Source organism: Vibrio profundi, assembly GCF_043642225.1.
Taxonomy (GTDB): Bacteria; Pseudomonadota; Gammaproteobacteria; order Enterobacterales; family Vibrionaceae; genus Vibrio; species Vibrio profundi_A.
The window spans coordinates 1-82,395 of sequence record NZ_JBHZSF010000018.1; the positions used below are offsets into that span (position 1 = coordinate 1).

Here is an 82,395-nt window from a genome sequence, read left to right on the forward strand (position 1 = left end):
TCAGTTTTTCTGACTTTTTTGCCTGTTCGAGCAAAAAGCCATCAAAACGCCCTGTAAATAGCCTTTTAAACTAGTAGTTCTTAAATTTATCTGCAAATAAGGACACTTTTTTCCAATTTGTATACTCCACCTCTTTCGAAGTGTCCGTTTCCCCGCCAGTCATTGTCATAATGAAGCGAATCATCGTTCTATCAAACAGGTTATAGCGTGGATAATAAAGTGCACCGGCAAATACGCCAATCAAGCTTGGTTGCCAAGCCGACTTCTTGAGGAATGTTTTTATATAAGCACTGCCTTCTGGAGTATCTTTACCTTGGTCTTCTTTGCGAGCTGTCAGGTTGACACAAAAGAACGCTACTTTATTACTTTCCAGTTGGTCTAGGTTTTGCTCAATAAACTGATATAGCTTTTTATTTAAGTGACCGTAACGGATAGAAGCACCAATCAATATTCGATCATAGCCACCAAAATCTAGATTGCCTGCTGAATGCAGATCGACAATCTCACACTCAAAATCAGATAACTCATCTTTTATATAGCTAAGTATTTTCTTGGTTTGCCCTTCACGGCTCGAATACAAAAATAGCGCTTTTGCCACAACCTATCCTTAACTACGCCAAAACGTAGGGGTGAGTAATATTAATAAAGTAAAGATTTCTAGACGACCAAACAGCATTGAGACTACGAGTACCCACTTGGCTTTGTCATTGATGTCACCAAAGTGAAGCGCTACCTCGCCTAATCCGGGGCCTAAATTATTCAGAGTTGCCGCTACAGCAGAGAAGGCACTCAGCTCATCCATACCGGTTGCGATTAATGCCAACATACAAACCACAAAGACTAGCGCGTATGCAGAGAAAAAGCCCCACACCGCGTCAACTACACGTTGCGGCAGTGCCGAACCACCGACTTTAATCGTGTAAACAGCTCTAGGGTGAACAAGACGCTTCATTTCACGAGCGCCCTGTAAAGTAAGCAGTAAAATTCGGATGACTTTCATGCCGCCACCGGTAGAGCCTGCACATCCCCCTATAAAAGAAGAGAATAATAATAGAACAGGTAAGAATAGAGGCCATTCTGAAAAGCCAGTGGTGGTAAAGCCAGCTGTGGTAGAAATAGATACTGTCTGAAACAAAGCCTGATCGAATGCATCATAATAAGAATCGTACGAGTGATGATTCAATAGTAATAAGAAGCAAACAAAGAACAGGACAGCCTGTATGAAGATAAAAGCCCTAAACTCAGGGTCTTTCAAATAATATTTTGGATGCACCCCTCCAGAAGCAAAAGCAGCGAAGTGCAGAGAGTAATTACAGGCTGAGATCAATAAGAAAACAACGGTAATCATATTAATGGTATGGCTATCAAAATAGCCCATGCTTGCATCGTGAGTGGAAAACCCTCCGATCGCTATGGTAGAGAAACTATGACTGATCGCATCAAAGGCACTCATACCCGCAAGCCAGAACGCCACAGCACAGGCTATGGTTAAACTTAGATAGATATACCAAAGTGCTTTCGCGGTTTCGGCTATTCTCGGTGTCATTTTACTATCTTTAACTGGGCCAGGTATTTCAGCTCGATAAAGCTGCATACCACCGATACCAAGCACAGGCAAAATGGCTACCGCCAACACGATGATACCCATACCGCCAAACCACTGTAGAAATTGTCGGTAGAACAAAATTGCTTTAGGAAGCTCATCCAGGCCGACAATCACAGTGGCACCCGTAGTCGTCAGGGCGGAGAAAGATTCAAAAAAAGCATCCGTAATTGAAATATTGGGAGTATCTGATATCAGGAATGGCAGGGAACCCGCACTACCAATTACCGTCCAGAACAGTACCACGATCAAAAAGCCATCACGGGCTTTGAGTTCATGTTTATGGCGACGATTCGGAAACCAACATACTGCACCACAAAATAGCAGCACAAAGAAAGTCGTAACGAAAGGTACACCCGCACCATCTCGATAGATCAAAGCGACTAAAGCAGGGGCAAGCATGGACACACTAAACAGTGCCAGCAATAACCCGACGATACGAATAATTGAGCGAAATTGCATTACAAATATGACGAAGCGATAGGCTTCAAACTTCCTAGTTATTATCTAATTTTGACACCAGTGCTTTAGCACCGCTTTTATTGATGATGGTTTCCATAAACCCATCGATTTGAAGCACTTCTATCTCAACCATCATGACAACATTGACGCCATAGTCGGCTTGCACTTCCTTTGCTTCAAACTGCGACATGATAGATTGTGCGATTGGCACGAAAGCATAGTCTAACTCTAGGCGCAAAATTGTGGTTATTTTTTTCTCGATAGTTTGAAGCAGCTTGAGAGCTTGTTGCACACCGCCGCCATAAGCTTTCACTAGCCCGCCAGTACCTAGCTTGATTCCACCAGAATATCGTGTCACGACCGCAGTAATTTCACCCACCCCAGAACCGGAAAGCTGAGCAAGTATCGGCTTGCCTGCAGTACCCGATGGTTCACCGTCATCACTGAAACCCCACTTCATGGAATCTTCTGGCCTACCAGCTACAAAGCCCCAACAGTTATGACGCGCTGCTGCGTGTTCTGTTTTTACCTGCTCAACAAATTGTTTAGCAGATTCTACACTTGGAGTATGAGCAAGATGTGTAATGAACACACTCTTCTTTATTTCTTCTTCATACAACGCAGATTGCAGCGGAATAAGGTAAGGCTGGTCATTCATAGTGATGGCTTTATTAATGAGGAAGATAAAGTGTATCACGCACATTCAATAACCGTTAGAGATCTGTGCCAACGCACAATGTTAAACAATTGTTTAAAAAATGTATTGAATTTACAGTAAGGCGAGTACACACTGAGACAACTGGTCTAACCAGAAGATATTTTACGATATAAATACAACAAGAATTCTCTCACGCAATCGTGGATTGTACGTCATGGAGATAGACAATGATTTACCAAGCTAACACCCTACAGGTAAAGGAATTACAAGATGGAATAGCCGAACTGAGTTTCTGCGCTCCAGCTTCTGTGAATAAGCTCGACCTTGCTACTTTAGAATCCCTAGACCGAGCCCTTGATGCACTCAAAGCTCATGCCGGTTTACGTGGATTGATCTTAACTTCAAACAAAGACGCATTCATCGTTGGTGCTGACATCACCGAATTTCTAGGCTTATTTGCTAAGCCAGAAGCTGAGCTAGACGAGTGGTTAAGATTCGCAAACTCCATCTTCAGTAAATTAGAAGATTTACCTGTTCCGACCCTTTCAATGATGCGCGGCCACGCTCTAGGCGGCGGTTGTGAGTGTGTACTTGCCACTGACTTCCGCATTGGTGACAAAACCACCAGCATTGGTCTTCCTGAAACCAAACTTGGCATCATGCCCGGTTTTGGTGGCTGTGTGCGTTTACCTCGCGTTATCGGGGCAGACAGCGCAATGGAAATCATCACACAAGGCAAAGCTTGCCGAGCAGATGAAGCATTAAAGGTTGGCTTGTTAGACGCGATTGTAGAGACCGACCAACTGCTAGAGTCAGCGATTAACACGGTATCTCTTGCAGCCAATGAACAGCTAGATTGGCAACAACGTCGCAAACAGAAAACATCAGCGCTGTCTCTAAGCAAGCTTGAAGCAATGATGAGCTTTACCATGGCGAAAGGCTTGGTTGCTCAGAAAGCAGGTCCACACTACCCAGCACCAATCACTTCCGTTATCGCTATTGAAGAAGCTGCACGTAGCGACCGTGATGCAGCATTAGATATTGAGCGTAAACACTTCGTTAAACTCGCGAAATCTGAAGAAGCAAAAGCGCTAGTGGGCTTGTTCCTTAATGACCAATACATCAAAGGCCTAGCGAAGAAAGCTGGTAAATCGGCCAAAAAAGATACTGAGCGAGCAGCCGTTTTAGGTGCCGGCATTATGGGTGGCGGCATCGCTTACCAATCTGCACTGAAAGGCGTACCTGTGATGATGAAAGACATCGCACAAGCTTCACTTGATCTTGGTATGAACGAAGCGTCTAAACTACTGAACAAACGCCTATCACGCGGCCGACTAGACGGTTTCAAAATGGCGGGTATTCTTGCTTCAATTACCCCTAGCCTACACTACGCAGGTATCGAACAATCTGACGTGATTGTTGAAGCCGTAGTAGAAAATCCAAAAGTAAAAGCAGCTGTATTAAACGAAGTCGAAAGCCAAGTAGGCGAAGACACCGTTATTACCTCTAACACGTCAACGATCCCAATTAACTTATTAGCTAAATCGCTAAAACGCCCAGAGAATTTCTGTGGTATGCACTTCTTCAACCCAGTGCATCGCATGCCTTTGGTTGAAATCATTCGTGGTGAGCACACCTCTGATGAAACCATCAACCGAGTGGTTGCGTACGCTGCAAAAATGGGTAAATCACCTATTGTGGTTAACGACTGCCCAGGGTTCTTCGTAAACCGTGTGCTTTTCCCTTACTTCGGTGGCTTCAGCATGCTACTACGTGACGGTGCAGACTTCACTAAAGTCGATAAAGTGATGGAGCGCAAGTTCGGTTGGCCAATGGGCCCAGCATACCTACTTGATGTTGTTGGGTTAGATACAGCACACCACGCACAAGCAGTCATGGCGCAAGGCTTCCCAGAGCGCATGGGCAAAGAAGGTCGTGATGCGATTGATGCATTATATGAAGCAAACAAATACGGCCAGAAAAATGGCAGCGGTTTTTACACGTACAGCGTAGACAAGCGCGGTCGCCCTAAGAAGACCTTCTCAGAAGAAATTCTTCCTGTTCTTTCCGATGTATGCCAAGCACCACAAGATTTTGATGACCAAACAATTATCCAACGTGTGATGATTCCAATGATCAACGAAGTGGTACTTTGCCTTGAAGAAGGCATTATCGCGACACCGCAAGAAGCGGATATGGCACTGGTTTACGGTTTAGGCTTCCCTCCATTCCGAGGCGGCGTATTCCGCTACTTAGACAGTGTGGGCATTGGTAACTTCGTTGAAATGGCGAAAGGCTACCAAGACTTAGGTGCAATGTACCAAGTTCCTCAACTATTGCTTGATATGGCAGCGAAAGGCGAAAGCTTTTACGACGCTCAACAAGCCAGTTCTCTGTAACCCACATTTGGAAAAGGAATAGCAAAATGAATAATGTAGTTATTGTTGATTGCCTTCGCACCCCAATGGGACGTTCCAAAGGTGGAGCTTTCCGTCACACTCGTGCTGAAGATTTATCTGCACACCTGATGAAAGGCATTCTAGAGCGTAACCCACAAGTAAACCCTTCAGAAATTGAAGACATCTACTGGGGTTGTGTCCAACAAACCCTAGAGCAAGGTTTTAACGTGGCGCGTAACGCGGCTCTATTGGCAGGCCTACCAATTGAGATTGGTGCGGTCACCGTTAACCGTTTATGTGGTTCATCTATGCAAGCTCTGCATGATGCAGCACGTTCAATCATGGTTGGTGATGCCGAGATCTGCCTGATCGGTGGTGTAGAGCACATGGGCCACGTACCAATGACACACGGTGTAGATTTCCACCCGGGTATGTCAAAAAACGTAGCAAAAGCCGCAGGCATGATGGGCTTAACCGCTGAAATGCTTGGCAAACTGCATGGTATTAGCCGTGAAGACCAAGATGCATTCGCCGCTCGTTCACACGCTCGTGCACAAGCCGCTACTGTTGAAGGTCGTTTCAAAAACGAAATCCTACCAACAGAAGGGCACGCTGCCGATGGTTCACTGTTTACACTGGATTACGATGAAGTGATTCGCCCTGAGACCACGGTTGAAGGCTTATCTCAACTTCGCCCGGTGTTTGACCCTGCCAACGGCACGGTAACAGCAGGCACCTCATCAGCTCTGTCTGATGGCGCCTCAGCGATGCTTATTATGAGTGAAGAAAAAGCCAATGAGCTTGGTCTTAAGATTCGCGCTCGCGTGAAGTCGATGGCTATTGCAGGTTGCGATCCTTCTATCATGGGTTACGGACCAGTACCTGCGACGCAAAAAGCGTTGAAGCGTGCCGGCCTAAGCATTGAAGATATGGGCGTTATCGAGCTAAACGAAGCCTTTGCTGCTCAATCACTACCATGTGCTAAAGACCTTGGCCTACTTGATGTAGTCGATGAGAAAGTAAATCTCAATGGTGGCGCTATCGCTCTTGGTCACCCACTAGGTTGTTCAGGCTCACGTATTTCAACAACGCTCATCAACCTGATGGAAGCAAAAGATGCGAAGTATGGATTGGCGACCATGTGTATTGGCCTTGGCCAAGGTATTGCAACGGTCTTTGAACGTCCATAGCTGATAACTACGCTTAGTGAATCTTGCTCTCGCTAAGCGTCAATAACGAACCTCCCTTCCAAAGCGCAATTCATGTTTTTCGTGATTGCGCTTTTTCTTTACTTAAACTCAAGGGAAGAAGTTAGAGTATGCGTTTTATGCATAGTTTAAATGTTGAAGTTTCATTATTTTTTCGAAGATTTGTCGTCTAAAGTTATTGGCAGATTCCTAATATTCCCTCAGTGGAGAACAACATGTTTAAAGCACTTGTACTAAACCAAGAAGATAAAAAAACCATCGCTGCAGTATCTCAAATCGAAGAGTCTCAACTGCCAGAAGGTAACGTAAAAATTAACGTTAACTACTCTTCTTTGAATTACAAAGATGGTTTAGCAATCACAGGCAAAGGGCGCATTGTTCGTAACTTCCCAATGGTGCCTGGTATTGATCTTTCTGGTGTGGTTTCTCAATCGGATGACCCTAGATATAAAGAAGGCGACGAAGTCGTTTTAACAGGCTGGGGCGTCGGTGAAGGCCACTGGGGTGGCATGGCTGAGAAAGCAAGCCTAAACGGTGACTGGTTAGTGCCTATGCCTAAAGGTCTAGACGCTAAGAAAGTCATGGCGATTGGTACAGCAGGCTTTACTGCAATGCTTTGTGTTCAAGCTATTGTAGATGCAGGCATTAAACCGGAAGACGGTGAAATCCTAGTCACTGGCGCAAGTGGTGGTGTAGGCAGCGTATCAATTACTTTGCTTAACCAACTAGGCTACAAGGTAGCAGCGGTAACAGGTCGTGCATCTGAAAATGGTGAACTACTAAAATCACTAGGTGCGACACGCATTGTTGAACGTGCTGAACTAGAAGAGCCAGCAAAACCATTAGAAAAGCAGCTTTGGGCAGGCGCTATTGATACGGTCGGCAGCAAAGTATTGGCGAAAGTACTAGCGCAAGTAGATTATAACGGCGCAGTAGCAGCTTGTGGCTTAGCCGGTGGTTTCGATTTACCAACAACCGTAATGCCATTCATCTTACGTAACGTACGCCTGCAAGGCATTGATTCTGTGATGTGCCCTCGCGAAAAACGCATTAAAGCGTGGGAGCAACTTTCAGAATTACTGCCTGCCTCTTTCTACGAGCAAGCAACCAAAGAAGTGTCTTTGGATGACGCGATTAAAGCGGCTGAAGATATTACAAACGGTCAGATTACAGGTCGCGTGGTGATCAAACTTTAATCCACATGCGCTTCATAGTCGCAATCAAAGCGATGAAGCGTTAACAGCAAAGGGCTGATGCAACATCAGCCCTTTATTTGATTTCACTACCCTAATCCAATGTCCGCAATTCTCTTTTTAATCAGCTTGCCACATTCTTCTTTTACAATTCGCCTTAGCCATTGCTGAGATTCAGACGTATCACAACGAGCATGCCAAATGAGCGAGTAATCAAATGGCATAAAATCAAACGGCAGCGGTTTAATCACTAAATCGTATCGTTCTGCCACTAAATACGCCAAATCAGCGGGCACTGTAATCACCAACGGCATTTTATCCACTATCGCAAGCGCAGCTTCTAAATGGTAAGCACGTAATACCATTCTACGTGGATTTTGATTAGCCAATGCATTATCGAGTAAAGCTTTTACCCCATCGCTGATGGCAATCATGGCATGAGGGAGGTTGACATAATCCTCTAAAGAAAGCGGCTGCTTTGCCAAAGGGTGAGTTTTTGACACTAAACACGACACGCCGACTTGCCCCAGAACCTCTCTATGCAAAGGAGACACCGACCCCGTTGGGCGACAAATAGCCATATCGACTTTTTCGGTACTCAGCTGCTTAAACAAATGCTCATGCTGCAATGGCGCAAACTCCAAAGAAATGTTCGGAGCTTGCTCATAAATCTTAGGTAACGCATAAGGCAAAATGGTTTGCATCGCATAATCCGTCGTTGCGATCAAAAACCGTTCACTGCAGTAATAAGGATTGAATTCACTTGGTGTGAGAAGTTGGCGGAAAGATTCTAATGGCTGCTCAATCTGCTGACTGATCTCCAACGCTTTACTTGTTGGTAACAAACGCTGCCCTTGGCGGGTAAATAATGGGTCATCCAATAACTCGCGTAATCGGCCTAGCACGCGGCTCGTTGCAGATTGGCTCAGGTTCAACCGTATAGCCGCTTGGCTTACACTGCCTTCTTCGATAAGAACTTTTAATGCAACCAGTAGATTGAGGTCGCGGCGATAAATTTCTTCTAATTCCACACTCAGTACCTAAGTCGTGATTCTGCCTCTGTTATACCATGCTTCAGGCAAAAAAAATCCCGCCTTTCAGCGGGGAAGCCCAAGAAAACTGGGGATAGTGTCGGAATGTCGTATCGGAATTTCGTTAAATGGTCTGGATTAATGTTCTTGCTCTTCAGAAATGCCATGCCAGCGGCGCATTTCTACCCAAATACCAAAAATTGTTGCGCTCATACCTGCAAGTGGCATTAATGAAGCCTCTGCAGGTGTTCTCAGTACCAGTGCACAAAATGAAATAAAGCACAGTACTGAATAAATCGTTAATCTGTCTAAACCTGTCAACATCGCCACTCCTTAGCTAAGTTGTCACCGAGAAGTTGTTATCAACTTGTTAATTAATTTATAGGAAATGATTCTGTTTGCCAAGAGGTTATTGCATATTTTTTCTGCAGACGTATCATTCTTTGCGTTAAGTACATATAGAGAAGTAAACATGACATTCGATCCTGAGCTAGCAACCAATACATTAGAAGCGGAAGGACTGCGCTGCCCAGAGCCGGTAATGATGGTCAGGAAGACGATTAGAAGCATGCAAAATGGCGAAGTGTTGTTGGTTAAAGCAGATGACCCATCGACAACGCGAGACATCCCAAGCTTTTGCCGCTTTATGGACCACCAACTCATTGGCGCGCAAACAGAGCAACTGCCTTATCAATATCTGATCAAAAAAGGGATGGATTAAACCTCGCTTCCTCGCGTTTTACTCCAATACCGCACAATCCGTCAGTTTTTAAAAAATTCCTCCTCATAGACTGTCATTGTTTAGGGAGGAATTTTTATGCAACGAAATCAATCCATTGACACCATTCGTGGTGCTTTATTACTCATAATGACCATCAACCACTTTATTTGGATTACCGTGGGATGGGCCAATATACAATATTTCACTTTGCAGCCTTTTGGCCAAGTGGGTGCTGCGGAAGGATTTATTTTTATCTCAGGGTTAATGGTCGGGCTGATTTATACAGGTTCCGACACCGCCTTGAATCGAACCAAATTATTCAGCCGATCCAAACAACTTTATTGCTATCACATGGGTGCCATCCTGATGGTTTTGGTTATCTGCAGCCTATACATAGCTTTTGTTCCAGCAACTCAAGATTTTTACGGTGGGCTATTTCCTTGGTTATTGTCTGACAAATTGATGGCATTAATCACAAGTATTCCGATGCTTCACAAACCAGCTTACTTTGATATTTTGCCAATGTATGTGGCATTTTTGGCGATGGCTCCTCTTGTCATTCATCAACTCAAAAAAGCACGAGTGGTGTGGGTAATAGTGCTTAGCTTATTGATCTGGCAGTCCAGTCGATATATCGACTTAGCCTCAATGCTTAACCCATTTTTTTCTGAGGGGACACTCAATACAGGCTACTTCAGTTGGCTCGCATGGCAGCTTTTATTTGTAGCAGGGCTGTGTTTAGGGTTTACTGCTCGCCATAAACCAATCAATTGGTTTAAGTACCGAGCGGCAACCATATTCGTCGTCATTGCAGTCTTGATTATTTTCATTCTCAATCGAAATGTCTTTGCGCAATATGGCATTCACCAAGGAACGCTTTATCAAATCGCTGATAAACCTCTGCTTGGTTGGCTGCGGGTATTCAACCTATTATTGCTTGTATATTTGTTTGCTTTCGTCATAAAGCATTGGCCTAGATTGTTAACGTTCAAACCACTCGCATTATTAGGTCGGCACTCACTCCACGTCTTTGCATGGCATTACGTGGTGATTTTTTCGATAGCACCCTTGGTACTCGGTTTCTTTAATTTCCAACTCAGTATTGCCGTGGGGATAATCATAACAACCCTGCTCTTATACATTCCTCCACTTTACCGAGAAAAAAACCAAGCGACAAAATTGACCTCGAAAACCAGCCACTCTTAAAGGCTTTACCCTTTCGACCATCCCGGTTAGCGTTTCGCGACCGGGATCAACAGCTCGATATACCATTCTTCACCCGACCTTTTTTCCGCGCACGTGATCCATTCAAAGCCCTGTCTCAAAAAATAGCGAGACTCACTTAAATGCGAAAAATATACGCTATCTAGGTCTTCACCTATCTCACGCAAGCTTCCAATCAAACCGCATTTCAAATATTTCCCCTCTTCAAGACACATAGAGCGTGCTCCACCTTCAGTGAAAAGGTTTACCTGGAAATCATGCTGCGGGGTGTAATCATGCTCGGTCGTTCTTCCTATCAACAAATGCTGTTTCCCAGCGTTGATGATTGGAAGCAAAGCTTGATAACGATCGAGAACGTACTCCAAACGCTGGCTTTTTTGAACCAAATGTTCAGGAATAGCCTGTGCCGAAAGCTCTCCAAAGAGTCTTGGTTTCAACATTACCGATTCATCCAAATATTGAACACTAGGAGGCAAAACATTCAACGCTTGTGACGGCTTTAATTCCACCCAGAACTGCAATTGCCCCTGCTCACCTAACTGCCAAATAAAAGGTAACCGGCACAACACCAGTTTGTTTTGCGGGCAAAATACTCGATGAAGAAACACAAAAAGTGCAGGAATAAACTGTTCGTTTGGCAGCGTAAACTTCCACATTTTTCGCTCGCTAATATGAATCTTGGCAAGGGGGTAAACCGTTGTTTCTTCTTCGCCATCGCAAGTCGCTAGCATTTGAAATTGCCCTGAACGTCCAGAACAGTTATTCCGATATTCTAAAGTAAAATACTGACGATTCTCGTGGGGCCAATGACACGTTGTCTGGCTGAAGTTATCCCACAACTCCTTCACACCAGTTGAGACGTCTTGCGGCTCAAAAAATACTGATGAGAAATTACGATAAACGCCCATCAATTCACAGGATGAAAAAATAACTTCCATTGGAGCGTCTTTCTCAACACGTTGGAAAAACTCTAAATAGAAAATATCAATGGGAGGGATACCAATAAACTTAGCTAAAGCGCGGTTGCGCCTAAAATTCTTGGGGGACACTTCGAAGGTTTGCCTTACCACACGATAAAAAGCCTCTTGAGATTCGAAGCCAAAATCCAGTGCAATATCAAGAATTCTTTGATTCGAATTAGCGACTTCACTAATTGCTAGCGTCAATAAACGTAAGCGGTAGTAGCGCCCGACACTCATTCCAGTAAAGCGTTTGAATTCATGCTGTAAATGCCAACGACTGACATTCAATATTGCAGACAACGCCTTGATATCCAGCTTACGAGGAAGCTGAATTTCTATAGCCTCTACAATTCGAAAAATAAAGGAAAACTGTCGCATAACAGCAGTTTCTATTGCGTTCCATTGTCTAGCAATATCGCCCGAAATGCTTTACGTGACACTTCAAAGATTCAAACAAAAAAGGCAGCCAAACGGCTGCCTTTATTTATTCGTTGAACTCAATAGTTCGAATATCTGACTGAAGCTTATCGATCTGCTTTCTCATGGTACGTAGCTCTTGGTGCATCGGAATAATATGGGCCGCTCGTATCCAAGCTTCCACGGCAAGGCCTGTCATAATGATTGCCCCTGCCACCATAGGTAGCCACATATTTGTCAACACCATCCCCAACAAGGTCAGTGCGAGACCAAAGGTAAACAAGTAACTTTGGCTTTTTGGGGTTATCCCCATATAGCGCGTTAACATAGTCATGCCCTCTTGCTAATATCGTTAAAGATAAAAACCGATCACAAGATTAAAGTAGCATGACAAGTGTGACAAATATGTGTCAGCGCCCACACTCGCACCGCTTATCGAACGAGAATTTGATCTAAAATAACATTCTTTATCTATTGATATTTAAATCGAAAATTACCATTCATTCACTATAGAATTGCAGCGCCAGTTGCTAATGCAACAAACAATACCGCGGTCACTTTACGAATCAAATCTAGCGGCATTTTATCAGCGGATAACTTACCAATAATCACTACAGGCACGTTGGCCAGAAGCATGCCTATTGTCGTCCCTAAGATAACCCAAGTAAGCGCATCTGAATATTGCGCGCCAAGTATCGACGTCGCGATCTGCGTTTTATCACCGATCTCTGCAATAAAGAATGCAATAAAACTCGCGATAAACGGACCTCGATTGGAAATTTTCTCGTCATCATCCAGTTTATCTGGAATTAAAATCCAGCCAGCCATCGCTAAGAAACTGACCACCAGCACCCACTTTAAAACTTCAGGTGACAGATAGTCTGCGACCACTACGCCAAGCCAAGCAGCAAGGGCATGATTGGCTATAGTCGCTAAAAAGATAGCGGCAATAATTGGAATTGGTTTACGGTACCGACTGGCTAACAGCAACGACAGCAGCTGGGTCTTATCGCCGATTTCTGCTAGTGCGACAGTGGTAATTGAAATTGCTAAAACGCTCACGACATACTCATTTGGGGTGAGGATTATTATATTTAACCTAAGACAAACCTCGCGCCCCACCCCGGTTCACGATGTTTGTCTAAGGTCTTGCTAAACTCATCAGGCGATGAGTCTCGGACGCCATGGTGATTTTGCACCAATTATGTTGACGAACGAACTTGTTCTGCGTGAAAGCGAAACAAGCAGGCTACTCCCCAAAGACCGCGAAATTCTATTCGCTCAGACCGCTAAAAACAAGTAAGAAACTTGTCAAAAAATCCCCTTACGCCGAAAAACAGCGATTAAAGGTAAAAAAATCCACTAAACGACATTTTAGACCACTAATTAAACAAGATTACCTCTACTCGCTTTACGAATATCTGGGTATACTCAATGGTTATTTTTATTAATTCATTCAGAAGAATCGCGCGAACCTGACTATGCAAAAATACGATATCAAAACCTTCCAGGGAATGATCCTCGCGCTGCAGGATTATTGGGCTCAAAACGGTTGTACCATTGTGCAACCTTTGGATATGGAAGTAGGTGCCGGCACCTCTCACCCAATGACATGTCTACGTGCACTTGGCCCAGAGCCAATGTCAACGGCATACGTTCAACCTTCACGTCGTCCTACCGATGGTCGTTACGGTGAAAACCCGAACCGTCTGCAGCACTACTATCAATTCCAAGTTGCTCTAAAGCCATCTCCAGATAACATTCAGGAGTTGTACTTAGGCTCACTTGAAGTTCTTGGTGTCGATCCGCTGGTTCACGATATTCGCTTCGTAGAAGACAACTGGGAAAACCCAACGCTAGGCGCATGGGGTCTTGGTTGGGAAGTATGGCTAAACGGCATGGAAGTGACTCAGTTTACTTACTTCCAACAAGTTGGCGGTCTTGAGTGTAAGCCAGTTACTGGCGAGATCACTTACGGTATCGAGCGTCTAGCAATGTACATCCAGGAAGTAGATTCTGTTTACGACCTAGTATGGAACGTAGCACCAGACGGTTCTAACGTGACTTACGGTGACATCTTCCACCAAAACGAAGTTGAGCAATCAACCTATAACTTCGAACACGCAGACGTAGATTTCCTATTCACTTTCTTCGACCAGTGCGAAAAAGAGTGTAAAGAACTACTTGAGCTAGAGAAGCCACTGCCGCTTCCAGCTTACGAGCGTATTCTAAAAGCTGGTCACGCCTTCAACATCCTTGATGCGCGTAAAGCTATCTCTGTAACAGAGCGTCAACGTTACATCCTTCGTATCCGCAACCTGACTAAATCAGTTGCTGAGGCGTACTACGCGTCACGTGAAGCGCTTGGCTTCCCAATGTGTAAGAAGGATAAGTAATCATGGCGAAGAATTTTCTAATTGAACTGGGTACGGAAGAGCTTCCACCAACAGCACTTCGTTCTCTAGCAGAAGCCTTTGCTTCTAACTTTGAAGCTGGTCTTAAAACGGCTGAGCTTTCTCACGAAGGCGTCAAGTGGTACGCCGCACCTCGTCGTCTTGCACTTAAAGTGACGGCTCTGGCTGAAGGCCAAGCAGACAAAGTGGTTGAGAAGCGTGGCCCTGCTGTTTCTGTGGCATTCGATGCTGAAGGCAACGCGACTAAAGCAGCACAAGGTTGGGCTCGTGGTAACGGTATTACTGTTGAGCAAGCTGACCGTCTGAAAACCGACAAAGGCGAGTGGCTGCTATTCAAGCAAGAAGTTGCAGGCAAACCCGTTCAAGAATTGGTGATGGACATTGCAGCGAAAGCGTTAGCTGGCCTACCAATTCCTAAAGCAATGCGCTGGGGTAACTCAGACATTCAATTTATCCGTCCAGTGAAGACACTGACTGTACTACTGGGTGATGAGCTGATTGAAGGCGAAATCCTAGGTGTCGCTTCTGCTCGTACTATTCGTGGCCACCGTTTCATGGGCGAACAAGAGTTCACAATCGACTCTGCTGACCAATACCCTGCGATCCTAGAAGAACGCGGTAAAGTCATGGCAGACTACGAAGCGCGTAAAGCGATCATCCTAGCTGATTCGCAAAAAGCGGCAGCAGCGGTTGGCGGTATTGCTGACCTAGAAGATGACCTTGTTGAAGAAGTGACGTCTCTGGTTGAATGGCCAGTCGTTCTTACAGCGAAGTTTGAAGAAGAGTTCCTAAAAGTACCTTCTGAAGCTTTGGTTTACACCATGAAAGGTGACCAAAAGTACTTCCCTGTTTACGATGAAAACAAGAAGCTACTTCCTAACTTTATCTTCGTATCAAACATCGAGTCTAAAGAGCCTCGCCACGTTATCGAAGGTAACGAGAAAGTTGTACGCCCACGTCTTGCAGATGCTGAATTCTTCTTCAACACCGACCGTAAGCGTCCGCTGATCGACCGTCTTCCTGAACTCGACCAAGCTATCTTCCAGAAGCAATTGGGTACGATCAAAGACAAAACAGACCGCATCACAGAGCTTGCTGGCTACATCGCTGAGCAAATCGATGCTGACGTTGAGAAATCTAAGCGCGCAGGCCTACTGGCTAAATGTGACCTAATGACATCTATGGTATTCGAATTCACGGATACTCAAGGTGTAATGGGCATGCACTACGCGACTCACGATGGTGAAGACGAGCAGGTTGCACTAGCACTTTACGAACAGTACATGCCTCGTTTCGCCGGTGATGACCTACCAAGCACAGGTATTTCTTCAGCGGTAGCAATGGCAGACAAGCTAGACACTATCGTGGGTATCTTCGGTATTGGCCAAGCACCAAAAGGTTCTGACCCATTCGCTCTACGTCGTGCATCACTAGGTGTGCTGCGTATTATCGTTGAAAACGGCTACAACCTAGACCTAACTGACCTTATCGGTAAAGCGAAAGAGCTACTAGGCGACAAGCTAACCAACGACAACGTAGAAGCTGACGTTATCGACTTTATGCTAGGTCGTTTCCGCGCATGGTACCAAGATGCTGGTTTCAGCGTCGACATCATCCAAGCGGTACTAGCGAATCGTCCAACGAAGCCAACGGACTTTGACCAACGTGTTAAAGCGGTTTCTCACTTCCGTGAACTGGAAGCGGCAGAAGCACTAGCAGCAGCGAACAAGCGTGTAGGTAACATCCTTGCGAAATTCGATGGTGAGCTAGCAGCAGACATCGATCTGGCACTTCTTCAAGAAGATGCAGAGAAAGCACTGGCTGAAAACGTTGCAGTAATGACAGAAGCACTAGAGCCAGCATTCGCTACAGGTAACTACCAAGAAGCCCTAAGCAAGCTAGCAGCTCTACGTGAGCCTGTTGATGCCTTCTTCGATAACGTAATGGTTATGGCTGATGACGAAGCGCTTAAGAAGAACCGTCTAACGCTACTGAATAACCTACGTAACCTGTTCCTACAAATTGCTGACATCTCTCTACTGCAAAAATAAGCACGAGTGAGACAGGTGCTCTAAGTCCAACTCAGAGTAACCAAAGGTAAACACCCAAAGGGAAGCGAAAGCTTCCCTTTTTGTTTTTGTGAACCAAGCATTTGTTTGTAGAGGTGTTATTGATTATCTGAATGAATCAGCGCTCAGACTGTAGAGGGCATTGTTTGCTATAACTGACCTGTTTATTCAGGGGAAGGGAACAATGAAAAAAACAGTACTCGCACTTTCAATGCTTGCACTCAGCGCATGCAGCCAAACCAGCGACAACAGCCTATTACTGACGATTGATAACGACATCGTGGTATTCGAATCAACAGGCAAAGGCACTGTAATCGCAGAACAGGAACTCGCTAAAGGTAGCTATACCTTCTCTATCAGCGACAGTAAAAACACCTGTGGCACCAACTATGCACTGGCGGAAGAGAGTCGCATTAAATTCAATAAACCCCTTCGCCTAGACGATTGCGCCGAGAAGTCTGAGCTCTCCATTAAGGTCTTTCGTGCGAATACCTACCAATTTACGCTCAACCCACAAACCAATGAGTTAACGGTTCAAATAAAGCCAAAACAGCAACAAGTACATAGCTTTGCCTGCCCAGTGCCGAGTGGCGAGCCAACAACCATCAATGTAGCTCTAACCTTTGATGATGGCACCTTGGTCAGAGATGCCCTTTCCGGAAAACAAACAACGGTCACTAACGGCAGTGTCACCATGCAACCAGCAGAAAGTAGCCAAGGCGTCTTATTACTAGAAAAGGTAGAGCCTGAGACCAAAGCGGATTTTAGTTGGGACAACGCCACGGTTTACTTCGTGATGACCGACCGCTTCTACAATGGTAACCCTAACAATGACAATAGCTACGGCCGTAGCCAAGACGGACAAGATGAAATCGGCACCTTCCACGGTGGTGACCTAGCAGGCTTAACCGAAAAACTCGACTACATTGAATCACTCGGTGCTAATGCTATCTGGATTACGTCTCCCTTAGAGCAGATACATGGTTGGGTTGGCGGTGGTGACAGTGGTAATTTCAAACACTATGGCTACCACGGTTACTACCATCAAGATTGGACCAAACTAGATGACAACATGGGTACCGAAGACGAGCTAAAAACCTTCATCGATACTGCGCACAGCAAAGGTATTCGTGTCGTTTGGGACATCGTCATGAACCACACTGGCTACGCTACCCTGGCCGATATGCAGGAGTTCGACTTTGGTAAGCTCAACCTGAGTGATGAAGAAGCAACAAAAACGCTTGGTGAGAACTGGACAGATTGGCAACCCGAAAAAGGTCAGAACTGGCACTACTTCAACAACTACATCTCTTACGGTGACAAAGAAGCGTGGGAAAAATGGTGGGGCAAAGCCTGGCTGCGTAGCGATATCGGTGCTTACGACTCTCCGGGTTACAACAACCTGACCATGTCATTGGCGCACTTACCTGATTTCAAAACAGAATCGACGGAAACGACAGGGCTACCGAATTTCTATCGCAACAAATCCACCAGCGCGACTGATGAACTCAAAACACCTCGTGACCACCTCATCACTTGGCTTTCAGACTGGGTACGTGAATACGGTGTGGATGGCTTTAGAGTCGATACAGCAAAACACGTTGAGCTCGAAGCCTGGGCAGAGCTAAAAGAGAGCACCAACCAAGCACTGGCTGAATGGAAACAGAGCTACCCAGACAAAGCCTTAGATGACTTACCATTTTGGATGACCGGCGAAGTCTGGGCACACAGCGTGGTGAAGTCAGATTACTTCGCTAACGGCTTTGATTCGATCATCAACTTTGAATTCCAAAGCGATATCGCACCAAAGGCGCTTAAGTGTCTATCCGATCTCGATGCTGATTACCTCCGCTACGCAGAGAAGATCAACACTGACAGCGAGTTCAACGTGTTGAGTTACCTATCGTCTCACGATACCTCGCTATTCTGGACACAGCACGGCAGTGACTTTGCTAAACAAACCAAAGCCGCGAATGCATTAATGCTTGCTCCAGGCACGGTACAGATCTATTACGGTGATGAAATCGCCCGTGACTTTGGCCCAACAGGTTCCGATCCAATGCAAGGCACTCGCTCGGATATGCCATGGGATCAAATCACCGGTGAACGTGCAGAGTTGCTAGAACACTGGCAAGCACTTGGCCAATTCCGCCAACGCCACCCAGCCGTCGCGCAGGGTAAGCACATCATCCGCAACAACAAAGGCTATTACGCCTTCGAACGCCAATACCAAGACGACAAGGTGTTGGTGGTGTATACCGGTTCGAAGTAAACACGCACGGTTCTCAAACGAAATTAATCAAAGGGGAAGCTTCGGCTTCCCTTTTTTGATCACCAAAAGCGCGTTCAATAAGCAAGCTGTTACTCATTAACCAAACTTTATAGAAGTTTTTTTCGTGTTAGAGCATTTGGCGCTATGCGTCGCAAAAACATTGCGGTATGTTCAAGGAATACACTGATGGCAGGCATAAGGTCTGCCTTACTGACACATAACAAGCAATCACAATGAATTAGGTAAAATAAGTAATGCAGTTCTCTAAGTTTGGTGAAAAGTTTAATCGATACTCTGGAATCACTCGTTTAATGGATGATTTGAATGATGGCCTGCGCACTCCTGGGGCAATCATGCTCGGTGGTGGTAACCCAGCCGCTATCCCAGCCATGCTCGATTACTTTAACCAAGCCAGTACCGACATGCTCGCCAGTGGAGAACTCATCGCCGCCCTCGCCAACTACGATGGTCCGCAGGGCAAAGACAGCTTCATTAAGTCATTAGCTGCGATGCTAAAAGAGACTTATGGTTGGGACATCAGCGAGAAAAACATCAGCCTGACTAACGGCAGTCAGAGCGGCTTCTTTTACCTATTCAACCTGCTTGCAGGCCAGCAGCCTGACGGTTCACACAAGAAAATCTTGCTGCCGATCGCACCTGAATATATCGGCTACGGTGATGCAGGGATTGATGACGACATCTTTATCTCTTACCACCCAGAGATCGAGCTACTAGAAAACCGTCAGTTCAAATACCACGTCGATTTTGAACAGCTAAAAGTTGATGACTCGGTGGCCGCTATCTGTGCATCTCGTCCAACCAACCCGACGGGTAACGTGCTGACAGACGAAGAAGTGCGTAAGTTGGACAAACTCGCGCGTGAAAACAATATCCCGCTACTGATCGATAACGCTTACGGCCTACCATTTCCAAACATCATCTTTGAAGACGTGGAACCGTTCTGGAATGAAAATACGATTCTGTGTATGAGCCTGTCTAAGCTTGGTTTGCCAGGTGTGCGTTGCGGTATCGTGATTGCGAGTGAAGAAGTAACACAAGCACTCACCAACATGAATGGCATCATCAGCTTAGCGCCAAGCAGTGTAGGCCCTGCGATTGCCAACCACATGATTGAGAACGGTGACTTACTGCGCTTAAGCAGCGAAGTGATTAAACCTTTCTACAAAGAGAAGTCTTTGCGCGCCGTTGAACTGCTACAAGACGCTATCGACGACCCACGTTTTCGTATCCACAAACCTGAAGGCGCTATCTTCTTGTGGTTATGGTTTGATGAATTGCCTATCACGACAATGGAACTGTATGACCGCTTAAAAGCTCGTGGCGTATTGATTGTTCCAGGTGAATACTTCTTTATCGGTCAAGAAGATGAGTGGGATCATGCTCACCAGTGCTTACGTATGAACTATGTTCAAGACGATGAAGCGATGCAAAAAGGCATTAAGATTATTGCTGAAGAAGTGAAAAAGGCTTACTCAGAGCAGTAACCGGAGCTTTTAGCTTACCGTAGACCAAATGCAAAAAGAGCACCTAATGAGGTGCTCTTTCACTTTTACTTCCCGATTGTTTTTGTCACTTGAATACCCTAAATAATTGGGGGTTCAGCTAGGCTGACTAGAAAATTCAGCCCATGAGCATAGGGAACCTATGTGATTAGGGGGAATTTACGACGTCGACAACGCTGTAGCTTCAAGTATGACGGGTATTAGCCTTCTAGTAGACTATTACCATTGATAGCAATCTTACGTGGTTGCATCGCTTCTGGGATTTCGCGTTCTAGGTCGATGTGAAGAAGACCATTTTCCATGCTCGCACCTACCACTTTTACGTAGTCTGCCAGTTGGAATTTACGTTCGAAATCACGCTCTGCGATACCTTGGTATACGAAGGTTTTCTCTGCTTCTGCTTTACGCTCACCTTTAACAATTAGCATGTTCTCTTTCTGAGTAAGATCTAATTGGTCATCAGCAAAACCAGCAACGGCCATAGTAATACGGTAGTTGTTCTCATCTTTTTGCTCGATGTTGTATGGAGGGTAACCGCCAGAAGAGTTCTTCGATGTGTTCGCTTCCATCATGTTGAATAGACGATCGAAGCCGATTGCGTTGCGGTAAAGTGGAGTGAAATCTACAGTTCTCATAATGCTATCCTTTTAGTAAGCAATAGTCTTAGCCGTGAATTTTACTTAGATCGAACCTGTGTATGACCCAGTAAACAGCTAAGAGATTCAATTCGCATTCCTCGGGTTTCACCTCTGTTGGCGACAACACTGGGACATGACAATGAATCAATTTTTAAGTTGTGTACTGCTAAAGTTATCCTCTGTTGAGCGATACTTCGTCAGCGGTAATGAAGGTTCGGTTTCTTCTCTTGTAGAGCAAGACAGCTATCCTCTTCACAAATAGATATATGGATTGAGCAAAATAGTTTCAAGGGATTATTTCCAATTATTTTTCTAACCCAATGTTTTTCAACATCTTACATATACAAAAAAAGCACCATCCAATGGACAGTGCTTTAAAATATTTTAGTTTTTTGAGACGAAGCTATTTCGTTTTAGTTCAAGGAAGAGGCGCGGAGCATACGAATGTATGTGAGCACCTCTGACACAGAAATTAAGCGAAAGAACGAAGTATCAAAGATACTAAACGTCTAAGTTTGCTACTTTAAGTGCATTCTCTTCGATGAAGTTACGACGCGGCTCAACTTGGTCACCCATTAGTGTCGTGAACAGTTGGTCTGCACCGACTGCATCTTCAATCGTTACTTGCATCATACGGCGAGTTTCCGGATCCATGGTAGTTTCCCAAAGCTGATCTGGGTTCATCTCACCTAGACCTTTGTATCGCTGTAAGCTTAGGCCACGACGAGACTCTTTAACTAACCAGTTCAATGCTTCAACAAAGCTCGTTACCGCTTGAGTACGCTCACCACGCTTAATGTAAGCGCCATCTTCAATCAGGCCGTTTAGAGCTTCTGCTAGGCTTGCTAACTTGCCGTATTCTTTTGAGTTGAATAACTCAACGCTTAGCACATGTTCATGCGTCACACCATGAGTGCGAACAACAATCTTCGGTAGGCTCAGGCCTAGCTCTTCATGCTTTTCAACTTCTAGCGAGTATTGGCTTGCACCAACTTCTTTTGCGTTCAGTTGCTCAATTAGCTGTTTACCCCACGCTTCTACTGCTGCTTCATCGTGACACTGCTCTGCAGTTAGACGAGGCATGTAGATCATTTCATGCATCAATGCATGTGGGAAACGGCGGCTCATGCGTTCAACAAGCTTAATGCCTGAATTGTATTGCTGAACCAGTTTTTCTAGAGCTTCACCAGCTAAAGCTGGCGCTTCAGGGTTAACGTGTAATGAAGCGTTATCAAGCGCTAAAGAGACTTGATATTGATTCATTGCATCTTCATCTTTGATGTACTGCTCTTGCTTACCTTTCTTCACTTTGTAAAGCGGCGGCTGAGCAATGTAGATGTAGCCACGTTCAATAAGCTCAGGCATTTGACGGTAGAAGAAGGTCAACAGTAGCGTACGAATGTGCGAACCATCGACATCGGCATCGGTCATGATGATGATGTTGTGGTAACGCAGTTTGTCTGGGTTATATTCGTCGCGGCCGATACCACAGCCAAGTGCTGTGATTAGGGTTGCCACTTCTTGTGAAGACAGCATCTTATCGAAGCGTGCTTTCTCTACGTTTAGGATCTTACCTTTTAGTGGAAGAATCGCTTGGTTCTTACGGTTACGGCCTTGTTTTGCGGAGCCGCCTGCCGAGTCACCCTCCACTATGTATAGTTCAGAAACTGCTGGGTCTTTTTCTTGACAGTCAGCAAGTTTACCAGGAAGGCCAGCAAGGTCTAACGCGCCTTTACGACGAGTCATTTCACGAGCTTTACGAGCAGCATCACGAGCGCGAGCTGCATCAATAATCTTAGTACAAACCGTTTTCGCTTCTGTCGGGTTCTCAATTAGGAACTCAGACAGTTTTTCACCCATTGCTGATTCAACCGCTGATTTCACTTCAGAAGAAACCAACTTGTCTTTGGTTTGGCTAGAGAACTTAGGATCTGGCACTTTTACCGAGATAACTGCAGTTAGACCTTCACGAGCGTCATCACCAGATGTCGCTGTCTTCGCTTTCTTAGAGAAGCCTTCCTTATCCATGAAGCTGTTCAGAGTACGCGTCAGCGCAGCACGGAAACCAGCAAGGTGAGTACCACCATCACGTTGAGGAATGTTGTTGGTGAAACAGTAGATGTTCTCTTGGTAACCATCATTCCATTGCATTGCGACTTCTACCGTAATGCCATCTTCACGTTCATGGTCAAAGTGGAAGATTTTCTGAATGATAGGGGTTTTATTGGTGTTTAGATGGTCAACGAACGCCTGAATACCACCTTCAAACATGAAGTGATCCGATTTATCTTCTTCACGCTCATCAACAAGCTTGATAGAAACGCCCGAGTTTAGGAACGACAGTTCACGTAGACGCTTCGCTAGAATATCGTAGTGGAAAAGTACATTTGAGAATGTCTCTTCACTTGGCCAGAAACGAATTTCTGTACCCGTAGTTTCCGTTTCACCCACAGCAGCCAGGGGTGCTTGAGGTTCACCATGGTGATACGTTTGAGTATGGATTTGTCCACCGCGATGGATAGTAAGAGTAACTTGCTTAGACAGTGCGTTTACAACCGAAACACCTACCCCGTGCAGACCACCCGATACCTTGTATGAGTTATCATCGAACTTACCACCAGCGTGAAGAACCGTCATGATTACTTCGGCTGCTGATACTTTTTCTTCTGGGTGCATTTCAGTTGGAATACCACGACCGTCATCGCGTACTGACACTGAATTGTCTTCATGGATAGTAACAATGATGTCATTACAGTGACCAGCAAGTGCTTCATCAATAGAGTTATCTACCACCTCGAAGACCATGTGGTGCAGACCGGTACCATCATCCGTGTCGCCAATGTACATTCCAGGACGCTTACGTACCGCATCCAGACCCTTCAGTACTTTAATACTCGATGAATCGTAATTATCTGACATAGTTACTCTCTGACTTATTATCCTTGCTCTATTTTGCCATGTTCCACATGAAACATCTTGCTGTTTTCTTCTTGCATGTCTGCAATCTGTTCAGCAGTAATAGAGCTTACAAAAACTTGAGCCCCCGTCTTCTTAAAACAACTCGCTAAGCGAGCACGACGTTGGCTATCTAATTCGGAAGCGAAATCATCAATTAAGTAGATGCATTGCTTACCTGTCATTTCCGTTAAGTGCTGTCCCTGCGCGACACGCAATGCACACACCATCAACTTCAACTGACCTCGTGAAAGTACGTCTTCTACTGGCGTTCCATTCACTTTAATCTTGAGATCCGCTTTATTGGGCCCGCTAAAGGTATAACCAAGCTGCTGATCTCGTTCAAAATTCTTTTCTAGTATCTCGGCGTATGGGGTGTCTTTATCCCAACCGCGATAGTAGTTCATCTGAATATCGTATTCAGGTAGAAACGTGGTACAGATGTCCTGAGCTATGGTTTTTAGCTGCTCAACGTACTCACTACGCCATTTGCTGATACTTTCAGCCAATCTTGCTAATTCTTGATCCCAATAGCTGAGCTCTCGATAGCTGGTGGCGGTTTTCAATAACGCATTACGCTGCTTATTCAGGCGCCTTACTCGTCCCCATGCTTCATAAAAAGCCGGTTCACTATGGAAGACTCCCCAATCAATATAAGCACGACGGTTTTTAGGGCCGTCGGTTAGTAAATCAAACCCTTCGGTATGAATCAATTGCAAAGGTAATACTTGCGCCAATTGGGCTAGCTTTTGCCCAGATTGACCGCTTATTTTAACCTCTGTGGTTCCATCACGCTGCTTATTAATGCCGATTGGTAGCTCAAATTGATCCGATGTCATAAAACGACCATGTACGAACAGTTCGCTACAGTCATTTTGGATAATTCGTCCGGTCAATGAGCTTTTAAATGAGCGGCCATGTCCAAGTAAATAAATCGCTTCAAGGACGCTGGTTTTTCCGCTGCCATTAGGCCCTATAAGAAAGTTAAAGCCTGATGACAGTTCAACGTCACAGGCTTCAATATTCCTAAATTGCTTTACGATTAAACGCGATAAAGGCATGAATTCATCATATCGTGAGAATCAAATTTACAGACGAATCGGCATGACAACATACATTGCACTGTCGTCCTGGGCATTTTCGATTAATGCACTGGCGTTAGCATCCGACATTGAAATACGCACATTTTCGCAGCGTAAGGTGTTCAATACGTCCAACACATAGCTTACGTTAAAGCCAATTTCTAAGGCGTCACCTTCAAAGGTCACATCCAAGACTTCTTCTGCTTCTTCTTGCTCTGGGTTGTTCGCTGTAATGCGCATTTCGCTATCTGCTAGGTTTACGCGGACACCACGGAATTTTTCATTCGAAAGAATCGCCGCTCGAGAAAATGCAGAGCGCAATTCATCACAACCCGCTTCAAGCGTTTTAGTGGTATTTTGCGGCATTACGCGTCGGTAATCAGGGAAACGGCCATCAACTAGCTTAGAAGTGAAGACATAGTTGTTCACTTCAGCACGCACGTTTGAATTACCAATTTGCAAAGTCACTGGCTGTTCTGGAGCATCCAACAACTTAACGAGCTCTTGCACCCCTTTTCGAGGAACGATGATCTGCTTTTGTGCAAAATCAGCGCCTAAGGTCGTTTGAGATACCGCCATACGGTGGCCATCTGTCGCCACACTACGTAGAGTCGAACCTTCAATTTCGAAAAGCATACCGTTGAGGTAGTAACGTACATCTTGGTTTGCCATTGAGAATTGTGTTTTTTCAATCAAACCACGCAGCTCTGCTTGAGTCACAGACACTTCAACTTCGCTGTTCCAATCTTCAATGTTAGGGAAATCAGCCGCTGGTAGCGTTGCTAGAGAGAAACGGCTACGACCAGAACGTACTTGAATACGATCGCCATCTAATACCACTGTGATGATAGAGCTATCTGGCAAACCACGACAAATATCAAGAAACTTACGCGAAGGTACGGTAATGCTGCCCGCTTCAAAATCACCTTCTAGTGTTACTCGACTGATCAGTTCGACTTCTAAATCAGTCGCCGTCATCGATAACACATTGTCTTCTACTTTTAGCAATAAGTTGCCAAGAATAGGAAGGGTTGGTCTACCGCCTAATGCGCCAGATACTTGTTGTAGTGGCTTAATTAAGTGACTGCGTTCAATGGTAAATTTCATATCTAGCTCTTAACGGTATAAGTGGCTCTAAGTATAAAAGAGCTCATTATACAACGAGCTCTTAGCCAAAATTCATCTAACTGGTGTAAGAATACTGCTTATTAAGAAGAAAGGGTACGAATCAAATTCGAGTAGTCTTCTTTTATATCGTGGCTTTCTTCACGAAGCTGAGCGATTTTACGGCAAGCATGCAAAACCGTGGTGTGGTCACGACCACCAAATGCGTCACCAATCTCTGGCAAGCTGTGGTTAGTCAGCTCTTTAGCCAGAGCCATCGCCAATTGACGCGGGCGAGCAACAGAACGAGAACGGCGCTTAGATAATAGGTCGGCGACTTTGATTTTGTAGTATTCTGCGACGGTCTTCTGAATGTTATCAATGGTGACCAGTTTCTCTTGCAGTGCTAGCAAGTCACGCAGCGCTTCACGTACAAAGTCGATTGTGATCGGGCGGCCAGTGAAGTTCGCATTGGCAATCACACGGTTCAATGCCCCTTCAAGCTCACGAACGTTAGAGCGTAAACGTTTAGCAATAAAGAAGGCCACTTCATCCGCTAGGTGGATTTGGTGGTCTTCTGCTTTCTTCATTAAGATCGCCACACGCGTCTCAAGCTCTGGTGGCTCGATCGCAACCGTCAAACCCCAACCGAAACGAGATTTAAGACGATCTTCTACGCCGTTGATCTCTTTTGGATAACGGTCAGACGTTAAGATGATCTGTTGATTGCCTTCCAGCAGCGCGTTAAAGGTATGGAAGAACTCTTCTTGAGAACGCTCTTTATTAGCAAAGAATTGGATATCATCGATAAGCAGCGCATCAACACTACGGTAGTAGCGTTTGAATTCTTCAATCGCGTTGTTTTGCAGTGCTTTTACCATATCCTGAACAAAACGCTCAGAGTGCATGTACACCACTTTTGCATTCGGCTTGCCATCAACAATCGCATTACCAACGGCATGCAAAAGGTGAGTCTTACCTAAACCGGTACCACCGTATAAGAAGAGAGGGTTATAAGCAGCGCCAGGGTTGCCCGCCACTTGGCGAGCGGCAGCCAAACCGAGTTGGTTAGATTTACCTTCAACAAAGTTATTGAACTTATGTTTAGGATTCACGTTAGAGCGGTGATTGATATCCACCACCTCAACGTCATCGTTATCCCATGTCTTATGCACTGGCTTACGCGCTTCCAGTTGAGCAGGCGCCGATGAAGCCGCGGCAACATCTGCAGCCGTACGAATAGGTTCAGGCGCAGGGGCCGTCACTCGCTTCGCGCCGACTTCAAATCGTAAGCTCGGAATATCGTTGCCACAGTATTCCTGCAGCAGTCGGTTAATGCTGTTGAGGTATTTATCTCGAACCCAATCCAAAACGAATCGGTTCGGAGCAAATAGAGTTAGAGTATTGTCATTGAGCTCCGCTTGTAACGGACGAACCCACATACTGAATTCTGTAGCTGGTAGCTCTTCTTGAAGCTGTTGCAAACATTGCAACCAAAGCGAAGATGACACGGTGCCCTCACTCTATTTAAATTATCTGAAATGACTGGCAATTTTACCTGTTGATAAGTCAGATCACCAGCAATTGATCGACGTTCCAGTGAATAAGATCTAAGTTATTCACAATATTTTGCGTGATTTTATTAAGATCCGCACAAACTGCCCCAAAATTACTCACATAATGATCCACTTATCCTCGGATCTTGTGAATTTATCCCCAAAATCAGCATGCCTTCTGGTTATGGTTAATAACATCTGGTTATTTATTCTATTGAGCATTTTCCCAGTAACATCCTGCTCTATAAATATAAGGAGTCACCAAATGAATAACTGGATTAAAGCTGCAATTGCGGCTATCGCACTATCTGCCGCAACGGTTCAAGCCGCTACTGAAGTAAAAGTAGGCATGTCTGGCCGTTATTTCCCATTCACTTTTGTTAAGCAAGACCAGCTACAAGGTTTTGAAGTCGACCTATGGGATGAAATCGGCAAACGTAATGACTATAAAGTAGAATACGTAACTGCGAACTTCTCTGGTTTATTTGGTTTACTGGAAACTGGTCGTATCGATACGATCTCTAACCAAATCACAATGACTGATGCTCGTAAAGCGAAGTATCTATTTGCTGATCCGTATGTAGTCGACGGTGCACAGATCACTGTTCGTAAGGGCAACGACAGCATTAAAGGCGTTGAAGACCTAAATGGTAAGACTGTTGCGGTTAACTTAGGTTCTAACTTTGAACAGCTACTTCGCAGCTACGACAAAGAAAACAAGATCAACATCAAGACCTACGACACAGGTATTGAGCATGACGTTGCTCTTGGCCGTGCTGATGCATTCGTAATGGATCGTCTATCAGCTCTTGAACTGATCAAGAAAACAGGCTTACCGCTACAACTAGCCGGCCAACCTTTCGAAACGATTGAAAACGCATGGCCTTTCGTTGACAACGACAACGGCAAAAAACTGCAAGCAGAAGTTAATGAAGCATTAGCAGCAATGCGCGCCGATGGTACGCTAGCAGACATTTCTAAAAAGTGGTTTGGTGCGGACATTACTCAGAAGTAATTACTCACTTAATTCAATTAAAACCCACTGCTAAGTTGTATTGCGGTGGGTTTTTGCGTTTTACTCTCTTCTCAACACTCAAACCAAACTCACGCTAAAACAATATCAAGAGATACATTATGGGATTTGATTTCAATTACATGCTCGAGTTGCTGCCAATACTGCTGAAGTATTTGGGAACAACGATGGAAATGGCGACATGGGGGCTAGTGTTCTCACTAATACTTGCCGTAGTGCTTGCTAACATTCGCGTGTTTAAAGTGCCTGTATTGGATCAGTTAAGTCAGCTATACATCAGTTTCTTCCGTGGCACACCACTTCTGGTTCAGCTGTTCCTCCTTTATTACGGCTTACCACAAGTCTTCCCACTATTAGTTGGCTTAGATGCCTTCAGTGCTGCGGTAATTGGTTTAACCTTACACTTTGCCGCTTACATGGCAGAAAGTATTCGCGCGGCGATCATCGGTATTGATAGAAGCCAAATGGAAGCAAGTTTATCGGTGGGGATGACAACCAATCAGGCGATGCGTCGTATTATTCTGCCGCAAGCAACTCGAGTGGCCTTGCCATCTTTAATGAATTATTTCATCGACATGATTAAGTCCACTTCCCTAGCCTTTACTTTAGGCGTGGCGGAAATCATGGCAAAAGCGCAAATGGAAGCGTCTTCCAGCTTCCGCTTCTTCGAGGCTTTCTTAGCCGTCGCACTCATTTACTGGGGTGTGGTTGTCATTCTTACTCGAGTACAAATCTGGGCCGAGACCAAGCTAAATAAGGCGTATGTACGATGATCAAATTAGAAAATATCCACAAGCAGTTTGGTGACACTGAAGTCCTGAAAGGCATCGACCTAGAAATCAAGCAAGGCGAGATCATTGTTATCATTGGTTCCAGTGGTACAGGTAAGTCAACATTACTGCGCTGTGTGAACTTTTTAGAGCAAGCTGACCAAGGTAAGATCTCCATCGACGACATCACCGTCGATACTGCTAAACACTCAAAGTCTGAAGTGCTCGCGCTTCGTCGTAAGACAGGGTTTGTCTTCCAAAACTACGCACTCTTTGCACATTTAACGGCGAGACAAAACATTGCTGAGGGTTTGATTACCGTTCGAGGTTGGAAGAAACTACAAGCCCTTGAGAAAGCGCAACAAATCCTTGATGACATCGGCCTAGGAGACAAAGGGGACAGCTACCCTGCTGCCCTTTCCGGTGGCCAGCAACAACGCGTTGGCATCGGCCGAGCCATGGCATTCCAACCTGAATTATTGTTGTTTGATGAGCCGACGTCAGCGTTAGATCCTGAATGGGTTGGCGAAGTACTTTCATTAATGAAAAAGCTCGCTACCCAACACCAAACGATGCTAGTGGTGACGCATGAAATGCAGTTTGCTCGCGAAGTGGCAGACCGAGTGATCTTCATGGCTGATGGCTACATCGTTGAGCAGGGATCTCCACAGGATATATTTGGTAATCCACAGGATCCAAAATTGAAAAAATTCCTAAATAAGGTTGGGATCGAGTAAGGATCCTTGAGATTTTGCTCATAGTACGTATAATCCCCCGACCGGAATTTTAGTTAAGCCAATCATTGACACTTTTTGTGACAGTGATTACAATTCCGCCTCTTTGTTGAGAGGCGTCGGTTTTCATTCCTTATATAAAGGAAAGAAAAAATGCCCACGCCGGGTTTAACAAAAACCTAAAACTACTGATCAGTAAGGTAATTACAATGAAACGCACTTTTCAACCTACAGTTCTAAAGCGTAAGCGTACTCACGGTTTCCGTGCTCGCATGGCTACTAAGAACGGTCGCGCAACAATCAATGCACGTCGTGCAAAAGGCCGTAAGCGTCTTTCTAAGTAATCTTTGATTATTTTGAATAAGCTAGCCTTCGGTCGGGAGTTACGCTTGTTAACTCCCGAACATTATCAAAATGTCTTCAAGCAAGCTCATAGAGCTGGCTCCCCTCATTTTACCATCATTGCTCGTAACAACAGTCTTTCTCATCCTCGCCTTGGATTAGCCGTTCCGAAAAAGCAGATAAAAACCGCTGTGGGTCGTAATCGATTCAAACGCCTGTCGCGTGAAAGCTTTCGTAACAATCAACATAAACTTCCAAACAAAGATTTTGTTGTAATCGCCAAGAAGAGTGCGCAAGATTTAAGCAATGAAGAAATGTTTAAGCTCTTAGAGAAATTATGGCTTCGCCTGTCTCGCCCTTCACGTGGTTAGCTATTGGGCTAGTCTATCTTTACAGATGGATTATTAGTCCTCTCATCGGACCTCGTTGTCGATTTACTCCAACCTGCTCTTTATATGCGTTAGAAGCGTTGAAAGCTCACGGTTTTGTAAAAGGGTGTTGGTTATCAGGCAAACGTCTATTAAAATGCCACCCTTTGAACGAAGGGGGCTATGACCCCGTTCCACCAGTCCAAGAACAAGACAGAGATAAATAACGATGGATTCTCAACGTAATATCCTGTTAATCGCATTGGCATTGGTTTCTTTCCTTTTATTCCAACAGTGGAATGTAGCGAAGAACCCAGCTCCTCAAGCGGTTGAGCAGGCACAATCAAGCAGCACCTTACCTGCACCATCTTTTGCAGACGATTTAGATCCGGCTCCGGGTCAAACAGCGTCAGCAAAAACTATCACAGTTGTCACTGACGTTTTAACTCTGTCAATTGATACAGTGGGTGGTGATGTTGTTTCAGCTGATCTGAACGACTACGCAGCAGAATTCGATTCAGAAGAACGTTTTACCCTTCTGAAAAACATTCAAGGTCACCAATTTATTGCTCAAAGTGGTCTAGTTGGCCCTCAAGGTATCGACCTGAGCAGCACAAATCGCCCACATTACGCGGTTTCAGCTGAGAGCTTCACGCTAGAAGATGGTCAGGATGAGCTACGCATCCCAATGACTTACCAAGCGAATGGCCTTGATTACACTAAAACATTTATCTTCACACGCGGTAATTACGCGATTGATGTTGAATACGATGTCGTAAACCACTCTGGTAACAACGCTACATTCGGTATGTACGCTCACCTGCGTCAAAACCTAATGGACGATGGCGGTAGTTTAACAATGCCAACTTACCGCGGTGGCGCATACTCAACGGAAGATACTCGCTACAAAAAGTACAGCTTCGATGATATGCAAGATCGTAACCTGTCTATCAACCTACCAAATGGCCAAGGTTGGGCAGCAATGATCCAACACTACTTTGCATCTGCGTGGATCCCACGTGATGAAGCAGGCAGCAACCTTTACACTCGTGTTATTGGTAACCTAGGCGATATTGGTATTCGTATGCCAAACAAAACCATCGCTGATGGCGCTGAAGCAAACTTCAAAGCAACGCTTTGGGTTGGTCCAAAACTTCAAGACCAAATGGCTGCAGTAGCACCGAACCTAGACCTAGTTGTGGACTACGGTTGGTTATGGTTCATCGCAAAACCACTTCACTGGTTACTGTCTATGATTCAAGGCGTAGTCGTGAACTGGGGTCTAGCAATCATCGTTCTAACTTTCATCGTTCGTGGTGCTATGTACCCACTAACGAAAGCTCAGTACACGTCAATGGCTAAGATGCGTATGCTTCAGCCGAAGTTAACAGCAATGCGTGAGCGCATTGGTGATGACCGTCAACGCATGAGCCAAGAAATGATGGAGCTTTACAAGAAAGAGAAAGTAAACCCACTAGGTGGCTGTTTACCTATCCTTCTGCAAATGCCTATCTTCATTTCGCTATACTGGGCACTAATGGAGTCTGTTGAACTGCGTCACTCACCGTTCTTCGGTTGGATCACTGACCTTTCAGCACAAGACCCTTACTACATCTTGCCGCTTCTAATGGGTGCTTCAATGTTCCTAATTCAGAAGATGAGCCCGACAACAGTAACGGATCCAATGCAGCAGAAGATCATGACCTTTATGCCGGTTATGTTCACATTCTTCTTCTTGTTCTTCCCATCTGGCCTAGTTCTTTACTGGCTAGTATCGAACATTGTAACGCTTATCCAACAAACGCTGATTTACAAGCAGTTGGAAAAGAAAGGCTTACATTCTAAATAAATGTCAGCGAAGAAATAGATAAAGAAAGGCGGCCAAAAGGTCGCCTTTTTGTTTTTAGCTGATTACAATTCAGCTAATTAATTATTCATTGTCGCTCCATGAGAGCCTCAATGCCCAATAGGCACAGTTATGACTACAGATACAATTGTTGCTCAAGCAACGGCACCAGGACGTGGCGGTGTCGGCATTATTCGCGTTTCCGGCCCGAAGGCAGCCCAAGTCGCCCTTGAAGTGACAGGTAAAGCGCTTAAAGCTCGTTATGCAGAATACCTTCCATTTAAAACTCAAGATGGCTCCGAACTCGATCAAGGTATCGCACTCTATTTTCCGAACCCGCACTCTTTTACCGGTGAAGATGTCCTAGAACTGCAAGGCCATGGTGGCCCAGTTGTCATGGATATGCTCATCAAGCGCATTCTAACGATTTCAGGCGTACGAGCGGCGCGTCCAGGGGAGTTCTCAGAACGAGCCTTCCTAAACGACAAAATGGATTTGACTCAAGCAGAAGCGATTGCAGACCTAATTGATGCAAGCTCGGAAGAAGCCGCAAAATCCGCTCTGCAGTCCCTACAAGGTGAGTTTTCTAAACGCATCAACACTTTAGTAGAGTCACTTATCCATCTACGTATCTATGTTGAAGCGGCGATTGATTTCCCAGAAGAAGAAATCGACTTCCTAGCAGATGGTAAAGTTAGTGCTGACTTACAAGCTATCATTGATAACCTTAATGATGTACGTAAAGAAGCGAACCAAGGCGCGATCATGCGCGAAGGCATGAAAGTCGTGATTGCAGGACGACCGAATGCCGGTAAATCCAGCCTGTTGAATGCGTTATCAGGCAAAGAATCGGCGATTGTCACCGATATTGCGGGCACCACACGCGATGTACTGCGTGAACATATCCACATCGATGGCATGCCATTGCACATCATCGATACAGCAGGCCTGCGTGATGCTTCCGATGAAGTAGAAAAAATTGGTATTGAGCGTGCTTGGGAAGAAATAGCTCAAGCGGACCGTGTCTTATTTATGGTGGATGGCACAACGACAGGCGCTACGGATCCAAAAGACATATGGCCAGACTTTGTTGATCGCCTACCAAGTAAGATCGGCATGACGGTCATTCGCAACAAAGCCGATCAAACCAATGAAGATCTTGGTATTTGTCACGTTAACGATCCTACGCTTATCCGATTATCTGCGAAAACCGGGCAAGGTGTGGAATCTTTAAGAACGCATTTAAAAGAATGCATGGGCTTCGCTGGTGGACATGAAGGTGGTTTCATGGCGCGCCGTCGACACCTTGATGCTTTAGAAAGAGCATCAGAGCACCTTGATATTGGCCAACAGCAATTAGAAGGTTACATGGCGGGAGAAATCCTAGCAGAAGAGCTTAGAATCACTCAGCAGCATCTCAATGAAATCACTGGTGAGTTCAGCTCAGATGACTTGCTTGGACGCATTTTCTCTTCATTCTGTATTGGTAAATAACTCTCAGCGCGGCTTCGTCCGCGCTTCTTTTTGAGCGAAAGGAATAACTATGATCCACATTATTACTGGAAGCACGCTGGGTGGCGCTGAATACGTTGGTGATCACCTAAGCGATTTACTTGAGGAACATGGCCATCAAACGGCTATCTACAACCAACCTTCTTTTGATGAGATTCCACACTCAGGTCTTTGGATGATAGTCACCTCGACCCACGGTGCTGGTGAGTTTCCTGATAACATTCAACCATTTATTTCCGCTCTGAAAACGCAATCTCCTAATTTAAGTGACGTTCGGTTTGCCGTGATTGCAATTGGTGACTCGAGCTACGATACCTTTTGTGCAGCAGGTCAAGACGCTTACGAACTGATGGAAACACTTAATGCCAATGCAGTCAGCGACTGCTTTACGATTGATGTTTTAGAAACGCCTGTACCAGAAGATGCAGCGGAAGAGTGGCTAGCAGCGACACTCAAAAACCTTTAGCGAGTACTTTTCGAAAGACCCACAAAAGCGGCTATTGGCCGCTTTTTTTATATCAAATGGTTTATGTGTATAACTTAAATAACAAAAATTGAGACTGTTTGCTCATTTTTTAACCAAACCTTCTGTTGATAAGTAGAGACAAATCCAGTGATAAACCTATAGTTATCCAAATAATAACTTTCTCACCTTTTTACCCCTGTGTATAAGTAGCGTTTTTGATCCCAGCAAATCCTCATCATGATCCAAACTAGATCACACGATATGATCCAAAAAAGATCCATGATCTTGTTGATCATTTTTGAGTTATCCACAGAAGAGCTCGATCTTAATAATAGATCCAATAAAAGATCTCTTTAAAGATCTTATCTATATTAATTAAAAATCGACTTATCTAAAAACTTCAAAAACGTTTTCTCAAGCTAGGAAAACAGGTAGAATATCGCTCCTTTTTATTGTCCATCACTCCTTTGAATACCTGAGGTCGGTCATGCTTTATCACGAAAAATTTGACGTCATTGTTGTCGGTGGCGGCCATGCAGGAACGGAAGCCGCACTCGCATCAGCCCGAACTGGGCAGAAAACGTTACTCCTCACGCACAACATTGATACGTTGGGCCAAATGTCTTGCAACCCTGCGATCGGCGGCATTGGCAAAGGCCACTTGGTAAAAGAAGTGGATGCGATGGGTGGTTTAATGGCACAAGCGATTGATCATGCAGGTATTCAATTCAGAACGTTAAATGCATCTAAGGGCCCAGCGGTACGCGCAACTCGTGCACAAGCTGATAGAGCTCTGTACAAAGCGTACGTTCGAACCGCATTAGAAAACACTGAAAACCTAACCTTATTCCAACAGTCGGTTGATGACTTGATCGTTGAAAATGATCAGGCGATCGGCGTGGTCACTCAAATGGGCCTGAAGTTTCATGCGAAAGCGGTGGTACTGACGGTCGGCACCTTCCTAGGTGGTAAGATCCACATTGGTATGGAAAGTTCTTCAGGTGGTCGTGCCGGAGATCCACCATCGATCGCTCTGGCTAACCGCCTTCGTGATCTCCCGTTTAGAGTGGATCGTTTAAAAACAGGGACGCCTCCTCGTATTGATGCTCGCAGCGTTGATTTCTCTGAACTTGAAGTTCAGCACGGCGATAACCCGACGCCTGTTTTCTCATTCATGGGAAGCCGTTCGCAGCAACCTCGCCAAATTCCGTGCTACATCACGCACACAAATGAGTCGACCCATGAAGTGATTCGTAACAACCTTGATCGTAGCCCAATGTATGCAGGTGTGATCGAAGGTATTGGCCCGCGTTACTGCCCATCGATTGAAGATAAAGTGATGCGTTTTGCTGATAAAGGTAGCCACCAAATCTTCATTGAACCTGAAGGGCTAACAACGCATGAGCTATACCCTAATGGTATTTCAACAAGCCTGCCTTTTGATGTTCAAGTACAAATTGTTCGCTCGATGAAAGGGTTCGAGAATGCGCATATTGCCCGTCCTGGCTATGCGATTGAGTACGACTTCTTCGATCCTAGAGATTTAAAACAAACTTACGAAACCAAATTTATCAAAGGTTTATTCTTTGCTGGCCAGATCAATGGTACGACAGGCTACGAAGAAGCTGCTGCGCAAGGTTTGATGGCCGGCTTAAACGCAAGTTTGTTTACACAAGGTAAAGAAGGTTGGAACCCACGCCGTGATCAGGCTTATATGGGCGTACTCATCGATGACCTCTCAACTATGGGGACTAAAGAACCTTACCGTATGTTTACGTCTCGCGCGGAATATCGATTATTACTTCGTGAAGACAACGCGGATATCCGCTTGACTGAGAAATCGCGTGAGCTTGGCCTCGTCGATGACGCTCGTTGGGCTCGTTTTAATGAGAAAATGGAAAACATGGAGAAGGAGCGTCAGCGTCTGAAAGAAACTTGGATTAATCCAAAGTCTGAAGATATTGACGCGTTAAACCAGATCCTGAAAACACCAATGTCTCGTGAAGCGAGCGGTGAAGATCTTTTACGTCGTCCAGAAATGACTTATTCACAGCTAACTGAACTGGATCGTTTTGCGCCAGCGTTAGAAGATCAACAAGCGGCTGAGCAAGTTGAGATCCAAGTGAAATATGAAGGTTACATCCAACGTCAACAGGATGAGATAGAAAAATCACTTCGCCACGAAAATACTAAACTGCCATTAGATTTGGATTACAGCCAAGTAAAAGGACTATCCAATGAGGTTGTCCTGAAACTGTCTACCGCGAAACCAGAATCGATTGGTATTGCCTCTCGTATTTCTGGTATTACGCCAGCTGCGATTTCTATTCTGCTTGTTTACTTGAAAAAACATGGCTTATTGAAAAAGGGTGAAGAAGCATAATGAGTGCATTACGAGAAAAGCTTGATCAGCTATTAAGCCAAACAGAACTTGAAGTAACGGACAAGCAGCGAGAGCAGTTGGTCGGTTACGTAGAAATGTTGAATAAGTGGAACAAAGCATACAACCTAACTTCTGTTCGTGATCCACTCGATATGATGGTTAAACATATCCTAGATAGTGTTATTGTTAGTACTCACTTGCAAGGACAACGCTTTATCGATGTGGGCACTGGCCCTGGCTTACCGGGTATCCCACTTTCTATCATGAACCCAGAATGTGAATTCTTTTTGTTAGATAGCCTTGGCAAGCGAATTCGCTTCATTAAGCAGGTGGTGCATGAGTTAGGACTACAAAACGTGACACCGATTCAAAGTCGCGTAGAAGAGTTCCAACCAGAAGAAAAATTTGATGGTGTTCTAAGTCGTGCATTTGCTTCAATGACAGACATGGTGGAATGGTGTCATCATTTACCTAAAGAGCAATCCGGTGTATTTTTGGCTCTCAAAGGACAACATCCTAGAGATGAAATTGATCAGCTACCTGAATGGTGCTCAGTGACCGACATTAAATCATTAGTGGTTCCTGAGCTAGAAGGTGAGCGCCATTTAGTAACTTTATCGCGTAAGGGATAAACAGCGAGGCCATCGTGGGTAGAATCGTAGCAATAGCCAACCAGAAAGGTGGCGTAGGAAAAACAACAACATGCATTAACCTTGCAGCGTCAATGGCTGCAACGAAACGTAAAGTCTTAGTTGTTGATTTAGACCCGCAAGGCAATGCGACCATGGCAAGTGGTGTCGACAAATACCAAGTAGAAGCATCTGCTTACGATTTGTTGGTTGAAGATACACATTTTGATGAAGTAGTTTGTCGCCGCACGTCCGGAAACTATGATTTGATTGCAGCGAACGGAGACGTAACTGCGGCTGAAATCAAGTTGATGGAAGTATTTGCGCGTGAAGTACGTTTGAAGAATGCACTTGCTGGAGTTCGCGATAACTATGATTTCATCTTTATCGATTGCCCTCCCTCTCTAAACCTTCTTACAATTAATGCGATGGCTGCAGCGGATTCCGTATTGGTTCCGATGCAGTGTGAATATTTTGCGTTAGAAGGTTTAACAGCATTGATGGATACCATCAGTAAACTGGCTGCTGTTGTGAACGAGAATCTTAAGATCGAAGGTTTACTTCGTACCATGTATGATCCTCGCAATCGCCTGTCGAATGAAGTGTCCGATCAACTCAAAAAGCATTTTGGTAATAAAGTTTACCGAACCGTTATTCCTAGGAATGTACGTTTAGCTGAAGCCCCAAGTCATGGCAAACCAGCAATGTACTACGACAAATATTCTGCCGGTGCCAAAGCGTATTTAGCTCTGGCTGGAGAAATGTTACGTCGAGAAGAAGTCCCTGTATAACAACTCCAACCGAAGGATTCGCTCAAATGTCTAAGCGTGGTTTAGGAAAAGGGCTAGATGCATTATTAGCAACTAGCTCATTAGCTCGTGAAAAACAGCAAGTTGCTACTCATAGCCAAGCACTTTCAGCAGAAGGTGAATTGGTTGAACTTTCTGTATCCAGTTTAAAACCTGGCGTCTATCAACCTCGTAAAGACATGGCTCCGGAAGCATTGGAAGAGCTTGCGGCTTCTATTCAATCTCAAGGTATTATCCAACCTATCGTTGTGCGACCTATCGCTCAAGATCAGTTTGAAATCATCGCCGGTGAACGTCGTTGGCGTGCCGCTCGTCAAGCTGGGCTAAAGCAAGTCCCGTGTTTGATCAAGAAAGTGCAAGATCGCGCGGCGATTGCAATGGCATTGATTGAAAATATTCAACGTGAAGATCTAAACGTAATCGAAGAAGCGCAAGCTTTGGAACGTTTACAAAATGAATTTGAATTGACTCATCAAAAAGTCGCAGAGGTGATTGGTAAATCACGCACTACTGTGAGTAACTTACTTCGATTGAATCAACTTGATGAGTCAGTGAAGACGCTAGTCGTCGCGAAACAGCTTGAAATGGGCCATGCCAGAGCATTATTGGCGCTTGAAGGTGCCCAACAAGCAGAGGTTGCGGAAACGGTTGCGAAAAAGCAACTGACAGTACGTCAAACGGAACAGTTAGTGAAAAAGTGCTTAACACCACAAGTTGAGCAAGAAAGCGTGCCTCAAGACGCAGAAGTAATAGATATGTCACAGAGATTAAGTGAAATAATACAAGGGAAGGTATCTATTGTTCGTTCTGCTAGTGGGAAGTCAAAAATCACAATTAGTCTTGATGAGCCTCACAAATTAGAGCAATTGATTGCCAAGCTAGAGAGCTAAATGAGATAATTGATTTAAGTCAATTATGTAATTAATTAAATTTTGTTCGAAAGTTGTCGGTTTGTAAACAAAACTGTAACTTTTTGCTGCGTTATGATTGCAATCAGTTCGACTCACCGTATAATTTTCGCCAATTTCCCAGCACCTATTCATATTGGTGCGTTGTGGGTACTACTAGAGGTACGAATACATGATGGCGGCGTTAGCAAGACCAGGACGAGTGCTTGCAAAGCAAATGTTATTGATCGAGTTTAGCGCGGTTATTTTATTGGCAGTAGGATTGGGTATTACTGTTAATCATGATTGGGGTTTTGCTTCACTGGTGGGTGGCAGTATTTTTGTCATTTCCAATGCAGTATTTTGTTTTTGTGCATTCATCTTCTGCGGAGCTCGGGCGACTAAATTAGTTGCCGCATCGTTCTACGCAGGTGAAGCATTAAAAATCCTTATCACGGTTTTACTGTTTTCTATTGTCTACATGTATATGCAGGTGGAACTTGTTCCCCTCAAACTGACCTATTTACTGGTTCTAGGTATTAATATCTTTGCGCCAGTGCTTTTCATTAACAATAAAAAATAGGATGAGTTATGGCTGCGCCAACAGCATCCGGATACATTGAGCACCATCTACAACACCTCTCTTTAGCTAAGTTTGGTTTAGTAGAGGAGACAAGTTTCTGGAACGTACATATAGACAGTCTGTTTTTTTCTGTGTTGACAGGGATGTTATTCCTTTGGATTTTCCGTTCAGTCGCTAAGAAAGCAACAGTAGGTGTACCAGGAAAGCTTCAGTGTTTTGTAGAAATGGTAGTGGAATTCGTTGGTGACAACGTTAAGGAAACTTTCCATGGGCGCAATCCTCTGATCGCTCCTCTAGCACTGACTATATTCTGCTGGATTATTTTAATGAACTTGATGGACTTAGTGCCTATCGACTTCTTACCATATCCTGCAGAGCATTGGTTAGGTATCCCTTACCTTAAGGTGGTTCCTACAGCTGATGCGAATATAACAATGGCTATGGCTTTGGGCGTTTTTGCATTGATGATTTACTACAGCATCAAAGTAAAAGGGCTTGGCGGGTTTGCTAAGGAATTGGCACTACACCCATTTAATCACCCAATCATGATCCCATTCAACTTGGTTCTAGAAGTAATCTCGCTACTGGCGAAACCTCTTTCTCTAGGCATGCGTTTGTTTGGTAACATGTTCGCGGGTGAGGTGGTGTTTATTCTTATTGCAGCAATGCTACCGTGGTACTTGCAATGGGTAGGTGCACTACCTTGGGCTATCTTCCACATCTTGGTTATTTTGATTCAAGCGTTCGTTTTCATGATGTTAACAATCGTTTATTTATCAATGGCTCACGAAGATAGTGATCACTAAAAATTTTTAAGCTTTTATTCTAACTATTAATGTTAATCGGAGAACGTAAATGGAAACTGTACTAAGTTTTTCAGCAATCGCTGTTGCTATTATTGTTGGTCTTTGTGCCGTAGGTACTGCAATTGGTTTTGCTATTCTTGGTGGTAAATTCCTAGAAGGCGCTGCGCGTCAACCTGAAATGGCTCCAATGCTACAAGTTAAGATGTTCATCATCGCTGGTCTACTGGATGCTGTTCCAATGATCGGTATCGTAATCGCACTACTATTCACGTTTGCTAACCCATTTGTTGGTCAACTAGCAGGCTAATTAACGATTGCCGTTAATTAAATTTTTGTAGTTGATTCTTAACGAGGGGTAGCTGTTGTGAATATGAACGCAACTCTGCTAGGTCAAGCAATTGCTTTTTCAATGTTTGTTTGGTTCTGCATGAAATATGTATGGCCACCAATCTTGCAAGCAATTGAAGAACGTCAGAAGAAAATTGCTGACGGTCTTGTAGCCGCTGAACGCGCTGCTAAAGACTTGGATCTAGCTCAAGCTAGCGCTTCTGATCAATTGAAAGAAGCGAAGCGCACTGCAACTGAGGTTATCGACCAGGCGAATAAACGTAAAGCTCAAATTCTAGATGAAGCACGTGAGGAAGCTCAGGCAGAACGCCAGAAAATCCTTGCTCAAGCGGAAGCTGAACTTGAAGCAGAACGTAAACGTGCCCGCGATGATCTGCGCAAACAAGTTGCAAATCTGGCTATAGCTGGTGCTGAGAAAATCCTTGAACGCACAATCGATAAAGATGTGCACAAAGATGTTCTTGACAACATTACTGCAAAACTTTAGAGCAAGGGGCTGGACATGTCGGATTTGACTACAATCGCACGCCCCTATGCTAAAGCAGCCTTTGACTTTGCGGTAGAAAAAGGTGAGTTAGACCAATGGGGTCAGATGCTTACTTTTGCTGCCGAAGTCGCGAAGAACGATGATATTGTTGACCTACTAAACAGTTCTACAACTGCTAGTAAGTTGTCAGAAGTATTCATTGCAATTTGTGGCGAACAGTTTGATGAATTCGGCCAAAACCTAATTAAGGTGATGGCAGAGAATGGCCGATTAAAGGCCCTTCCAGACGTTTGTGAAGAGTTCATCGTGCTTAAAAAAGAGCACGAAAAGAAAGCCGATGTTGAAGTTATTTCAGCGGTTGAGCTTACTGAAGAACAACAAGCCGACTTGATCAGCAAACTGGAGCTGCGTCTTGAGCGCAAAGTTCAGCTGAATTGCAGTATAGATGAGACCCTACTTAGTGGGGTTATTATTCGAGCCGGAGACCTAGTCATCGATAACTCAGCTCGCGGTCGTTTGGATCGCCTGAGCGATGCATTGCAGTCTTAATGGGGATTGGAGCATGCAACTTAATTCCACGGAAATTAGCGATCTAATTAAACAACGTATCGAATCTTTCGATGTTGTTAGTGAAGCTCGCAACGAAGGTACTATCGTATCGGTAAGCGATGGTATTCTTAGCATTCACGGCCTAGCGGACGTGATGCAAGGTGAAATGATTGAATTACCGGGTGGCCGTTACGCGCTAGCACTAAACTTGAACCGTGATTCGGTTGGTGCAGTTGTAATGGGCCCATATGCTGACCTTCAGGAAGGCATGAAAGTTACCGCTACTGGTCGTATTCTTGAAGTACCAGTTGGTCCTGAACTACTTGGTCGTGTTGTTAACACACTAGGTGAGCCTATCGATGGTAAAGGTCCAATTGATGCTAAGCTAACTTCACCAGTAGAAGTAATCGCACCTGGCGTAATCGACCGTAAATCGGTTGATCAACCAGTTCAAACTGGTTACAAGTCTGTTGACTCAATGATCCCAATCGGTCGTGGTCAGCGTGAGCTAGTAATCGGTGACCGTCAGACTGGTAAAACAGCAATGGCGATCGATGCGATTATTAACCAAAAAGATTCTGGTATTTTCTCTATCTACGTAGCAATCGGTCAGAAAGCATCGACTATCGCTAACGTAGTTCGCAAATTAGAAGAGCATGGCGCGCTAGCTAACACTATCGTTGTTGTTGCATCTGCTTCTGAATCTGCAGCGCTACAATACTTAGCGCCATACGCAGGTTGTGCGATGGGTGAATACTTCCGTGATCGCGGTGAAGACGCACTGATTGTTTATGATGATCTATCTAAGCAAGCAGTAGCTTACCGTCAAATCTCACTACTACTTAAGCGTCCACCGGGCCGTGAAGCATTCCCTGGTGATGTTTTCTACCTTCACTCTCGTCTTCTAGAGCGTGCTGCTCGTGTAAGCGAAGTCTACGTAGAAAAATTCACTAACGGTGAAGTGAAAGGTAAGACTGGTTCTTTAACTGCTCTTCCTATCATTGAAACACAGGCTGGTGACGTATCTGCATTCGTACCGACGAACGTAATCTCGATTACCGATGGTCAGATCTTCCTACAAACTGAGCTATTCAACTCTGGTGTACGTCCAGCTGTTGACCCAGGTATCTCAGTATCTCGTGTAGGTGGTTCAGCGCAGACTAAAATCATCAAGAAGCTATCTGGTGGTATCCGTACAGCACTAGCTCAATACCGTGAACTTGCAGCGTTTGCTCAGTTCTCTTCGGATCTTGATGAAGCGACTAAGAAGCAGTTAGACCACGGTCAAAAAGTTACAGAACTAATGAAGCAGAAGCAGTACGCTCCAATGTCTGTATTTGACCAAGCACTAGTAATCTTCGCTGCAGAGCGTGGTTACCTTCAAGATGTAGAGCTTGCTAAGCTTCTAGACTTTGAAGCTGCATTACTGTCGTATGCTCGCGGTCAATATGCCGATCTAGCAACACAGATCGACAAAACGGGTGCTTACAACAACGAAATCGAAGCTGAGCTGAAGAAGCTTGTTGACGATTTCAAAGCAACCCAGACCTGGTAATTGGTGGGTGGCCTTAGGGTCACCTCATACCATTAACGGAGAGTAACGATGGCCGGCGCAAAAGAGATACGTAATAAAATCGGTAGTGTTAAAAGCACACAGAAGATTACGAAAGCAATGGAAATGGTAGCAGCTTCAAAAATGCGTCGTTCTCAAGACGCAATGGAAGCTACTCGTCCATATGCAGAAACAATGCGTAAAGTGATCGGTCATTTGGCGAACGGTAGCCTTGAGTATAAGCATCCTTATCTTGAGGAACGTGAAGCCAAACGTGTTGGTTACATCATCGTTTCTACAGACCGTGGTCTATGTGGTGGCTTGAACATTAACTTGTTCAAGAAAGCCATGTTAGACATGAAAGATTGGTCTGAGAAAGGTGCTGATGTAGAGCTTGCTATTGTAGGTTCTAAAGCAACAGCATTTTTCAATAACAGCGGCGCAAAAGTAGCGGCTCAAGTTTCTGGCCTTGGCGATAGCCCTGCCCTTGAAGACTTGATCGGTTCTGTTAGCGTGATGCTGAAGAAATATGATGAAGGTGAATTAGATCGCCTGTTCGTAGTGTTTAACAAATTTGAAAACACTATGGTTCAAGAACCAACGATCGATCAATTACTTCCTTTGCCTAAATCGGATAGCGAAGACATGCAGCGCGATCATGCTTGGGACTACATTTATGAGCCTGAGCCAAAACCATTATTAGATACACTTTTAGTTCGTTATGTCGAATCTCAAGTGTACCAAGGTGTGGTAGAGAACCTTGCTTGTGAGCAAGCGGCTCGAATGATTGCAATGAAAGCTGCAACAGATAACGCTAGCGACCTGATTGATGATCTAGAACTTGTGTACAACAAAGCCCGTCAGGCAGCGATCACACAAGAGCTATCAGAAATCGTTTCAGGCGCAGCTGCGGTTTAATCGCTTATTCGTTTTAAGCTTAGGTAAAACTAAATAGTTAGAGGATTAACGATGGCTACAGGTAAGATCGTACAGATCATCGGTGCGGTAGTCGACGTAGAGTTCCCACAGGGCGAAGTACCTCGTGTATACGATGCTCTGAATGTTAATGAAGTGAAAGAGCGTCTAGTTCTTGAAGTTCAGCAACAACTTGGCGGTGGCGTAGTTCGCGCAATCGTAATGGGTAGCTCTGATGGTTTACGTCGTGGTTTGACAGTAGAAAATACTGGCGCTCCAATCTCAGTACCAGTAGGTACTAAGACCCTAGGTCGTATCATGAACGTTCTAGGTGACGCGATTGATGAGTGTGGTGATATCGGTGCAGAAGAGCACTACGCAATTCACCGCGAAGCGCCTAGCTACGAAGAACAGTCAAATGAGACAGCTCTTCTAGAGACTGGTGTAAAAGTAATCGACTTGGTTTGTCCATTCGCTAAGGGTGGTAAGATCGGTCTATTCGGTGGTGCAGGTGTAGGTAAGACCGTTAACATGATGGAACTTATCAACAACATCGCACTACAACACTCAGGCCTATCTGTATTCGCAGGTGTAGGTGAGCGTACTCGTGAAGGTAACGATTTCTACTTTGAAATGCAGGAAGCTGGCGTTGTAAACGTTGAAAACCCTGAAGAATCTAAAGTAGCGATGGTTTACGGTCAGATGAACGAGCCACCAGGTAACCGTCTACGTGTTGCACTGACTGGTTTAACGATGGCAGAGCGTTTCCGTGACGAAGGTCGTGACGTTCTACTGTTCGTAGATAATATCTACCGTTACACGCTTGCAGGTACTGAGGTATCAGCACTTCTAGGCCGTATGCCTTCTGCGGTAGGTTACCAACCTACTCTTGCGGAAGAAATGGGTGTTCTACAAGAGCGTATCACGTCAACTAAGCAAGGTTCTATCACGTCTGTACAGGCAGTATACGTACCTGCGGATGACTTGACTGACCCGTCTCCAGCAACAACGTTCGCGCACTTGGATGCAACGGTTGTACTTAACCGTAACATCGCAGCTATGGGTCTATACCCAGCGATCGACCCGCTAGATTCTACATCTCGCCAACTGGATCCATTGGTAGTTGGACAAGAGCACTACGACATCGCTCGTGGCGTTCAGTCTACACTTCAGCGCTATAAAGAGCTGAAAGATATCATTGCTATCCTAGGTATGGACGAGCTATCTGAAGAAGATAAGCAAGTAGTATCTCGTGCTCGTAAGATTGAGAAGTTCCTTACTCAGCCTTACCACGTAGCGGAAGTATTTACAGGTGACCCAGGTGTTTACGTACCTCTAAAAGAGACTCTACGTGGCTTCCAAGGTCTACTATCTGGTGAATACGATGACATTCCAGAGCAAGCGTTCATGTACTGCGGTACTATCGACGAAGCTATTGAGAATGCTAAGAAGCTATAAGGCTAACTAGGAGGCGATATGGCAGCAATAACCTTTCACCTAGACGTAGTAAGCGCTGAGAAACAATTGTTCTCAGGTCTTGTTGAAACGTTTCAGGTGACCGGTAGCGAAGGTGAACTTGGTATTTTCCATGGACACACACCGCTGCTGACCGCTATCAAGCCTGGTATGGTGCGTATTGTTAAGCAGCACGGCCACGAAGAAATCATTTATGTTTCTGGTGGTATGGTAGAAGTTCAGCCTGGTACAGCGACTGTACTGGCAGATACAGCTATCCGTGGTGAAGAGCTAGACGCAGCAAAGGCAGAAGAAGCCAAGCGCAAAGCTGTGGAGAATATCCAAAATCAGCATGGCGACATGGACTTCGCGCAAGCGGCCGGTGAACTGGCTAAAGCCATTGCTCAGTTGCGAGTAATCGAGCTGACAAAACAACGTCGTTAATCTACGCGATTAAAGATGTTGAGATAAAGGCGACCTAACGGTCGCCTTTTTGCGTTTTTGATATCCGTAACGATCTGGTTCATTTAAATTTATGGATAAAAAAGGGTAGAATGCCAGCTTAATTAAAAAATAAACGTCAAATAGGTTTTTCAATGAAGTTTAGCGCAGTAATTCTGGCAGCAGGTAAAGGGACACGCATGTACTCCAACATGCCGAAAGTGCTTCATACATTGGCAGGAAAGCCAATGGTGAAACATGTGATTGATACATGTAACGGCTTGGGTGCTCAGAACATCCATTTGGTATATGGCCATGGCGGTGACCAAATGAAGGCGACTCTAGAAAATGAGTCAGTCAACTGGGCATTGCAAGCAGAGCAGCTTGGTACTGGCCATGCGGTAGACCAGGCTTCTGCGCATTTTGCTGATGATGAGAAAGTACTGGTATTGTACGGCGATGTTCCGCTTATCTCTCATGAAACCATTGAAAACCTATTAGACGCTCAACCAAACGGCGGTATTGCACTGTTAACTGTCGTGTTAGATAACCCGATGGGTTACGGCCGTATTATCCGCCGCAATGGCCCTGTTGTGGCGATCGTTGAGCAAAAAGATGCGACGGATGAGCAAAAACTTATCAAAGAGATCAACACCGGGGTGATGGTTGCTACGGGGGGGGATCTTAAACGCTGGTTATCTGGTCTAAGCAATGATAACGCGCAAGGTGAATATTACCTAACTGACGTTATCGCAGCGGCTCATGATGAAGGCCGTGCGGTAGAAGCGGTTCACCCTGTTAGTCCAATTGAAGTCGAAGGGGTTAACGACCGTTCGCAACTAGCTCGACTAGAGCGTGCTTATCAAACTGAGCAAGCGGATAAACTATTAAAGCAAGGTGTGATGCTGCGTGACCCAAGCCGCTTTGATCTGCGCGGTGAACTGCAGTGTGGTATGGATGTCGAGATTGATGTAAACGTTATTATAGAGGGTAGCGTAAGCATCGGTGATAACGTGACGATTGGTGCTGGTTGCGTACTGAAAGATTGTGAGATCGATGACAACACCGTGATTCGTCCATATAGTGTGATTGAGGGGGCAACTGTAGGTGAAGACTGTACCGTTGGTCCATTCACTCGTTTGCGCCCTGGTGCTGACATGCGTAATGACTCCCATGTCGGCAACTTCGTGGAAATGAAAAACACCCGTTTAGGCGAAGGCTCCAAAGCGAACCACCTGACTTACTTAGGTGATGCGGAGATCGGCCAGCGAGTAAATGTTGGAGCAGGTGCGATTACCTGTAACTACGATGGCGCGAATAAGTTCAAAACCATCATCGGTGATGATGTATTTGTAGGTTCCGATAGCCAGTTAATCGCGCCTGTTACTATTGGTAATGGCGCAACTGTTGGCGCTGGCTCAACAGTGACACGTGATGTTTTAGACAATGAACTTGTCATTAGCCGTGCCAAAGAGCGCAAGATTGCTGATTGGAAACGTCCAACTAAGAAGTAAGCTCTAACGTTCAAAAGATATTCTTATGAAAGCCAGTAGCATAGCTACTGGCTTTTTTGTATCAGTCACTCACTGCTAATAAAATAATCAACTTGGTAATTGTATTTTTTTACTAGCTTGTTAATATTCAGGCGGCGGTTCGGTAAATTTAAGGTTAATGTACGGTGAGATTAGTTGAAAAAAAATGGCAAACATTGCCGATCCTTATTTTGTCTTTTTCAATGCTAATCGGTCTGTATGGCTTTTATGTTACCTTGGAAAAGCTTGTCGTAGAAAATGAACGTGAACATCTCGTCTCTCTTATGTCTGATGTTATTTACGAAATTCGTGAAGACAGCAGCACTTTCACTGCAGATATGGACGTTGATGACTACATCGGTGATTTGACTCAAGCGAATACTCGTTTACGCATCCAAGTCATTAACACAGATGGTGTCGTGATCGGCGATACTGATCTGTCAGATCATGCTCTTGCGGGTATTGAAAATCACAGTGATCGTCCTGAGTTTCAGCAAGCTCTTAAGAATGGGTCTGGTGGTGATGTACGATTTAGTACCGTGACTTCCGTCGATCGTATTTATTACTCGAACAAAGAAACTGTTCAAGGTGAGGATTTTGTTGTAGTGATTTCCTCTCCAATGCATCAGCTTAAACAAATGAATTTCCAATTAATGGGTATCCTTATTGGCATGGTTCTACTGAGTTTAAGCTTTTTGATTGGCACTTCTTACATAAGTAACCGACAAATTAATCACAGAGTTGAAGAAGAACAGAAGAAACAAGACGAACGTATTCGCCAACGAACTCACGAAATTGAGTTAATGCACCGTTTGGCCAATATGCTTGCTGCTTGTAACAACATGGTTGAAGCTCAACAAATCGTATCGGATATCCTGCCGCGAATTCTAGGCAACGTAAATGGTAGTGTGTCCTTGATGCGAGCATCACGAAATCAATTGGTTACACAGTTAGATTGGGGTGAGGCTTGGCCGGGGAGTGCGAGTTTTTCACCTGAAGAGTGTTGGTCGTTGCGTAAAGGGCGCGCGCATCAGTCAAACGATGCTTTTCATTCATTATCTTGTGGTCACATGCATGATATGGATAACGATCAAACCCTTTGTATTCCGCTAACCGCTCACGGTAATACTATTGGGATCATGCACCTTTACTTTGGTCAGGGTGATATAAAAATTGATCCAATAATAGAACAGCTTGCTTTCAGTGTTTCTGAACACCTTGGTTTAGCGTTAGCTAACTTGAGTTTGCAAGAGAAACTGCGTTCTCAGGCATTAAGCGATCCTCTTACGGGTCTCTTTAACCGTCGCTTCTTCGAGCAGAAGCTGGAGGAGCACTCGATGAATTCTGCCACCAGCGAACAGCCTTTATCCTTGTTGATGCTCGATTTGGATCACTTTAAACGCTTTAATGATAATTTCGGCCATGATGCCGGTGACTTTGTACTGAAAGAGATCAGTGCATTACTGAAAAGCAGTGTTAGTGAAGATGAGATTGCGTGCCGTTTAGGTGGAGAGGAACTCGCGGTATTGTTGCCTCATTACACCATGGAAGCAGCGACGGAGTTTGCCAATAACTTATGTGAAGCAGTACGTTCTATGCACTTAGAGTATAAAGGGCTATCACTAGGGCAGCTTGGTGTTTCTATTGGAGTGGCGACTTACCCTAACCCCGCGTCTGACATGGAATCATTGGTGAAGATTGCTGATAATGCTTTATACATGGCAAAAGACATGGGGCGAAGCCGAGTGGTCAATTACGCCGAATACAGTCGCCACAAAGCACCATCCTTAGAGGCTGTTGAAAACTAAGTGGCTTTTAAGAAGCAATCGATATAAAAAGAGCGAGTTACCTCGCTCTTTTTTGTTTTTATGAAGTTAGAAACTAGTCTTGTTTCTCTTCTGCTACAACACGTGAATTATCAGGGGCTGCAAAGTGCTCTGATAGCTCTTTGTTCGACACGATGTAGCCAATCCACAATGTACCTAAACAAATCACAACCGCGATGCCTGTAGTACTTAGTGCTTGGCTCGCCATTGCTGCTACCAATGCGCTTGATAGGCCGCTGATACTGATTTGTAAGCTGTTCTGTAAGCCAGCGGCTGTTGCTGGACTTTGCTTCGCACTTGATAGAGCACGGTTGACTACGATTGGGTAAAGTGCGCCATTTGCGACTGCAATCAAGCAGAAAGGTGCCAGTAGAGGCCAGATTGAAGTCAGATCCCACTGCGATGCGATGAAGATAAGCATTGCTGCAACGCTGAATAGGCCAATTAGATTTCTTAGCACTACGCCATCACCATATTTCTTCACTGCTTGCTTACCGAAGTAGCCACCAGCCATGAATGCGATCGTTTGTGGGATGAAGCTTAGGCCGATGTCTTTTGCTTCATAGCCTAATTGAGCCATGATCTCAGGCATACCGGTCAGATATGCGAAGAACGCCGCAGATGCAGATGCAAACATTAATACGTTACCCACGTAAGGTTTGGATTTAATCAGCATCTTAATATCAGTTTTAACTGATGTTTGTTTTACTTCTGGTGCTTCTTTTGGCTGAGCCATAGTCGTTGCCACTAGCAACGCACCCATTAGCGTTAATGTCACGAAGATGCTGTGCCAACCAAAATTATCCGCCAGTAGCACACCAAGTTGAGGTGCTAATGCTGGAGACAGTGCAACCAAAGGCATGATGGTTGCAAAAATTTGTTGGCTGCTGCTCTCCGAGTAGCGCTTAATAACCATCGCTTGCCAAATTACAGCAGGAGCACACACACCAATCGCTTGAATGAAGCGCAGTGTTAATAGGTGCCATACCTCAGTACTGAATGCCAAACCGAACGAAGCGGCAGTGAAAATCACAAGACCAACTGCCAACGTATTGCGGTGACCGTATTTATCACTCGCTAATCCCCAAAGTAGTTGACCCATTGCCATACCACCCAGGAACACGGTAAGAGATAACGCGATCTGTTCAGGACCTGTTGCGAAATCGATCTCCATCGCCTTAAATGCAGGAAGGTACATATCGGTCGCGATAAAACCAAGCATAGAAAGTACAGCGAGGTAGACCAATTGAAATTTAGAAATATTCATAAGATGCCATTAAGCTAAAGGTAATGATGTTTTTATCATCAAAAAAATTGTTTGATATCCAGAGGTGAAGACCCCTATTTATTTGTGCTGACATTCTATTTTTCAGATCTGATAAAATAAAACGCTAAAATATGTGGTTATCAATCAAAAAAATTGAAGGCTTATGTTTTCTAAATACTCACTGGAAATGCTCGATACCGTTGCTCGTTTAGGTAGCTTTACTGCTGCTGCCGAACAATTGCACAAAGTTCCTTCCGCTATTAGCTATGGCGTTCGTCAGGTTGAGCAAGAACTTGACGTGATCTTATTCCGTCGTTTGCCTCGTAAAGTTGAACTTACCCCCGCTGGTGAATTGTTTATCGAAGAAGCTCGGGGGCTCTTAAGACAAATGGAAGAAGTCAAAGCTCAGACTAAGCGGGCTGCTCATGGTTGGCAGAAAACATTGAAGCTCACGCTTGATAACGTGGTCAAGCTTGAAAAAATGAAACCTATGATCGAAGCCTTCTATGAGAAATTTGAATTTGCTGAGTTGCAGATCAATATGGAAGTGTTTAACGGATCGTGGGAAGCGATAGCCCAAGGTCGAGCCGATATTGTGATTGGGGCAACGTCGGCTATTCCTGTTGGAGGAGACTTTGAGGTGCGAGATATGGGGCGACTTGATTGGGCGTTTGTGATGTCTCCCAGTCACCCATGTGTCCGTGAGCAAAGCCTCACTGAAGCTTTCGTGAGCCAGTACCCCGCCATCTGCTTAGATGATACCTCCAGTGTATTACCTAAACGTCATACCGGTCATTACGCGAGCCAGAGAAGGCTTCTATTACCCAATTGGTACAGCGCGATTGAATGTTTGAAGAACGGAGTGGGTGTCGGTTATATGCCTCGACACATCGCATTGCCATTGATAGAAAGCGGAGAGTTAGTTGAAAAGATCCTTCCTGACGATAAGCCCTTAAGCCAATGTTGCTTGGTATGGCGTAAAGACGACAATCATAAGTTAATTGAGTGGATGGTGGACTACCTAGGATCGAGCCAGCAACTTCATCAAGATTGGTTAGAGTATTAATAATAAAAAGGCGAGTGAATACTCGCCTTTTGCGTCAATAGTGATGCCTATGAAAGGAAGAACTGATAAGACGGGTTATCGGTTTCATCTTTACATCGGTAGCCCAATTCACGTAAATGGCTAGAGAACTTAGCCAAGTCTGCTTCATCTAATTCAAAGCCACACAGAACGCGACCGTAGTCTGCACCATGGTTACGATAGTTGAATAAGCTGATATTCCAGTGTGTACCTAATGTGCTCAAGAACTTTACCAGAGCGCCTGGGTATTCTGGGAATTCAAAACTATACAAACGTTCTTTTAATGGCTTAGATGGTTTGCCACCGATCATGTAGCGAACGTGCAGCTTTGCCATCTCATCATCAGAGAGATCAACCACTGGATAACCACCTTCACGTAGGTCGTGAATGATGTGATCGAGTTCTTCTTGTCCACCTTGTAAGCGGACACCGACGAAGATATTCGCCAGTTTGTCATCGTTGTATCGATAATTGAACTCAGTAACCGCGCGGCCACCAATCAGATTGCAGAATTCAAAGAATGCCCCTTGGCGCTCAGGAATCGTAACTGCCAGTAAGCCTTCACGCTTCTCACCCAGCTCGCAACGTTCTGACACGTAACGTAGACCGTGGAAGTTGGTGTTGGCACCAGACAGGACGGTACCTAACTGCTTATCTTTCAGTTGGTTTTGCTCTGCAAATTTCTTCAACCCTGCGAGCGCTAATGCTCCAGAAGGCTCGGCAATCGCTCGGGTGTCTTCAAAGATGTCTTTAACTGCCGCGCAGATCTCGTCACTTGAAACCGCAATGTGGCCATCAAGGTATTTTTGACAGAGGCGGAATGTTTCTTCACCAATACGTTTTACTGCGACGCCGTCGGCAAACATGCTGACTTGATCGAGCACGACAGGCTCACCAGCATCAAGCGCTGCTTTCAAACAAGAAGAGTCTTCTGGTTCTACTGCAATGACTTTGATTTCTGGCATAAGCTGTTTGACTAGCACTGCCACTCCGGCCGCCAAACCGCCGCCACCTACTGGCACAAAAATATAGTCTAAGTGACCATTTTGCTGCAGCATTTCCATGCCGATTGTACCTTGTCCAGCGATCACCAGTGGGTGGTCGAAAGGTGGTACAAACGTATAGCCATTCTCGTTTGATAGACGCTCAGCTTCCGCTTTGGCTTCATCAAAGTTGCTACCATGCAGTACCACATTACCGCCAAAGCCACGTACCGCATCGACTTTGATATCTGGCGTGGTTTTTGGCATGACGATAGTGGTTTGAATACCAAGCTTAGAGCCAGATAGGGCCATTCCTTGAGCGTGGTTACCAGCCGAAGCTGCGATAACTCCAGCGGACTTTTGCGCGTCAGTAAGGCTAGCGACCATGTTGTAGGCGCCACGGAGCTTAAACGAGTGCACAGGCTGTCGGTCTTCACGTTTGATGAAAACTTGGTTGCCTACTCGTTCAGTTAAGCGAGGCATCGCTTGGAGTGGGGTGACCGTAGCCACTTCATAAACAGGAGCGCGTAATATCTGGCGCAGGTAGTCTGCACCAGATTGTTCCCGTTCTTTTGTTGGAAAAGAATCGGTCATAGATTAGTCCTCTAATTTGGACTTATCACGTACTGCACCTTTGTCGGCACTGGTCGCCATACTTGCGTACGCTTTCAGTGCGAATGATACTTCACGTTGACGGTCGGCAGGTTTCCAACCTAATTCGTCTTGTTTCGCACGACGAGTCGATAGTTCTTCTTCAGATACATCTAACGTGATCGAACGGCTAGGGATATCAATCGTGATGATGTCGCCATCTTGAACAAGGCCGATAGTACCGCCACTCGCAGCTTCTGGAGACGCGTGACCGATAGAAAGACCCGATGTACCACCAGAGAAGCGGCCATCAGTCAGTAGTGCACATGACTTGCCTAAGCCCATCGATTTTAGGTAAGTCGTTGGGTAAAGCATCTCTTGCATGCCTGGGCCACCTTTCGGGCCTTCGTAGCGAATAACCACCACTTCACCCGCTTTTACTTTGCCACCTAGGATACCTTCTACAGCTGTATCTTGGCTTTCAAATACGATAGCTGGGCCTTGGAATTTTAAGTTTTCTTCGTCTACACCAGCGGTTTTAACGATACAACCATCAACTGCAATGTTGCCCGAAAGAACGGCTAAGCCACCTTCTTGGCTGAAGGCATTTTCTTTGGTGCGGATACAGCCTTCTTTGCGGTCATCATCCAAACGATCCCAGCGGCAATCTTGAGAGAAAGCTTGCGTAGTACGGATGCCTGCAGGACCAGCACGGAAGAATTTAAGAACTTCTTCGTCTTCGGTTTGCATGATGTCGTATTGTGCTAGCTGCTCTTTCATTGATAGGCCAAGCACAGTACTTGTGTCACCGTTAAGCAGACCGGCGCGATCAAGTTCGCCAAGAATCGCCATTACACCACCAGCGCGGTGGACATCTTCCATGTGGTATTTCTGAGTTGAAGGCGCCACTTTACATAAGTGCGGTACGCGACGAGACATTTCATCGATGTCATTCATATCGAAATCGATGTCACCTTCTTGAGCGGCTGCCAATAAGTGAAGAACGGTATTACTCGAACCACCCATCGCGATATCAAGCGCCATGGCATTTTCAAACGCAGGGCGGTTCGCGATATTACGTGGCAGTGCCGATTCATCGTCTTGCTCGTAGTAACGTTTCGTCAGTTCAACGACACGCTTACCTGCATTGATAAATAGCTGTTCACGATCGGCGTGCGTTGCCAGCATCGAACCGTTACCAGGCTGAGATAAACCCAGAGCTTCGGTTAAGCAGTTCATCGAGTTAGCCGTGAACATACCTGAACATGAACCACATGTAGGGCATGCTGAACGTTCGATCTGCTCACTTTGCTCATCAGATACAGTTGGATCAGCGCCTTGGATCATCGCATCAACCAGATCCAGCTTGATGAGTTGATCTGAAAGCTTAGTTTTACCCGCTTCCATTGGGCCGCCTGATACAAAGATCACAGGGATGTTTAGGCGCATAGCTGCCATCATCATTCCCGGAGTGATTTTGTCACAGTTAGAGATACATACCATGGCATCTGCACAGTGTGCATTGACCATGTACTCAACGGAATCTGCAATCAGTTCACGAGATGGCAGTGAGTACAGCATGCCGCCGTGTCCCATTGCGATACCATCATCAACCGCGATGGTGTTGAATTCTTTCGCGATACCGCCTGCTTTCTCGATTTCACCGGCAACCAGTTGGCCCATGTCCTTTAAGTGCACGTGGCCTGGTACGAACTGAGTGAATGAGTTTACAACCGCGATGATTGGCTTACCGAAATCATCATCTTTTACACCAGTTGCACGCCATAATGCGCGGGCACCAGCCATGTTGCGTCCGTGAGTAGTCGTTGCTGAACGATAGATAGGCATTGCTTAAATCCTTATAAATTTATTTAGCTGATGGCGCATTTTCTGGGTATACATAATCCAACCAACCCCACTTGTCTTCAGTGGTGCCGTTGAACAAACCAAAATAAGCAGCTTGAATTTTTTCTGTAATTGGGCCGCGTTTACCGCAACCTACTTCAATTTTGTCGACGGTACGTACCGGAACGATTTCCGCAGCCGTACCTGTCATGAATACTTCGTCAGCAAGGTAGAGTGCTTCACGTGCGATGTTTTCTTCGCGGATCTCGTAGCCCATCTCTTTTGCAAGCGTCATGATGGAATCGCGAGTGATGCCCGGTAAGATTGCGCTGGTCGCTGGTGGCGTAGAAAGAATGCCGTTACGAACCACAAAGATGTTTTCACCAGCCCCTTCAGATAAGTAGCCATCCACACTCAGTGCGATACCTTCATCGTAACCATGACGACGAGCTTCCCCACCCACAAGTAATGATGATAGGTAGTTACCGCCTGCTTTTGCAGCAGTAGGAATAGTATTAGGCGCCGCACGGTTCCAACTTGAAATCATGGCGTCTACACCGTTCTCTAGCGCTTCTTCACCGAGGTAAGAGCCCCATGGGAACGCCGCAATGATCAGATCCATTTCTGTGGACTCTGGAGGGCAAACGCCTAAGCCTACATTTCCAACAAAGCCAAGTGGACGAATGTAAGCGGAATCTAGCTTGTTTTCACGCAAGGTTTCACGGGTCGCTTCCATGATCTCTTCTTCCGTGTATGGAATTGGGAAGCGGTAAATTTTCGCTGAATCTTTAAGGCGCTTAGCGTGCTCAGGGTGGCGGAAGATGACGGGACCATTAGGGGTGTTGTAGCAGCGCACGCCTTCAAATACTGATGTTCCGTAATGCATAGCGTGAGTTAACACGTGAACATTGGCTTGATCCCATGGTACGAGTTTGCCATTAAACCAAATATAGTCTGCTGTTTTCGCTGTCATGTTGCCGTCCTTATGCGCTAATTTTTTGTTGGAGATTGTTGTTTGGCAGTTCGTTTTTGCTGATGGAAATGACATCAACGGTTCTTACATCCCACAACTTCTCAATTTGATTGACCAAGAAAGAGATTGGACGATCACTGTCGACGATGATCTCTACACTAGCAATTTTACTTTCGTGATTTTGAGTTCCAGCTACCTGTTTAACAATGAAACCACGGTGGCGAATAACACGTAATACACGTTCCAGCAGAACGGGTTTATCATCAGCTTTGATGTCTAATAAATATCTTTCCATGTTATGTGTTCTCCAACATTTCACTGTTCGATGCGCCAGGTGGAACTAGTGGCCATACATTTTCTTCTTCATCGATAAGTATATGAAGTAGGTAAGCGGTTTTGCTTTCTAGCATCTCTTTGAGTGCGGGTTCTACTTCTTCTTTACGCGTAATAGTTTTACCTGGGATATCAAATGCTTTTGCTAGCATGACGAAATCAGGGTTATCGTCCAAAATGGTTTCACTATGGCGGCCATCAAAAAACAGAGACTGCCATTGGCGCACCATGCCTAAGCGAGAGTTATTCAGCAGTACCATCTTCACTGGTATTTGACGACGTTTCAGAGTACCAAGCTCTTGAACGTTCATCATGAATGAGCCGTCTCCAGAAATAAGTATGGATTGGTCGTCTGGTCTTGCAACGGCTGCGCCCATTGCGGCTGGCAGACCAAAGCCCATCGTGCCTAAGCCAGCAGAGGTGATGAAGTTTTGAGGGTCACGCGGCTGGATATGTTGTGCTGCCCACATTTGGTGCTGACCTACGTCCGTCGAGATCATAGAGCTTGGTGGCATCATGTCTGACAGTTGCTTCAGTAAAAGAGGCGCAAAGATCAGATCGCCAGGGTGGTCGTAGCGCCACTTAAATGCACTGCGTAAGCTTTCAGAGTGATGAACCCAAGGCGAAATATCTTGAGTTAACTCTAATTGAGGCATGATCTTATTGATGTCACCACGAATAGGCGCATTGGCTAAACGTAGCTTACTAAATTCGGCAGCATCGATATCGATATGGATGACTTTGGCATGTGGTGCAAAGGTGTCGAGCTTGCCTGTCACACGGTCATCAAAGCGAGCACCCACAACGATTAATAGGTCACATTCCTGAACGACTAGGTTTGCAGCCTTGGTACCATGCATACCTAGCATGCCTAAATAATGAGGGTCGTGGCGCTCAATAGTTCCTAAGCCTTTTAGCGTGCTGACGGCTGGCATTGGATTGAGGCGTAGAAATTCACGTACAGAGTCGGTCGCTTTAGCAAGTTGTACACCGCCGCCAACGTAAAGAACAGGGCGAGTCGATTCTGAAAGTACTTGCTGTGCTGTCGCCAAGGCTTCTGCTGTCGCGACCGGAATTGCTGGTGGTACAAACTCAGGAAGAATTTCGACAGGAGCTTCAGCAAGTTGGACATCTTTGGCAATATCGACGATGACTGGGCCTGGGCGGCCGGTTTTAGCGACTTCAAACGCTTCCGCAAGAGTCGGTGCTAAATCTTCAATATCAGTCACTAAGTAGCTGTGTTTAGTACAAGACAGAGACATTCCAATTACATCCATCTCTTGGAATGCATCCGTACCTATGTGTGAGCTTGCGACTTGGCCAGTAATGGCAACAAGGGGAATGGAATCCATGAAAGCATCAGCAAGCCCTGTCACAAGGTTAGTGGCACCAGGGCCAGAAGTCGCGAGACATACTGCGACTTCTTGACTCGCACGAGCCATACCGATTGCTGCAATTGCAGCCCCTTGCTCATGACGACAAAGGATGTGTTCAACACCACCGTCGTAGAGTGCATCGTAGATGGGCATGATCGCGCCACCTGGGTAACCAAATACGGTTTTGATGCCTTGCTGCTTTAATGCGGAAACGACTAATTCTGCACCTTTCATCGTAATCCCCCTGTACTACCTGATTGTAGGTAGTGATTTCCGTTTTGACTGCACATCTTGTGCTCCCATTCTTCCTGTCTATCGGCTAAGCCGAACTGCTTCAAATTGTAAAAATGTAAATATATAAATTAGAAAAAACCCCCGAACTTTTCAGTGCGGGGGTTTTTGAAATCTTGTGGTTATTTTTTATCCACTCGCCCCCGCGCAGTCTTAATAATGACTACGATCACCAGGATAATCAGAGCGTAAATGCGAGCGTTAAAATTCATAGGTAACTATTTTTATCGAGTATTGTCTTACGTAAATGTTTGCGTCTCTAGTGTTATCACACAAATCTGCTTTATGACAAGCAAAATGTCATTCTTTTTTCACATAAAGCTCTCATCCCATCAAGTTATATAACATCTCAATCAATTAAATGTTGAGTGAATTTCAATATGAATACTTTTAAATCAACGACAAAGGAATGTTATGGGACTCGCGATTGTTCATAGCCGCGCAAGTGTTGGGGTGGAAGCTCCTGCTGTTACGGTGGAAGTACATATCAGCAACGGAATGCCTGGCTTTACGCTCGTTGGCCTGCCTGAAACCACAGTCAAAGAGTCTCGAGATCGTGTTCGCAGTGCCATCATTAATTCTCGGTTTGAATTTCCAGCCAAACGAATCACGGTCAATCTTGCTCCCGCTGATTTACCCAAAGAGGGGGGAAGGTTTGATCTGCCTATCGCATTAGGCATTTTGGCGGCGTCAGAGCAATTACCAGTGAGCAAGTTGGAACAGTATGAGTTTATTGGAGAGCTCGCGCTATCAGGTGAATTGAGAAGTGTTAAGGGAGTGCTTCCTGCTGCGCTGGCGACAAATCGGGTGAGGCGTCATTTGGTGGTTCCGCATGATAATGGCGACCAAGCGGCGTTGGTGGGCAAAGACAATCACAAATCAGCGCAAAGTTTACTGGAAGTGTGTAGTGATCTTTGCGGGCAAAACAGCTTGTCTCTGCATCAAACTTCGACGTTAGAAAAACACGCCGAAAGTGAACGAGACCTGCGAGATATTATCGGTCAACAACAAGGAAAGCGAGCTTTAGAAATCGCCGCTGCAGGTAACCACAATTTGCTTTTTCTTGGCCCTCCGGGGACAGGAAAAACGATGCTAGCTTCTAGATTGTGCGATTTGTTGCCGGAAATGAATGAGTTAGAAGCAATGGAAACCGCCTCTGTCGCTTCTTTGATTCAGCAAGATGTGAATCAGTTTAATTGGAAGAAAAGGCCGTTTCGAACCCCGCACCATTCCAGCTCCATGGCTGCGTTAGTTGGAGGTGGCACTATTCCAAGGCCAGGTGAAATATCGTTGGCTCATAATGGGCTGCTCTTTCTCGACGAAATGCCGGAGTTTGAGCGTAAAGTTCTCGATTCTTTACGAGAGCCATTAGAGTCGGGGGAGATCATTATTTCTCGGGCTCAGGGTAAAACACGTTTCCCTGCAAGGTTTCAGCTAGTCGGTGCGCTTAATCCTAGCCCTACGGGCTATTACGAAGGCAATCAGGCTCGAGCGAATCCTCAAATCATACTGCGTTATTTAAATCGTTTGTCTGGGCCGTTGCTAGATAGGTTCGATATGTCTTTAGAGATCCCGTTGTTACCGAAAGGTATGCTCGCCGAAGGCGGAGACCGAGGGGAGTCGACGGTTGTAGTGAAAGAACGTGTTGGGCAAGCTCGTATGCTGATGACTGAGCGCAATGGCAAAGCGAACGCGTTGCTAGGGAGTCGGGAAATAGAAAGGTACTGCCCTCTTAAGCGTGAAGACGCCAATTTTTTGGAAACGGCGCTCCACCGATTAGGTTTGTCGATACGTGCTTATCATCGAATTATAAAGGTCGCACGGACCATTGCAGACCTCGAAGGTAGCCAAGATATAGAGAAGAAGCATTTGTCTGAAGCGTTAGGGTATCGCGCAATGGATAGGTTACTAAAACAGCTTACGTCTCAGGCGGTTTAAACAAGCCTGCATGATGCAGGCTTGTTGGTAGCAGTGAGTTAGAACTGGTAGTTCAAACCAACGGACACCAGAGACTCAGTTTCATCGTAGAAAGTGATGTTGGATTGGCCTGCGCCATAACCCGCTAGGCCGATGAACGACCAATCGTCCCAGCCCATGAAGTTTTTGTATTCGTAGGCGGCAAATAAGCTGTAGTTATTGTCGCTGCGAGTGGTGCCATACTCAGGGTGAGCGGCATCGTATGATCGGTGGTTATAGCCGGCGGTTAAGGCGAGCTGATGACGATTCATCACTTTAAAATAACTGATCTCACCACCGAATTGATCAAAAGAACTCGCATCACCATCAGCAGAGGATGATTGGTAAATTAGTGATGGCAGGATAAAGGATGTTTGGCTTAGAGGCTGGCGATATTGCCCTTTTATGTAGATGGTTTTGCTGTCGCGCTTTAATTCATCAGCCACTAGGTCGTTTTCAACGTCTTTAGTGGCATAAGCGGTATCTAAGCTAAAGTTAGAGCCTGCGATTTTGTCCAACTTTAAGCGAAAGGCATTGCCGGTTTCATCGGTTTCTGTTCTAGCCACATTTTCTTGGTATGGATTGGCCCATGTTTTACCTGACATGATGGTAGGTAGTACTGCGGCATCAATGATTGTGCCGGACTCAAGTTGATATTTATAACCCACTTGTAGAACGACTGTACCGGTTGCGACATCGTCTCGAGCGGTACCAGCGTAAACTTGATGATCTAGATCTTGGCCAAATGTATAGGCGATACTGCCGAGTGGTGCAATCAAGAAGTTGCTTTCTGAAGAAGCTTCTTGTTCGTTAGAAGTGATTGTCTTGTTGCTATCCGTATCAAAGTTAGAGGATGAAGATGTAAAGCCTGTATTGATAGAGATTTCGCCACTAAAACCAGCTTCATCCGATAGCTGAGCCACCGCAGGTGCTGCAATAACGCTGGCAGCAATGAGTGTATAGATTGTTTTCATTCGCGATGTCTCCTTGACCGAATGATGGGTTATTGATGTTCTAAATGTACTTTTTGTGATTATCAATTGGATCAGTAGTTCAGTTGATTTTTGCGCGAGTCGTGTTTTTAAAGCATTGCTCCCAATAATAAAGCGAAAATGACGTGCTTCAATCGATGAACGTCAAGATTCCGTTAGGAAACAGTTGCTGGCTTGGTTGAAACAAAAACGGGAAGCGTGTGCTTCCCGTTGGTATTCAGTCTGGATTACTTCTTCAATAAGAAGTTAACAAGCTCAAAGTACTCATCAAGAGTGTTAATGCCTTGCGCTTGTACTAGGTAGCGGTTATTAACCAGTACCGCTGGTACGCCTGAAAGTCCGCTGTCTTTGAACTGTTTGTCAAAGCGACGCACCATAGAGTCAACGGCAAAGCCATTGAATGCTGCATCAAACTTTTTGGCATCGACGCCTTCATCTAAAAAGATCTGACGTAGCTCTTCATCATTTTTTGGAGCTTTGTTCATATTGTGAATGCGGTTGAACAATACAGACGTCATTTTGTCTTCGACTTTTAGAGCAATTGAGGTTGCGTAGGCTTTGCTCATTGATTTACCCATGTTGCCACCCATGAAAGAGACATGGTTCTTCTGCAGTTTTACACCTTCTGGAAGCTGTTTTTTCAGCTGCTGAATAATTGGCTCAAAGCTATTACAGTGTGGGCAGTAAAATGAGAAAAACTCAGTAACGATAGGCTTTTTGGAAGGCTCTAAATCGAGAACTTTATAATGCTCACCTTCACTAAATTTAGCTGCGTGTGCCGATAAGCTCAGCATTAATAGCGAGACAAATGCGAACAGTTTTTTCATTGTGTAACTCTCCATAGATTATTCTTTTTTAATTGAGTGCTGCTTTACCACTGAGGCATTAACGACAGTGGTGGTTCTTGCAATGCGGCAATTTGTTCCTTAAATGCAAGCACTTGGCTTTCCCAGTACTTTGGATCATTAAACCATGGGAATGCAAGCGGGAATGCAGGATCTTGCCAACGTTTCGCTAACCATGCCATGTAATGCACCATACGTAGACCGCGTAGCGGCTCGATAAGTTTCAATTCTGATGGGTTAAAGTCGTAGAACTCTTGGTAACTTTCCAAAATAGTATCAAGCTGCATGGTTTTATCTTGGCGTTCTCCATTGAGTAACATCCATAGATCTTGTACCGCTGGGCCGTTTCGCGCATCGTCCAAGTCGACAAACATTGGGCCTTCGCGCCACAAAATATTGCCAGGGTGGCAATCTCCGTGAAGGCGGATGATTTTTGTATCGCTAGACCAATGTTGCTCAAGCTCTTTGATAAGCATATCGAGGTCGTTAAAGAATGCGTTTTCTAGATGCATCGGAATGAAGTCCGCACTTTCCAGTATTTTACGTGGTTGGTACAGGTATTCATCTAAGCCTAACGTTGGTCTGTGTTGGAAGGTCGCGCTTGAGCTTGCTTTATGAATGCGGCCCAAGAAACGGCCTACACCTTCAAGTTGGTCAAGGTTGTCGACTTCAAATTGCCTGCCACCGACACTTTCAAATAGTGCGAATAAGTAGCCTTGATACTCATGAAGCGTTGCGCCGTTAATTATCATAGGTGGAGCGACAGGAATTTCTTGTTCAATGAGTTCTAGTGCAAAATCATGTTCTTCTTGAATCTGTTCTTTGCTCCAACGCTGTGGGCGATAAAATTTAACAACATAGCGTTTCTTATCTTCATCACTGAATTGATAGACGCGGTTTTCATAGCTGTTTAAAGCCAGTAAGCCGGATTCTGCACGAACCCCAATACTTTCTAGGGCGTACCACATGAAATCAGGAGTTAGGGCGTCAAAATTGAATGCTTGATCGGTCATATAATAAAAAAGGCTCATTACTGAGCCTTTTTCCGTTAACTGGGTAGTTACAGCTTTTTGATAAAGCGGCTTTCTACTTCGAGGGTAAAGTCGTCACTATCCGAGAGTATAAACTGAATCGTCGAAACCGGTGAGCTGAGTTTTTCTGGGTCTGCTCCCAAGCTGATTGGAAGGTTCAGTACTTCACCTGGGCTTACCTTAATGGTTTGGTTACCGTACCAAGTGACATTAGGTAGGCCTTCTACATCCAACTGGTAGCTTTGTACTTGTTGAGTTTTGTTGATGACTTTTAAGGTGTAAGTATTTTCAATCAGCCCTTCAACGTTGGTTCTAAATAGTTGGTTTCGATCTCGAAGTACGGTTAAGCCGGCTGGGTCAACCGCCGCGATTTGAGCAAAGAACAGGCCAATCATGACTAATAATACCGCGCCGTAGCCAAGCAGTTTAGGTCGCATGACTTTGGTATGGTGACCATCAAGCCTATGCTCCGTGGTGTAATTGATTAGGCCTTTTTCATAGCCCATTCTATCCATGGTTTTGTCACACGCATCAATACACGCACCGCAGTTGATACATTCGTATTGCAAGCCGTCACGGATATCGATGCCAGTCGGACAAACCTGAACACAGAGGTTACAGTCGATGCAATCCCCTAGGCCCAACTTGTTAGGATCCGCTTTACGTGAACGAGGGCCACGGCTTTCACCACGTTTGGTGTCGTAGCCGACGATGAAAGTATCTTTATCGAACATAGCCGATTGGAATCGAGCGTATGGACACATGTGTAGACACACAATCGAACGCATCCAACCTGCGTTAGCATAGGTACAGCCTGCAAAAAATAGCACCCAAAATACTGGCCAGAACGAGGCATCAAAGGTAAAGAATCCAATCACCAGTTCTTGAACTGGGATGAAATAACCAACAAATGTTAGGCCAGTAATTAAAGCGATAGCGAGCCAAGCGACATGTTTTAAAGTTTTTCGTAAGGCAAGGTTGGTGGTGAGCTTGCCTGAGTCTTGCTTACGGCGTTTATTGGCTGCGCCTTCTAGCTTTTCTTCAAACCAGATGTACATGAAGGTCCAGACGGTTTGCGGGCATAGATAGCCACACCAAACCCGGCCTAAGAAGGTGGTGATGAAGAAGAGCCCAAATGCAGCAATCATAAATAAGATGGCCAATAAGGTGAGATCTTGCGGGTAAAGCGTTGTGCCAAAGAAGTTAAATTGTTGGTTGCCGATATCCAATAAGATGGCTTGACGCTCGCCATAGGGGATCCAAGGGATCACGGCAAAAAGCAACAGAAGGAACCAACCGCCATAACGACGCAGTTGTTGAAATTTACCTTTGCTTTCACGAACGTAAATTCGGTTATTGGGGTTAAATCGATCTCCATTACCTTTATGAGTTTTTGGGTTAAAGGTTTTTGGAGTCACATCTTTGATATCGATTTTATCCTGACTCATTGGATATCCTTATTGGGCTTTAGGTGCTATTTCTAGTGAAAGCACTCAACGACATTACTTTTTGATAAATAGCTCAATGGAAATATTGGCTACCTAGTTATTTTAGAAGATTCTTATGGATGGCGATTATAGCCTCAATAACATTCTTATTTCTTTAACGCTATCAACCTTTAACAACAAAACTTATAACAGTTGTGATGAAAAATTGGCGAACAGAAACAAAAAAGCGACCACAGTGGTCGCTTTGATACTTTTAACAACAAAATGGAGTTAGATAATGCCGCGTGCTTTTAAGATGGCGGTTTTGAAATCATCTTCTTGGTCTTTCTTTAAACCCGGGATCATTTCTTCTTTGTCGCTATTGCGCATTTTCAGGTGGTAGATCAACACATCATCGGTGAGATCTTCCAGTTTACCTTCATAGCCAGCTTCACTCGAGAGCTTCAGAATAAACTCGAGCAAGTTAAGCTCTTGATCTTTTTGCCATTCTGGCTCTAAAAGCTCAAGTAGCTCTTCAATACGGTGACACTTCATTGTTTTTCTCCACAATTTTTATACTGACTTTGGCCTAAAGTACCAAATCAGGCTTGGAATACCAATCAAGTTGAAGTGCGGAAAAGAAAAAAGCGCAGCGATAAACTGCGCTTTTTATTAAGCGGCTTTCACTACCTTCGCTGAAGAAGAAGCTAATAAAGCCGTCTTTTCAACTAGGGTCATTGCTGGAGCCAATTTTTTTGCAGCCGGAGTAGTAACAAAGCCACTACGACGACGCATCGCACTACGGTTGGTGTGCGAAAACCTGACAGCTGTTGGGCGCATAGTTTTACCTAACGGTCAGGCATATCCATTGCCAATCTAATGGCCTGACTAATCATGAGTTGAGCTTCAATGACTTGAAGTGTGGCTCTTCTGGCTTTCGCCAATCCAAATCATTAGTCAGGATAATGATATGCATGCATATCGAAGTTAGATTATCACTATCTAATATTTGGATCGAGGGCTGGGTAATAAATCATCGAAATAAGAGCTAAAATTGTGTGAGCAGGGTATTTGAGTTTCGAAGTGAATCAAGATTACTATGAACTCAATTGCTACGAGATATTGCTAGGAGGTGCATATGTCGTTCTTAAAGAAAACGCTTGCCAGTTTTGGTATTGGGTCCGCAAAAGTGGATTCAGTGTTGCAACAAGAAGTGCTCTATCCCGGTCAAAAAGTGAATATCGTTGTTCATGTATACGGCGGTGCTCACGCTCAAGAGATCGATAACATTAATCTTAACCTGTGTTGTCAGTACATCAAGGAAGTGCCGGTTAATCCGGACAAACAGAATAGTAATCACACCCGCCGTGTTCATCAGACTCATTCATTGGCGAAATGGAGCCTGCCTTATGCGTTTGAGATAGGCCCGGGTGAAACAAGAGATTTTGATGTCGAACTCGATATTCCATTGAACACTCCAATCACAATTGGGGACGCCAAAGTGTGGCTCGAAACGGGCCTTGATATATCCATGGCAATCGACCCTACCGACAAAGACATTCTGACCGTTCGCCCAGATAATTTATTAGATGGCATTTTCACTGAGCTGGAAGAACAAGGCCTGCGCATTCGACAGGTTGAGTGTGAAGCGGTCGATGGCTTTGAGTTGCCATTTGTTCAAGAGTTTGAATTTGTTCCAACCACTGGGCCATTTCACGGTCGTTGGCGCGAGTTAGAAATCGTGGCACATCGCGATGACACCGATCTGAAGTTGTGGTTTGAAATTGATCGTAATCGAGATGGCGCAAAGGGTATGCTGGCGAGTTTATTGGGTATTGGTCAATTGAAACGTCAACTTGTGTTACCCATTGATACTCCTAGCGATGTTGCCGGTCAGAAGGTCTTGGCGTATTTAGAGTCTACGTCATAACCCATTGTCATAAAAATTTAAGCTTACACGTGTAAGCTTAATGTGCAATACTAGAGTAAATGTTCAATTACTTTAGTGGGTGAGTTATGTCGTCAGCATCGGCGAGTGAATACAGTGTCGTAGAAGAAAGGGCGAATGCCATCACCCACGGTTTAGGTGTGGTGTTAGGCATCGTTGGGCTGATTTTATTGCTGGTGCGTGCGTTCGATTACGAGGCGGATGTGCTGACTTTCACCAGCTTTTCGGTTTATGGCGCGAGTATTATTTTATTGTTCCTCGCCTCTACGCTTTATCATTCGATTACCACCGCAAAGACTAAACGCCTACTCAAAACACTTGACCACTGCGCGATTTACTTGTTGATTGCCGGTAGCTACACCCCTTTCTTATTGGTGAGCTTACGTACCCCATTAGCGATAGGTTTGATGGCGGTCATTTGGACGATTGCCGTTATTGGTATCGTCATGAAGATCGCGTTTGTTTATCGTTTTAAGAAAATGTCTTTGGTGACGTATCTGACCATGGGGTGGTTGTCACTGATTGTCATCTACCAACTTGCGGTCAGTATTGAATTGGGTGGTTTGATCTTACTCGCGGTTGGTGGGGTTATTTATTCGCTAGGGGTGATTTTCTACGTCGCGAAACACATCCCATACAATCATGCTATTTGGCATCTGTTTGTATTGGCGGGATGCGCTTGTCATTTCCTTGCCATCTATTTGTACGTTGAGCCTGTTAGTGTGCTGGCTTAACGGGTTTGGACATCGGTGACCGTTACCTTAATTTGATATTCTGAATGTGCTGCGACCTTCGCAATAATACTCTTACCTTCAGCTGAACGTTGAGGGCGAAGGTAAGTGTCTGCAAGGCGCTTAATGGATTGCCAAGTATTGAGATTGTCTTGGAATAGCAACTCACCAGACGGTGAATAGATCTCAACATTCAAGGTAACCACGACGACCGGTTGAGTATTTTGATTCGTAATTGAAACCGGTAGCGTTAACTCGCCATCGTCGTAGCGACTTGCTCCAATTAATACATCCACTCCCGATCGGGACAGCTGTAAACTCGGCTTATCTTCTCCCACTTTAATTGTCGTCCCAATGGCGGCTTTGGTTACAGGGATAACGGGTATGACTGAATGAGAATCTTTGGACGATTCACTCACATATTCCCATGTGAAGTCGTCTTTCAACAAAATTTGCTTACCATCGGGCAAGAACAGCGTTTGCTCTGCCATCACAGAAGATGACAGTAGGGCACAAGCGAATAAGGTGCTCCAGCGTTCCATAATGATTCCTTAGCGTCGCCAAAAGGCAGGGAAGAATAAAACTAATAGCGTCAATATCTCTAGGCGGCCCATCAACATTCCAATGCTGAGTAGCCATTTTGCGGCATCTGGTAATGGGGCGAAATTACCGGTTGGGCCAATAACGCTGCCCATTCCCGGTCCAACGTTGGCAACCGCAGTAATCGAGCCAGAAATACTGGTGATTGGATCGAGCCCCATAGCACTGAGCCCACCCGCGATTACAATGATGGTAATAAAAAACATCAATCCAAATGCGACCAAAGAGCGGACGATATCATCATTGACCGGTCTTTGATTGTAGCGCTGAACAAAGACACCTGAAGGGTGAATGAGCTTCATCATTTGTTTGTGCAGTAACGTCATTGCGATTTGGAAACGGAAGACCTTTACTCCTCCAGAGGTGGAACCTGAGCAAGCACCCGCCATCATTAGAAAGGCAAATAATGTCGTTGGTAGCGCGCCCCACGCCGTAAAGTCTTCTAAACCAAAACCGGTCGTGGTTACCACAGAAACGATGTTAAACATGGAAACTCGAACCGCATCTAAGACGCTGTAGCCGTCACGAATGACTAGCCATGCCGCAATAACTGCACTGGATCCTAAGAATAGATATGTAAAGCCTCTCACTTGAGCGTCTTTAAAGATTGGGTCCATATTGCGACTTTTCAGTGCGCTAACGAACAGCAGAAACGGTAAGCCGCCTAAAAACATGAAGAGCGTGCCAACCCAGTGTGCGCCGATGGAGAAGTGATTCATTGAACCGTCTGAGGTAGAGTAACCACCGGTCGATAACGTGGTAAAAGCGTGATTGATGGCGTCAAACAGGCTCATACCTGTAATGAGGTAACCTAAAGTACACACCGCTGTCAGCACCAGATACACCGCCACAATGTTCTTTGCGACCGTTTTGGCGCGAGGGCTACTTTTATCTGACCAATCTGAAGATTCGGTCTGGAATAAGCGCATACCACCGACATTCAGCATTGGCAGAACGGCTACCGCCATCACTATGAAGCCGATTCCACCAAGCCATTGTAATATCGAGCGCCATAACAAGATGCTCGGCGCCATGCTATCTAGGCCACTTAATACCGTTGAACCTGTAGTCGTGATCCCAGACATGGTCTCAAAGTAGGCGTCGGTAAAACTAATGTGGTTGATAAACACGAATGGCAACGCCGCAAAGGCACTGGCAATTGTCCACACTAGCGAGGTGATCAGGAACATATCCCGTACCCCAAGCCTAAAGTTGGCGGTTCGCCCAACAGTGAGGCATAAAAACGCGACAATGTGGGTGATAAGTACTGACTGGCCAAATTCAATAAAGCCACCGGTGCCCGTAAAGAAAGCGACTAAGGTGGGGATGTACATGAATAGGGCGAGCTTAGACAGCACTAACCCTATTACGAATAAGATAGGACGGAAGTTAACCATAGCGAAACACTATAGAGCTTAGCTCTATAAGAAGAATGGGCTCGGTTGGAATAAGGTTTCAACGTCTGGCACGTATTTCTTATCAACTAAGAACATAACCACGTGATCATCTTGTTCGATCACGGTTCTGTCATGGGCAATCAAGACTTCTTCACCACGTACAATCGCGCCGATGGTCGTACCCGGTGGCAACTTAATATCACCAATGGCGCGGCCAACCACTTTTGAGGTGGTTTCATCACCATGAGCGATGGCTTCGATGGCCTCTGCTGCACCGCGACGTAATGAAGATACGTTAACAATGTCAGCTCGGCGAACGTGGGTTAATAGGGCGGAAATGGTTGCTTGCTGCGGTGAAATCGCAACATCAATAACGCCACCTTGCACCAAGTCTACGTACGCGCCACGCTGGATCAGCACCATCGCCTTTTTTGCGCCCATGCGTTTTGCCAGCATGGCCGACATGATGTTGGTTTCATCTTCATTGGTCAGCGCGATGAACACGTCGACTTGGTCGATGTTTTCTTCGGTGAGCAGCTCTTGGTCGGCAGCATCACCACAGAACACGATGGTGTTCTCTAATTCTTCAGAAAGCTTTTCCGCTCGGGTGTAACTGCGCTCAATCAGCTTGATGCTGTAACTCTGTTCTAGACGTTTCGCTAAGCTCGCGCCAATGTTACCACCACCGACAATCATGATACGACGGTAAGGTTTTTCTAAACGTTGTAGTTCACTCATCACCGAGCGAATATGGTTACTTGCCGCTACGAAGAACACTTCATCATCTGCTTCGATAACCGTTGTGCCTTGAGGACGAATAGGGCGCCCTTGACGGAAAATCGCGGCGACTCGCGTATCGATGTGAGGCATGTGCTCACGAAGTGCCGATAACGCATTACCCACTAAAGGACCACCATAGTAGGCTTTTACTGCTACTAGGCTCACTTTCTGTTCTGCAAAGCTCACAACTTGCAGTGCACCTGGGTATTGAATCAAGCGCTCAATGTAGCTGGTCACCAACTCTTCAGGTGCGATGAGGTGATCAACAGGAATTGCCCCTGACTTAAAGAGCGCTTCTTTTTCGGCTAGGTACTGAGGAGAACGAATACGTGCGATTCGGTTTGGCGTGTTAAACAAAGAGAATGCGACCTGACAAGCGGCCATGTTGGTTTCATCCATGTTGGTCACGGCGACTAACATGTCAGCATCTTGAGCGCCAGCTTCACGTAAGATGTTGGGGTGGCTCGCGTAGCCATTGACCACACGTAAATCATATTTATCTTGTAGCTCGCGCAAGCGGTCACTGTCGCGATCGACAATGGTAATGTCATTGTTCTCGCCAACTAAGTTCTCTGCCAGTGTTCCGCCTACCTGACCAGCTCCAAGAATGATGATTTTCATAGCTTTTCTCTTTGTTTGCTCTTTCAGTACTTACTCATCGTAATGAAATAGCGGCTAAGACAAAAGTCATTAGCCGCTGAATATGGTTACGCCTGTTTGACTAAAACGGCATAGTAGAAGCCGTCCATGTCTTCTTCACCTGGAAGGATTTGGCGTCCAGGGTTTTCAATATCAGAACCGATTAACGTAGCGTCTTTGGTGCGTTCTAAAAACGCTTTCACTTGCAGTACGTTTTCTTGTGGGGTGATAGAGCAGGTCGCGTAAACCATAGTGCCACCAGCTTTTAATTGGCGCCACATTGAATCCATGATTTCACTTTGCAGCTCAGCCAGTGCGTCGATGTCGTTAGCTCGGCGAAGCCACTTAATATCTGGGTGACGACGAATCACACCGGTTGCTGAACATGGTGCGTCCAGCAAAATGCGGTCAAATTTATCACCTGTCCACCACTCTTCTGGGTAACGAGCGTCGCCACAAATGACATCGGCACGCAGTTGAAGACGCTCAAGGTTATCGTAAACACGATCAAGACGTTTAATGTCGCAGTCAATGGCAACCACTTCAGTATCTTCGGTGTGCTCTAGGATATGCGCAGTTTTACCGCCCGGCGCTGCACAACAATCCAGAATCAACTCGCCATTTTGAGGCTGTAAATAGTTCACTGACAGCTGCGCAGCCGCATCTTGTACAGATACCCAACCTTTACTGAAACCTGGCAGTAACGTGACGTCGCAAGGCGACGCTAATTTTATTGCATCGGCAGCTTCTGGGTGAATGCTGAATTCAATGTTTTCGTTTTTAAGTAGCTCAGCATACTCATCGCGAGTGTGGTGCTGACGGTTAACACGCAACCACATTGGCGCTTTGCTGTTATTGGCTTCAACCAATTGCTCCCACTGATCTGGGTAGCTTTCTTGAAGCATTTTTAGAATCCAGCTTGGGTGGCCGTATTTGCCCGCATTATGGCTGGTGGCTTTTTCATCGAGCGCTTCTTGATCACGTAGGTAGCTACGTAATACCGCATTAATCAAACCACTTAGGCTAGGGCCTCGTAGTGTTTTGGTGCCTTCTACGGTTTCCGCTACTGCGGCATGAGAAGGAATACGCATGAAGCTTAGTTGATAAATACCCACTAAGATCAGGTGGTGGAATACACGCTTTTTCCCTTTTAGCGGGTTATCCATCAGTTCATTGGCAATTGACTCTAAACGAGGCAAGTAGCGTAGAGCGCCATAGCAAATCTCTTGAAGAAGAGCGTGGTCTCTAGGCTTAATGGTTTTTTGAGCGGCTGGTAGAGCATGTGAAAGAGAGTGGCCTTTATCGACAACTTGGAAAAGGACATTTGCAGCGGCTGCGCGAACATTCATGATGAATACCGAATCTAATAGGGAAATAAATGAGGGTATCTCTACCCTCGCATAAGTTTGTTTATTGGCTGATTATAGTGGTGAGCTTAAGAAAGCTGCGAACCTACTTCAAACCAGCTTGCGCGTGAGTTCAGAATATCTTGAACTGACATTGCTTTTTTACCAGGTACTTGCAGCTGTTCTAGAACCAGTACGTTATTGACTGTCGCAACATAAATACCTGTTTTGTCAGCTTTAATGATAGTGCCTGCTAGTTGAGTGGTCTCTTGTACCTCAACACGGCTTTGCCATACTTTGATGCTTTTCTCTGAATCAGAGCTGCTATCTGTAATGGCAAAGTGGCTCATTGGCCATGGGTTGAAAGCGCGCACACAACGTTCGATGTGCTCTGCGTCATCCGCCCAGTTAATTTTTGCTTCTTCTTTGCTTAGCTTTTTCGCGTAGTTGGCAAGCTCGTCATCTTGCTTTTCAGCAACTGCGTTGCCAGATGCGATGTCGGCTAGGCAATCCACGAGCGCGTCGGGGCCAAGGCCGGCTAGCTTTTCGTACATTGAAGCGCTGGTATCCGTTGCCTCGATTGGCAATGTCGCAATCTTCAGCATGTCACCGGTATCAAGGCCAATGTCCATTTGCATGATAGTAACGCCTGTCTCTTGATCGCCCGCCCAGATAGAGCGTTGAATTGGAGCAGCACCACGCCAGCGCGGCAGGATCGAACCATGCACATTGATACAACCTAGTTTTGGAGTATCGAGTACGACTTGAGGCAGTAATAAGCCGTAAGCCACCACCACCATGATGTCGGCGTTGAGCTCAGCAAGTTGTTGCTTTGCTTCATCTGACTTGAAATTCTCAGGTTGATAAACCGGAATTTCATTTTCAAGGGCAATGTTCTTTACTGGGCTCGCAGTAAGCTTTTTACCACGACCTGCAGGGCGATCGGGCTGGGTGTAAACCGCAATAACTTCATGCTCCGAAGACAACAACGCCGCCAAGTGACGGGCGGCGAAATCCGGAGTACCTGCGAAGACAATTCTTAAAGACTGACTCAAGGTAGGCTTCCTTCTAAATGTAGTAACGCTAGCGATTAAGCTTTCGCTTGTTTCTCGTTGAAACGTTTGATTTTCGCTAGTTTATCTTGAATGCGTTTACGCTTTAGTGGTGATAGGTAATCCACAAACAGCTTGCCTTCAAGGTGATCTAATTCGTGTTGCACACAGATAGCAAGCAGATCATCTGCTTCAAACGTGTATTCTTTGCCATCACGATCGAGTGCTTTCACCGATACTTCTGCAGCACGTGAAACCAAAGCACGAGCGCCAGGCACCGATAGGCAACCTTCTTCGATGCCATCTTCACCGCGTTTCTCTGTGATTTCAGGGTTGATAAGCACCATTGGCTCGTCACGCGTCTCTGAAATATCGATAACAACGATACGCTGGTGGAAATCGACTTGCGTAGCTGCAAGGCCGATGCCTTCTTCGTCGTACATGGTTTCAATCATGTCATCAACGAACTTTTGAATCTCTGGGGTAACTTCTTCTACCGGTTTCGCCACGGTGCGTAGGCGATCATCCGGGAATGTTAATACTTGTAATACAGACATATACACTCGAAATATTGAACTGTGCCGAAACAGCTTAAACCTTGTTGGCTCAATTCTAGACATTTTAGAGGTCAAATGACAGCATCCTGATGGTAAATCTCGGATTAGATATCATTGTTAACGACCAAGGAACCTAGGTCATGCGTCATTTCTTTCGAACTTTTTCCATTCTTTGTTTGCCATTTTCCACTTCTCTTTTCGCAGAAACTACCGAAGCCCCATTGAGCGTAAAGCAAGACGCGCCTAAAAGTTATGTGGTGGTGAAAGGCGATACATTATGGGATATATCGGCCTTGTACCTTGATAGCCCTTGGCTATGGCCTCAACTCTGGCAAGTAAACCCAGAAATTGATGACCCGCATTTGATTTACCCTGGGGATAAACTGTCATTGATATGGCGCGATGGACAGCCCGTGCTGAGTTTAAAACCTGTCGTGAAGTTTAGCCCGAAAATTAGAGTGTCAGAAAAGAAAGCGGTTCCCACTGTTGAAGAGGGGTTAGTGCTTCCTTACCTACGTTCAGACCGATTAGTTGACCAAGGTACGTTGGATTCCGCATCTCGAGTGCTTGGCACCAGTGATGGCCGTAAGTTTTTAACCAGTGCTGACCAGCTTTATATTAGCGGAGAGAGTAGGCATCAGAATTGGGGGATTTATCGTGCTGTGGAAAGCTATCAGCGACAAACCCCAAAAGCTAAGATTATTTCTCTTCGCTTGATTGCGAAAGCAACGTTGAATGATGTGAGCAGTGAGTTTACAAGCCTGAAGGTGGAAAGTCAGCGACAAGAAATTCTTCTGAATGATGTGGCTTTACCGGATTTAGGGATTGAAAGCGTGGGCTTTTCAACGACATTTTATCCAGCCCCATCACCGGCGGGGGCTTTTGCAAATATCTTGGGCTCGATTAATGGCAGCCAGTTTAGTGCTAAGAACCAAGTACTTATTATTGACCGAGGGACACATGACAATCTTCGTCAAGGCAGTATGTTTGACCTAAAAGCCGGTGGGGCGACGGTTTTCAAAAAACAGGGTGAGTACACTTACGACGGCAGTACTGGAGATAAGGTGGAACTACCTGATACAGAAGCAGGCACCTTAATGGTGATACGCCCCTACGAATTCTTCAGTTTAGCGTTGGTCACCAACAGTGCTAAGCCGATCAATGGTGACATATTGGCGGTTTCTCCTTTATCAAAAGAACGTGCCACACCAGAGTCGCCTTAAATGAACGAGAGCGACCTAAGGGCTTGGTTAACTCTTAGTTTTACGCCTCAGCTTGGCGGCAAGCGTTTATCTCGCTTACTTGCTATTGATAATCCTACTAATTTGGTTCAATACTCTTCGGATCAATTACAATCAATTGGCTTGAAGACAAACCAAGTTACCTACATTAAAAGTGGTGCCTGCAAAGATGTGGAAGAAAGCCTAGAGTGGCAAGCCTCATCTTCAGCGCATCATATTATAACTCCTCTTTGTTCTCACTATCCCTGTCTATTAAAAGAAACGGCCTCTTTCCCTTCGACGCTATTTATTAAAGGGCAGGTAAAAAAGTTAATTGAACCTCAAATAGCGATTGTTGGAAGTCGTAATGCTTCCCTTGAAGGGTTGGAAACTGCGAAGTCTTTCGCCAAGAGCTTTGTTCAGCATGGATTGATTGTGACCAGTGGGTTGGCTCTCGGTATTGATGGCTATGCGCATGATGGTGCTTTGCTCGGTGGAGGTGAAACCTTTGCCGTGCTAGGTTCTGGTCTGAATGCGATTTATCCGGCACGTCATCGAAAATTAGCTGAAAGAATTGTGGACAGCGGTGCTCTTATTTCTGAGTTTCGCCCAAACGCTAAACCTCGACCAGAACACTTCCCACGTCGAAATCGGATTATTAGCGGATTATCTTTAGGTACTTTGGTTGTTGAAGCGGCAGAAAAAAGTGGTTCTTTGATCACTGCTCGTTATGCCTTAGAGCAGGGTCGAGAAGTCTTCGCTTTGCCGGGGTCGATACATAACCCGACTAGCCGAGGTGGGAACAGCTTAATAAAATCAGGAGCATGCTTAGTGCAAAGTGCTCAAGATGTTTTTGATGAAATCGAATCTTTATTGAATTGGTCGCTAACACAACAGCCAAACTTATTTGAATCAGAACCTGAAAATGAACAATTGCCATTTCCACAGCTGTTAGCTAACGTAGGAGTAGAGGCTATACCTGTTGATATTTTGGCACGGCGTACCCATATACCTGTGCATGAAGTCATGATGCAGCTCTTGGAGCTTGAGCTTTCAGGGCATGTTGTTGCAGTTTCCGGTGGCTATATTCGAAAGGGGAGAGGCTAGCTATGATGATGGACATACTGATGTATTTGTTTGAGACCTACATCCATAGCGATTCTGAATTGCAGGTGGATCAAGATGAGCTGGAAGAAGAGCTTCTTCGAGCAGGGTTTCACCAAAAAGATATTTATAAAGCGCTCCATTGGTTAGAAGATTTAGCTGCGCTGCAAGAAAGTGATAACCAAGCGGCTATTACTAATTGTGCGCCGACATCTATCCGTGTTTATACCAATCGCGAGATGGCTAGGATCAATATCGAATGCCGAGGCTTCTTATTATTCTTAGAGCAGATAAATGTTCTTACGACGGAAATTCGTGAGATGGTTATTGATCGCGTTATGGGTTTGGAAACCAATGAATTTGAATTAGATGATTTAAAATGGATCATCTTAATGGTGTTGTTTAACGTGCCAGGGAATGAAAACGCATATACTCAGATGGAAGAGCTGTTGTACACCAAAGAGCAAGGTATCTTGCATTAAATAGGCATCCAATGAGCAGTAAAATTGATAGCGAGCTGTTTTCTAAACATGAACATGCGTTAGAGCATGAAGCTTGCCCACAATGCGGTTGCGGTGAGCTGCAGCTTCGACATGGTAAGCACGGTGCATTTTTAGGTTGTAATCAATACCCAAGTTGCGACTATATTCGCCCTCTACATCAAAATGATGGTCATGTTGTCAAAGAGTTGGGCGTGCCTTGTCCTGAATGTCAGAATGAATTAGTTCTAAGGCAAGGGCGCTATGGTATGTTTATTGGCTGCAGTAGTTACCCAGAATGCAATCATATCGAATCTTTGGATCAGCCGAAGCAAGAGCCTGAAGAGAGGCCTTTGGTTGGGTGCCCTGAATGTGGCAAGGGGCACTTGGTTGAGCGTAAATCTCGTTATGGTAAAGCTTTCTTTGCTTGCGACAGTTACCCTAAATGCAAGTTTGCCGTGAATCAGCCGCCAGTTATCGGTAAGTGTGAGGTATGTAACTACCCACTTTTGATAGAGAAAAAGCTGGCCAGTGGTATCAAAATTCAATGTGCTGATCGTAAATGCCATCACACTCAAGCACAGAACCAATAAAAAACGGCGCTATTATTAGCGCCGTTTTTATTTAGGTGGTTACTTATTTTATTTGCTGGGCGAAATCATGCACAGCAGGGTAAGCATCTTTATCTAAAATGTTCGACAGTGCAAGCAACGAGCGTTGTAGCTCTGCCGCGTAATCCGCACTCACATTAATGTGGCCCATCTTGCGACCTGCCCGTTTCTCTTTGCCATACCAATGTACGTGACACCCTTCATGAGCCAAAACAGCTTCAGGTAATGAGTCTTCACCTAAGATATTGATCATTGAGGTCGGGCGAATCAGCTTGGTGCTGCCCAGAGGCATTTCACATACTGCGCGTAGGTGGTTTTCGAACTGACACGTTTCAGCACCTTGTTGTGTCCAGTGTCCAGAGTTATGGACGCGCGGAGCGATTTCATTCACCAGAAGTTCGCCTTGAACATCGAAGAACTCAAGTGCTAGTACACCAACGTAATCTAGACGTTCTGCAACAGCGATGAACATGTTTCTTGCTTGTTCTTGGAGTTCAAAGTTATCAATCGCGGTCGATAGGCTCAGCACACCATCGGTATGCACATTTTCTGCCAATGGGTAAACCTGGATTTCTCCGTTTTTCCCACGAGCACCCACCAGTGAAACTTCTCTATCAAAAGCAACAAACTCCTCGGCAACAATGGCTTGATTCTCAGTTGCTTGAATGCACTCTGACATTTCATCCCAAATAGCTTTTACTTGAGTGTTTTCTTTCAAGCGCCACTGACCTTTGCCATCATAACCGCCGAGAGTACTTTTCAGTACCATTGGCAGCCCAACGTGCTGAATAGCAACGTCAAAGTCTTCACGCGAATTAATAACGTAGTATTTCGCATTTTTTACTTGGGCTTGATCAAGCAAGGCTTTCTCAATTCGGCGATCGCCACCGGCTTTGATCGCTTCTGTTGTAGGGAAGAATTTTCCACTTTTTTCACATACTTCAAGGACGTCATGTGGAATGTGCTCAAATTCTGCCGTAATCACATCGGCTTGTTCAATTGCGTTCTCTAAGCCGTGTCCGGTAACTGCCTGAGTTAACGGATGAACGATATTTTTGCTGCCCACATCAAATGCGGAGATTTGAATGTTGAGAGGTGCACCAGCGAGTGACATCATTCGAGCCAGTTGACCAGCTCCTAACACAAGAACATGCATGGGAATTAATCCTCTGCTGGGTTTGGATTAGCAAGTACGGTTTCGGTTTGTTCGTTGCGGAACGCTTCCACTTTAGCCATCACGTCTTCATTGTGTGTACCAATGATTTGAGCCGCTAGAATCCCCGCATTTGCCGCGCCAGCTTCACCAATAGCCAGTGTGCCTACCGCAATGCCTTTTGGCATTTGAACGATAGACAGTAGTGAATCCATGCCTTTTAAAGCTTTCGATTGAACAGGGACACCTAATACTGGAACGCTAGTAAAGGCCGCAGCCATTCCTGGTAGGTGAGCTGCACCGCCCGCGCCCGCGATAATGACTTTGATACCACGCTCTTTTGCGCTTGTTGCGTAGTCGGCAAGCAGCTGAGGAGTACGGTGCGCCGAAACCACTTTTGTTTCGTAGGCAACGCCAAATTGATCTAGCATGTCTGCTGCTAGCTTCATTGTTGGCCAATCAGATTTAGAACCCATGATAATACCGACAGTCATCTCAAACTCCTTCAGGCACGATTAAATTAAGTGAAATAGATAATTTGCGCGCATTATACGGGGAAAATTGCCAGAGGAAAACGTTTGCGTCGGTCTAATTGCGTATTGATACATTTTATAAACAAATAGCTTTGGGCAGCGCTAATGATAATTTGTACACTTAGTACGACAGACAGCATTTATGAATGAGGCATAGGACAGTGGATAACTTTCAGCACACATTAGACGCGCTACAGAAAGGTGAAGTGATAGCTTACCCAACAGAAGGGGTTTTTGGTGTAGGGTGTGACCCTGATAACGCGCAGGCAATTGAGAAACTATTAAAACTAAAACAAAGACCTGTAGAAAAAGGGTTGATTTTGATTGCTGCTAGTTATGAGCAATTGTTGCCTTATATTGATGAAAGCCAGTTGACGCAAGATCAGTTGTCAGCAGTGAAGGCGACTTGGCCGGGCCCGGTAACTTGGATCATGCCGGCAAGTGAAAAAGTGACGAATTGGGTCAGTGGACAGTTTGATTCAATTGCGGTTCGTGTTACTGATCACCCTTTGGTTCAAAGGATGTGTAATGAATTTGGTAAGCCGTTAACCTCGACAAGCGCCAACCTTACAGGTGAACCACCATGTATGACGACTCAGGAAGTTCAAGAGCAGCTTGGAGAGCATCTTGTTGCCATTTTAGATGGTTTAACGGGTGGGCGAGATAAGCCTAGTGAGATTCGTGACGCGCGAACATCAAAAATATTAAGACAAGGGTAGCCTTGCAAAGGAAAGAAAATGTCAGCCATTGATAAGCTAGCTGTTAAACAGTTTTTATTGAAACTCCAAGATTCGATTTGTCACCAACTGGAACAAGCCGATGGTGTCGCATCATTTGAAGAAGATGCATGGGAACGTGAGCCTAGCGAGCGACTAGGTGGTGGCGGTCGTACTCGAGTGATGATAAACGGTGCGGTATTTGAGCAAGGGGGAGTCAATTTCTCTCATGTGGCGGGTAAAGCTATGCCAGCATCCGCAACAGCACACCGCCCTGAATTGGCAGGCCGTAAGTTTGAAGCCATGGGCGTGTCACTGGTGATTCACCCTAAGAACCCATATGTGCCAACTTCTCATGCTAATGTTCGTTTCTTCATTGCAGAGAAAGAAGGCGAAGACCCGATTTGGTGGTTTGGTGGTGGTTTTGATTTAACGCCGTTTTATCCTTTTGATGAAGATTGTCAGTCATGGCACGACACCGCGAAAGCGATTTGTCGGCCTTTTGGCAAAGATGTCTATCAAGAACATAAAGAATGGTGCGATAAATACTTCTTCTTACCTCATCGCAACGAAACTCGAGGTGTTGGTGGTTTATTCTTTGATGATCTCAATGAATGGGGATTTGAGAAGAGTTTTGCGTATATGCAAGCCGTCGGCGAAGGTTACACCCAAGCTTATTTGCCGATTGTTGAAAAACGTAAATCAATCGAGTTTGGCGAACGTGAGCGCGACTTCCAACTATATCGTCGTGGCCGCTACGTAGAATTTAACTTGGTGTATGATCGAGGTACTTTGTTTGGCTTGCAAAGTGGTGGGCGCACGGAGTCAATCTTAATGTCGATGCCCCCATTAGCTCGTTGGGAGTATCGTTATGAGCCAGAAGAAGGTTCACCGGAACAGCGTCTATATACTGATTACTTGAAGCCAAGAGCCTGGTAGCAAGGTTGGCGTTTTGGATTTGAAATGTTAGGGTCACTTTAAGTGACCCTTTTGTTTATTATTTGCAGGCAAGGATATGGCTCAGCAGAACGACCAATATGTTGTGTTTGGTAACCCTATCGAACACAGTAAATCCCCTTTCATTCACTCGATGTTTGCTCGTCAAACCAAACAGAATTTGAGTTATACGACTTTAAAAGCTCCTGTCGATGGTTTTGTTGAATCCGCCACTGAGTTTTTTAGTGCTGGTGGTAAAGGCTGCAACATTACTGTTCCTTTCAAAGAAGATGCCTTTTCATTTGCGGATCAATTAACCGAAAGAGCAAAGTTAGCTGGTGCAGTAAACACACTAAAACGTCTGGATTCGGGAGACATTATCGGTGATAACACTGATGGTGAAGGCTTAGTCCAAGACTTACTCAGAAATAAGGTTTCTATTTCTGGAGCCAAGATTTTGGTTATTGGGTCTGGAGGGGCTGCTCGAGGGGTTATTAAGCCGCTGCTTGATCAATGCCCTGCGCAACTTGTCATTACGAATCGTACTTTTAGTAAAGCGGATACTCTCGCAAACGCGTTCCAATCATTTGGAAACATAATAGCGACGCCTATGGAAGAGGTCGACGAAGGCTTTGATGTTGTTATTAACTCAACGTCTGCAAGCTTGAGTGGTGATTTACCGAGTATCTCGCCATCTATATTTACGTCGTCTACTTCCAGTTATGACATGATGTATCAGCAAGGTGTTACTAGTTTTAATCAGTGGGCGTTTGATAATGGCTGTGCAGAGGTTTATGACGGGTTGGGTATGCTTGTTGGGCAAGCTGCAGAAAGCTTTGCTTTATGGCGAGGGGTTCAACCTGAAACAAAAGACGTCTTAAATGAATTACGTATTCAATTGAAAGGGCAGTAATGAATCAGTCAATATTATTCCCAGATATCCAATCATGGGATGAAGACAAACAAGCTATCGTTTTCCCAGCACAACAGTTTGGTGCTCTAATTGAGTGCCTTATATCGATTGAACAGTTACAGCAGATGTCAGGTCAAACTATCGATAATGATCGACGTGCGATTGAAGTGTTTAACGAGCTGAGATTTGAAATTGAAGAACTAGCGGAAGAATTAATAGAAGAAGAGGAGTTTGACTCCTCTGGCTTCATTCATATACAAAACTAGTTATACCGCTTTTACTGATTCCAAATAGTCGTTTTTGTTCTGAACATAGTTATCTGACGATTTTTGAAGAAATGCTCGCTCTTTATCTGTTAATGGGCGAGCTTGTTTGACTGGGCTACCTACATATAAGAATCCACTTTCCAATGTTTTGTGAGGAGGGACTAAACTACCCGCTCCGATCATGACATCTTCTTCTATGGTTACCCCGTCTAAGACAATAGCGCCCATCCCGACTAGCACTCTATCCTTGATTGTGCATCCATGTAGCATCACTTTATGACCAATAGTGACATCATTACCTATTAATAGAGGGTAACCGTTAGGGTTTTCTTGGTTTTTATGGGTGACATGCAAAACACTACCATCTTGAACATTGGTTCGGTCGCCAATGTGAATGTGGTTAACGTCTCCTCTGGCAGCAACAAGTGGCCAAATACTTGAATCGTCTCCTAGAACTATATCACCCACTAGCACTGAGCTTTCATCTATATAGACGCGCTCACCAATTTTAGGTGCAATACCTTTGTACCTACGAACTGAACTCATAAATCCTCCTTTATATAGGTAGCTTAAGGGGCTAATAAGGTAGATGACTAGTGAAAATAGGCTGTTTTGAACAAAAAATATTCGAACAATCAAAAAAGTCAGAAAAACTG

The 82,395-nt window shown here is 45.2% G+C and carries 80 protein-coding genes; 46 read left to right on the forward strand and 34 right to left on the reverse strand.

All coding sequences use genetic code 11. The annotated features are described in order from the left end of the window. Positions 1-70: 70 nt before the first annotated feature. The 3 genes from hemG to ACHUFI_RS19915 are packed head-to-tail and all read right to left on the reverse strand — an operon-like array spanning position 71 to position 2,723. Positions 71-598, reverse strand: a complete 528-nt coding sequence (gene hemG, locus ACHUFI_RS19905; RefSeq protein ID WP_394252348.1) for a menaquinone-dependent protoporphyrinogen IX dehydrogenase — start codon at positions 596-598, stop codon at positions 71-73. Between the two features lie 9 nt (positions 599-607). Then, entirely contained in the window at positions 608-2,065 is a 1,458-nt protein-coding gene (locus ACHUFI_RS19910) for a TrkH family potassium uptake protein (protein ID WP_394252350.1), read from the reverse strand. Between the two features lie 34 nt (positions 2,066-2,099). Further along, positions 2,100-2,723: a YigZ family protein gene (locus ACHUFI_RS19915; protein ID WP_394252352.1), complete on the reverse strand. Its 624-nt coding sequence runs from the start codon at positions 2,721-2,723 to the stop codon at positions 2,100-2,102. Positions 2,724-2,950: 227 nt separating this feature from the next. Between ACHUFI_RS19915 and fadB the strand changes: the two genes are divergently transcribed. The 3 genes from fadB to acuI all read left to right on the forward strand — a co-directional run bounded on the left by fadB (position 2,951) and on the right by acuI (position 7,526). Further along, positions 2,951-5,122: a fatty acid oxidation complex subunit alpha FadB gene (gene fadB / locus ACHUFI_RS19920; RefSeq protein WP_394252354.1), complete on the forward strand. Its 2,172-nt coding sequence runs from the start codon at positions 2,951-2,953 to the stop codon at positions 5,120-5,122. 26 nt (positions 5,123-5,148) lie between these two features. Then, positions 5,149-6,312, forward strand: a complete 1,164-nt coding sequence (fadA, locus tag ACHUFI_RS19925) for an acetyl-CoA C-acyltransferase FadA (protein ID WP_394252356.1) — start codon at positions 5,149-5,151, stop codon at positions 6,310-6,312. Positions 6,313-6,545: 233 nt separating this feature from the next. Further along, on the forward strand, positions 6,546-7,526 hold the full coding sequence (gene acuI, locus ACHUFI_RS19930; RefSeq protein ID WP_394252358.1) for an acrylyl-CoA reductase (NADPH): 981 nt from the start codon (positions 6,546-6,548) through the stop codon (positions 7,524-7,526). 86 nt (positions 7,527-7,612) lie between these two features. Here the strand turns inward: acuI and ACHUFI_RS19935 are convergent, their stop codons facing one another. Together ACHUFI_RS19935 and ACHUFI_RS19940 are read right to left on the reverse strand one after the other, a co-directional pair. Next, the gene (locus ACHUFI_RS19935) at positions 7,613-8,554 is read right to left on the reverse strand and encodes a LysR family transcriptional regulator (protein WP_394252360.1); all 942 of its coding nucleotides are present in this window, start codon (positions 8,552-8,554) and stop codon (positions 7,613-7,615) included. 138 nt (positions 8,555-8,692) lie between these two features. Then, positions 8,693-8,878: a hypothetical protein gene (locus ACHUFI_RS19940; protein WP_137359543.1), complete on the reverse strand. Its 186-nt coding sequence runs from the start codon at positions 8,876-8,878 to the stop codon at positions 8,693-8,695. Positions 8,879-9,026: 148 nt separating this feature from the next. Here ACHUFI_RS19940 and tusA point away from each other — a divergent pair, with 148 nt between their 5' ends. Next, a complete protein-coding gene (gene tusA, locus ACHUFI_RS19945) occupies positions 9,027-9,275 on the forward strand; it encodes a sulfurtransferase TusA (protein WP_394252362.1) in 249 nt (82 codons plus the stop codon). Between the two features lie 96 nt (positions 9,276-9,371). Next, complete coding sequence (opgC, locus tag ACHUFI_RS19950) at positions 9,372-10,481, forward strand: OpgC domain-containing protein (RefSeq protein WP_394252364.1); 1,110 nt, start codon at positions 9,372-9,374, stop codon at positions 10,479-10,481. Between the two features lie 26 nt (positions 10,482-10,507). On the opposite strand, the gene ACHUFI_RS19955 is transcribed toward opgC, so the two are convergent. From ACHUFI_RS19955 to ACHUFI_RS19965, 3 genes are all read right to left on the reverse strand, one after another. Then, on the reverse strand, positions 10,508-11,839 hold the full coding sequence (locus ACHUFI_RS19955; protein ID WP_394252366.1) for a helix-turn-helix transcriptional regulator: 1,332 nt from the start codon (positions 11,837-11,839) through the stop codon (positions 10,508-10,510). 106 nt (positions 11,840-11,945) lie between these two features. Next, complete coding sequence (locus tag ACHUFI_RS19960; protein WP_394252480.1) at positions 11,946-12,206, reverse strand: hypothetical protein; 261 nt, start codon at positions 12,204-12,206, stop codon at positions 11,946-11,948. A 179-nt stretch (positions 12,207-12,385) separates the two neighbouring features. Further along, entirely contained in the window at positions 12,386-12,940 is a 555-nt protein-coding gene (locus ACHUFI_RS19965; RefSeq protein WP_394252368.1) for a TMEM165/GDT1 family protein, read from the reverse strand. A 419-nt stretch (positions 12,941-13,359) separates the two neighbouring features. Between ACHUFI_RS19965 and glyQ the strand changes: the two genes are divergently transcribed. The 4 genes from glyQ to ACHUFI_RS19985 all read left to right on the forward strand — a co-directional run bounded on the left by glyQ (position 13,360) and on the right by ACHUFI_RS19985 (position 20,138). Then, positions 13,360-14,274, forward strand: coding sequence for a glycine--tRNA ligase subunit alpha (glyQ, locus tag ACHUFI_RS19970; RefSeq protein ID WP_017632669.1), 915 nt, complete (start codon positions 13,360-13,362; stop codon positions 14,272-14,274). Between the two features lie 2 nt (positions 14,275-14,276). Continuing rightward, on the forward strand, positions 14,277-16,343 hold the full coding sequence (gene glyS, locus ACHUFI_RS19975; RefSeq protein ID WP_394252371.1) for a glycine--tRNA ligase subunit beta: 2,067 nt from the start codon (positions 14,277-14,279) through the stop codon (positions 16,341-16,343). 202 nt (positions 16,344-16,545) lie between these two features. Beyond that, positions 16,546-18,633, forward strand: coding sequence for an alpha-amylase (locus tag ACHUFI_RS19980; RefSeq protein WP_394252373.1), 2,088 nt, complete (start codon positions 16,546-16,548; stop codon positions 18,631-18,633). A 254-nt stretch (positions 18,634-18,887) separates the two neighbouring features. Next, a complete protein-coding gene (locus ACHUFI_RS19985; protein ID WP_394252375.1) occupies positions 18,888-20,138 on the forward strand; it encodes a valine--pyruvate transaminase in 1,251 nt (416 codons plus the stop codon). Between the two features lie 218 nt (positions 20,139-20,356). Here the strand turns inward: ACHUFI_RS19985 and ACHUFI_RS19990 are convergent, their stop codons facing one another. Continuing rightward, positions 20,357-20,791 carry an Hsp20 family protein gene (locus tag ACHUFI_RS19990; protein ID WP_009848140.1) on the reverse strand — a complete coding sequence of 145 codons (435 nt, stop codon included), beginning with the start codon at positions 20,789-20,791 and terminating at the stop codon, positions 20,357-20,359. 142 nt (positions 20,792-20,933) lie between these two features. Between ACHUFI_RS19990 and ACHUFI_RS19995 the strand changes: the two genes are divergently transcribed. Continuing rightward, a complete protein-coding gene (locus tag ACHUFI_RS19995) occupies positions 20,934-21,056 on the forward strand; it encodes a hypothetical protein (protein ID WP_394252377.1) in 123 nt (40 codons plus the stop codon). Between the two features lie 239 nt (positions 21,057-21,295). On the opposite strand, the gene gyrB is transcribed toward ACHUFI_RS19995, so the two are convergent. The 4 genes from gyrB to dnaA all read right to left on the reverse strand — a co-directional run bounded on the left by gyrB (position 21,296) and on the right by dnaA (position 27,446). Beyond that, positions 21,296-23,713, reverse strand: a complete 2,418-nt coding sequence (gene gyrB / locus ACHUFI_RS20000) for a DNA topoisomerase (ATP-hydrolyzing) subunit B (protein WP_394252379.1) — start codon at positions 23,711-23,713, stop codon at positions 21,296-21,298. A gap of 17 nt (positions 23,714-23,730) precedes the next feature. Next, positions 23,731-24,810: a DNA replication/repair protein RecF gene (recF, locus tag ACHUFI_RS20005; protein ID WP_394252381.1), complete on the reverse strand. Its 1,080-nt coding sequence runs from the start codon at positions 24,808-24,810 to the stop codon at positions 23,731-23,733. A gap of 27 nt (positions 24,811-24,837) precedes the next feature. Then, positions 24,838-25,938: a DNA polymerase III subunit beta gene (gene dnaN / locus ACHUFI_RS20010; RefSeq protein ID WP_394252383.1), complete on the reverse strand. Its 1,101-nt coding sequence runs from the start codon at positions 25,936-25,938 to the stop codon at positions 24,838-24,840. A gap of 101 nt (positions 25,939-26,039) precedes the next feature. After that, the gene (dnaA, locus tag ACHUFI_RS20015; RefSeq protein WP_394252385.1) at positions 26,040-27,446 is read right to left on the reverse strand and encodes a chromosomal replication initiator protein DnaA; all 1,407 of its coding nucleotides are present in this window, start codon (positions 27,444-27,446) and stop codon (positions 26,040-26,042) included. 310 nt (positions 27,447-27,756) lie between these two features. On the opposite strand from dnaA, the gene ACHUFI_RS20020 reads away from it, so the two are divergent. The 24 genes from ACHUFI_RS20020 (at position 27,757) to ACHUFI_RS20135 (ending at position 49,746) form a co-directional block, all read left to right on the forward strand. Continuing rightward, positions 27,757-28,506: an amino acid ABC transporter substrate-binding protein gene (locus tag ACHUFI_RS20020; RefSeq protein WP_394252387.1), complete on the forward strand. Its 750-nt coding sequence runs from the start codon at positions 27,757-27,759 to the stop codon at positions 28,504-28,506. A 119-nt stretch (positions 28,507-28,625) separates the two neighbouring features. Further along, the gene (locus ACHUFI_RS20025; protein WP_137359555.1) at positions 28,626-29,297 is read left to right on the forward strand and encodes an amino acid ABC transporter permease; all 672 of its coding nucleotides are present in this window, start codon (positions 28,626-28,628) and stop codon (positions 29,295-29,297) included. After that, complete coding sequence (locus ACHUFI_RS20030; RefSeq protein WP_394252390.1) at positions 29,294-30,031, forward strand: amino acid ABC transporter ATP-binding protein; 738 nt, start codon at positions 29,294-29,296, stop codon at positions 30,029-30,031. The genes ACHUFI_RS20025 and ACHUFI_RS20030 overlap by 4 nt, the downstream gene beginning before the upstream one ends. Positions 30,032-30,237: 206 nt before the next feature. Beyond that, positions 30,238-30,372, forward strand: a complete 135-nt coding sequence (gene rpmH, locus ACHUFI_RS20035; protein ID WP_004735800.1) for a 50S ribosomal protein L34 — start codon at positions 30,238-30,240, stop codon at positions 30,370-30,372. A 45-nt stretch (positions 30,373-30,417) separates the two neighbouring features. Continuing rightward, positions 30,418-30,741, forward strand: coding sequence for a ribonuclease P protein component (gene rnpA / locus ACHUFI_RS20040; protein ID WP_394252392.1), 324 nt, complete (start codon positions 30,418-30,420; stop codon positions 30,739-30,741). Then, entirely contained in the window at positions 30,708-30,965 is a 258-nt protein-coding gene (gene yidD, locus ACHUFI_RS20045; RefSeq protein WP_394252394.1) for a membrane protein insertion efficiency factor YidD, read from the forward strand. Before rnpA ends, yidD begins: the two co-directional genes overlap by 34 nt. A 2-nt stretch (positions 30,966-30,967) precedes the next feature. Continuing rightward, positions 30,968-32,587, forward strand: a complete 1,620-nt coding sequence (yidC, locus tag ACHUFI_RS20050) for a membrane protein insertase YidC (RefSeq protein ID WP_394252396.1) — start codon at positions 30,968-30,970, stop codon at positions 32,585-32,587. A 129-nt stretch (positions 32,588-32,716) separates the two neighbouring features. Beyond that, entirely contained in the window at positions 32,717-34,078 is a 1,362-nt protein-coding gene (gene mnmE, locus ACHUFI_RS20055) for a tRNA uridine-5-carboxymethylaminomethyl(34) synthesis GTPase MnmE (RefSeq protein WP_394252398.1), read from the forward strand. A 49-nt stretch (positions 34,079-34,127) separates the two neighbouring features. Further along, entirely contained in the window at positions 34,128-34,562 is a 435-nt protein-coding gene (gene mioC / locus ACHUFI_RS20060) for an FMN-binding protein MioC (RefSeq protein ID WP_394252400.1), read from the forward strand. 487 nt (positions 34,563-35,049) lie between these two features. Then, the gene (mnmG, locus tag ACHUFI_RS20065) at positions 35,050-36,945 is read left to right on the forward strand and encodes a tRNA uridine-5-carboxymethylaminomethyl(34) synthesis enzyme MnmG (RefSeq protein ID WP_394252402.1); all 1,896 of its coding nucleotides are present in this window, start codon (positions 35,050-35,052) and stop codon (positions 36,943-36,945) included. Then, positions 36,945-37,577: a 16S rRNA (guanine(527)-N(7))-methyltransferase RsmG gene (gene rsmG / locus ACHUFI_RS20070; protein WP_394252404.1), complete on the forward strand. Its 633-nt coding sequence runs from the start codon at positions 36,945-36,947 to the stop codon at positions 37,575-37,577. The genes mnmG and rsmG overlap by 1 nt, the downstream gene beginning before the upstream one ends. A gap of 14 nt (positions 37,578-37,591) precedes the next feature. Beyond that, complete coding sequence (locus tag ACHUFI_RS20075; RefSeq protein ID WP_394252406.1) at positions 37,592-38,365, forward strand: ParA family protein; 774 nt, start codon at positions 37,592-37,594, stop codon at positions 38,363-38,365. A gap of 26 nt (positions 38,366-38,391) precedes the next feature. Then, positions 38,392-39,273: a ParB/RepB/Spo0J family partition protein gene (locus tag ACHUFI_RS20080; protein ID WP_394252408.1), complete on the forward strand. Its 882-nt coding sequence runs from the start codon at positions 38,392-38,394 to the stop codon at positions 39,271-39,273. Positions 39,274-39,463: 190 nt separating this feature from the next. After that, positions 39,464-39,853, forward strand: a complete 390-nt coding sequence (locus tag ACHUFI_RS20085; protein ID WP_394252410.1) for a F0F1 ATP synthase subunit I — start codon at positions 39,464-39,466, stop codon at positions 39,851-39,853. Positions 39,854-39,861: 8 nt separating this feature from the next. Then, the gene (gene atpB, locus ACHUFI_RS20090) at positions 39,862-40,659 is read left to right on the forward strand and encodes a F0F1 ATP synthase subunit A (RefSeq protein WP_137359566.1); all 798 of its coding nucleotides are present in this window, start codon (positions 39,862-39,864) and stop codon (positions 40,657-40,659) included. 49 nt (positions 40,660-40,708) lie between these two features. After that, a complete protein-coding gene (gene atpE, locus ACHUFI_RS20095; RefSeq protein WP_004411110.1) occupies positions 40,709-40,966 on the forward strand; it encodes a F0F1 ATP synthase subunit C in 258 nt (85 codons plus the stop codon). 57 nt (positions 40,967-41,023) lie between these two features. Then, positions 41,024-41,494: a F0F1 ATP synthase subunit B gene (gene atpF, locus ACHUFI_RS20100; RefSeq protein ID WP_137359567.1), complete on the forward strand. Its 471-nt coding sequence runs from the start codon at positions 41,024-41,026 to the stop codon at positions 41,492-41,494. A gap of 15 nt (positions 41,495-41,509) precedes the next feature. Then, positions 41,510-42,043: a F0F1 ATP synthase subunit delta gene (atpH, locus tag ACHUFI_RS20105; RefSeq protein ID WP_394252413.1), complete on the forward strand. Its 534-nt coding sequence runs from the start codon at positions 41,510-41,512 to the stop codon at positions 42,041-42,043. Between the two features lie 13 nt (positions 42,044-42,056). Next, positions 42,057-43,598: a F0F1 ATP synthase subunit alpha gene (gene atpA / locus ACHUFI_RS20110; RefSeq protein WP_394252415.1), complete on the forward strand. Its 1,542-nt coding sequence runs from the start codon at positions 42,057-42,059 to the stop codon at positions 43,596-43,598. Positions 43,599-43,646: 48 nt separating this feature from the next. Further along, entirely contained in the window at positions 43,647-44,513 is an 867-nt protein-coding gene (gene atpG, locus ACHUFI_RS20115) for a F0F1 ATP synthase subunit gamma (RefSeq protein ID WP_137359570.1), read from the forward strand. A 51-nt stretch (positions 44,514-44,564) separates the two neighbouring features. Continuing rightward, the gene (gene atpD / locus ACHUFI_RS20120) at positions 44,565-45,968 is read left to right on the forward strand and encodes a F0F1 ATP synthase subunit beta (protein WP_137359571.1); all 1,404 of its coding nucleotides are present in this window, start codon (positions 44,565-44,567) and stop codon (positions 45,966-45,968) included. An 18-nt stretch (positions 45,969-45,986) separates the two neighbouring features. Further along, the gene (locus tag ACHUFI_RS20125; protein WP_010433239.1) at positions 45,987-46,409 is read left to right on the forward strand and encodes a F0F1 ATP synthase subunit epsilon; all 423 of its coding nucleotides are present in this window, start codon (positions 45,987-45,989) and stop codon (positions 46,407-46,409) included. Between the two features lie 152 nt (positions 46,410-46,561). Further along, complete coding sequence (glmU, locus tag ACHUFI_RS20130; RefSeq protein ID WP_394252418.1) at positions 46,562-47,920, forward strand: bifunctional UDP-N-acetylglucosamine diphosphorylase/glucosamine-1-phosphate N-acetyltransferase GlmU; 1,359 nt, start codon at positions 46,562-46,564, stop codon at positions 47,918-47,920. Between the two features lie 221 nt (positions 47,921-48,141). Then, a complete protein-coding gene (locus tag ACHUFI_RS20135) occupies positions 48,142-49,746 on the forward strand; it encodes a sensor domain-containing diguanylate cyclase (RefSeq protein WP_394252482.1) in 1,605 nt (534 codons plus the stop codon). 73 nt (positions 49,747-49,819) lie between these two features. Here the strand turns inward: ACHUFI_RS20135 and punC are convergent, their stop codons facing one another. After that, positions 49,820-51,031 (reverse strand): purine nucleoside transporter PunC, encoded by a 1,212-nt coding sequence (gene punC, locus ACHUFI_RS20140; RefSeq protein ID WP_394252420.1) that lies wholly within the window; start codon positions 51,029-51,031, stop codon positions 49,820-49,822. Between the two features lie 163 nt (positions 51,032-51,194). Here punC and punR point away from each other — a divergent pair, with 163 nt between their 5' ends. Then, positions 51,195-52,097 carry a DNA-binding transcriptional activator PunR gene (gene punR / locus ACHUFI_RS20145; RefSeq protein ID WP_394252422.1) on the forward strand — a complete coding sequence of 301 codons (903 nt, stop codon included), beginning with the start codon at positions 51,195-51,197 and terminating at the stop codon, positions 52,095-52,097. A 47-nt stretch (positions 52,098-52,144) separates the two neighbouring features. On the opposite strand, the gene ilvA is transcribed toward punR, so the two are convergent. Genes ilvA through ilvG form a run of 5 tightly spaced genes read right to left on the reverse strand, consistent with a single transcriptional unit; the run spans position 52,145 to position 58,450 of the window. Further along, positions 52,145-53,692, reverse strand: a complete 1,548-nt coding sequence (gene ilvA / locus ACHUFI_RS20150; protein WP_394252424.1) for a threonine ammonia-lyase, biosynthetic — start codon at positions 53,690-53,692, stop codon at positions 52,145-52,147. A 3-nt stretch (positions 53,693-53,695) separates the two neighbouring features. Continuing rightward, positions 53,696-55,537, reverse strand: coding sequence for a dihydroxy-acid dehydratase (gene ilvD, locus ACHUFI_RS20155; RefSeq protein ID WP_394252426.1), 1,842 nt, complete (start codon positions 55,535-55,537; stop codon positions 53,696-53,698). A 19-nt stretch (positions 55,538-55,556) separates the two neighbouring features. Beyond that, positions 55,557-56,507 (reverse strand): branched-chain amino acid transaminase, encoded by a 951-nt coding sequence (locus ACHUFI_RS20160; protein ID WP_394252427.1) that lies wholly within the window; start codon positions 56,505-56,507, stop codon positions 55,557-55,559. Positions 56,508-56,517: 10 nt separating this feature from the next. After that, positions 56,518-56,802, reverse strand: a complete 285-nt coding sequence (gene ilvM, locus ACHUFI_RS20165; protein ID WP_394252429.1) for an acetolactate synthase 2 small subunit — start codon at positions 56,800-56,802, stop codon at positions 56,518-56,520. 1 nt (position 56,803) lies between these two features. Next, positions 56,804-58,450 (reverse strand): acetolactate synthase 2 catalytic subunit, encoded by a 1,647-nt coding sequence (gene ilvG, locus ACHUFI_RS20170; RefSeq protein ID WP_394252431.1) that lies wholly within the window; start codon positions 58,448-58,450, stop codon positions 56,804-56,806. A gap of 471 nt (positions 58,451-58,921) precedes the next feature. Between ilvG and ACHUFI_RS20175 the strand changes: the two genes are divergently transcribed. After that, complete coding sequence (locus tag ACHUFI_RS20175) at positions 58,922-60,445, forward strand: YifB family Mg chelatase-like AAA ATPase (RefSeq protein WP_394252433.1); 1,524 nt, start codon at positions 58,922-58,924, stop codon at positions 60,443-60,445. A 38-nt stretch (positions 60,446-60,483) separates the two neighbouring features. Here the strand turns inward: ACHUFI_RS20175 and ACHUFI_RS20180 are convergent, their stop codons facing one another. The 6 genes from ACHUFI_RS20180 to ACHUFI_RS20205 all read right to left on the reverse strand — a co-directional run bounded on the left by ACHUFI_RS20180 (position 60,484) and on the right by ACHUFI_RS20205 (position 65,598). Beyond that, on the reverse strand, positions 60,484-61,437 hold the full coding sequence (locus ACHUFI_RS20180; protein ID WP_394252435.1) for a DUF2860 domain-containing protein: 954 nt from the start codon (positions 61,435-61,437) through the stop codon (positions 60,484-60,486). A 245-nt stretch (positions 61,438-61,682) separates the two neighbouring features. Beyond that, positions 61,683-62,282 carry a thiol:disulfide interchange protein DsbA/DsbL gene (locus ACHUFI_RS20185; protein ID WP_394252437.1) on the reverse strand — a complete coding sequence of 200 codons (600 nt, stop codon included), beginning with the start codon at positions 62,280-62,282 and terminating at the stop codon, positions 61,683-61,685. A gap of 44 nt (positions 62,283-62,326) precedes the next feature. Beyond that, on the reverse strand, positions 62,327-63,313 hold the full coding sequence (locus tag ACHUFI_RS20190; RefSeq protein ID WP_394252484.1) for a serine/threonine protein kinase: 987 nt from the start codon (positions 63,311-63,313) through the stop codon (positions 62,327-62,329). Between the two features lie 47 nt (positions 63,314-63,360). Next, on the reverse strand, positions 63,361-64,779 hold the full coding sequence (ccoG, locus tag ACHUFI_RS20195) for a cytochrome c oxidase accessory protein CcoG (RefSeq protein ID WP_394252439.1): 1,419 nt from the start codon (positions 64,777-64,779) through the stop codon (positions 63,361-63,363). 270 nt (positions 64,780-65,049) lie between these two features. Continuing rightward, a complete protein-coding gene (locus ACHUFI_RS20200; RefSeq protein ID WP_394252441.1) occupies positions 65,050-65,313 on the reverse strand; it encodes a YihD family protein in 264 nt (87 codons plus the stop codon). A gap of 117 nt (positions 65,314-65,430) precedes the next feature. Next, complete coding sequence (locus ACHUFI_RS20205; protein ID WP_394252443.1) at positions 65,431-65,598, reverse strand: hypothetical protein; 168 nt, start codon at positions 65,596-65,598, stop codon at positions 65,431-65,433. A gap of 298 nt (positions 65,599-65,896) precedes the next feature. Between ACHUFI_RS20205 and ACHUFI_RS20210 the strand changes: the two genes are divergently transcribed. After that, positions 65,897-66,688 (forward strand): sporulation protein, encoded by a 792-nt coding sequence (locus tag ACHUFI_RS20210; protein ID WP_394252445.1) that lies wholly within the window; start codon positions 65,897-65,899, stop codon positions 66,686-66,688. 86 nt (positions 66,689-66,774) lie between these two features. After that, positions 66,775-67,440, forward strand: a complete 666-nt coding sequence (gene trhA, locus ACHUFI_RS20215; RefSeq protein WP_394252447.1) for a PAQR family membrane homeostasis protein TrhA — start codon at positions 66,775-66,777, stop codon at positions 67,438-67,440. Here trhA and ACHUFI_RS20220 read toward each other — a convergent pair. The 6 genes from ACHUFI_RS20220 to def all read right to left on the reverse strand — a co-directional run bounded on the left by ACHUFI_RS20220 (position 67,437) and on the right by def (position 73,808). Further along, the gene (locus ACHUFI_RS20220; protein ID WP_394252448.1) at positions 67,437-67,979 is read right to left on the reverse strand and encodes a DUF3157 family protein; all 543 of its coding nucleotides are present in this window, start codon (positions 67,977-67,979) and stop codon (positions 67,437-67,439) included. The two genes, trhA and ACHUFI_RS20220, sit on opposite strands and share 4 nt — an antisense overlap. Positions 67,980-67,988: 9 nt before the next feature. Continuing rightward, complete coding sequence (locus ACHUFI_RS20225) at positions 67,989-69,434, reverse strand: TrkH family potassium uptake protein (protein WP_394252450.1); 1,446 nt, start codon at positions 69,432-69,434, stop codon at positions 67,989-67,991. Positions 69,435-69,458: 24 nt separating this feature from the next. Continuing rightward, positions 69,459-70,835, reverse strand: a complete 1,377-nt coding sequence (trkA, locus tag ACHUFI_RS20230) for a Trk system potassium transporter TrkA (RefSeq protein WP_394252452.1) — start codon at positions 70,833-70,835, stop codon at positions 69,459-69,461. An 86-nt stretch (positions 70,836-70,921) separates the two neighbouring features. Beyond that, positions 70,922-72,202 (reverse strand): 16S rRNA (cytosine(967)-C(5))-methyltransferase RsmB, encoded by a 1,281-nt coding sequence (gene rsmB / locus ACHUFI_RS20235; protein ID WP_394252454.1) that lies wholly within the window; start codon positions 72,200-72,202, stop codon positions 70,922-70,924. Between the two features lie 86 nt (positions 72,203-72,288). Next, complete coding sequence (fmt, locus tag ACHUFI_RS20240) at positions 72,289-73,254, reverse strand: methionyl-tRNA formyltransferase (RefSeq protein ID WP_394252456.1); 966 nt, start codon at positions 73,252-73,254, stop codon at positions 72,289-72,291. 35 nt (positions 73,255-73,289) lie between these two features. Further along, a complete protein-coding gene (def, locus tag ACHUFI_RS20245) occupies positions 73,290-73,808 on the reverse strand; it encodes a peptide deformylase (RefSeq protein ID WP_208746730.1) in 519 nt (172 codons plus the stop codon). A 140-nt stretch (positions 73,809-73,948) separates the two neighbouring features. Between def and ACHUFI_RS20250 the strand changes: the two genes are divergently transcribed. The 4 genes from ACHUFI_RS20250 to ACHUFI_RS20265 are packed head-to-tail and all read left to right on the forward strand — an operon-like array spanning position 73,949 to position 77,204. Then, on the forward strand, positions 73,949-75,031 hold the full coding sequence (locus ACHUFI_RS20250) for a LysM peptidoglycan-binding domain-containing protein (RefSeq protein WP_394252458.1): 1,083 nt from the start codon (positions 73,949-73,951) through the stop codon (positions 75,029-75,031). Further along, entirely contained in the window at positions 75,032-76,135 is a 1,104-nt protein-coding gene (dprA, locus tag ACHUFI_RS20255; protein ID WP_394252460.1) for a DNA-processing protein DprA, read from the forward strand. A 2-nt stretch (positions 76,136-76,137) separates the two neighbouring features. Beyond that, positions 76,138-76,614, forward strand: a complete 477-nt coding sequence (locus ACHUFI_RS20260) for a DUF494 family protein (protein WP_394252462.1) — start codon at positions 76,138-76,140, stop codon at positions 76,612-76,614. Positions 76,615-76,625: 11 nt separating this feature from the next. After that, positions 76,626-77,204: a DNA topoisomerase family protein gene (locus ACHUFI_RS20265; protein WP_394252464.1), complete on the forward strand. Its 579-nt coding sequence runs from the start codon at positions 76,626-76,628 to the stop codon at positions 77,202-77,204. A 43-nt stretch (positions 77,205-77,247) separates the two neighbouring features. Here ACHUFI_RS20265 and ACHUFI_RS20270 read toward each other — a convergent pair whose 3' ends face one another. Both ACHUFI_RS20270 and purE read right to left on the reverse strand, forming a co-directional pair. Then, positions 77,248-78,378, reverse strand: coding sequence for a 5-(carboxyamino)imidazole ribonucleotide synthase (locus ACHUFI_RS20270; RefSeq protein ID WP_394252466.1), 1,131 nt, complete (start codon positions 78,376-78,378; stop codon positions 77,248-77,250). Positions 78,379-78,383: 5 nt separating this feature from the next. Further along, positions 78,384-78,869, reverse strand: a complete 486-nt coding sequence (gene purE, locus ACHUFI_RS20275) for a 5-(carboxyamino)imidazole ribonucleotide mutase (RefSeq protein ID WP_394252468.1) — start codon at positions 78,867-78,869, stop codon at positions 78,384-78,386. 200 nt (positions 78,870-79,069) lie between these two features. Between purE and tsaC the strand changes: the two genes are divergently transcribed. The 4 genes from tsaC (at position 79,070) to ACHUFI_RS20295 (ending at position 81,739) form a co-directional block, all read left to right on the forward strand. Continuing rightward, the gene (tsaC, locus tag ACHUFI_RS20280) at positions 79,070-79,627 is read left to right on the forward strand and encodes an L-threonylcarbamoyladenylate synthase type 1 TsaC (RefSeq protein WP_394252470.1); all 558 of its coding nucleotides are present in this window, start codon (positions 79,070-79,072) and stop codon (positions 79,625-79,627) included. Positions 79,628-79,645: 18 nt separating this feature from the next. Beyond that, on the forward strand, positions 79,646-80,563 hold the full coding sequence (gene hemF, locus ACHUFI_RS20285; protein WP_394252472.1) for an oxygen-dependent coproporphyrinogen oxidase: 918 nt from the start codon (positions 79,646-79,648) through the stop codon (positions 80,561-80,563). Positions 80,564-80,639: 76 nt separating this feature from the next. Next, positions 80,640-81,473, forward strand: a complete 834-nt coding sequence (gene aroE, locus ACHUFI_RS20290; protein WP_394252474.1) for a shikimate dehydrogenase — start codon at positions 80,640-80,642, stop codon at positions 81,471-81,473. Further along, positions 81,473-81,739 (forward strand): DUF1488 family protein, encoded by a 267-nt coding sequence (locus tag ACHUFI_RS20295; protein WP_394252476.1) that lies wholly within the window; start codon positions 81,473-81,475, stop codon positions 81,737-81,739. Before aroE ends, ACHUFI_RS20295 begins: the two co-directional genes overlap by 1 nt. On the opposite strand, the gene ACHUFI_RS20300 is transcribed toward ACHUFI_RS20295, so the two are convergent. Beyond that, positions 81,740-82,285: a gamma carbonic anhydrase family protein gene (locus tag ACHUFI_RS20300; protein ID WP_394252478.1), complete on the reverse strand. Its 546-nt coding sequence runs from the start codon at positions 82,283-82,285 to the stop codon at positions 81,740-81,742. It lies immediately after the preceding gene. Positions 82,286-82,395: the final 110 nt, after the last annotated feature.

Excerpts from the sequence above, each read along its gene's own strand:
- atpE (WP_004411110.1), top strand. The coding sequence starts at position 40,709 with ATGGAAACTGTACTAAGTTTTTCAGCAATCGCTGTTGCTATTATTGTT.
- aroE (WP_394252474.1), top strand. The coding sequence starts at position 80,640 with ATGGCTCAGCAGAACGACCAATATGTTGTGTTTGGTAACCCTATCGAA.
- ACHUFI_RS20030 (WP_394252390.1), top strand. The coding sequence starts at position 29,294 with ATGATCAAATTAGAAAATATCCACAAGCAGTTTGGTGACACTGAAGTC.
- hemF (WP_394252472.1), top strand. The coding sequence starts at position 79,646 with ATGTCAGCCATTGATAAGCTAGCTGTTAAACAGTTTTTATTGAAACTC.
- punC (WP_394252420.1), bottom strand. The coding sequence starts at position 51,031 with ATGAATATTTCTAAATTTCAATTGGTCTACCTCGCTGTACTTTCTATG.
- ACHUFI_RS20080 (WP_394252408.1), top strand. The coding sequence starts at position 38,392 with ATGTCTAAGCGTGGTTTAGGAAAAGGGCTAGATGCATTATTAGCAACT.
- ilvD (WP_394252426.1), bottom strand. The coding sequence starts at position 55,537 with ATGCCTATCTATCGTTCAGCAACGACTACTCACGGACGCAACATGGCT.
- ACHUFI_RS19960 (WP_394252480.1), bottom strand. The coding sequence starts at position 12,206 with ATGTTAACGCGCTATATGGGGATAACCCCAAAAAGCCAAAGTTACTTG.
- ACHUFI_RS19985 (WP_394252375.1), top strand. The coding sequence starts at position 18,888 with ATGCAGTTCTCTAAGTTTGGTGAAAAGTTTAATCGATACTCTGGAATC.
- ilvA (WP_394252424.1), bottom strand. The coding sequence starts at position 53,692 with ATGACCGATTCTTTTCCAACAAAAGAACGGGAACAATCTGGTGCAGAC.
- ACHUFI_RS20220 (WP_394252448.1), bottom strand. The coding sequence starts at position 67,979 with ATGGAACGCTGGAGCACCTTATTCGCTTGTGCCCTACTGTCATCTTCT.
- tusA (WP_394252362.1), top strand. The coding sequence starts at position 9,027 with ATGACATTCGATCCTGAGCTAGCAACCAATACATTAGAAGCGGAAGGA.
- trhA (WP_394252447.1), top strand. The coding sequence starts at position 66,775 with ATGTCGTCAGCATCGGCGAGTGAATACAGTGTCGTAGAAGAAAGGGCG.
- ACHUFI_RS20180 (WP_394252435.1), bottom strand. The coding sequence starts at position 61,437 with ATGAAAACAATCTATACACTCATTGCTGCCAGCGTTATTGCAGCACCT.
- glmU (WP_394252418.1), top strand. The coding sequence starts at position 46,562 with ATGAAGTTTAGCGCAGTAATTCTGGCAGCAGGTAAAGGGACACGCATG.
- ACHUFI_RS20190 (WP_394252484.1), bottom strand. The coding sequence starts at position 63,313 with ATGACCGATCAAGCATTCAATTTTGACGCCCTAACTCCTGATTTCATG.
- ACHUFI_RS20295 (WP_394252476.1), top strand. The coding sequence starts at position 81,473 with ATGAATCAGTCAATATTATTCCCAGATATCCAATCATGGGATGAAGAC.
- atpH (WP_394252413.1), top strand. The coding sequence starts at position 41,510 with ATGTCGGATTTGACTACAATCGCACGCCCCTATGCTAAAGCAGCCTTT.
- glyS (WP_394252371.1), top strand. The coding sequence starts at position 14,277 with ATGGCGAAGAATTTTCTAATTGAACTGGGTACGGAAGAGCTTCCACCA.
- recF (WP_394252381.1), bottom strand. The coding sequence starts at position 24,810 with ATGCCTTTATCGCGTTTAATCGTAAAGCAATTTAGGAATATTGAAGCC.
- opgC (WP_394252364.1), top strand. The coding sequence starts at position 9,372 with ATGCAACGAAATCAATCCATTGACACCATTCGTGGTGCTTTATTACTC.
- purE (WP_394252468.1), bottom strand. The coding sequence starts at position 78,869 with ATGACTGTCGGTATTATCATGGGTTCTAAATCTGATTGGCCAACAATG.
- ACHUFI_RS20200 (WP_394252441.1), bottom strand. The coding sequence starts at position 65,313 with ATGAAGTGTCACCGTATTGAAGAGCTACTTGAGCTTTTAGAGCCAGAA.
- yidC (WP_394252396.1), top strand. The coding sequence starts at position 30,968 with ATGGATTCTCAACGTAATATCCTGTTAATCGCATTGGCATTGGTTTCT.
- ACHUFI_RS20185 (WP_394252437.1), bottom strand. The coding sequence starts at position 62,282 with ATGAAAAAACTGTTCGCATTTGTCTCGCTATTAATGCTGAGCTTATCG.
- mnmE (WP_394252398.1), top strand. The coding sequence starts at position 32,717 with ATGACTACAGATACAATTGTTGCTCAAGCAACGGCACCAGGACGTGGC.
- ACHUFI_RS19990 (WP_009848140.1), bottom strand. The coding sequence starts at position 20,791 with ATGAGAACTGTAGATTTCACTCCACTTTACCGCAACGCAATCGGCTTC.
- ACHUFI_RS19915 (WP_394252352.1), bottom strand. The coding sequence starts at position 2,723 with ATGAATGACCAGCCTTACCTTATTCCGCTGCAATCTGCGTTGTATGAA.
- atpD (WP_137359571.1), top strand. The coding sequence starts at position 44,565 with ATGGCTACAGGTAAGATCGTACAGATCATCGGTGCGGTAGTCGACGTA.
- ACHUFI_RS20160 (WP_394252427.1), bottom strand. The coding sequence starts at position 56,507 with ATGACAGCGAAAACAGCAGACTATATTTGGTTTAATGGCAAACTCGTA.
- glyQ (WP_017632669.1), top strand. The coding sequence starts at position 13,360 with ATGCAAAAATACGATATCAAAACCTTCCAGGGAATGATCCTCGCGCTG.
- ACHUFI_RS19910 (WP_394252350.1), bottom strand. The coding sequence starts at position 2,065 with ATGCAATTTCGCTCAATTATTCGTATCGTCGGGTTATTGCTGGCACTG.
- ccoG (WP_394252439.1), bottom strand. The coding sequence starts at position 64,779 with ATGAGTCAGGATAAAATCGATATCAAAGATGTGACTCCAAAAACCTTT.
- acuI (WP_394252358.1), top strand. The coding sequence starts at position 6,546 with ATGTTTAAAGCACTTGTACTAAACCAAGAAGATAAAAAAACCATCGCT.
- ACHUFI_RS20300 (WP_394252478.1), bottom strand. The coding sequence starts at position 82,285 with ATGAGTTCAGTTCGTAGGTACAAAGGTATTGCACCTAAAATTGGTGAG.
- def (WP_208746730.1), bottom strand. The coding sequence starts at position 73,808 with ATGTCTGTATTACAAGTATTAACATTCCCGGATGATCGCCTACGCACC.
- yidD (WP_394252394.1), top strand. The coding sequence starts at position 30,708 with ATGGCTTCGCCTGTCTCGCCCTTCACGTGGTTAGCTATTGGGCTAGTC.
- punR (WP_394252422.1), top strand. The coding sequence starts at position 51,195 with ATGTTTTCTAAATACTCACTGGAAATGCTCGATACCGTTGCTCGTTTA.
- atpG (WP_137359570.1), top strand. The coding sequence starts at position 43,647 with ATGGCCGGCGCAAAAGAGATACGTAATAAAATCGGTAGTGTTAAAAGC.
- ilvG (WP_394252431.1), bottom strand. The coding sequence starts at position 58,450 with ATGAAAGGTGCAGAATTAGTCGTTTCCGCATTAAAGCAGCAAGGCATC.
- ACHUFI_RS20265 (WP_394252464.1), top strand. The coding sequence starts at position 76,626 with ATGAGCAGTAAAATTGATAGCGAGCTGTTTTCTAAACATGAACATGCG.
- ACHUFI_RS20225 (WP_394252450.1), bottom strand. The coding sequence starts at position 69,434 with ATGGTTAACTTCCGTCCTATCTTATTCGTAATAGGGTTAGTGCTGTCT.
- ACHUFI_RS19940 (WP_137359543.1), bottom strand. The coding sequence starts at position 8,878 with ATGTTGACAGGTTTAGACAGATTAACGATTTATTCAGTACTGTGCTTT.
- ACHUFI_RS19980 (WP_394252373.1), top strand. The coding sequence starts at position 16,546 with ATGAAAAAAACAGTACTCGCACTTTCAATGCTTGCACTCAGCGCATGC.
- rsmB (WP_394252454.1), bottom strand. The coding sequence starts at position 72,202 with ATGAATGTTCGCGCAGCCGCTGCAAATGTCCTTTTCCAAGTTGTCGAT.
- ACHUFI_RS20175 (WP_394252433.1), top strand. The coding sequence starts at position 58,922 with ATGGGACTCGCGATTGTTCATAGCCGCGCAAGTGTTGGGGTGGAAGCT.
- rsmG (WP_394252404.1), top strand. The coding sequence starts at position 36,945 with ATGAGTGCATTACGAGAAAAGCTTGATCAGCTATTAAGCCAAACAGAA.
- dprA (WP_394252460.1), top strand. The coding sequence starts at position 75,032 with ATGAACGAGAGCGACCTAAGGGCTTGGTTAACTCTTAGTTTTACGCCT.
- fadB (WP_394252354.1), top strand. The coding sequence starts at position 2,951 with ATGATTTACCAAGCTAACACCCTACAGGTAAAGGAATTACAAGATGGA.
- rpmH (WP_004735800.1), top strand. The coding sequence starts at position 30,238 with ATGAAACGCACTTTTCAACCTACAGTTCTAAAGCGTAAGCGTACTCAC.
- ACHUFI_RS20020 (WP_394252387.1), top strand. The coding sequence starts at position 27,757 with ATGAATAACTGGATTAAAGCTGCAATTGCGGCTATCGCACTATCTGCC.
- mioC (WP_394252400.1), top strand. The coding sequence starts at position 34,128 with ATGATCCACATTATTACTGGAAGCACGCTGGGTGGCGCTGAATACGTT.
- ACHUFI_RS20250 (WP_394252458.1), top strand. The coding sequence starts at position 73,949 with ATGCGTCATTTCTTTCGAACTTTTTCCATTCTTTGTTTGCCATTTTCC.
- ACHUFI_RS20085 (WP_394252410.1), top strand. The coding sequence starts at position 39,464 with ATGATGGCGGCGTTAGCAAGACCAGGACGAGTGCTTGCAAAGCAAATG.
- ACHUFI_RS20210 (WP_394252445.1), top strand. The coding sequence starts at position 65,897 with ATGTCGTTCTTAAAGAAAACGCTTGCCAGTTTTGGTATTGGGTCCGCA.
- atpB (WP_137359566.1), top strand. The coding sequence starts at position 39,862 with ATGGCTGCGCCAACAGCATCCGGATACATTGAGCACCATCTACAACAC.
- mnmG (WP_394252402.1), top strand. The coding sequence starts at position 35,050 with ATGCTTTATCACGAAAAATTTGACGTCATTGTTGTCGGTGGCGGCCAT.
- ACHUFI_RS20135 (WP_394252482.1), top strand. The coding sequence starts at position 48,142 with ATGCTAATCGGTCTGTATGGCTTTTATGTTACCTTGGAAAAGCTTGTC.
- dnaN (WP_394252383.1), bottom strand. The coding sequence starts at position 25,938 with ATGAAATTTACCATTGAACGCAGTCACTTAATTAAGCCACTACAACAA.
- ACHUFI_RS20270 (WP_394252466.1), bottom strand. The coding sequence starts at position 78,378 with ATGCATGTTCTTGTGTTAGGAGCTGGTCAACTGGCTCGAATGATGTCA.
- ilvM (WP_394252429.1), bottom strand. The coding sequence starts at position 56,802 with ATGGAAAGATATTTATTAGACATCAAAGCTGATGATAAACCCGTTCTG.
- gyrB (WP_394252379.1), bottom strand. The coding sequence starts at position 23,713 with ATGTCAGATAATTACGATTCATCGAGTATTAAAGTACTGAAGGGTCTG.
- ACHUFI_RS19955 (WP_394252366.1), bottom strand. The coding sequence starts at position 11,839 with ATGCGACAGTTTTCCTTTATTTTTCGAATTGTAGAGGCTATAGAAATT.
- fadA (WP_394252356.1), top strand. The coding sequence starts at position 5,149 with ATGAATAATGTAGTTATTGTTGATTGCCTTCGCACCCCAATGGGACGT.
- ACHUFI_RS19995 (WP_394252377.1), top strand. The coding sequence starts at position 20,934 with ATGAATCAATTTTTAAGTTGTGTACTGCTAAAGTTATCCTCTGTTGAG.
- ACHUFI_RS20205 (WP_394252443.1), bottom strand. The coding sequence starts at position 65,598 with ATGCGCCCAACAGCTGTCAGGTTTTCGCACACCAACCGTAGTGCGATG.
- ACHUFI_RS20125 (WP_010433239.1), top strand. The coding sequence starts at position 45,987 with ATGGCAGCAATAACCTTTCACCTAGACGTAGTAAGCGCTGAGAAACAA.
- atpA (WP_394252415.1), top strand. The coding sequence starts at position 42,057 with ATGCAACTTAATTCCACGGAAATTAGCGATCTAATTAAACAACGTATC.
- ACHUFI_RS20260 (WP_394252462.1), top strand. The coding sequence starts at position 76,138 with ATGATGATGGACATACTGATGTATTTGTTTGAGACCTACATCCATAGC.
- trkA (WP_394252452.1), bottom strand. The coding sequence starts at position 70,835 with ATGAAAATCATCATTCTTGGAGCTGGTCAGGTAGGCGGAACACTGGCA.
- ACHUFI_RS20025 (WP_137359555.1), top strand. The coding sequence starts at position 28,626 with ATGGGATTTGATTTCAATTACATGCTCGAGTTGCTGCCAATACTGCTG.